At 70.9% G+C, this 111,414-nt stretch carries 105 protein-coding genes and 4 tRNA genes (1 of these 109 only partly in view); 52 read left to right on the top strand and 57 right to left on the bottom strand.

What is annotated here, in order from left to right; translation table 11 throughout:
- The 10 genes from CBQ26_RS08660 to CBQ26_RS08615 form a co-directional block, all read right to left on the bottom strand.
- Window positions 1-571: the 5' end (the start) of an ATP-binding protein gene (locus CBQ26_RS08660; protein ID WP_088248242.1), read on the bottom strand. It extends 578 nt beyond the left edge of the window; 571 of the gene's 1,149 nt are visible here — the first part of the coding sequence; it begins with the start codon at window positions 569-571; its stop codon lies beyond the left edge, outside the window.
- A gap of 117 nt (window positions 572-688) precedes the next feature.
- Window positions 689-1,555: a carbohydrate ABC transporter permease gene (locus CBQ26_RS08655; RefSeq protein WP_088248241.1), complete on the bottom strand. Its 867-nt coding sequence runs from the start codon at window positions 1,553-1,555 to the stop codon at window positions 689-691.
- Window positions 1,552-2,676, bottom strand: coding sequence for a carbohydrate ABC transporter permease (locus tag CBQ26_RS08650; RefSeq protein WP_088248240.1), 1,125 nt, complete (start codon window positions 2,674-2,676; stop codon window positions 1,552-1,554). Before CBQ26_RS08650 ends, CBQ26_RS08655 begins: the two co-directional genes overlap by 4 nt.
- 89 nt (window positions 2,677-2,765) lie before the next feature.
- Window positions 2,766-4,001, bottom strand: a complete 1,236-nt coding sequence (locus CBQ26_RS08645; RefSeq protein ID WP_088248239.1) for an ABC transporter substrate-binding protein — start codon at window positions 3,999-4,001, stop codon at window positions 2,766-2,768.
- Entirely contained in the window at window positions 3,998-5,365 is a 1,368-nt protein-coding gene (locus CBQ26_RS08640; RefSeq protein WP_088248238.1) for an ROK family protein, read from the bottom strand. Before CBQ26_RS08640 ends, CBQ26_RS08645 begins: the two co-directional genes overlap by 4 nt.
- A 454-nt stretch (window positions 5,366-5,819) precedes the next feature.
- A complete protein-coding gene (lysS, locus tag CBQ26_RS08635; protein ID WP_088248237.1) occupies window positions 5,820-7,379 on the bottom strand; it encodes a lysine--tRNA ligase in 1,560 nt (519 codons plus the stop codon).
- A gap of 117 nt (window positions 7,380-7,496) precedes the next feature.
- Window positions 7,497-7,985 (bottom strand): GreA/GreB family elongation factor, encoded by a 489-nt coding sequence (locus tag CBQ26_RS08630; RefSeq protein WP_229844070.1) that lies wholly within the window; start codon window positions 7,983-7,985, stop codon window positions 7,497-7,499.
- Window positions 7,986-8,132: 147 nt separating this feature from the next.
- The gene (locus CBQ26_RS08625; RefSeq protein ID WP_229844071.1) at window positions 8,133-9,323 is read right to left on the bottom strand and encodes an MFS transporter; all 1,191 of its coding nucleotides are present in this window, start codon (window positions 9,321-9,323) and stop codon (window positions 8,133-8,135) included.
- Between the two features lie 83 nt (window positions 9,324-9,406).
- A complete protein-coding gene (locus CBQ26_RS08620) occupies window positions 9,407-10,387 on the bottom strand; it encodes a hypothetical protein (protein WP_143342032.1) in 981 nt (326 codons plus the stop codon).
- Between the two features lie 71 nt (window positions 10,388-10,458).
- Window positions 10,459-12,762, bottom strand: a complete 2,304-nt coding sequence (locus tag CBQ26_RS08615; RefSeq protein ID WP_088248233.1) for an endonuclease MutS2 — start codon at window positions 12,760-12,762, stop codon at window positions 10,459-10,461.
- A gap of 254 nt (window positions 12,763-13,016) precedes the next feature.
- On the opposite strand from CBQ26_RS08615, the gene CBQ26_RS08610 reads away from it, so the two are divergent.
- Both CBQ26_RS08610 and CBQ26_RS08605 read left to right on the top strand, forming a co-directional pair.
- Window positions 13,017-13,475 (top strand): DIP1984 family protein, encoded by a 459-nt coding sequence (locus CBQ26_RS08610; RefSeq protein WP_088248232.1) that lies wholly within the window; start codon window positions 13,017-13,019, stop codon window positions 13,473-13,475.
- A gap of 318 nt (window positions 13,476-13,793) precedes the next feature.
- Window positions 13,794-14,246 (top strand): thioredoxin domain-containing protein, encoded by a 453-nt coding sequence (locus tag CBQ26_RS08605; protein ID WP_088248231.1) that lies wholly within the window; start codon window positions 13,794-13,796, stop codon window positions 14,244-14,246.
- Window positions 14,247-14,854: 608 nt separating this feature from the next.
- Here the strand turns inward: CBQ26_RS08605 and CBQ26_RS08600 are convergent.
- On the bottom strand, window positions 14,855-15,355 hold the full coding sequence (locus CBQ26_RS08600) for a GNAT family N-acetyltransferase (protein ID WP_088248230.1): 501 nt from the start codon (window positions 15,353-15,355) through the stop codon (window positions 14,855-14,857).
- Window positions 15,352-16,629, bottom strand: a complete 1,278-nt coding sequence (locus CBQ26_RS08595; protein ID WP_088248229.1) for a replication-associated recombination protein A — start codon at window positions 16,627-16,629, stop codon at window positions 15,352-15,354. Before CBQ26_RS08595 ends, CBQ26_RS08600 begins: the two co-directional genes overlap by 4 nt.
- Window positions 16,630-16,713: 84 nt before the next feature.
- Between CBQ26_RS08595 and CBQ26_RS08590 the strand changes: the two genes are divergently transcribed.
- Entirely contained in the window at window positions 16,714-16,989 is a 276-nt protein-coding gene (locus CBQ26_RS08590; RefSeq protein ID WP_088248228.1) for a hypothetical protein, read from the top strand.
- Here the strand turns inward: CBQ26_RS08590 and CBQ26_RS08585 are convergent.
- Entirely contained in the window at window positions 16,959-17,447 is a 489-nt protein-coding gene (locus tag CBQ26_RS08585) for an NUDIX domain-containing protein (protein ID WP_229844072.1), read from the bottom strand. The two genes, CBQ26_RS08590 and CBQ26_RS08585, sit on opposite strands and share 31 nt — an antisense overlap.
- A gap of 52 nt (window positions 17,448-17,499) precedes the next feature.
- Between CBQ26_RS08585 and CBQ26_RS08580 the strand changes: the two genes are divergently transcribed.
- The 4 genes from CBQ26_RS08580 to CBQ26_RS08565 all read left to right on the top strand — a co-directional run bounded on the left by CBQ26_RS08580 (window position 17,500) and on the right by CBQ26_RS08565 (window position 22,900).
- On the top strand, window positions 17,500-18,678 hold the full coding sequence (locus CBQ26_RS08580; RefSeq protein WP_088248226.1) for a hypothetical protein: 1,179 nt from the start codon (window positions 17,500-17,502) through the stop codon (window positions 18,676-18,678).
- 80 nt (window positions 18,679-18,758) lie between these two features.
- Window positions 18,759-20,711 (top strand): serine/threonine-protein kinase, encoded by a 1,953-nt coding sequence (locus CBQ26_RS08575; RefSeq protein ID WP_088248225.1) that lies wholly within the window; start codon window positions 18,759-18,761, stop codon window positions 20,709-20,711.
- A gap of 184 nt (window positions 20,712-20,895) precedes the next feature.
- On the top strand, window positions 20,896-21,270 hold the full coding sequence (gene tatA, locus CBQ26_RS08570) for a twin-arginine translocase TatA/TatE family subunit (protein WP_088248224.1): 375 nt from the start codon (window positions 20,896-20,898) through the stop codon (window positions 21,268-21,270).
- Between the two features lie 124 nt (window positions 21,271-21,394).
- Window positions 21,395-22,900, top strand: a complete 1,506-nt coding sequence (locus CBQ26_RS08565; RefSeq protein WP_088248223.1) for a YifB family Mg chelatase-like AAA ATPase — start codon at window positions 21,395-21,397, stop codon at window positions 22,898-22,900.
- Window positions 22,901-23,076: 176 nt separating this feature from the next.
- Here the strand turns inward: CBQ26_RS08565 and CBQ26_RS08560 are convergent, their stop codons facing one another.
- The gene (locus tag CBQ26_RS08560) at window positions 23,077-23,334 is read right to left on the bottom strand and encodes a hypothetical protein (protein WP_088248222.1); all 258 of its coding nucleotides are present in this window, start codon (window positions 23,332-23,334) and stop codon (window positions 23,077-23,079) included.
- 225 nt (window positions 23,335-23,559) lie between these two features.
- On the opposite strand from CBQ26_RS08560, the gene CBQ26_RS21840 reads away from it, so the two are divergent.
- The 3 genes from CBQ26_RS21840 to CBQ26_RS08540 all read left to right on the top strand — a co-directional run bounded on the left by CBQ26_RS21840 (window position 23,560) and on the right by CBQ26_RS08540 (window position 27,472).
- A complete protein-coding gene (locus CBQ26_RS21840; protein WP_172417996.1) occupies window positions 23,560-24,537 on the top strand; it encodes a hypothetical protein in 978 nt (325 codons plus the stop codon).
- The gene (locus CBQ26_RS08545) at window positions 24,527-25,633 is read left to right on the top strand and encodes a [LysW]-lysine hydrolase (protein ID WP_088248220.1); all 1,107 of its coding nucleotides are present in this window, start codon (window positions 24,527-24,529) and stop codon (window positions 25,631-25,633) included. The genes CBQ26_RS21840 and CBQ26_RS08545 overlap by 11 nt, the downstream gene beginning before the upstream one ends.
- A 93-nt stretch (window positions 25,634-25,726) precedes the next feature.
- Entirely contained in the window at window positions 25,727-27,472 is a 1,746-nt protein-coding gene (locus CBQ26_RS08540) for an SLC13 family permease (RefSeq protein ID WP_088248219.1), read from the top strand.
- 260 nt (window positions 27,473-27,732) lie between these two features.
- Here the strand turns inward: CBQ26_RS08540 and CBQ26_RS21835 are convergent, their stop codons facing one another.
- On the bottom strand, window positions 27,733-27,894 hold the full coding sequence (locus tag CBQ26_RS21835) for a hypothetical protein (RefSeq protein WP_168174552.1): 162 nt from the start codon (window positions 27,892-27,894) through the stop codon (window positions 27,733-27,735).
- A 46-nt stretch (window positions 27,895-27,940) separates the two neighbouring features.
- Complete coding sequence (locus CBQ26_RS08535) at window positions 27,941-29,215, bottom strand: MFS transporter (RefSeq protein ID WP_229844075.1); 1,275 nt, start codon at window positions 29,213-29,215, stop codon at window positions 27,941-27,943.
- Window positions 29,216-29,430: 215 nt separating this feature from the next.
- On the opposite strand from CBQ26_RS08535, the gene CBQ26_RS08530 reads away from it, so the two are divergent.
- Window positions 29,431-30,468, top strand: coding sequence for a C40 family peptidase (locus CBQ26_RS08530; RefSeq protein ID WP_088248217.1), 1,038 nt, complete (start codon window positions 29,431-29,433; stop codon window positions 30,466-30,468).
- 113 nt (window positions 30,469-30,581) lie between these two features.
- Here the strand turns inward: CBQ26_RS08530 and CBQ26_RS08525 are convergent, their stop codons facing one another.
- Entirely contained in the window at window positions 30,582-30,803 is a 222-nt protein-coding gene (locus CBQ26_RS08525; protein ID WP_088248216.1) for a transcriptional regulator, read from the bottom strand.
- A gap of 287 nt (window positions 30,804-31,090) precedes the next feature.
- Here CBQ26_RS08525 and murA point away from each other — a divergent pair, with 287 nt between their 5' ends.
- The gene (gene murA / locus CBQ26_RS08520; RefSeq protein ID WP_088248215.1) at window positions 31,091-32,371 is read left to right on the top strand and encodes a UDP-N-acetylglucosamine 1-carboxyvinyltransferase; all 1,281 of its coding nucleotides are present in this window, start codon (window positions 31,091-31,093) and stop codon (window positions 32,369-32,371) included.
- Between the two features lie 266 nt (window positions 32,372-32,637).
- On the opposite strand, the gene CBQ26_RS08515 is transcribed toward murA, so the two are convergent.
- Window positions 32,638-33,717 (bottom strand): methyltransferase domain-containing protein, encoded by a 1,080-nt coding sequence (locus CBQ26_RS08515; protein WP_088248214.1) that lies wholly within the window; start codon window positions 33,715-33,717, stop codon window positions 32,638-32,640.
- Between the two features lie 63 nt (window positions 33,718-33,780).
- Between CBQ26_RS08515 and CBQ26_RS08510 the strand changes: the two genes are divergently transcribed.
- The 3 genes from CBQ26_RS08510 (at window position 33,781) to CBQ26_RS08500 (ending at window position 37,288) form a co-directional block, all read left to right on the top strand.
- Window positions 33,781-35,181 (top strand): TrkH family potassium uptake protein, encoded by a 1,401-nt coding sequence (locus CBQ26_RS08510; RefSeq protein ID WP_088248213.1) that lies wholly within the window; start codon window positions 33,781-33,783, stop codon window positions 35,179-35,181.
- Entirely contained in the window at window positions 35,178-36,551 is a 1,374-nt protein-coding gene (locus CBQ26_RS08505; RefSeq protein ID WP_088248212.1) for a TrkH family potassium uptake protein, read from the top strand. The genes CBQ26_RS08510 and CBQ26_RS08505 overlap by 4 nt, the downstream gene beginning before the upstream one ends.
- Before the next feature lie 77 nt (window positions 36,552-36,628).
- On the top strand, window positions 36,629-37,288 hold the full coding sequence (locus CBQ26_RS08500) for a potassium channel family protein (RefSeq protein WP_088248211.1): 660 nt from the start codon (window positions 36,629-36,631) through the stop codon (window positions 37,286-37,288).
- Between the two features lie 219 nt (window positions 37,289-37,507).
- On the opposite strand, the gene CBQ26_RS21830 is transcribed toward CBQ26_RS08500, so the two are convergent.
- From CBQ26_RS21830 to lptB, 4 genes are read right to left on the bottom strand one after another with little or no spacing between them, the layout of a single operon-like run.
- Window positions 37,508-37,663, bottom strand: a complete 156-nt coding sequence (locus CBQ26_RS21830) for a hypothetical protein (RefSeq protein WP_172417990.1) — start codon at window positions 37,661-37,663, stop codon at window positions 37,508-37,510.
- A 19-nt stretch (window positions 37,664-37,682) separates the two neighbouring features.
- On the bottom strand, window positions 37,683-38,885 hold the full coding sequence (locus CBQ26_RS08490; protein WP_088248210.1) for an ABC transporter substrate-binding protein: 1,203 nt from the start codon (window positions 38,883-38,885) through the stop codon (window positions 37,683-37,685).
- Window positions 38,886-38,943: 58 nt separating this feature from the next.
- A complete protein-coding gene (locus CBQ26_RS08485) occupies window positions 38,944-40,638 on the bottom strand; it encodes a DUF3084 domain-containing protein (RefSeq protein ID WP_088248209.1) in 1,695 nt (564 codons plus the stop codon).
- Between the two features lie 22 nt (window positions 40,639-40,660).
- On the bottom strand, window positions 40,661-41,452 hold the full coding sequence (lptB, locus tag CBQ26_RS08480; RefSeq protein WP_229844076.1) for an LPS export ABC transporter ATP-binding protein: 792 nt from the start codon (window positions 41,450-41,452) through the stop codon (window positions 40,661-40,663).
- Window positions 41,453-41,617: 165 nt separating this feature from the next.
- Here lptB and CBQ26_RS08475 point away from each other — a divergent pair, with 165 nt between their 5' ends.
- The 5 genes from CBQ26_RS08475 to CBQ26_RS08455 all read left to right on the top strand — a co-directional run bounded on the left by CBQ26_RS08475 (window position 41,618) and on the right by CBQ26_RS08455 (window position 46,417).
- On the top strand, window positions 41,618-42,793 hold the full coding sequence (locus tag CBQ26_RS08475) for a phosphopentomutase (protein WP_088248208.1): 1,176 nt from the start codon (window positions 41,618-41,620) through the stop codon (window positions 42,791-42,793).
- A gap of 4 nt (window positions 42,794-42,797) precedes the next feature.
- On the top strand, window positions 42,798-43,493 hold the full coding sequence (locus CBQ26_RS08470; RefSeq protein ID WP_229844077.1) for a hypothetical protein: 696 nt from the start codon (window positions 42,798-42,800) through the stop codon (window positions 43,491-43,493).
- 70 nt (window positions 43,494-43,563) lie between these two features.
- Window positions 43,564-44,889 (top strand): histidinol dehydrogenase, encoded by a 1,326-nt coding sequence (gene hisD / locus CBQ26_RS08465; RefSeq protein WP_088248425.1) that lies wholly within the window; start codon window positions 43,564-43,566, stop codon window positions 44,887-44,889.
- A complete protein-coding gene (gene yedA / locus CBQ26_RS08460; protein WP_229844079.1) occupies window positions 44,886-45,839 on the top strand; it encodes a drug/metabolite exporter YedA in 954 nt (317 codons plus the stop codon). Before hisD ends, yedA begins: the two co-directional genes overlap by 4 nt.
- Window positions 45,836-46,417: an antibiotic biosynthesis monooxygenase gene (locus CBQ26_RS08455; protein WP_229844080.1), complete on the top strand. Its 582-nt coding sequence runs from the start codon at window positions 45,836-45,838 to the stop codon at window positions 46,415-46,417. The genes yedA and CBQ26_RS08455 overlap by 4 nt, the downstream gene beginning before the upstream one ends.
- A 234-nt stretch (window positions 46,418-46,651) precedes the next feature.
- Here CBQ26_RS08455 and CBQ26_RS08450 read toward each other — a convergent pair whose 3' ends face one another.
- From CBQ26_RS08450 to CBQ26_RS08420, 7 genes are all read right to left on the bottom strand, one after another.
- Window positions 46,652-47,524: a response regulator gene (locus CBQ26_RS08450; protein WP_088248207.1), complete on the bottom strand. Its 873-nt coding sequence runs from the start codon at window positions 47,522-47,524 to the stop codon at window positions 46,652-46,654.
- Window positions 47,521-48,249 carry a DUF4388 domain-containing protein gene (locus tag CBQ26_RS08445; RefSeq protein ID WP_143342028.1) on the bottom strand — a complete coding sequence of 243 codons (729 nt, stop codon included), beginning with the start codon at window positions 48,247-48,249 and terminating at the stop codon, window positions 47,521-47,523. Before CBQ26_RS08445 ends, CBQ26_RS08450 begins: the two co-directional genes overlap by 4 nt.
- Window positions 48,250-48,278: 29 nt before the next feature.
- Window positions 48,279-50,990 (bottom strand): hybrid sensor histidine kinase/response regulator, encoded by a 2,712-nt coding sequence (locus CBQ26_RS08440; RefSeq protein WP_088248205.1) that lies wholly within the window; start codon window positions 50,988-50,990, stop codon window positions 48,279-48,281.
- 89 nt (window positions 50,991-51,079) lie between these two features.
- Window positions 51,080-53,293: a methyl-accepting chemotaxis protein gene (locus CBQ26_RS08435; RefSeq protein ID WP_244898008.1), complete on the bottom strand. Its 2,214-nt coding sequence runs from the start codon at window positions 53,291-53,293 to the stop codon at window positions 51,080-51,082.
- Window positions 53,294-53,386: 93 nt separating this feature from the next.
- A complete protein-coding gene (locus CBQ26_RS08430) occupies window positions 53,387-53,803 on the bottom strand; it encodes a chemotaxis protein CheW (protein WP_088248204.1) in 417 nt (138 codons plus the stop codon).
- Window positions 53,803-54,165: a response regulator gene (locus tag CBQ26_RS08425; RefSeq protein WP_088248203.1), complete on the bottom strand. Its 363-nt coding sequence runs from the start codon at window positions 54,163-54,165 to the stop codon at window positions 53,803-53,805. The genes CBQ26_RS08430 and CBQ26_RS08425 overlap by 1 nt, the downstream gene beginning before the upstream one ends.
- Before the next feature lie 131 nt (window positions 54,166-54,296).
- Entirely contained in the window at window positions 54,297-55,064 is a 768-nt protein-coding gene (locus tag CBQ26_RS08420; protein WP_172417995.1) for an MHYT domain-containing protein, read from the bottom strand.
- 236 nt (window positions 55,065-55,300) lie between these two features.
- Between CBQ26_RS08420 and CBQ26_RS08415 the strand changes: the two genes are divergently transcribed.
- Both CBQ26_RS08415 and CBQ26_RS08410 read left to right on the top strand, forming a co-directional pair.
- Window positions 55,301-56,002, top strand: coding sequence for an HD domain-containing protein (locus CBQ26_RS08415; RefSeq protein WP_088248201.1), 702 nt, complete (start codon window positions 55,301-55,303; stop codon window positions 56,000-56,002).
- 117 nt (window positions 56,003-56,119) lie between these two features.
- The gene (locus CBQ26_RS08410; protein ID WP_172417994.1) at window positions 56,120-56,665 is read left to right on the top strand and encodes a GAD-like domain-containing protein; all 546 of its coding nucleotides are present in this window, start codon (window positions 56,120-56,122) and stop codon (window positions 56,663-56,665) included.
- A gap of 251 nt (window positions 56,666-56,916) precedes the next feature.
- On the opposite strand, the gene CBQ26_RS08405 is transcribed toward CBQ26_RS08410, so the two are convergent.
- From CBQ26_RS08405 to CBQ26_RS08385, 5 genes are all read right to left on the bottom strand, one after another.
- Window positions 56,917-56,993, bottom strand: a tRNA-Arg gene (locus CBQ26_RS08405).
- 168 nt (window positions 56,994-57,161) lie between these two features.
- Window positions 57,162-57,238, bottom strand: a tRNA-Arg gene (locus CBQ26_RS08400).
- A 39-nt stretch (window positions 57,239-57,277) separates the two neighbouring features.
- Window positions 57,278-57,365: transfer RNA gene (locus tag CBQ26_RS08395), tRNA-Ser, on the bottom strand.
- Between the two features lie 18 nt (window positions 57,366-57,383).
- A tRNA-Ser gene (locus tag CBQ26_RS08390) sits at window positions 57,384-57,471 on the bottom strand.
- A gap of 81 nt (window positions 57,472-57,552) precedes the next feature.
- Complete coding sequence (locus tag CBQ26_RS08385; RefSeq protein WP_088248199.1) at window positions 57,553-58,806, bottom strand: nitrilase-related carbon-nitrogen hydrolase; 1,254 nt, start codon at window positions 58,804-58,806, stop codon at window positions 57,553-57,555.
- A 42-nt stretch (window positions 58,807-58,848) separates the two neighbouring features.
- Here CBQ26_RS08385 and CBQ26_RS08380 point away from each other — a divergent pair, with 42 nt between their 5' ends.
- The 4 genes from CBQ26_RS08380 (at window position 58,849) to CBQ26_RS08365 (ending at window position 62,460) form a co-directional block, all read left to right on the top strand.
- A complete protein-coding gene (locus CBQ26_RS08380) occupies window positions 58,849-59,517 on the top strand; it encodes a 5-oxoprolinase subunit B family protein (protein WP_088248198.1) in 669 nt (222 codons plus the stop codon).
- Window positions 59,514-60,509 carry a 5-oxoprolinase subunit C family protein gene (locus CBQ26_RS08375; protein ID WP_229844082.1) on the top strand — a complete coding sequence of 332 codons (996 nt, stop codon included), beginning with the start codon at window positions 59,514-59,516 and terminating at the stop codon, window positions 60,507-60,509. Before CBQ26_RS08380 ends, CBQ26_RS08375 begins: the two co-directional genes overlap by 4 nt.
- Complete coding sequence (gene pxpA / locus CBQ26_RS08370; RefSeq protein ID WP_088248197.1) at window positions 60,499-61,239, top strand: 5-oxoprolinase subunit PxpA; 741 nt, start codon at window positions 60,499-60,501, stop codon at window positions 61,237-61,239. Before CBQ26_RS08375 ends, pxpA begins: the two co-directional genes overlap by 11 nt.
- Window positions 61,240-61,338: 99 nt before the next feature.
- Window positions 61,339-62,460, top strand: coding sequence for a GGDEF domain-containing protein (locus CBQ26_RS08365; protein ID WP_088248196.1), 1,122 nt, complete (start codon window positions 61,339-61,341; stop codon window positions 62,458-62,460).
- A 118-nt stretch (window positions 62,461-62,578) separates the two neighbouring features.
- Here CBQ26_RS08365 and CBQ26_RS08360 read toward each other — a convergent pair whose 3' ends face one another.
- Together CBQ26_RS08360 and CBQ26_RS08355 are read right to left on the bottom strand one after the other, a co-directional pair.
- On the bottom strand, window positions 62,579-62,968 hold the full coding sequence (locus CBQ26_RS08360; protein ID WP_088248195.1) for a VOC family protein: 390 nt from the start codon (window positions 62,966-62,968) through the stop codon (window positions 62,579-62,581).
- A gap of 159 nt (window positions 62,969-63,127) precedes the next feature.
- Window positions 63,128-63,412 (bottom strand): DUF427 domain-containing protein, encoded by a 285-nt coding sequence (locus CBQ26_RS08355; protein WP_088248194.1) that lies wholly within the window; start codon window positions 63,410-63,412, stop codon window positions 63,128-63,130.
- A gap of 110 nt (window positions 63,413-63,522) precedes the next feature.
- Between CBQ26_RS08355 and CBQ26_RS08350 the strand changes: the two genes are divergently transcribed.
- The 3 genes from CBQ26_RS08350 to CBQ26_RS08340 all read left to right on the top strand — a co-directional run bounded on the left by CBQ26_RS08350 (window position 63,523) and on the right by CBQ26_RS08340 (window position 68,347).
- Window positions 63,523-66,585 (top strand): alpha-amylase family glycosyl hydrolase, encoded by a 3,063-nt coding sequence (locus CBQ26_RS08350; RefSeq protein ID WP_088248421.1) that lies wholly within the window; start codon window positions 63,523-63,525, stop codon window positions 66,583-66,585.
- Window positions 66,586-66,701: 116 nt separating this feature from the next.
- Complete coding sequence (locus CBQ26_RS08345) at window positions 66,702-67,340, top strand: DUF47 domain-containing protein (RefSeq protein WP_088248193.1); 639 nt, start codon at window positions 66,702-66,704, stop codon at window positions 67,338-67,340.
- Between the two features lie 11 nt (window positions 67,341-67,351).
- On the top strand, window positions 67,352-68,347 hold the full coding sequence (locus CBQ26_RS08340; RefSeq protein WP_088248192.1) for an inorganic phosphate transporter: 996 nt from the start codon (window positions 67,352-67,354) through the stop codon (window positions 68,345-68,347).
- A 218-nt stretch (window positions 68,348-68,565) separates the two neighbouring features.
- Here CBQ26_RS08340 and CBQ26_RS08335 read toward each other — a convergent pair whose 3' ends face one another.
- Together CBQ26_RS08335 and CBQ26_RS08330 are read right to left on the bottom strand one after the other, a co-directional pair.
- Complete coding sequence (locus tag CBQ26_RS08335; protein ID WP_088248191.1) at window positions 68,566-69,492, bottom strand: TroA family protein; 927 nt, start codon at window positions 69,490-69,492, stop codon at window positions 68,566-68,568.
- A gap of 199 nt (window positions 69,493-69,691) precedes the next feature.
- Complete coding sequence (locus CBQ26_RS08330; RefSeq protein ID WP_088248190.1) at window positions 69,692-70,117, bottom strand: hypothetical protein; 426 nt, start codon at window positions 70,115-70,117, stop codon at window positions 69,692-69,694.
- Window positions 70,118-70,534: 417 nt separating this feature from the next.
- On the opposite strand from CBQ26_RS08330, the gene CBQ26_RS08325 reads away from it, so the two are divergent.
- The 3 genes from CBQ26_RS08325 (at window position 70,535) to CBQ26_RS08315 (ending at window position 73,707) form a co-directional block, all read left to right on the top strand.
- Window positions 70,535-71,563 carry an SDR family NAD(P)-dependent oxidoreductase gene (locus CBQ26_RS08325; protein ID WP_088248189.1) on the top strand — a complete coding sequence of 343 codons (1,029 nt, stop codon included), beginning with the start codon at window positions 70,535-70,537 and terminating at the stop codon, window positions 71,561-71,563.
- Between the two features lie 156 nt (window positions 71,564-71,719).
- Window positions 71,720-72,532, top strand: a complete 813-nt coding sequence (locus CBQ26_RS08320) for an SRPBCC family protein (protein ID WP_229844083.1) — start codon at window positions 71,720-71,722, stop codon at window positions 72,530-72,532.
- Entirely contained in the window at window positions 72,529-73,707 is a 1,179-nt protein-coding gene (locus CBQ26_RS08315; RefSeq protein WP_088248188.1) for a zinc-dependent alcohol dehydrogenase, read from the top strand. The genes CBQ26_RS08320 and CBQ26_RS08315 overlap by 4 nt, the downstream gene beginning before the upstream one ends.
- A 58-nt stretch (window positions 73,708-73,765) precedes the next feature.
- On the opposite strand, the gene CBQ26_RS08310 is transcribed toward CBQ26_RS08315, so the two are convergent.
- Window positions 73,766-74,542: a type III pantothenate kinase gene (locus CBQ26_RS08310; protein ID WP_088248187.1), complete on the bottom strand. Its 777-nt coding sequence runs from the start codon at window positions 74,540-74,542 to the stop codon at window positions 73,766-73,768.
- A 193-nt stretch (window positions 74,543-74,735) separates the two neighbouring features.
- Between CBQ26_RS08310 and CBQ26_RS08305 the strand changes: the two genes are divergently transcribed.
- A complete protein-coding gene (locus CBQ26_RS08305) occupies window positions 74,736-76,661 on the top strand; it encodes an acetate--CoA ligase (protein WP_088248186.1) in 1,926 nt (641 codons plus the stop codon).
- 97 nt (window positions 76,662-76,758) lie between these two features.
- Here the strand turns inward: CBQ26_RS08305 and CBQ26_RS08300 are convergent, their stop codons facing one another.
- From CBQ26_RS08300 to CBQ26_RS08285, 4 genes are all read right to left on the bottom strand, one after another.
- Window positions 76,759-77,469 carry a hypothetical protein gene (locus CBQ26_RS08300; RefSeq protein ID WP_088248185.1) on the bottom strand — a complete coding sequence of 237 codons (711 nt, stop codon included), beginning with the start codon at window positions 77,467-77,469 and terminating at the stop codon, window positions 76,759-76,761.
- 80 nt (window positions 77,470-77,549) lie between these two features.
- Window positions 77,550-79,445, bottom strand: a complete 1,896-nt coding sequence (locus CBQ26_RS21280) for a hypothetical protein (RefSeq protein ID WP_143342026.1) — start codon at window positions 79,443-79,445, stop codon at window positions 77,550-77,552.
- Window positions 79,442-79,876, bottom strand: a complete 435-nt coding sequence (locus tag CBQ26_RS08290) for an ExbD/TolR family protein (RefSeq protein WP_088248183.1) — start codon at window positions 79,874-79,876, stop codon at window positions 79,442-79,444. Before CBQ26_RS08290 ends, CBQ26_RS21280 begins: the two co-directional genes overlap by 4 nt.
- 37 nt (window positions 79,877-79,913) lie before the next feature.
- Window positions 79,914-80,597: a MotA/TolQ/ExbB proton channel family protein gene (locus tag CBQ26_RS08285; RefSeq protein WP_088248182.1), complete on the bottom strand. Its 684-nt coding sequence runs from the start codon at window positions 80,595-80,597 to the stop codon at window positions 79,914-79,916.
- A gap of 294 nt (window positions 80,598-80,891) precedes the next feature.
- On the opposite strand from CBQ26_RS08285, the gene sufC reads away from it, so the two are divergent.
- The 4 genes from sufC (at window position 80,892) to sufD (ending at window position 85,015) form a co-directional block, all read left to right on the top strand.
- A complete protein-coding gene (gene sufC, locus CBQ26_RS08280; RefSeq protein WP_055363595.1) occupies window positions 80,892-81,647 on the top strand; it encodes a Fe-S cluster assembly ATPase SufC in 756 nt (251 codons plus the stop codon).
- Window positions 81,648-81,766: 119 nt separating this feature from the next.
- A complete protein-coding gene (gene sufB / locus CBQ26_RS08275; RefSeq protein WP_088248181.1) occupies window positions 81,767-83,173 on the top strand; it encodes a Fe-S cluster assembly protein SufB in 1,407 nt (468 codons plus the stop codon).
- Between the two features lie 175 nt (window positions 83,174-83,348).
- Window positions 83,349-83,666, top strand: coding sequence for a hypothetical protein (locus CBQ26_RS08270; RefSeq protein WP_143342024.1), 318 nt, complete (start codon window positions 83,349-83,351; stop codon window positions 83,664-83,666).
- The gene (sufD, locus tag CBQ26_RS08265) at window positions 83,663-85,015 is read left to right on the top strand and encodes a Fe-S cluster assembly protein SufD (protein WP_088248179.1); all 1,353 of its coding nucleotides are present in this window, start codon (window positions 83,663-83,665) and stop codon (window positions 85,013-85,015) included. The genes CBQ26_RS08270 and sufD overlap by 4 nt, the downstream gene beginning before the upstream one ends.
- A 71-nt stretch (window positions 85,016-85,086) precedes the next feature.
- On the opposite strand, the gene CBQ26_RS08260 is transcribed toward sufD, so the two are convergent.
- A complete protein-coding gene (locus CBQ26_RS08260) occupies window positions 85,087-86,265 on the bottom strand; it encodes a tetratricopeptide repeat protein (RefSeq protein WP_088248178.1) in 1,179 nt (392 codons plus the stop codon).
- A gap of 50 nt (window positions 86,266-86,315) precedes the next feature.
- Here CBQ26_RS08260 and CBQ26_RS08255 point away from each other — a divergent pair, with 50 nt between their 5' ends.
- Window positions 86,316-87,086 carry an ATP-grasp domain-containing protein gene (locus tag CBQ26_RS08255; RefSeq protein WP_088248177.1) on the top strand — a complete coding sequence of 257 codons (771 nt, stop codon included), beginning with the start codon at window positions 86,316-86,318 and terminating at the stop codon, window positions 87,084-87,086.
- 3 nt (window positions 87,087-87,089) lie between these two features.
- Here the strand turns inward: CBQ26_RS08255 and CBQ26_RS08250 are convergent, their stop codons facing one another.
- Window positions 87,090-87,506: a pyridoxamine 5'-phosphate oxidase family protein gene (locus CBQ26_RS08250; protein WP_088248176.1), complete on the bottom strand. Its 417-nt coding sequence runs from the start codon at window positions 87,504-87,506 to the stop codon at window positions 87,090-87,092.
- 148 nt (window positions 87,507-87,654) lie between these two features.
- On the opposite strand from CBQ26_RS08250, the gene CBQ26_RS08245 reads away from it, so the two are divergent.
- Window positions 87,655-88,722 carry an aminopeptidase gene (locus CBQ26_RS08245; protein ID WP_172417993.1) on the top strand — a complete coding sequence of 356 codons (1,068 nt, stop codon included), beginning with the start codon at window positions 87,655-87,657 and terminating at the stop codon, window positions 88,720-88,722.
- 360 nt (window positions 88,723-89,082) lie between these two features.
- On the top strand, window positions 89,083-89,955 hold the full coding sequence (locus CBQ26_RS08240) for a hypothetical protein (protein ID WP_088248174.1): 873 nt from the start codon (window positions 89,083-89,085) through the stop codon (window positions 89,953-89,955).
- 471 nt (window positions 89,956-90,426) lie between these two features.
- On the opposite strand, the gene CBQ26_RS08235 is transcribed toward CBQ26_RS08240, so the two are convergent.
- Complete coding sequence (locus CBQ26_RS08235) at window positions 90,427-91,104, bottom strand: 50S ribosomal protein L25/general stress protein Ctc (protein WP_088248173.1); 678 nt, start codon at window positions 91,102-91,104, stop codon at window positions 90,427-90,429.
- A 226-nt stretch (window positions 91,105-91,330) separates the two neighbouring features.
- Here CBQ26_RS08235 and efp point away from each other — a divergent pair, with 226 nt between their 5' ends.
- The 5 genes from efp to CBQ26_RS21825 all read left to right on the top strand — a co-directional run bounded on the left by efp (window position 91,331) and on the right by CBQ26_RS21825 (window position 94,956).
- A complete protein-coding gene (efp, locus tag CBQ26_RS08230; protein ID WP_088248172.1) occupies window positions 91,331-91,888 on the top strand; it encodes an elongation factor P in 558 nt (185 codons plus the stop codon).
- A 173-nt stretch (window positions 91,889-92,061) separates the two neighbouring features.
- Entirely contained in the window at window positions 92,062-92,616 is a 555-nt protein-coding gene (gene accB, locus CBQ26_RS08225) for an acetyl-CoA carboxylase biotin carboxyl carrier protein (RefSeq protein ID WP_088248171.1), read from the top strand.
- A 98-nt stretch (window positions 92,617-92,714) separates the two neighbouring features.
- Window positions 92,715-94,052 carry an acetyl-CoA carboxylase biotin carboxylase subunit gene (accC, locus tag CBQ26_RS08220; RefSeq protein WP_088248170.1) on the top strand — a complete coding sequence of 446 codons (1,338 nt, stop codon included), beginning with the start codon at window positions 92,715-92,717 and terminating at the stop codon, window positions 94,050-94,052.
- A gap of 120 nt (window positions 94,053-94,172) precedes the next feature.
- The gene (locus tag CBQ26_RS22805; protein WP_280522579.1) at window positions 94,173-94,694 is read left to right on the top strand and encodes a class I SAM-dependent methyltransferase; all 522 of its coding nucleotides are present in this window, start codon (window positions 94,173-94,175) and stop codon (window positions 94,692-94,694) included.
- A gap of 100 nt (window positions 94,695-94,794) precedes the next feature.
- Entirely contained in the window at window positions 94,795-94,956 is a 162-nt protein-coding gene (locus CBQ26_RS21825; protein WP_172417992.1) for a hypothetical protein, read from the top strand.
- Between the two features lie 31 nt (window positions 94,957-94,987).
- Here the strand turns inward: CBQ26_RS21825 and CBQ26_RS08210 are convergent, their stop codons facing one another.
- From CBQ26_RS08210 to CBQ26_RS08195, 4 genes are all read right to left on the bottom strand, one after another.
- Window positions 94,988-95,848 carry an intradiol ring-cleavage dioxygenase gene (locus CBQ26_RS08210; protein ID WP_088248168.1) on the bottom strand — a complete coding sequence of 287 codons (861 nt, stop codon included), beginning with the start codon at window positions 95,846-95,848 and terminating at the stop codon, window positions 94,988-94,990.
- A 104-nt stretch (window positions 95,849-95,952) separates the two neighbouring features.
- Window positions 95,953-97,911, bottom strand: a complete 1,959-nt coding sequence (acs, locus tag CBQ26_RS08205) for an acetate--CoA ligase (RefSeq protein WP_088248419.1) — start codon at window positions 97,909-97,911, stop codon at window positions 95,953-95,955.
- 177 nt (window positions 97,912-98,088) lie between these two features.
- Window positions 98,089-99,297 carry an MFS transporter gene (locus CBQ26_RS08200; protein WP_088248167.1) on the bottom strand — a complete coding sequence of 403 codons (1,209 nt, stop codon included), beginning with the start codon at window positions 99,295-99,297 and terminating at the stop codon, window positions 98,089-98,091.
- Window positions 99,298-99,363: 66 nt separating this feature from the next.
- Window positions 99,364-99,789: a hypothetical protein gene (locus CBQ26_RS08195; RefSeq protein WP_088248166.1), complete on the bottom strand. Its 426-nt coding sequence runs from the start codon at window positions 99,787-99,789 to the stop codon at window positions 99,364-99,366.
- 333 nt (window positions 99,790-100,122) lie between these two features.
- Between CBQ26_RS08195 and CBQ26_RS08190 the strand changes: the two genes are divergently transcribed.
- From CBQ26_RS08190 to CBQ26_RS08160, 7 genes are all read left to right on the top strand, one after another.
- Window positions 100,123-100,416 carry a DUF4212 domain-containing protein gene (locus CBQ26_RS08190; RefSeq protein WP_088248165.1) on the top strand — a complete coding sequence of 98 codons (294 nt, stop codon included), beginning with the start codon at window positions 100,123-100,125 and terminating at the stop codon, window positions 100,414-100,416.
- Window positions 100,416-102,116 carry a sodium:solute symporter family protein gene (locus CBQ26_RS08185; RefSeq protein ID WP_088248164.1) on the top strand — a complete coding sequence of 567 codons (1,701 nt, stop codon included), beginning with the start codon at window positions 100,416-100,418 and terminating at the stop codon, window positions 102,114-102,116. The genes CBQ26_RS08190 and CBQ26_RS08185 overlap by 1 nt, the downstream gene beginning before the upstream one ends.
- Window positions 102,117-102,253: 137 nt before the next feature.
- Entirely contained in the window at window positions 102,254-103,270 is a 1,017-nt protein-coding gene (gene moaA / locus CBQ26_RS08180; RefSeq protein WP_088248163.1) for a GTP 3',8-cyclase MoaA, read from the top strand.
- Between the two features lie 213 nt (window positions 103,271-103,483).
- Window positions 103,484-104,176, top strand: a complete 693-nt coding sequence (locus CBQ26_RS08175) for a GntR family transcriptional regulator (protein WP_078300785.1) — start codon at window positions 103,484-103,486, stop codon at window positions 104,174-104,176.
- Between the two features lie 177 nt (window positions 104,177-104,353).
- On the top strand, window positions 104,354-104,554 hold the full coding sequence (locus CBQ26_RS08170; RefSeq protein ID WP_088248162.1) for a hypothetical protein: 201 nt from the start codon (window positions 104,354-104,356) through the stop codon (window positions 104,552-104,554).
- Between the two features lie 85 nt (window positions 104,555-104,639).
- Window positions 104,640-104,954, top strand: coding sequence for a hypothetical protein (locus tag CBQ26_RS08165; protein WP_088248161.1), 315 nt, complete (start codon window positions 104,640-104,642; stop codon window positions 104,952-104,954).
- Window positions 104,951-105,154 (top strand): helix-turn-helix transcriptional regulator, encoded by a 204-nt coding sequence (locus tag CBQ26_RS08160; protein WP_088248160.1) that lies wholly within the window; start codon window positions 104,951-104,953, stop codon window positions 105,152-105,154. The genes CBQ26_RS08165 and CBQ26_RS08160 overlap by 4 nt, the downstream gene beginning before the upstream one ends.
- Before the next feature lie 60 nt (window positions 105,155-105,214).
- Here the strand turns inward: CBQ26_RS08160 and rplT are convergent, their stop codons facing one another.
- The 7 genes from rplT to CBQ26_RS08125 form a co-directional block, all read right to left on the bottom strand.
- Window positions 105,215-105,568, bottom strand: a complete 354-nt coding sequence (gene rplT / locus CBQ26_RS08155) for a 50S ribosomal protein L20 (protein WP_088248159.1) — start codon at window positions 105,566-105,568, stop codon at window positions 105,215-105,217.
- Window positions 105,568-105,771, bottom strand: a complete 204-nt coding sequence (gene rpmI, locus CBQ26_RS08150; RefSeq protein WP_088248158.1) for a 50S ribosomal protein L35 — start codon at window positions 105,769-105,771, stop codon at window positions 105,568-105,570. Before rpmI ends, rplT begins: the two co-directional genes overlap by 1 nt.
- Before the next feature lie 162 nt (window positions 105,772-105,933).
- On the bottom strand, window positions 105,934-106,740 hold the full coding sequence (locus tag CBQ26_RS08145; RefSeq protein WP_088248157.1) for a GNAT family N-acetyltransferase: 807 nt from the start codon (window positions 106,738-106,740) through the stop codon (window positions 105,934-105,936).
- A 483-nt stretch (window positions 106,741-107,223) separates the two neighbouring features.
- On the bottom strand, window positions 107,224-109,155 hold the full coding sequence (locus CBQ26_RS08140; protein ID WP_088248156.1) for an alpha-amylase family protein: 1,932 nt from the start codon (window positions 109,153-109,155) through the stop codon (window positions 107,224-107,226).
- Between the two features lie 180 nt (window positions 109,156-109,335).
- Complete coding sequence (locus CBQ26_RS08135; protein ID WP_088248155.1) at window positions 109,336-110,172, bottom strand: alpha/beta fold hydrolase; 837 nt, start codon at window positions 110,170-110,172, stop codon at window positions 109,336-109,338.
- Window positions 110,173-110,443: 271 nt separating this feature from the next.
- Window positions 110,444-110,707, bottom strand: coding sequence for a DUF2171 domain-containing protein (locus tag CBQ26_RS08130; RefSeq protein WP_229844085.1), 264 nt, complete (start codon window positions 110,705-110,707; stop codon window positions 110,444-110,446).
- A 57-nt stretch (window positions 110,708-110,764) separates the two neighbouring features.
- Window positions 110,765-111,256: a riboflavin biosynthesis intermediates N-glycosidase gene (locus CBQ26_RS08125; protein ID WP_172417991.1), complete on the bottom strand. Its 492-nt coding sequence runs from the start codon at window positions 111,254-111,256 to the stop codon at window positions 110,765-110,767.
- Window positions 111,257-111,414: the final 158 nt, after the last annotated feature.

Raw genomic sequence — 111,414 nt, 5'->3', positions numbered from 1 at the left:
ACGCGACTTTCAGCAGTTCACGGTTGTCTTCCGGGACGCGCGGGTCCTCCTGCACGATCTCGATCAGGCCCATCACGGCCGCGATGGGGTTTTTCAGGTCATGCACGAGCATGTGGACCAGCTGGTCGCGCACACGTTCCTCGTGCTCCCAGGTGTCCATGCGGCGTTGCAGGCTCGCCACGCGCGCCAGCGACTCGCGGTGCTGGTGCGCGCGGGCCAGCATGGTCCGCACCTGCAAGGCCAGCGCCTCGGGGGGCGTGCCGTCGCTGATCAGGGCATCCGCGCCGGCGGCCAGCATCTCGCCCAGGCCCTGGGTGCCGACCGCCAGCCACTGCGTGCCGCTCAGTTCGGCCCGCTGGCGCAGCAGGGGCAGCACCTGATGCAGCGGCACGCCGGGCGTGCTGGTGTACAGCAGCGCGACGTCTGGGACCGTCACGTGCGACTCGCGCAGCAGGGTCTCGGCGTCTGCGATGTGATGCACGTCCGCCCGCGCCAGCAGCGGCCGCAGTTGCTGGGCGCGGCCCGGATCTGCGGCGACGACAAACACGTTCAGGGTCTCTGGAGTCGTCATGAAGTGCCCCGAGTGTACCCCGCGCCCCCGGCTTCCGGCACGGCAGAAGCTACGGAAGCCGGAACGGAAACGTCCCCCGCGCCACGCCGGGCCGGGGGACGACAGCAGACAGAAGGTTCAACCCTTGACGGACCCGGCCAGCAGGCCGCGCACGAAGTAGCGGCCCAGCAGGATGTACACGAGCAGGGTGGGCAGCGCGGCCAGGATCGCGCCGGCCATGGGCAGGTTCCAGCTGACGGCCTGTCCGCCCGCGAGCTGCGACAGGGCGTACGTGACGGGCTGGCTGGTGGTGTTGGTCAGGGTGGCGGCGAACAGGAATTCGTTCCAGACCTGCGTGAACTGCCAGATGATCACGACCACGAAACCGGGAATGCTGATCGGGAAGATCACGAGGCGGTAGATCTGCCAGAAGCCCGCCCCGTCAATGGTGGCGGCTTCGACCAGGGCGTCGGGCACGTCGGCGTAGAAGTTGCGGAAGATCAGCGTGGTGATCGGAATGCCGTACACGACGTGCGCCAGGATCAGGCCCCAGATGCTGCCGTACAGGCCGAGTTCCTTGATGAACTGGAACAGCGGGATCAGCACCGCCTGGTACGGGATGAACATTCCGAACAGCATCAGCGCGAACAGGGTGTTGGCGCCCCGGAACTTCCATTTGCTCAGGGCGTAGCCGTTCAGGCTGCCCAGCAGGGCGCTGAGCAGGGTGGCGGTCACGGCCAGGAACAGGCTGTTGAGCATGTTCCCGCCGATCTTGCCCCACGCCTCGCTGAAACTGGCCCAGTTCAGCGCGGCCGGCCAGTGCCAGGTGGTGGCCAGACTGATCGCGTCCGGGCTTTTCAGGGCCGTGGCGAGCAGCAGGTACACCGGCACCAGGAAGAACAGCGCGGCCAGCACCAGCAGGGCGTACATGACGACCCGGCCCGGCTGGACGGGTCTGCGGGGCGTGGCGGGCGCGGCGGCGGCCTTGGCGGGCGTGGCGGTCATGCGTGACCCTCCTCGGAACGGAACTGGGACGAGAGGTACGGAACGATCACGAACGCCACCAGGATCAGCAGGATGGTGCCGATCGCGGCGCCCAGCGCGAACTGGTTCTGCCGGAAGCTGGTCAGGTACATGTTCAGCGCCGGGACGCTGGTCGAGATGTTGTCCGGGCCGGCCATGGCGTACACCAGGTCGAAGATCTTCAGGCTGATGTGACCCAGCACGATCATGGCCGACAGGCTGATGGGTGCCAGCAGCGGGAAGATCACGTGCCGGTACAGGCTCAGGTCGTTCGCGCCGTCCACCCTGGCCGCCTCGCGCAGTTCCTCGGGAATGCCGCGCAGACCCGCGAGGTACAGGGCCATGGTGTAACCGCTCATCTGCCACACGGCAGCGATGATGATGCCGATCAATGCGAGGTTGAAGCCGTGCAGTTCCGGGGCGGGCAGCAGTTTCACGTTCGGGCCGATCAGCAGCGCCCAGCCCAGCAGCAGCGCGGCGCAGGCGGCGGCGACCAGGGTGCGGGTGCGGTCACCGCTCCGGGCGGCGCGGACCGCCAGGACGATCAGTACGAGGCCCACGACGCTGGCGGTCAGCAGCGGGAGTTTGTTCCAGTCGAATTTCCACAGGGCGTCGGTGCTGCTCAGCCAGCCGAAGGTGCTGGGTTGCCCGCCCAGCAGGGTGGGCGCCTGGTTCACGCCGCCGCCGGGTTGCAGCATCCAGCGCCAGATGGTGCCGGTCACGATGAACGACAGGCTCATGGGGAACAGGAAGATGGTGCGCCACAGGCCCTCCCCTTTCGGGTTGCGGTCCAGGATCAGCGCGAGGCCCAGCCCCAGGCCCAGGCAGCCCAGGATGAAGAACACCGTGAAGAAGATGGTGCTGACGAGTTCCTGCCGGAAGCGGCCCTGCAGGAACCCGGTGAACAGTTCCTGGTAGTTGGCCAGTCCCACCCAGCGGATGATGGGCTCGAGGGCGAGGGCCTGCGCTGGATCGTTCCCCCAGTCGGTCATGCTGACGTACACGCTGCGCGCGATGAAGCCGTACACGAACACGGCGATCAGGATGACGCTGGGGGCCAGCACGGCCATGGACCACAGGCGATCTTTACTCAGGCCTTTCATGATGGCCTCCTTTCATGGAACGTGGGATGTGGGCTGCGGGAAGCAGGAAACGCCGTTCCTGCAGCCCACAACCCACATCCGGCCGGGGTTTACTTGCCGATGCCGGCGCGCACGGCCAGCTGCTGCGCGGCGGCGGCGGCGCCGGCGCTGTTGCGGCTGGACACGTACTGGTCGATCACGGCGCCGAAGGCGCTCATGAAGCTCTCGGGGGCGACGGCGCCGTGCACGAGGCTGCCGACGATCTTGTTGCTCTTCCAGTCGGCGGCGGCGCTCTTGCCGTAGGTGTTGTACTTGCTCAGGTCGCTGTCGGTGCGCGCGGCGATGGAGCCTTTCAGGGGGTTGAAGGCGTCCTGGCCGGCCTTGCTGCCCATCAGTTTCAGCCAGTTGATGGCCTCGGTGCGGTTCTTGGCGCCCTTGGGCAGACCGAAGGAGTCGGCGAGCATCACGAAGGTCTTGGTGGTGCCGGGGGCGGGCGCCCAGCCGAAGCCGGTGTTCGGGGCGAGTTTCTTGGTGGTCGCGAAGTACCCGGCGGCCCAGTCGCCCATCACGTTGAAGGCGCTGGTGCCGTCGATGACGCGGTCACTGGCCTGCTGCCAGCTCAGGCCACTGGCGTCCTTGTTGGCGCAGTCCATGACCTTGCCGAAGGTGGTGAAGCCCGCGACGACCTTGGGGTCCGTGAACTTCAGCTTGCCGGCCCACAGGTTCTCCCAGTTGGCGGCGCCCAGCGTGCCGATCATGACGCTCTCCCAGAGGTGCTGCTGGGTCCAGTTCTCGCCGACGACCAGCGGCGCGGCCACGCCCTTGGCTTTCAGGGTGGTGCAGGTCTTCAGGAATTCGGGCCAGGTCTTGGGCACGGTGACGCCCCAGGCCTTCAGCTTGGCGGGGTTGTACCACATGACGTTGCTGCGGTGCACGTTCACGGGCACGCTCCAGGGCTTGCCGTTCGTGCTGATCAGGTTCAGCAGGTCCTTGGGGAAGGCCTTGTCCCAGCCCTCGCTCTTGAACAGGCTGCTCAGGTCTTCCATGCGCCCGGCGACGACCCAGGTGCCGATGAGTTCCTGACCGGCGTGCGCCTGGAAGGAGTCGGGGGGCGTGCCGCCCAGCATGCGGGTCTTCAGGACGGCCTTGGCGTTCGTGCCGGCGCCGCCGGAGACAGTGGCGTTGTCCACGGCCACCGTGGGGTACTTGGCTTTGTACAGCTTGACCAGGGCTTCCAGGGCGGGACCCTCGTCACCGGACCACCAGGAGAAGATCTCCAGTTTGCCAGCGGCGGAGGCGCTGGTGGTGACGGCGAGGGCGGCGGCGAGCAGCAGTGCTTTTTTCATGGTGTTCCTCCGTGAGAAACGGGACGGGTCGGGGGGTGGGTGGCGCGTTCGGCGGGACGGGGTGGGGACGGGCCGGCCGGCGGCGCGCGGCTGGCGGACGCCTCGCCGACAGACCGGGTGTTCTGCGCCATGCGGGCGATGCCGTACAGGTGCGGCAGGCCGCGCGGCGTGAACAGCGAGTCGAGCATCATCGCGCCGGCGCCGCGCACGCCGGCGTCCACGCCCAGGGTGCCCAGGTCGATGCGGGCGCGGTCCACGTTGATGCGCATGGTGCGGGCATGGGCGCTGGCGCGGACGGCGCCGAGCAGCACCTCGCCGGCCTGCGAGAGGCGGCCGCCGATCACCACGGCCTGCGGGTTGAACAGGTTCAGGGTGGTGCTGATGGCGACCCCCAGGTGATGCCCGGCTTCCTCCCACACGGCGCGGGCCAGCGGGTCGGTGTTCGCGTGGGCCAGCAGGCCTTCCAGGGTGATGGGTTCCGGCAGCTGGCTGGGCGCGCCGGCGGCCCGGCGGGCGCGGGCCAGCGTGACGAGCACCTGAGCGGCGGCGTAACTTTCGAGGCTGCCGGGGTTGCCGCTGCGGCCGACCGGCCCCTGCTCGTTGATGCTGATGTGGCCGATCTCGCCGGCGCCGCCGCGTGCGCCCCGGTGCAGGCGGCCGCCGAGCAGCACGCCGGCGCCGATGCCGGTGGCGGCCTTGACGTAGATCAGGTCCTGCGTGCCGCGGTGCGCGCCGAAGCGGGCCTCGGCCAGGGCGCCCAGGTTGGCGTCGTTGTCCACGAGGACTTCGAGGTTCAACCGGTTCTGGAGGGCCTCGCGGATGTTCTCGCCGTCCCAGCCGGGCATGTTGGGGGGCTGCACGACGCGGCCGGTGTCGTGGTCGACCGGGCCGGGCACGCCGATGCCGACCAGCGCGACCTGCGCGGGCTGGATGCCGGCGGCGCGCATGGCCTGGGCGCTCAGGGTGCCCAGCAGGGTGTACGTGGCGTGCGGCCCGCTGACGATGTCGTGAGGGACGGTCAGGCTGGACAGCGTCTGGCAGTGCAGGTCCAGCACGTCCACGCGGGCGTGGCTGGCGCCCAGGTCGATGGCGAGCAGGGCGGCGGCGCGGGTGTTGAGATTCAGCAGGGTGGCGCGCCGTCCCACGCCGCCGGTGCCGCGCGTTCCGACTTCCTGCACCAGTCCGACGCTGATCAGTTCCGTGACGATGGAGCTGATCGCGCTGCGCGACAGGCCCAGTTCGCGGGCGATGTCCACGCGGGCCAGGTCCCCGTTCCACAGCAGGTCCAGCAGCAGCAGCGTGTGCCGCGCGCGGATGGCCGCGAGGTCCAGGGTGTCGGTGCTGGGGTGGTCGGTGCGGATCATGCGGGGGAACCTCGGTGGGGCCGGGCAGGGGAAAAGGGCGGCTGCGTGGGCGCAGGACGCGACGGAGCGTGGCGGGTGGGCCGTCGGTCACGGCTGCCCTGCTCACCTGAGATGAATCTTGTGTGAAGCCATATTGCGCGTTGCATATTTTGTTTGTCAAACAAACGAATTAACTAAACCGGTTTCATTCGTCTAGACAGATTCTGCGCGCACCCTTCTTCCCTGCACCGCCCCGCCTCCCCTGCCAGCCGACCACGAAAACCGGCCGCCTCCACACGGGAAGCGGCCGGTCACGCCAGATCAGGAACGATTCATACGGATTCCGTTTGTTTCGCCAACAATCCGGAACTTCACCGGATTGCCGGCTCCACGTCCGGAACCCGTTTTTCTCCTTCTCGCATCCGCTCGGATTGAATGGGTTGCACAGCCCGTTCAATCGGAGTCCGTATCAGCTCTACTCGCCAGCCGGCACTTCAGTCTCGCCGCCCGTTCCTTCCGGACGCAGCAGCGGGAACAGCAACACGTCCCGGATGGAATCCCGGTCGGTCATCAGCATCGCCAGACGGTCCATACCCATCCCCATCCCGGCAGTGGGCGGCATGCCGTACTCCAGCGCCAGCAGGAAGTCCTCGTCCTGCTCGTGCGCCTCGTCGTCCCCGGCGTCCCGGCGGGCCGTCTGCGCCTCGAAGCGCTCCCGCTGATCCAGCGCGTCGTTCAGCTCCGAGTAGATCGGCGCCAGCTCGAAACCCGCCACGTACAGGTCGGCGCGCTCGGCCAGGCCGGCGCGGTCACGGTGCACCTTCACCAGCGGACTGATCGCCAGCGGCATATCCGTCAGGAAGGTCGGGTTCTGCAGCAGCGGCTCGACGTACTCGCCGCCCAGCTTGTCCAGCAGCTTGTAGTCCGGGGTCTTGCGGTGCTCGGGGTGGTGCTCGTCACTCCACTCGCGCAGCTTCACGAGGTCCAGCGGATCGAAGTCCAGCCCCGCCTGCTCCCTGAGCGCCGTCACGAAGTCCAGCCGCTTGAACGGCAGCGAGAAGTCCAGTTCACGGCCCTGGTACGTCAGTTTCGGCTCGCCCTTGAGTTCCACGACCAGGTCGTGCAGCAGCGTCTCCACGAGCACCATCATGTCGTTGTAGTCGCCGTACGCGAAGTACGCCTCCAGCATCGTGAATTCCGGGTTGTGCGTCCGGTCGATGCCCTCGTTGCGGTAGTTGCGGCCGATCTCGTACACCCGCTCGAAACCGCCCACCAGCAGCCGCTTGAGGTACAGCTCCAGGCTGATGCGCATGCTGAACTCGTGCCCCAGCGCGTTGTGGAACGTCTTGAACGGCTTGGCCTCGGTCCCGCCAGGAACGACCTGCAACGTGGGGCCCTCGACCTCCATGAAGTCGCGGCTGTCGAGGAAGTTCCGGATGAAGCGCAGCATCCGCGAGCGCGTGCGGTACACCTCGCGGCTCTCGGGGTTGATCATCAGGTCCACGTAGCGGCGCCGCGCGCGGAGTTCCTCGTCCTGCAGGCCATGGAACTTGCTGGGCAGCGGGTGAAGGCTCTTGACCAGCGGCTGCCAGGACGTCACGCGCAGCGTCAGCTGACCGGTCTTCGTGACGAACGGAAAGCCACGCACGCCGATGATGTCGCCCAGGTCGATCTTCTTGGTGGGGTCGAACTGTTCGGTGTCCTGCTTGGAGAAGTGCAGCTGGATCTTGCCGTGCTCGTCACTCAGGTCCGCGAAGGCCGCCTTCCCCATGTGACGCATCAGGGTGACGCGGCCGGCCAGGGCGTACTCCTCGGCGGGCCACTCCTGCCCGGCCTCCCATTTCGGCGTGCCGTCCTCGGCCTGCGCGTCGGCGGGATGAACGGCCAGCACGTCACGGGCGTGATGGGTGCGCGGGTACGTGTAGGGGTGCGCCTCGAAGCCGGCCGCCACCTGCGCGTCCAGGTTGTTCAGGCGGCTGATGGTCTGCTCGTGCAGACCCTCGCGGCGATTGGTCGGAGTGGAACCATCAGACATAACCGCCAGTATAGGCCGCGCCCGTCCATCCGGACGGGACCGGCGTCCAGCTGAACGGCAGGTGGGGCGCAGGCCACCGCCCACGCCCCACCTGTCACCGGCCCGCGCCGGGGCAGGTCAGTACTCGATGCTCTTGACCTTGTACTTCATCTGCTTGCCGTTGTCGAGGTTCACCACGAAGGCCTCGCCCTTGCGGCGGCCCATCAGTTCCTTGCCGACGGGGCTGTCCTCGCTGACGCGGGGCAGGCTGCCGCCGGTGACAGTCGCCTCGGCGGCGCTGACGACCTGCACTTTCATGTCCTTCTTGGTGGTCTCGTTGCCCAGCACAACGATCGCGCCGAGTTCCACGCGGCCCTCGTTCTCGTGGTCCTCGATGACGGTGGCGCGCGCCAGGGTGTCCTCGAGTTCCTCGATGCGCGCCTCGATGTTCATCTTTTCGCGCTTGGCGTCCTCCAGGCCCGTGTCCTCAGTGTCGGAACTGGTTTCCATCTGTTCCTGCAGGATGCGGGTCGCCTCGGCGAGCCGGCCCATCTCCTGATCGAGTGTCTTCTGAAGGCGTTCGAACCCTTCACGTGTGAGTTTCACCTGTCTGGTCGCTTGTGCCACTCTAGGCCTCCGTTGCGCCGCCGGGTACTCCGGCGAGGACTCATGAACTGAAGTCGGTTGCTTCCCCGGGGGAAGGCAGGGGACGCGGATTGGGTGAGAATCAGCGCGCATTCTGCCACACGCCCCCACCCCTGACAATGCGCCCTGCTAGGGCACGGCCGCCCCCCCCACCCCCGCGCGGGCCTGCCGGGCCACCAGCACGGTGAAAAGCGCCAGCAGCGCGGCCAGCGTCCCCAGGAACGCCGGAACGGCCGGCGCGCCCCAGCGGGCGAACAGCACCCCCAGCAGCGCCGGCGCGACCACGCCGCCCAGCGACCCGGCCACCAGCAGGAACGGCACCAGCCGGGCCGACAGGGTTCGGGTCAGCCACGCCAGGGTGGTGCCGAACACCGGCGCGAGCGCCAGCCCGGCCAGCACGAACGCCGCGCCCGCCAGTCCCGGCACGGCCGCCGCCAGCGCGCACAGCAGCAGCGTGGCCGCGCTGCCCAGCACGACCCGTTCGGGGCGCAGCCGCGCGGCGAACACCCCGGTCAGGACCCGGCCGATCGTCAGGGCCGCCCAGAAGGCACTCAGGATCAACGCGGCGTCCGCCACACGCAGTTCGGTCAGGTAGCGCACGGTCCACGCGCCGTACCCGGCTTCCAGGCCCACATAACTGGCGATCAGCGCGGCGAACAGCGCGAACTGCACGCCGGGGCGCGCCGGGGCGCCGTCCTGCGGGGCGGGGGCGATGTCCGGCACGCCCCACACGCGGCCCACCACGAACGTCACGGCGCACAGGGCCGCCACCACCAGGAACGGACCGCCGGGCACGCCGGTGGCCGCGCCGGCCCCGGCGCCCGTCAGGGCCGCGACGAGCAGCGGCGACACCATGCTGCCCACCCCGAACACGGCGTTCACGAGGTTCACGGCCCGCGCGCCCACGCTGGCGTACGCGGCGTTCAGGCAGGCGCTGACCCCGCCCAGGCCCAGGCCGCCCACGAAGGCCGCCGCGACCGCCAGCGCCCAGCTGGGCGCGAACACCACGCCCAGCATCCCGGCAGCCAGGATCAGCAGACTGAACGACATGCCGGCCCGGACGCTCAGGCGCCGCAGCAGCAGTCCCACCAGGGGCGGCGCAATGGCCGACCCCAGGAAGTGCGCGCTGGCGATCACGCCCACGCCCGCCGTGCTGACGCCGTACCGCGTCTGGAACAGCGGGAAGCTGGGGCCGTACATCGCCTGGATCAAGCCCAGCGTGAAGAACGCGGCGGTGCCGGTCGCCAGCAGGGACAGCGGCATCCGCCCCCCGGCGGCGGTGGGGGGCGGCTGCGGGGGGAGCTTCCCGGAACGACTCACGCGGGGACGCTATCACCCGCGCCGGCCGGCCGGACCTGCCCTGTCCAGGGGCTGACCTTAATGTTCAGGCGTGGCCGGCCCGGTCAGCGGGGCAGCGCGACGAGCGCGAAGCGCCACTTGTTCGCGCTGGCGTTCGTCTCGTACCACTCGTAGCCGACGCTGCCGCCCATCAGGGCCGGCAGGCCGTCGATGCGGAACGCGACGTCCGCGTCGGCCGTGGCGGATTTCGCCAGCCAGTCGCGGGAGGCGCGGACGCGCACGGCGCCCAGCCCGAAGCCCTCGGCGGGCGGCAGGCGGTACGTGAGGCTGGCGTTGCTGGACTGCGCGCGGCCGAAACCGAAGTCCCCGATGGCCGTCTGGCCGACCGCGAAGCGCTCGAAGTGCGAGGCGTCCAGGTTCAGGCCGGCGGCCAGCGGCACGCCGATGACGGCCGTCACGTCCGCGCTGCCCTGCGCCTTGCCCTGCGTGGGGAAGGCGTACATGCGGACCGTGGAGTACAGGCCGGTGTTCACCTTGCCGTAGGCGCGGCCGTACCCGCCGCTGACCTCGGTCTGGGTGTACGCGGCGGTCACGCTGCCCTGCTGCGCCACGCCGACGTTGTTCAGGAACCGGATGCGGCCGTCCCAGACCTGCGTGGCGTACCCGACCGTGAAGTGCGAGTGCGAGGCGCCGCCCTGCACCAGCGCGCTCCACTGCAGGCCGCTGCCGGGCGCGCTGGTCAATTCGGCTTTGGGGACGTTGCCGAAGCGGCCCAGCGCGGCCGACAGACTGCCGAACTGCCCGCTCAGGCCGTAATCCCAGTAGGTGGGCGCCCGGAGCAGCGTGAAACGCACGTCCGCCTGCAGGGGCAGCGGGATGTAGCGCACGCCGAACCCGTCGGTGGTGGACGCGACGACCTGCGCGCTACCGAAGCGGTTCAGGTAGTCGGGCGGCAGCTTGAACCCGGTGCTGGGCGGCGCGGCGGGCGCAGCCGTCTGCGCCGAGGCGACGGCGCCCGGCAGGCTGCCCAGCGTCAGCGCGAGCATCAGGGAACGGAGGGCGGAAGCTTCAGGAAGGAAACGCACCGGCCCATCCTGGGGTCTGGAGCTGAGTTTCGTCAAAATCCGGCCTCATGAGGCCGCGCGTCAGGCGCCGGTCAGCGGCGGATGTTCACGATCGTCACGCCGTGCCCGCCCTGGTTCGCCTCGGCGTCGTGGAAGGACTCGACGCGTTTGTCGCCCTTCAGGTACTCGCGCAGCAGGCGGCGCAACACACCCTGGCCCTTGCCGTGAACGACGCGCAGCGGGCTCTCCTTCAGGGCGTGAGCCTCCAGAACGGCGGTCCGGAGTTCCTCGACGGCCTCCTCGACGCCCATGCCGCGCAGTTGCAGTTCGTTCTGGAAGGTGCTGGCGGCGACCGCCCCGGCAAAGGCGGTGCGGGGGCCGCGCGTCCTGGGGGCCGTGACCTTGGGTTCCTGCTTGAGACGCACGTCGCGGCGTTTGACGCCCACCTTCATGACGCCCAGCTGCACGACCAGATCGTCGCCGCGCAGTTCGAGGACCTGCCCGGTGGCGTTGTAGGCGGGAACGTCCACGCGGCTGCCCACCCGGATGGGGTCGCCGCGTTCCTCGCGCGGGGCGGGGGCCGGGCGGGCCTTCTGCGCCGAGACACGCAGTTCACGCAGTTCCTGCATGACGCGCGGGCGGGCGCTGTCCTCCTGCGCGCGGGCCCGCAGGGTGCGAACACGTTCGATGGCGTCGGCGTACAGCGATTCGGCCTTCTGGCTGGCCTCGGCGAGCATCTCGTTGCGGCGCGCTTCGAGGGTCTCGCGTTCCTGGCGCACGCGGCCCAGTTCGGCCTCGGCGTCGCGGCGGGCGGCAGCGGTCCCTTCCAGCTGGGCGCGCAGGTCCTCGCGTTCGCGTTCCAGGCCCTCCAGCATGCGTTCCATCAGGCCCGCGTCGGGTCCGAGGAGGTCCTCGGCGCGGCGCAGCACGTCGGCGGGCAGGCCCATGCGCTGCGCGATGGCCAGCGCGAACGACCGGCCCGGCTGCCCGACCTGCAGGGCGTAGGTGGGGGCCAGCGTTTCGACGTCGAAGCCCATGGAGGCGTTCTTCAGGCCCGGCGTCTCCAGCGCGAACAGTTTCAGCGGGGACAGGTGCGAGGTGATCACGCCGCGTGCGTCCTGCGCCAGCAGCGTCTCGATCAGCGCCTGGGCCAGCGCGGCGCCCTCGTTCGGGTCGGTGCCGCTGCCCAGCTCGTCGACCAGGACCAGCGTGTCCGGCGCGGCGTGCCGCAGCACGTAGCGCAGGTGCTTGAGGTGACTGGCAAAGGTGGACAGGCTCGCCTCGATGCTCTGCTCGTCCCCGATGTCCACCAGCACGTCCCGCACAACCGGCAGGCGGGCGCTGGCCGCCGCGACGTACATCCCGCACTGGTGCATCAGGACCGCCAGGCCCAGCGTCTTGATGGTCGCGGTCTTGCCGCCCATGTTCGGGCCGGTGATCAGCAGCAGTTTCGTCTCGCCGAGCGCGAGGTCGTTCGCGACCGGGTTCTCGATCAGCGGGTGGCGCACCTCGCGCAGGTCGTACCGGCCACCTTCGACCTGCTCGGGGCGGTTCAGTCGCCAGTCGCGGGCCAGCCGGGCCTTGGAGGCGATCAGGTCGAGTTCCCCGACCGTCACGAGCGTCATGGGCACGTCCGCGTCGCCCGCCAGCAGGCCCGAGAGTTCGGTCAGGATGCGGCGCACCTCGGCCTCCTCGTCGAGGATCAGGCGGGTGAGTTCGTTGTTCAGCTGCGTCACGGCGGCCGGTTCCACGAAGTACGTCTGCCCGGTCGCGCTGGCGTCCACGATGATGCCCTGCACCTGCCCCACCCGGCTGGCCTGCACCGGCAGCACGTAGCGGTCGCGGCGGATGGTCACGATGTGCTCCTGAAGCAGGTCCGACCATTTCTCCAGCGTGGCGGTCAGGCGCTCGCGGATGCGGCCACGCAGCGGCTCAATGCGCTTGCGCAGGTCACGCAGGCGCGGACTGGCGTCGTCCCGCACCGCGCCGTCACGGTCCAGGGCACTCAGGACCCGGCGCACCAGTTCGCTGTGGTCGCCCAGCCCGACCGCTACCTCGCGCAGCGGCCCGCGCGAGTTCACGCCGATGGCCCGCTTGACCGTCATCGCGCCGTCCAGCGAGTACGCCGCGCTCAGCAGCTCCGAACCCGACAGGACCCGGCCCTCGGCAGCGCGGGCGTGCAGGTCGCGGATGTCCTGAATGCCGCCCAGGCTCAGGCTCACGCCGAACAGCGCGTCCTCGACCTCGTCGAGTTCCCGCGCGATCCGCTCCGGGTCGTCCGAGGGCCGCAGCGCACGGGCGCGCTCCGCACCCAACGACGTGGCACTGCGCTCGGCCAGCGCATCGAGAACACGGGGAAAATCAAGGGCGGACAGGGCGCGGGCATCGAAGGACATCTCGTAGGGAGCATACCGGCCCCGCCCCCCCAACACCGTGCGCCGAGTGGCTTATGCGTGCTGCCGTCTGTTTCGCCGACAACCCGGAACGTCGCCGGGTTGCCAGCTCCACGCCCGGCAGCACGCTTCTGCTCCTACTCGCTTCGCTCGGATGGAAGGGTCTTTGCAGCCCCTTCCATCGGAGTACGGATTAGAAAGCCTTATCCCAATTCAGGCCGCACCTGTGGCCCATCTTCAGCCCTTACCCTGCACGCATGAAACTCGCCGAGGCCCTGATCACCCGCGCCGACCTCCAGAAACGCGCCGCGCAACTGGAAGAACGCCTCGTGAAGAACCTGCTCGTGCAGGAAGGCGAGGCGCCCGCCGAGGACCCGCAGGCGCTGATGCGCGAGTTCGCGGAGGTCGCCGCGCAACTGGAGGCGCTGCTGCCCCGCATTCACCGCGCGAACCTGCGCGCCACCCTCCCGGACGGCCGGACCCTGACGGACGCCCTGACCCGCCGCGACCTGCTGGACCTGCGCCTGCGGGTGCTGCGCCGCGCCGCCGCCACCGCCAGCGACCGCCCCACCCGCTACAGCAACAGCGAGGTCCGCATCCTGTCCGCCATTCCCGCCCGCGAGTTGCAGGTGCAGGTGGACGCCCTGGCGAAGGAACGCCGGGAACTGGACACGCAACTGCAACAGGCGAACTGGTTGACGGACCTGCCCGAGTAAGCCCACACTGCCGGTCGGGAGCGTCCGCGCGGGCGGAGACCTACCCCGCAGCGGGGAAAAGGCTGCACCCCTGAAGACGCCGGGGCGGCGTCGCCGGACCGACCGGCCCCACCGGGCACGCCCAGCACCCTGCACCCCTCACCTGGCACCGCGCACCCCTCACTCCCACGGCCTCGACGCCGGGCGCTCCCACCAGCTTCCCAGCCCCCCCGCCAACCTCCGCACCCCGGAGCGGCGGGGGCCTTCTGCGGCGGTCACGCCCGCGCGGGAACCCAGCCGCGCCGGGCGCGTACCTGAGGGCATCCCCCAGGAGGTTTCATGACCCAGCGACCCACCCCCACGCCCATCCGCATCCGCCTGCCCCGCCCCATCGGGGCGCTGCTCGGCCGCCTGATCGCCGCGCGCACCGTCCAACCGGGCGCAGTCGTGCCGCCACCCGCCGCGCTGAACGTCACGCGCCGCACGCTGCTGTCCTTCAAGACCGAGGCGTGCGTGGCGTGCGACACGCTCGACGTGTTCCTGGGTCAGCTGGCGCACACGCACGGGCTGGACCTGCGCGTGATCGACGCGCGGCGCGGCGACCTGCCCCCCCACGCCTACGGGGACGCGCTGCACCTCGACACGGACGGCAGCCTGCGCCGCCCGTACCGCGTGCAGGTCTACCCCACCCTGATCCTGACCGGCCCGGACGGGCGGATCGAGGCGGTCGTGACCAGCGTCCCCGAACAGGACGCGCAGGCCACCGTCACGCGGGGTCTGGGACTGGCCTGATGCAGGACTAAATTGATTCCAAACCAGACAGTGTCACCCGGTGGCCCCCTCACCCTTCCGTCGCTTCGCACCTCGCTCTCTCACAAAGGGAGAGGGGACAACGGAACGCGAACACGCTGGAAGCAAGTCAATTTAATCCCGTATCACAGCGGCTTTCAGGGGTGTTGAGGGGTTCCCCCAGCAACCCTGAAACGAGCGAAGCGAGAAGCCGTCCACACCAGCGGTTGGAAGTGGAATTGAAGGGCGTGCTGTTGGTCCTTCAATCAAGAGTTTCCGCGCGGCACGAGTTGCGCGCCAGGACGCTTCCCACCACGCCCATGCGCGGGTTTTTATCGGTCAGCACAGTGTTCTGCGAGTTTCCGTTCCCTGCACTCCGCACCACACGACATCCGACGCTTCTCGCTTTCTCGTTCTTCGATCACCAGACGCTCGGTTTCGGGCTGTTCCGGCAGAGAAGCGCAGGTCACGGCTAAACACTCCCTCCAGGACGCGACGGGGAAAATGACGTGCTGACCGACGTTTCTCCTCCTCTGCACCCTCATGGCGTCGTGTGGCACACGCATCCAAGGGACGCGGAAACTCTTGTTCAATGGAATTGGAAACCGCTGTCAGAGGTCAAAGTGCAGGATCAACCGCCGCCCCTCGGCGTCGGCGAGCGCTCCGCAGGTTTGGAATCCAGCCTTCTGGTAGGCACGGACGGCGCGGGTGTGGCTTTTGTCCGGATCGATCAGGAGGCGGCGCAGCCCGGGATGCTGCGCCGCCCACCACGTCACGAACGCGCCGATCACCTGGGCCGCCAGACCCTGCCCAACCTCCTCAGGTGCCCCGATCAGCAGGTCAAGACCCCAGGTGTCGCCCTGCGGGGCGGCCCAGGCCATGAAGGGATGCCCGGGTTTCACCTGCTGCACCTGGAGAAATCCGGTGGGCTGCCCGTCGACATGGAACAGGAAGCCCGGCACGTCCCGTCCGGGACGGAAGTAGTGCGCGTAAACGGCCGTTTCGTCGCGTTCCCCGTCATCCCAGAAAGCCCGGACGTGCTCCTCCTGGAGCCAGCGGGTAAGGCGCGGCACGTCTGCCGGGGACAGGGGGTGGAAGGTGATGGACCTCATGCCTCCCCGTCGCCATGCGCGTCCCTTAACTTGCGCCAGCGGTCGGCGACGCGGGCTTCCCAGCCTTCGCCCGTGGGGGCGTAGAGCCCCAGTTGCACGCCGTCGGGGAGGTAGTCCTGCTGGAAGCTGCCTTCGGGGTCGTCGAAGTAGTACGCGTAGCCCTTGCCGTAGCCCTGCTGTCGCATGAGGGCGGTAGGGGCGTTACGCAGGTGCAGCGGGATGGGCAGGCTTTCTCCGTCGCGGACGGCGTTCAGGGCGTTCTTCCACGCGACGTACACGGAGTTGCTCTTGGGGGCCAGGGCGAGGTACACGACGGCCTGTGCCAGCGCGAGGTCGCCTTCGGGGCTGCCGAGGAATTCGACGGTGTCGCGCGCCGCGATGCACAACCGCAGGGCCTGTGGGTCGGCGAGACCGATGTCCTCGGCGGCCATGCGGACCACGCGCCGCGCGACGTACAGGGGGTCGGCGCCGCCCTCGACCATGCGGGCCAGCCAGTACAGCGCACCGTCGACGTGGCTGCCGCGCACGCTCTTGTGCAGCGCGCTGATGAGGTTGTAGAAGTCCTCGCCGTTCTTGTCCATCTGCGGCAGGTGCCGCCCGAACGCCTCGGTGATCGCGTCGGGCGTGACGGGGTTACCCAGGGTGCTGGCGACTTCCAGGGTGCTGAGCGCCCGGCGGGCGTCTCCTTCCGCGAGGCGGGCGAGGAGGTCCAGCGCTTCCGGCTCGGCGGTCACGCCGCTCAGGCCGCGTTCGTCGGTCAGGGCGCGTTCGAGCAGGCCGCGCACCTCCTCGGGCTTCAGGGCTTCGAGGACCAGCGTGCGGGCGCGGGAGCGCAGGGCGGGGTTCACCTCGAAGCTGGGGTTCTCGGTGGTCGCGCCGATCAGGGTCAGCAGGCCCGACTCGACGTGCGGCAGCAGCGCGTCCTGCTGCGCCTTGTTGAAGCGGTGGATCTCGTCGAGGAAGAGGATGGTCTTCTGGCCCCGCCCGCGCAGGCGTTCGGCTTCCGTGACCGCCTCGCGCACGTCCTTCACGCCCGCCGTCACCGCCGAGAGCGGAATGAAGTGCGCGCCGACCTCGCCGGCCAGCAGGCGGGCCAGGGTGGTCTTGCCCACGCCGGGCGGCCCCCACAGGATCAGGCTGCCCAGCCGCCCGGACCCCAGCACGCGCGTCAGGGGCTTGCCGGGGCCGAGCAGGTGCGTCTGGCCCACGACCTCCGCGACCGTGCGGGGCCGCAGGCGTTCGGCGAGGGGAGCGGGCGGGTCGAACAGCGTCACGCCCGCAGGATACGGGGGGCGCGGCCGGGGAATTGCGGCGCGGTGCGGGGTGCGCGCCCCACTTCCACGGCGCACAATGACGGCATGGACGAACGGACCCTGCGCCACCAGATCGAACTTGCCGGGCTGCCCAGCGGCGTGCGCGTGACCCAGGTGCCCGGCGCGGGCGTGGTCCTGCGCGCCACGCACGGCGAGGAACGCGGCCTGGAAATCCAGCTGACCGACGACGCCGGGCGCATGTACGGCGAGGGGCCTGCCGTGGCGACCGCCCTGACCCGACTGAAGCAGGCCGCCCAGGCAGGTCTACCCGCCCGCCGCGCGGACGGCACCTACGAACGGCTGGTGTTCGTCGGCGACTGAACCGGCATCCGCCCGGCCTGCGCACCCAGCCATGCCCGCGCGTACTCGCCCGGCTGGCCGCGCAGGCCGGGAAGTTCGTGCGCGCCGAAGAAGGCCAGTTCCACGCCTTCGATCCCGTCGGGGGTGGGCAGGCCACTCCAGTCGTCCACCCGGTAGATGGCGGTGTAGAACGACACCTGATGTCCGTTCGGCAGGGTGCGCAGGGGCGTGGTCAGCAGGTCCAGCAGCGTGGCCGCGTGAACGTGCAGCCGCGTCTCCTCGAACACCTCGCGCCGCAGGGTCTGTGCGGGAGCCTCGGCCAGTTCGCACAGGCCGCCGGGGAGTCCCCACACGTCCCGCCCGGCCAGTCGTTGCAGCAGCAGGCGGCCCTGCGGGTCGCGGATCAGGCCGCAGGCACCCATCAGGTTCACAGGGTCATTCCCGATCCGGGCGCGCAGGTCCGCTATGTAATCCGGCATAGACGGACAGTCTGACGGAACCGGCCGTGTCGGGGGGCCTATCCTGCCCTGCATGACGGACATTGCAGAGCGGTACATCCGGCTGGCGCACGCCATCGATGCGCACTCGGAGGGCTTCATCGACGGGTACGGGGGGCCGCCGGAGTGGGCGGTGCGGGAGGCCCGCGAGCCGCAGGCGCTGATGGCGGAGGCGTCGGCGTTGCTGGCGGACGTGGCGGGCGTGCCGGAGGACGCGCGGCGCGAGTGGTTGACGGTGCAGGTGCGGGCCATGCACACCATGACGCGCCTGCTGTCGGGCGAGGCCATCGCGTACGCCGACGAGGTGCGCGGCCTGTACGACATCGAGCCGCGCCGCGCCGACCTGAACGAACTGGACGGGGCGCTGCGGGCGCTGGACGCCGCGCTGCCCGGCAGCGGCTCCCTGATCGAGCGGGAGGAGGCGCTGCGTTCGCGGGTGGCGGTGCCGCGCGGGGACATCCTGCGGGTGGCGGCCCCGATCCTGGCGGAGTTGCGCTCGCGGGTATCAGAACGCTTCGGGCTGCCGGACGGTGAGGATTTCAGCATCGAGCTCGTGAACGACCGGCCCTGGAGCGGGTACAACTGGCCGCTGGGGAACCTGAAGAGTCGCATCGACATCAACACGGACCTGCCGGTGCTGCTGCCCGCCCTGCCGGACCTGCTGGCGCACGAGGGCTACCCCGGCCACCACACCGAGCACGCGACCAAGGAGGCCGGGCTGGTGCGCGGGCGCGGCTGGCTGGAACACAGCATCCAACTCATCAACGCGCCGGAGTGCGTGGTGTCGGAGGGCATCGCTGTGAACGCCCTGCGCGCCGTCATGACGCCGGACGAGACAGAGGCGTGGCTGACCGGGGACCTCGCGGCGCTGGCCGGGCTGGACGCGGACGACATCCGCGCGTTCCTGGCGGTCACGCAGGTCAGGCGGGCGCTGGGCGGCGTGAGCGGCGAGGCGGCCATGCGCCTGCACGCCGACCGCGCCCCGGAAGGCGAGGTGCTGGACTTCCTGCAGACGTACGCGCTGGCCAGCGAGGCCCGCGCCCGGCAGTCGCTGCGGTTCGTGCAGAACCCGAATTTCCGCGCGTACATCTTCACGTACTCGGTCGGCGGCGATCTGGTGCGCCGGGCCGTCGAGCGCGGCGAGAGCGACACCTTCGCCCACCTGCTGCGTGAGCCTATCACCCCGGGGCAGCTGGCCGGCATGGGGCAGTAACGCAAGAGGAGGAGGGGGCGGTGGATAACCTGCCGCCCCCCTCCTCCTCTTGCGGCTGCCGGGCGCTACACTCGCGGGGTATGCCGCTGGATTCGGGCTCTGTGCTGGTGGGTCGCTACGACCTGCTGGGTCTGCTGGGCGAGGGTGGAAGCGCGCGGGTGTTCCGGGCGCACGACACGCTGCTGGGGCGGGACGTGGCGGTGAAGGTGCAGCACGCGCACGTGCCGCCCAGTGACCGCGAGCGTTTCCTGCGCGAGGTGCGGACCCTGGCGCGCCTGACGCACCCCGGAGTGGTGCCGGTGCTGGACCTGGGCACGGAACCGGAGGGTGGGCGGCCGTTTTTCACGATGCCGCTCATGACGGGCGGGCCGGTGACGGCGCTGGGGCCGCTGGAGGACGCGCCGGGGCCGCTGGGGCGGTTCCTGACGGCGGCGGCGTTCGTGTCGCGGGCGCTGCATTTCGTGCATGGGCGGGGCATCACGCACCGGGACCTGACGCCGGGGAACGTGCTGCTGGACGAGGCGGGGTGGCCGCGCGTGATGGATTTCGGGCTGGTGGCGCTCAGTGAGCACACGCGGCAGCTGACGCGCAGCGGGGTCACGCTGGGCACCCCGGCGTACATGGCGCCGGAACAGGCGCGCGGGGTGGGCGTGGGGCCGCTGAGCGACCTGTACGCACTGGGCGCGGTGCTGTACCGCGTGGCGTGCGGCAGCCCGCCGTTCGTGGGGGACAGTGACCAGAGCGTGCTGTACCAGCATGTCTACGAACCGGCGCCGGACCCGCGCGACCTGAACCCGGCGGTGCCGGACGCGGTGGCGCGGGTGCTGCTGGCGCTGCTCGCCAAACGCCCGGAGGAACGCCCGGAGAGCGGCGAGGCGCTGGCGCACCTGTGGGCGCTGGCGCGGCGGGACGTGTGGACGGCGCACGTGCGCGGGCAGTACCGGGGGGGGCGGGCGCGGACCGGGGAGCATCCGGACGGCCCGGCGCGCGTGGCGGACCTGCGCGAGGTCTGGAGCGTGCCGCTGCCCGGCGAGGTGACGTGGCCGGCGGCCGTGATGGGCGAGGGGGATCTGGTGGCGGTGGGAACGCGCGGCGGGCAGCTGGTCCTGACGCACGCGTCCGGCCGTCCGTTCGCCACGTACGCGGCGCGGGACGAGGTGACGGCCCCGGCGACCTTCCAGGGCGGGCAGGTGCTGTTCGGCGCGTGGGACGGGACCCTGCGGCGCGTGGACCTGCACAGCGGCGCGCAGGTGTGGCTGCACCGGGCGCGGGCGGAACTGACGGGCGCGCCGACCCTGTGGGGCGGTCAGGTGCTGGCCAGCAGCCGCGACGGGCACCTGTACGCGCTGGACGACCGGACGGGCGAGTTGCGCTGGGCGTACCGGACGGGCGGGCCGGTGGCGGCCAGTCCGCTGGTGTGGGCGGGCGCGGCGCTGATCTGCGACGAGAGCGGATGGCTGCACGCGCTGGACGCCCGTGACGGGTCGCCCATGTGGAAGGTCGAGATCGGGACGGTGCACGGCACGCCGGCGCTGCTGCCGACCCGGCCGGGCGAGGCGACGCTGGTCGTGGCGACCTGGGAGGGCGAGGTTCACGCCCTGGCCCTGAGTGCGGCGGGGGGGCGGCCGTCCCTGGCGCCGGACGAACCGACCCTGTGGACGTACGACCTGGAGGACGAGGTGTGGGCGTCCCCGGCGCTGACCGGCGCGGACCGGGACGGGGGCGTGGCGATCCTGGCCGGGTGGGGCGGCGAGGTGCGGGCGCTGCGGCTGTCGGACGGCGAGGACCTGTGGTCGCACCGCATGGAGGGCCGCGTGACGGCCAGTCCGGTGATCAGCGCCGGGATGGTGTTCCTGGCGTCCGAGGCGGGGGAACTCCGGGCGCTGGACGTGCGCAGCGGCGCGGTGCGCTGGTCGCACCGGGAGGCGCAGGGGGTGCAGGCGACGCCGCTGGCGGCGGACGGCACGCTGTACGTGGCGTTCATGAACGGCACGCTGCGCGCCTACCGGGACGTGCCGGCCGCGCCGACCTGACCGCCGCGTTCCGTCGCGCGCCGGGAGGCGGCCCGGACACACGTGACATTTGCTTGGGGGGGCGGGCCTACACTGCGGGGGTGGTCCCCGGCGGGCCGCGCCGGACAGTGGTCTGTCCCGTGGCGTTCGTCTGTTCCGTGGCGGGCGTCCGGCCGCCGCCGATTTTCCCTGGAGGTCAAGTGTTATGCCCAATATCGGTCCTGCTGAACTGCTGGTGATCCTGCTGGTCGCGCTCGTGGTGTTCGGTCCCCGCAAACTGCCGGAACTGGGCAAGAGCCTGGGCGCCGGCCTGCGTGAATTCCGCAAGAGTACCCAGAGCCTCAAAGACGGTCTGGACGGCACCCTGAACGACGCGCCGCCCGCCGCGCCCGCTCAGACGATTCACGCGCAGGCGGCCGTTCCGGTCGCGGCGGCGGCCGTCACGCCGGGCGCGCAGCCTGCCGTCGCACAACCGGTCGCGGCGCAGCCGGTGATGGTGCAGCCGGTCGAGGTGCCCCAGCCGGTCACGCCGGACGGCGCGCCGGTCGTCACGGTCGCCAAGGAACCCACCGGCAGCTGATCCGCACTCCTAGCAGCGCCCCGCATGTCCCCTGACGGGGGTGCGGGGCGCTGCGGCCGGGGAGCAGCGGGGCGTCTGGTACGCTGGCCGGCGTGAAATTCCGCACAGTCCGTGGGGGCCGCTGATGCTGGCCCGCGCCCGCAGTGTCGCCCTGATCGGCGTGGACGCCGTGCCGGTCGAGGTCGAGGTGGACGTCTCGCCGGGACTGCCGGCCTTCACGGTGGTCGGCCTGCCGGATCAGGCGGTCAGCGAGGCGCGCGAGCGGGTCCGGGCGGCCGTGCGGAACGCGGGGTTGCCGTTCCCGGCGGCGCGGATCACGGTGAACCTCGCCCCGGCGGACCTGCGCAAGGAGGGGCCGCTGTACGACCTGCCGATCGCGCTGGGGCTGCTGGCCGCGCAGGAGTTGCTGCCGGCGGCGGCGCTGGCGGGAACGCTGGTGGCGGGGGAACTGGCGCTGGACGGCAGCCTGCGGCCCATCTCGGGTGCGGTGAATCTGGCGTTGCTGGCGGCCGAACTGGGCCTGCCGGCGCTGCTGCCGCTGGGCAACGCGCCCGAGGCGGCGCTGATCGAGGGCGTGCCGGTGTTCGGGGCGGGCACGCTGGCCGAGGCGGCCCGGCACCTGGGCGGCTCCCACCCGCTGCCGGTCACGCCGGCGCCCGAGGCGCAGGGACCGGAGGACACGCTGCTGGACCTCGCAGACCTGAAGGGGCAGAGCGGGGCGCGCCGCGCGCTGGAGATCGCCGTGGCGGGCGGCCACAACCTGCTGATGGTCGGGTCGCCCGGCAGCGGCAAGACCATGCTGGCGCGCCGCGCGCCGGGCCTGCTGCCCCCCCTGACGCGGGCCGAGGCGCTGGAGGTCACGCGCATTCACTCGGCGGCGGGCCTGCTGGCGTCGCGGGGGCGCCTGAACCTGGGGGCGCCGTTCCGCGCGCCGCATCACACGGTGTCGGACGCCGGGCTGATCGGTGGGGGCGGCGTGCCCCGGCCGGGCGAGGTCAGCCTCGCGCACCGGGGCCTGCTGTTCCTCGATGAATTCCCGGAGTTCAGCCGCAAGGCGCTGGAGACGCTGCGTCAGCCGCTGGAGGACGGCGCGGTCGTGATCAGCCGCGCGCGGGCGACCGTGCAGTACCCGGCGCGCTTTCAGTTGATCGCCGCGATGAATCCCTGCCCGTGCGGGCACCTGGGTGACCCCGAGAAGGCCTGCGTCTGCACGCCGTCCGAACGGACGCGCTACGCGGCGAGGCTGTCGGGACCGCTGCTGGACCGCATCGACCTGACAGTGCGGGTGCCGCGCCTGACGGTCGAGGAACTGACCCGCGCGCCGGAACCGGAACCGACCGCCCCGGTGCGCCTGCGGGTGGCGGCGGCCCGCGAGCGGATGCTGGCGCGGCAGGGGGGCCGGAACGCGGACCTGGGTGGGCAGGCGCTGCGGCAGCACGCGCCGCTGGCCGCCGGTCCCGAGGGCTTTGCGCGGGCCGCCGCGAAGCAGCTGGGCCTGACCGGGCGCGGCTACGACCGCCTGCTGCGTGTGGCGCGCACCGTCGCGGACCTCGCGGGCAGCCCCGACATCCGCGAGGCGCATCTGGCCGAGGCGGTCACGTACCGCCCGCGTGACCTGGGCACCGGCTGACGCGACCCGCGCACAGGGCAGGAGTGGGCGGCGCCGGAGGTTTCCCTGGTGCCGCCCACTCCTGTCTCGGTTTATACGGATTCCGTTTGTTTCGCCGGCAATCCGGAACCCGTTTTGCTCCAACTCGCTTCGCTCGGATTGAATGGGCTTTGCAGCCCATTCAATCGGAGTCCGTATTACTCCTCGCTGCTGTCGCGGTTGACGGTGCTGGTTCCGTCGTCCGGGCCGCTGCCCGGTTCGATCAGGTCGGCGGGGGCGACGGCGGCGATCAGACCAGTGGTGTTGGCGTTCGCGACGGCCGGAATGACGGCCGGTCCCTGGTCGCGGCGCAGGGTCTCACCCTCGCGCGGGTCGTTCACGAGGTTGCCGCTCTCGCGTTCGATGTCCTCGACACTGCGGCCCAGCGGGGTGGTGTCCTTGGGTTGGTCGCTCATGCGCCCAGTGTGGCGCGGGGGCCGGGGGGGCGCGGTGAGAGGCAGCGCGGGCGTGTCTTCATGCGTGGCCGTGACCGCCGGGAGCGGCGCCGCGTGCCTGGGCAGGGTTGGGTATGCTGTGCCGACAGGTTCCGGGCTGCGCGTAGCGTGACCGGAGCCGCCCAGGTGCAGGAGAGGGCCGGTTCAGGCGGCGCCCGGCTCCTGTGGGTTTTTCAAGGAGTGATCATGACCCAGCGTGCCCCCAGTGAACGTGCCGTGCAGGCCCTGCAGACCATCGGAATGACCGCTTCTCCCCTCACGTCGCTGGAGCGCGACGAGGCGCTGTTCGTCCTGACGGCCGACACGCTGCTGTTTCAGGATGCGGACGGCACGCGCCGGGTCACGCTGCGCGACCTGACCCGCATTCACAGTGATCAGGAGGGCACGCTGCGGGTCGAGACGCCGGCCGGGACGGCCCTGACGGCCAGCCTGCTGGGGTTCGATCCGGCGCAGGTGCAGGCGTTCTTCGGGCAGGTCAGGGACGCGACCGCACAGGCCAAGGAACGCGCGGCCGCGCAGGAAGCGGCGCAGGCGGCCGAGGTCACCCCGGAACCGGCGGCGCCCACGCCCCAGCCTGCCCCCACGCCCCGGCCCGCTCCCACGCCCGCTCCCGAACCCACGCCGGTTCCCACCCCGGCACCCGCACCTAGTCCGGCACCGAGTCCGGCACCGACGCCGGCACCCGCTCCGGTTCACACGCCGGCGGGGGCGACGCCGGTCGTGATCTCGTCGAGCGGCTTCTCGCCCAGCCGCACCCCGGACCTCGCCAAAGCGCCGGCCTCTGCGCGCAGCGAGGTCGCGCCCGCCCCGGCGCCAGCACCTACACCCATCCCGACGCCGACCGCAGCGCCGGCTGCGGCGGCCTCTGCGGCGGGTGTGCCGCTGCGGGGCGCGGCGTCGGCGGTCGCGGCGCTGGCCCGGCAGGCGGACCTCGTGGACAGCCTGACGGGTCGCCTGCGGGTGCTGGGCGCGGTGCTGTTCGTGGCGTCGGTCGCGCTGGCGTTCTTCCAGTTCTCGGGCGGGCAGCCCCTCGCGGCGCTGTGGACGCTGCTGGCGGGCGGCGTGGGCACCATCGCGCTGATGGCGCTGGCGGACATCGCGCGGCTGCTCGTGGCGCTGGCGCGGGCGTCGGGCACCTCGGGTGGGGTGATGGATGTCGACTGACCGTCCGGCTCCCGCACCGGTCGCCGACGCGCGTGACCTGCTGATCCGCGCGGTGCAGACCGCGTCACTGTCCGGGCAGGAGGGGCCGGTGGCCGAGCTCCTGAGCGGCTGGATGGCCGCGCGGGGCTTCGCGGCGCGGGTGGACGAGGCCGGAAACGCCGTGGGCGAGCGCGGTCACGGGCCGCTGACGGTGGCGCTGCTGGGGCACATGGACACCGTGCCGGGCGAGATTCCGGTGCGGGTGGACGACCACGGCGTGCTGCACGGGCGCGGCAGCGTGGACGCCAAGGGGCCGCTGTGCGCGTTCATGGCGGCCGTGGCGACCCTGCCGCCCGAGGCGCTGGCGGCGGCGCGCTTCGTGGTGATCGGCGCGACCGAGGAGGAGGCGCCCAGCAGCCGGGGCGCGCGGCACATCCGGAACGTGCTGAGCCCGGACGTGGTCCTGATCGGCGAGCCGAGCGGCTGGGAGGGCCTGACCCTGGGGTACAAGGGCCGGCTGGTCGTGCGGGCCGAGGCGCAGCGCGAGAACTTCCACACGGCCGGCGAGGGCAGCAGCGCCGGGGACGACCTGACCGAGGCGTGGTTCCGGGTGCGGACCTGGGCGGCCGGGGCGGGCGAGCCGGGCGGCGTGTTCGGCGGGGTGCAGGCGACCGTGCAGGACATCACGAGCGGCACGGACGGCCTGACGCAGCGGGCGCACGGCACCTTCGGGTTGCGCCTGCCGCCCGCCGTGAGTCCCGCCGACGCCGAGGCGGTCATCCGTGACCTGCTGGCCGACCTGGACAGCGTGACCGTGACCTTCACCGGCCACGAGAGCGCCGTGCGGCACGACCGGGACAACGCGCTGACGCGGGCCATGCGGGTCGCGATCCGCGCGCAGGGGGGCGCGCCGGTGTTCAAGGTCAAGACCGGCACGAGCGACATGAACGTGGTGGCCGCGCACTGGCCGGTGCCGACGCTGGCGTACGGGCCGGGCGACAGCGCCCTGGACCACACGCCGGAGGAACGCCTGGACCTCGCGGAGTACGACCGGGCGGTGACGGTGCTGCGCGAGGCCCTGACCCGCCTCGCCACCGGCTGGTCCGCTCCGGCCTGAGCCGGACAGCAGGGTCACGGAAATCAAGCGGGTACGTCTTCTGGTTTCTCTCACGCGGCCAGCCGGCAGGCGCGGCACGCTTCCCGGTGACACATGGACCCCATCCTGATCCTGCTGATTCTGTTCGTCACCGCGCTGGTGCTGTTCGCCACCGAGTGGCTGCCGGTCGACGTGACCGCGCTGGGACTGCTCTCGGCGCTGCTGCTGCTGGGCCTCCTGACACCAAAGGAGGCGTTCGCGGGCTTCGGGAGCGACACGGTCCTGACGCTGGCGTCGCTGTTCATCCTGACGCGGGTGCTGCTGCGCGCCGGGGTGATCGAGTGGGTCGGCGTGAGCGTCGCGCGGCGCTCCCGGAACGCCACGGCCACCCTGCGCTCGCTGCTGGGCACCGTGGCGGGCGTCAGCGCCTTCACCAGCAACACCGCCACGACCGCCGTGTTCCTGCCGGTCGTGGCCGGCATGGCCCGCCGCGCCGGGATTCCCGCCAGCCGCGCGCTCATGCCGCTGGCGTTCGCGAGCATCCTGGGCGGCACGATCACCGTGATCGGCACGAGCACCAACCTCGTCGTGTCGGGCGCGCTGCCGGCCGCCGGGCAGGAACCGCTGGGGTTCTTCGAACTGGCGTGGGTGGGCGTGCCGGTCGCGGCGCTGGGTCTGGCGTACCTGTTCTTCGTCGCGCCGCGCCTGCTGCCCGCCCGCGACGCGCAACTCGAAGAGTCGCTGCGCGCCTACCTCGCGGACCTGACGGTCGCGGCCGGCAGTCCGCTGGCCGGGCAGACCCTGCGGGAAACCGGACTGGGCCGCGATCACGGCCTGACGGTCGTGGCGGTGCGCCGGGGCGAGCAGCCCACGCAGTACGCGCCCGGCCCGGACTTCCGGGTGCAGGAGGGCGACACCCTGACCGTCGAGGGTCCCACCGAACGCATCCTGGCGGGCAAGAGCACGCTGGGCGTGGTCAGCAAGAGCGAGCAGAAACTCCCGCAGGACGAGGCCGGCGCGGTCCGGCTGGTCGAGGCGGTCGTCATGCCCGGCTCGCCGCTTCTGGGCCGCACCCTCCGGGAGGCGCGGTTCCGTGAACGCTACGGCGCGTCCGTGCTGGCACTGCACCGCCGCGCGCGGAACGTGGAGCGCCTGGGCCGCCTGCGCATCCAGGTGGGCGACGTCCTGATGGTGCAGGGCGGCGCCGAGCGCATCGACTCGCTGGGCGAACACCTGGTCGTCATGGGCGACCTGACCGAACGCCAGCGGGACCTGCGCCGCGCGCCGCTGGCGCTGCTGCTGTTCGGCGGGGCGGTGCTGCTGGGCGGGCTGGGCGTCGTGCCGCTGGCCGTCGCGGTGGTCGTGGCCGTCGCCCTGAGCCTGATGTTCCGCCTGATCACCCCCGAGGAAGCGTACGGGTCGGTGGAGTGGCCCGTGATCATCCTGGTGGCGTGCATGCTGGCCTTCGGCACGGCCTTCGAGGACAGCGGCGCGGCCCGCGCCCTGACCGGCGCGCTGTCCGGCGTGCTGGAACCGCTCGGACCGTACGGACTGCTGGGCGCGCTGTTCCTGGTGACGGTCCTGCTGACCCAGCCCATGAGCAACCAGGCGGCGGCGCTGGTCATGCTGCCCCTGGCGATCGGGACGGCCAAGGCGCTGGGCTACGATCCCCGGCCGTTCATCATCGGGATCACGGTGGCGGCCAGCAACTCGTTCATCACGCCGCTGGAACCGTCGTGCATGCTGGTGTACGGGCCGGGGCGGTACTCGTTCATGGATTTCGTGCGGGTCGGGGCGGGCCTGACCGCCGTGACGTTCGTGGCGGCCCTGCTGATCATCCCGCGCGTCTGGCCGTTCTGATCCGGACTCGGACCTGAATGACTGACAAAGCCATTTGCACCCTGGCTGACGGCTGATACGGGTTTCGTATGTCGTTCGGCCGGGTGGCCGAGGTCGGATTTCCCCGTGACCGCGGCCCGGCGGTCTGGGGAGACGGCCGGGCCGGATGGCGGTGCGGGTGGATTCCGTCTATGGCGTTGACAGCCCGGCGGGGCGCCCTGCGCTCACCCGCCCGGATGGAACGGCCCTGTCAGCCGTTCGACCGGAGACGGGAGTCCGTGTCAGATGAACAGGGGGGCGTCGGGGTCGTCGGGCAGGGGGCGTCCCTTGCGGGCGAACAGCGCGGCGGTGGTGCCGATCCCGATGATCGCGCCCAGGGCAACCACGATCAGCGCCCACGTCATCAGGGCGTGCGATTGGTCAGGATTGCGGTCTGAAGCCATGCACGCAGCATAACAGCCGTTCGCGGGGCGCGGGCTTAGGCTCGGTTCAGGGTTCGGGGCGGGGGTTGCGGGGCAGGCGGGTCCACAGGGCGGCGGTGGCGGCGGCGCCCAGCGCGGCCAGGACGATCAGGCCCAGGCGCGGCCCGAAGGGACCGCTGCTGCTGATCAGGCTGCTGGCGATCAGTGCGCCGGGGGGGCCCATGCCGACCAGCACGAAGGAGTACAGGCTCATGACCCGGCCGCGCAGCGCGTCGGGGATGGTGAGCTGCACGCTGGAGTTCGCGCTGACCAGCAGGGTCAGCATCCCGAACCCGCAGGCGGCCAGGACCGGGAAGGCCAGCGCCGGGCCGGGCGTGAGGGCCAGCGCGACGGCGCTGAGGGTCAGGATAACCGCGCCGACCCGCAGGTTGCGCAGCGGGTTGGGGCGGCTGGCCTGCCAGAGCGCGCCGGCCATCGCGCCGATACCGAACGCGGCGGACAGCGCGCCGAAGGTGGCCTCGCGGGCGCCGAACACCACGCGGGCGTAGTAGGGGATGATCACGTTGAAGTTGATGATGGTCAGGCTGAGCGCCCCGACCAGCAGCATGACGTTGCGCACGGCGGGCGTGCCGCGCACGTAGCGCAGGCCCTCGCGGACGTCCTCGGCCATGCTGCCGCGCGGGCCGCCCTCGCGGGCGGGAAAGGGCAGCGTGGCGATCACGTACAGCACCACGAAGAACGACGCGACGTTCAGGTAGAACGGCAGCGCCAGCCGCGAGATGTCGTCGCCGTTCCCGCCGGCCAGCAGCGTCACGCCCAGCGCGGCGACCACCCCGAACAGGGCCTGCCCGACGGTGCGGCTCACGTTGAACGACAGGCTGTTCAGGGCGACGGCGTTCGGCACGTCGCTTCTGGGGACGAAATCCACGACCATGCTCTGCCGGGCCGGCATGTCGAAGGCGTTCGCGCAGCCGGACAGGAACGCGATGGCCATGACCAGCGGCAGCGTGACCAGCCCGAGGTGCGTGGTGACGGCCAGGGCGGTCGCGGTGATCAGCAGCGTGATCTGCGTGGCGAGCAGCACGTTCCGGCGCGGCACGCGGTCGATGACGGCCCCGGCGAACAGCGAGAGCAGCAGGCTGGGCATGAACTGCGCGGCGGTGACCCAGCCCAGCGCGGCGCTGCTGCCGCCCGAGAGTTCCAGCACGAGGTACTGCTGGGCGGTCGCCTGCATCCACGATCCGGTCAGCGAGAGCAGCTGCGAGAACCAGTAGCGGCGGTAGTGGGGGTGGCGCAGGGCACTGAAGGTGCGCGTACGCCACGCCTGGGCGCGGGCAGTCACGCCTGCCACCATACGCCCCGCCGGGACCGCAGCGGCCTTCCTGACGGGACGCTCCCCCCTGCCCCGGCGCGGCGGGTGGCCTGGCAGGGTGGACAGCTTGGCAGGGTGGGGCGGCGCGTGTTACGGTGCGCGGGTCTACGTTCATGGTTCTCAGCTGTTTCGCTTCTTTCCGGTGCCGGCAGATGGCCGGCCGGGTCTTCCCTGCGAGTCGCTCCATGCTGCTGCCTGATTTCCGCGCTGCCCTGTCCTGCCGCCCGCTGACCGCGCTGGCGGTGTCCGTGTCGCTGGGGGGGCTGCCGGCCGCCGCGCAGACCCTCACCGTGCAACTGGTCGTGGCGGCCCCGGACCTGCGGGGCGAGGCCAGCGTGACCGTGCAGCCCGGCGATACGGCCTTCAGTCTGGCCCGCCGCGCCGGCCTGAGCGTCGAGGCGCTGCTGGCCCTGAACGGCCTGACCCGCCCGGACCTGCGGGTCGGGCAGGTGCTGACGCTGCGGGACGGACCGCGCACGCACGTCACGCAGCCCGGCGAGACGCTGTACGCCCTGGCCCGCCGTTACGGCGTGACGGTGGACGCCCTGCTGGCCGCCAGCGGTCTGCCGCCCGGTGCGGCGCTGCGGGCCGGTCAGGTGCTCACGCTGCCGGCCGGTGCGTCCGACCGCGGCGCGACGGCCGCGCCCGCGCCCACGCCGGCCGGACCGCTGCCGGGAGGCGTGGGCGGATCACCGTTCCTGCCGGCGGCGCCCACACCGGTCGCTCCGGTCCTGCAACCGGCGCGCGAGATGCCGCGCGTGCAGGGACCGGCCGACCCCGCCCCTGCCCCGGCTGCCGCCCTGCCGCCTGCCGCTGCCGCGAGTGCCGCGCCGGGCGACTGGCGCGGCGCGGCGATGGCGCTGCTGGGCACGCCCTACGTGTTCGGCGGCGAGGCCCGCAGCGGTCTGGACTGCAGCGGGTTCGTGCGGCAGGTGTTCACGCCGCTGGGTGTGGCGCTGCCGCGCGTCAGTACGGATCAGGCGCGGGCGGGCGCGGCGGTGGACGACCGCGACCTGCGGCCCGGCGACCTGCTGTTCTTCGACACCGAGGGCCGGGGGCGCGTGTCGCACGTCGGCATCTACCTGGGCGACGACCAGTTCATCAGCGCGAACAGTTACCTGGGGCGGGTGTCGGTGGACCGGCTGCGGGCCGACCGCTACTGGGGACCGCGCTACCTGTGGGCGCGGCGGGTCCTGAGCGACCCGGTCGCACTGGCCCGGTGATGCGGCGCCCAGCACCGCTGTCTCCGGCGGGCCGGAACCGGGCCTGAGCCGGCCCCCGACTGACAGACGGCCGCGCGCCTTCCCTGACCGGAAGGGCGCGCGGCGGGGGCGGATCAGGCGTCGTCGCTGGGGACGGTGTCCAGGATGGAACGGTACTGCTCGAGGTTCTCTCCTTCTCCGAGTTCGCGGGCGATCTTCTCGATGGCCAGGCGCACCACTTCACTCTTGCTGATCAGTCGTTCCGGGCTGGACAGTTCGTACGCCGTGCGGGTCAGCAGGGCGTCCTGCTCGTCGCTGATGACCACCTGCAGGCGTTTACGTTCCTTCTTGGGCATGCCTCTCCTGAAAGGGACCTCCCGCGGCCGTGGGCGTCGCGGTGGTGGGTGTGGTCGTACCCGCAGCGTAGCACGCAGCTCTGAGTACCCTCAACATGAGACTCCCCTGACGACTGGCCTCCCGATGCGACTCATCCTCCGGGCGGTGACCGGATGTATGGTCAGTGTGGACACATCCTGAGCACGATGTGTAACATGCACCCATGCCGCGTGGGGCAACCGGTCGGCTGCCGGCCCCCTCAATCCCACTCCCCGCGCGCCCGTGACCTTCACGAAAGGATACCCCCATGCAACTGACCCCACTGCACGTCCAGGGAGGCCGCGAACTCAGCGGCGAGATCGCCGTTCAGCACAGCAAAAACGCGGCGCTGCCGATCATCGTCGCCAGCCTCCTGAGCAGTGAGAAGGTCACCCTGCACGGCATCCCGCGCCTGAGCGACGTGGCGACCATCCTGGACCTGCTGGCCCACATCGGCACCCGCCACGCCTGGATCGGCGAGAACAGCCTGGAACTGCACACCCCCGAGATCCTGAACACCGACGCGCCCTACGCGCTGGTCAGCAAGATGCGCGCCAGCTTCATCGTGATGGGCCCCATCCTGGCCCGCGCCGGACACGCCACCGTCTCCATGCCCGGCGGCTGCGCCTGGGGACCGCGCCCGGTGGACCAGCACGTCAAGGCGCTGCGCGCCCTCGGAGCGCAGGTCAGCGAGGACGGCGGGAACTTCGAGGCGACCCGCCAGGGCAGCCTCAGCGGGCAGTTCATCTTCGAACTGCTGACCGTGGGCGGCACGCACAACGCCATCCTGGCCAGCGTGCTGGGCGACGGCGTGGTCACGCTGGAAAACGCCAGCATCGACACCGACGTGGTCGACATGATCGAGTTCCTGAACAGCCTCGGCGCGGACATCCAGGGCGCCGGGACGAACACCATCACGGTGCGCGGCGTCAGCGCCCTGCGCGGCGGCACGTACACGGTCATTCCCGACCGCATCGAGGCCGGCACCTTCATGATGCTGGCCGCCGCCACCCGCAGCCGCATCACCCTCACGAACGTCCGCCCCGACCACCTGCGCGCCGTGACCGGCAAGTTGCAGGAGATGGGCGTGGACGTCACCGAGCAGGGCAGCACCCTGACCGTGGACGCCCGCAACCGCACCCTGAGCCCCGTGAACATCACCACCCAGAGCTATCCGGGCTTCCCCACCGACCTGCAACCGCAGATGAGCGCCCTGCTCGCCACGGTGCCCGGCACCAGCGTCGTGCAGGACCCGGTGTACCCCGACCGCCTGACGCACGTGGCCGAACTGACCCGCATGGGCGCGAACATCACCGTCAGCGGCTACACCCAGGTCATCCAGGGCGCCGCGCTGCACGCCGCGCCGGTCAAGGCCGCCGACCTGCGCGCCGGCGCGGCCCTGTTCATCGCCGGCCTGACCTGCGAGGGCGACACCGTCATCGACGGCGTGCAGTACCTGAACCGCGGCTACGAACGCCTCGCCGAGCGCCTGCGCGGCCTGGGCGCCAACGTCATGCAGCCCGAAGGCCTGCTGGCCGCCGCCGACTGATACGGACTACTTGAAGGGGGCGTTCCACCGTGAGCCGGTGGGGCGCCCCCTCTGCCTGTCTGCACGGCCTGCCCGGCGGGCAGTGGGCGTGGTCGCCCGTCCGGATCATACGGACTGCCGTTTGTTTCGCCGACAATCCGGAACTTCACCGCCCCTGCCGGCTCCACGTCCGGAAGGGCGTTTCTCTCTTACTCTGCGGGGCAGCTCTACGAGTCGCATCCGCTCGGACCCAGCGGGGTTTGCAGCCCCTTCAATCGGAGTCCGGATCAGGTTTTGCTGAGCAGGTACGCTTTGGGGTGGTGACCGCCGCTGGCGACCTGGAACAGTTCGTAGGCGTTCCACTTCTGCTGTTCGGCCAGCACCCGTTCGAACAGGCGGATCTCGTGCGTGATGACGCACAGGCGGCCGCGCTGGCTGGTCAGGCGGTGCATCTCCTTCAGGAAGGCCGGGTACAGGGCCTCGTTGCCGCCGTGCGTGCCGATGGCGTCGCCCCAGGGCAGGTCGGCCATGACCAGATCGAAGGACCGGGCGGGCAGGCCGGTGTGCAGCGCGTCGATGTGCGCGACCTCGATCTCGCGTTTGGCGGCGCGGATGTTCGTCTGCGCGCAGCGGACCGCGTCCGGGTTGATGTCCACGCCGACCATCGCGTCGTAGGGGCCCATCAGGGCGCGTTCGATCAGCAGGGTGCCGCTGCCGCTCATGGGGTTGAAAATGCGGTCGTTGTCGCGCTGCCCGGCCAGTTTGTGCGCGGCGTAGGCGATGGTGGCGTTCAGGCCGCCGGCCATGTTGCATTCGCGCCACGCGCGGGCGCTCAGGGGGCGGCGGGTGATGCGGGCCAGCACGTCCCAGCCTTCGCCGCCTTGCTGCGGCAGGATGCGGATCAGCAGCTCGCCGGTCTCGGGTTCGTGCGGCAGTTGCAGCGCCGTCTGGAGTTCCTCGGCGATGCGCTGCATGACGCTGCTCTCGCGTCCGGCCGCGCCGATCCGGAAGGAGGTGTGGCCGCCGACCTCCACGACCTCCCTGAGGAAGGCCGTGAGTTCCCCGAGTTGCTGGTGGCCCAGCAGGCCGCGCGGGCGGGGCACGTCCCAGCCGCGCACGCGGTACACGGCGGTGACGCTTTTCATGCGGGTCAGGCGTTCCGGGTCGCCGGGGTACCAGAAGCGCGGGCCGCGGATGTCACGCGCGAGCGGCACGCTGTCCAGTTCAGTGGCGGCGACGTGTTCCAGGCCGGCCAGCGCCTCGAGTTCGTACTCGCGCGCGGGGGCGCGGGTGCGGTGATCGACCTTGGGTCGGCTGGTTTTCCGCCCGTAGGGCGAGGCGCGGTCTGGGCGGGCAGGTCGGGGCATAGCAGGACAGTATAGGCCGTCGGCGCGGCGGGGGTGCGCGGGGCGTAGAATCCGGGCCGACCCATGACCCGCCTGCCTCCTGCCTCCCCTTCCGCCGGCCCGGCCCGTTCCGCGCGCCGCCGGCGGCCGTTTCCGCGCCTGAGCCCCCCGCAGCTGATCGCGCTGACCTTCGCGGCGGCGATCATGGTGGGGGCCGCGCTGCTGTCGCTGCCGGTCAGTCTGGAGGCCGGGCACAGCGTCACGCCGCTGCAGGCGCTGTTCATGGCGACCAGCGCCGTGTGCGTGACCGGGCTGGCGGTCGTGGATCCGGGCGGCACGTTCTCCACGTTCGGCGAGGTGGTGCTGATGCTGCTGATCCAGGTGGGTGGGCTGGGCCTGGTGACGCTGGGGACGCTGTTCGCGCTGGCGTTGCGGCGGCGGGTGGGCGTGACCGACCGCATCCGGGCGGCGCAGCAGGTGAGCGCCTCGGACCTGGGAAGCGTGGTGGCGCTGGTGCGGCGCATCGTGCTGAGTTCCCTGCTGATCGAGGCGGTCGGGGCGCTGCTGCTGGCCGCCGTGTTCGTGCCGCGCGAGGGCCTGGGGCGCGGCCTGTACTACGCGGTGTTCCACTCGGTCAGCGCGTTCAACAACGCCGGGTTCAGCCTGTACGCCACGGGCCTGACGGAGTTCGTGCAGAACCCGCTGCTGAACGTGGTGGTGCCGCTGCTGGTCATCCTGGGCGGCCTGGGGTTCCTGGTGCAGCTGAACGTCCTGCGGTTCATGCAGGACCGGCGGCGCGAGCGGCTGACCCTGAACAGCCGCCTGTCGCTGACCATGACGGCCGCGCTGCTGCTGGTCGGGACGGCCGGGTTCGCGCTGGCCGAGTGGAACAATCCCGCCACGCTGGGCGCGCTGTCGCCCGGCGGGAAGCTGATGGCCGCGTGGTTTCAGGGTGTGACGCCGCGCACGGCGGGCTTCAACACCCTGGATTACGGGGCCATGCAGTTCACGACGCTGTTCCTGACCATCCTGCTGATGTTCGTCGGCGCGAACCCCGGCTCGACCGGCGGGGGAATCAAGACCACGACCTTCTACGTCATGATGGCCAGCGCCTGGAGCATGGTGCGCGGCCGGCGTGACACGGCGCTGTTCCGCCGCCGGATCGACACGGACACGGTGCTGCGCGCCATGACGGTGGGCCTGCTGAGCCTGGGGCTGGTGAACGTGACGTTCCTGCTGATGCTGGCCCTGAACACCAACCCGGACGTGAAGTTCGTGCAGCTGTTCTTCGAGACGGTCAGCGCCTTCGGCACGGTCGGCCTGAGCATGAACACCACGCCGCTGCTGAACGCCCCGCAGGAGGCGCTGCTGATCGGCCTGATGTTCCTGGGCCGGATCGGGCCGCTGACCTTCGCGGTGGCCTTCAACCGCCCGGACAGCGTACGGGTCCGCTACCCCGCCGACAAGGAGCTGCTGATCGGATGAACTGGCTGCGTCCCCGTGGTCCGCGCCGCGGCCTGCTGCGGCGGCTGCGTCCGCCGCAACTGCTGGCGCTGGTGTACCTGCTGGGCATCGCGCTGGGCGCGGCGCTGCTGCACCTGCCGGGCATGACCCGTCCCGGCGTGAACCTGAACACCGTGGAGCTGCTGTTCACGGCGACCAGCGCCATCTGCATCACGGGGCTGGTCGTGGCGGACACCGGCGAGACGTTCACGCGGCTGGGGCAGGTGACGATCATCCTGCTCGCGCAGATCGGCGGGCTGGGCATCATCACCTTCGGGACGCTGTTCGCGCTGCTGGCCGGGCGGCGCGTGAACTTCAGCGAACGGCAGCACCTCGCGCAGCAGGTGAACGCCCTGAACGTGGGGGGCGTGGTGGCGCTGGTGCGGATCATCTTCCTGTACACCTTCGCCGCGCAGGGCGTGGGGGCGCTGCTGCTGTCGCTGCGGTTCGTGCCGCAGTTCGGGCTGGGCGAGGGCCTGTACCAGTCGGTGTTCCACTCGATCAGCGCGTACAACAACGCGGGGTTCGTGGTGCTGCCCGGCGGCATGGCCCCGTACGTGGCCGACCCGCTGGTCAGCGGCGTGATCGCCGCGCTGATCATGCTGGGCGGCCTGGGTTTCCTGGTGCAGCTGAACCTGCTGACGCACTGGCGCGCCCCGCGCCGCAACCGCCTGCTGATCTACAGCCGCCTGACGCTGTGGACCACGCTGGCGCTGCTGCTGATCGGCGCGGTCCTGATCCTGGCGCTGGAGTGGCGCAACCCCGGCACGCTGGGGCCGCTCGGGCCGGGCGGGAAGCTGCTGGCGTCGGTGTTCCAGAGCGTCACGCCGAGGTCCGGGGGGTTCGCCACGGTGGATTTCACGGCCATGGGGAACGCCACGATCTTCCTGATCATCGCGCTGATGTTCATCGGCGCGAACAGCGGCTCGACCGGCGGCGGCATCAAGACCAGCACCTTCGCGATCCTGCTGGGCAGCGCCTGGAACCTGATCCGTGGCCGCACGGAACTCATCACCTTCGGGCGGCGGGTCCTGCCGGAGAACGTCGTGCGGGCCGGGACGATCACGACCATCTACACGCTGCTGGTCTTCACGGGCTTCTTCCTGATGCTGGTCACGAACCCCACGCTGCGCTTCACGCCGCTGCTGTTCGAGACGGTCAGCGCCGCCGCCACGGTCGGCCTGAGCCTGAACACCACGCACCTGCTGAACGATCCGGGCCTGATCATCCTGAGCGTCCTGATGTACCTGGGCCGCATCGGGCCGGTCACGTTCGCGCTGGCACTGAACCTGCGTGAGACCAGCAGCGGCCGCGTCCGCTACCCGCCGGAACGCGACATCCTGGTCGGATGACCCCGCCCCGCCCCCAACCTGAAGTACTCTCTTGACAACCGGCCCGGCCGACCGCCGACGCCTGAAAGGAACCACCCATGAAAAGCAAACAATGCCTCGTGATCGGCCTGGGCCGCTTCGGTACGGCCGTCGCCACCACCCTGTACGAGATGGGCCATGAGGTCGTGGCCGTCGACCACCACGAGGAGAACGTCGAGCGGGTCATGAACCTCGTCACGCACGCCGCCATCCTGGACGCCAGCGACGAACGCGCCCTGCGCACCCTGGGCGTCGCGGACTTCGACGTGGTCGTGGTCGCCATCGGCACGGACGTCCAGTCGAACATCCTGGCCACCATGAACGCCAAGAGCCTGGGCGCGCCGTACGTGGTGTGCAAGGCCGTCGACGAGATGGCCCGCCGGGTGCTCGAGCGCATCGGCGCGGACCTCGTCATCCGGCCCGAGCATGACATGGGCGTGCGTCTGGCACGACAGATCGCCACGCCGAACATCGTGGACACCCTGGACCTGGGCAGCGACTACGCCGTCGTGGAGATCGAGGCGAACGAGCGCCTGAAGGGCACGCTGCGCGACCTGAACCTCACGGGCCGCTTCGGGGTGCAGGTGATCGCCATGAGCCGCGCCGGGAAGATCGAGGTCACGCCCGGCGCCGAGGACGAACTGCGTCCCCACGACAAACTGGTCCTGATCGGCACGAGTCACGCCCTGGACGAACTGCGCCGCTACCTGGGCGAGTGATCCGGACTCCGATTGAACGGGCTGCAAAGCCCGCTGGGTCCGAGCGGAGCGACTCGTAGAGCTGCTCCGCAGAGTGGGAGCAACGCGCCCCTCCGGACGTGGAGCCGGCAGGGGCGGTGAAGTTCCGGATTGTCGGCGAAACAGACGGCAGTCCGTATACCGCAGGCGGGGTGCGGGCCGTGGGTTGATCCTCACCGCCCGCTTCTCCCTGCTCCCTGCCTACTGCCGGCCCAGGGCCACGACCATCGCCGCGAGCAGCGGCAGCAGCGCCGCGCACGCCCAGACGGTTCCGGCACGCGCCGCGCCGGGCCTCAGCAGGAACAGCAGCAGCAACGCGGCGACAGCCAGGGTCAGCAGCAGGTACAGGGCGCTCATGGCAGGCAGCATACGGCGCTCAGCGTTGCGCCTGCCGCTGCGCCTCGTCCAGCGCGGCCTTGGCGCCCAGTTTGCCGGTCGTGGCCTTCTGCATGGCGTCTTCCAGCAGGGCCGTCCAGGCGGCGTACTCGGGCGTGGTGGGGCGCGGCACGGCGCGGTTCATCTGGGCGTGCGCGGCGCGCAGCTGCGGGTTCTTCGCGTACCAGCCGTCCAGCAGCGGCACGGCGGCGCGGCGCGGCGGGGCGTAGGCGGTGACCTGCACCCAGTTCGCCAGTCGGTCGGGGGCGCTCAGGTACTGCCAGAAGGCGGCGGCGCCGGCCTGCTCGGTGGCCGGGGTGCCCCTGGGCACGGCCAGGGTCGCGCCGCCCAGCGGGACGGTGCAGGCGCCGGGCTTCTCGCACGGGAACGGCGCGACGCCCAGCTTGAACAGCGGCAGTTTGCGCGCGTCGGTCCAGTTGGCGACGCTGGCGAGGACGAACACGTTCTGGCCGCGCGCGAAGTCGATGGCGGCGCGGGTGGCCTCGTTCAGGGTGCGGGGCTGCGCGTGCCCGGCGGCGCTCATGCGGGCCAGCTGCGTGAGGGCCTCGGCGGCGTCCGGGCTGTTCAGGCGGGGTTCCTGGCCGCTGCTGAGCGTCCCGCCGCGCGACAGGACGTTCGCCTCGAAGGTCCAGGCGTCGGCGGCGACCACCAGCGGGCGGCGACCACCCGTGGCGAGCGCGCGGCTGACGCGTTCCAGGTCCGCCCAGGTGTCGGGGACCGGCTGGTCGGCGTTCTCCAGGATGCGGGCGTTGAACATCAGGACCGGGACGCTGACGTTCCAGGGCAGTCCGTAGGTGCGGCCGCCCATCTCGCCGGCGCGCCACACGGCCGGGTAGAAGTCGTTTTTCAGGGCGTCGGGCAGGGCGTCCACGGTGCGGGTCAGGTCCGTCAGCTGCCCGGCGGCGGCCAGCGCGGGGAACTGCGTGAATTCCAGCTGCACCAGCGCGGGCGCGCGGCCGGCCTTCTGGGCCGCCTGGAGTTTGGGCAGCAGCTCACGGTAGTTGCCCTGCGCGACCGGCACGACCTCGTAGGTGCTCTGCGAGCGGTTGAAGTCGCGGGCGTACGTGGCGACCGTGTCCTTGACGCCGGTCATGGCGTGCCAGAATTCCACGCGGATCGGTTCGGCCTGCGCGGAGGCCGGAACGAGCAGGGTCAGGGTGAGCAGTGAAACCAGGGAACGCATGCGCGGAGTGTACCTGCTGCGCCTGACTGGAACCTGCCCCCACAGGTGGGCCCGGCGCTCAGGGCAGGACGGGGTACAGGTCCACGCGGGTGCCGGGCCGCACGTCCTGCCGCGCGGCGATGCCGACCGTGGCGACCGCACCGCTGCGGGCGCCCAGGCGGCTCAGGAGCGTCACGAGTTCCGTCACGTCCAGGCCCTGCACGTACTCGCTGGGCACGCCGCGCGCCGTGATGTCCAGCACGGTGTCCTTGACGAGGTCGTTCACCTGTTCCTGCAACGCGCCGGGCGTGACGTTCAGGTTCAGGGTGGCGCGGCGGATGATCTGATCCCCGCGGTACAGGACGGCGTTCGGGCGGGCGTCGCAGCTCAGGTCCACCGGGAAGCCCACGGCGGCGTTCTGCGCGGCGCGGCACTGCACGAAGGTGCTGACGTTCAGGCCGCGCAGTTTCGTTTCCAGCAGGCTGCGCGCCCCGGCGCTCAGGCGGACGCTGGGGGCGCCCTTCGCGCCGCGCGCCTGGGCGCTGCGGGCCGCGTCGGCCAGGAAGGCGTCGAGGTTGCGGACGCTGGGCACCACGGCGGCGTACACGAGGTCGTTCTTGGGGTAGGCGAGGTCGGTATTGCGGCTGGCGCTCAGTTCGGCGCGGCTGCTGGAGTACTCGTCTTGCAGTTTGCCCAGCGTCTCGCGGGCGGCGGCGAGGTCCCGGCCGAGCGCCTCGTTGCTGGCGCGCAGCTGGGTCTGCTGGGCGCGCAGTTGCGCCTGCTGCGCCTGGAGGGTCGTCAGTTCGGCGCGCACGCGGTCGCGGTCGCGGGCGGCGGCGTCGCGTTCGGCGGTCAGCTGGGCGCGTTCGGTCAGCAGGCGGTCGCGGGCCTGCTGCGCGGCCTGCTGCTGCTCGCGGGCGCGGGTCAGGGCGGCCTGCGCGTCGTTCAGGGCGGAGTCGGCGGCGGCGCGCGAGGCGTTCAGGGTGCGGACCTGCCCGCTCAGGGTGGTCACCTGCGCGCGGGCCTGCTGCGCCTGCTGGGCGGCGGCGCGCTGCGCGGCCTGGGCGGCGGCCTGCTGGGCGGCGGCGCGCTGCTGGACCTGCTCGGCGGCCTGCTGGGCGGCGGCGGCGCGTTCCTGCGCGGTGCGGGTCTCCTGTTCGCTCAGGGCGATGCGGGCGGCGAGGTCCACGACCTGCGCGTCGAGCGTCTGCGCGCGCTGCTGGCTGCGGTCGAGCGCCTGTTCGCTCTGCGTGAGTTTCAGGCGGCTCTCCTCGGCGCGGCGTTCCAGCGAGGTGCGCGTGGCGGTCAGGGTCCGGACGCGGCGTTCGAGGTCGGCGGCCTGGGTGGTCAGGGTCTGTTCGGCGGCGCGGGCGGCGTTCAGGTCCGCGCGGATGCTTTTCAGGTCCCGCTGCGCGGTCTGCTGCTGGGCGCGCAGCGTCTGCGCTTCCTGCTGCGCGCGGTCACGGTCGGCCTGCGCGGCGCGCAGTTCGGCCTGCACGCCCCCGATCTCGGTGCGGAGCGCCTCGAGTTGCGGGCGCAGCTGGTCGGCCTGCGCGATGGTGTTCACGGCGCTGCTGTTCAACGCCAGGAACGCGGCGAGACTGGCGGCGCTGATGCCCATGCCGGACAGCACCGCCACGAGCAGCGCGGTCGTCTTGGGCCGCAGGCCGAACAGGCGGATGTGCTTGCGGCCGGCCTTGCGGGCGATGGTGTCGGCGGCGTAGGCGACCACGCCCGAGAGCACGATCACGAAGGGAAGGAACAGCCACAGCATCGTCAGGGTCTCCGGGCAGCGGTCACAGCTCGAAGTCGTCGCCCAGGTAGTACTGGCGGGCGTCCTCGTCCTGCGCGAACTGGGCGGGGGTGCCCTCGAACTTCACCTGCCCGTCGAACATCAGGTACACCCGGTCGGTCAGGGCGATGGTCTCGCGGACGTTGTGGTCGGTGATGAACACGCCCAGGCCCCGGCGGTCCCGCAGTTCGTGGATCAGGCGCTGAATCTCGCGGATGCTCTTGGGGTCCACGCCGGTGAAGGGTTCGTCCAGCAGCAGGTAGTCCGGGTCGGTGGTCAGGGCGCGGGCCAGTTCCAGGCGGCGGCGCTCCCCGCCGGACAGCTGGTAGGCGTAACTGCCTGCGAGGTGTGTCAGGCCGAATTCGGCGAGCAGCGAGTCCGCGCGGGCTTCCTGCTCGGCGCGGCTCAGGTTCTGGTACTCCAGGATGGCCAGCAGGTTGTCGCGGGCCGTGAGTTTCCGGAAGGCGCTGGGTTCCTGCGGCAGGTACCCCAGGCCCAGGCGGGCGCGTTCGTGCATGGGCAGGCGCGTCACGTCCCGGTCGCCCAGCGCGATGCGGCCCGCGCCGGGCCGGATGAAGCCCACCAGCATGTAGAAGGTGGTGGTCTTGCCCGCGCCGTTCGGGCCGAACAGGGCGACGATCTCGCCGGGCCGCACGGTCAGGTTTACGTCTCGGACCACGGCGCGCCGGCCGTAGCTCTTGCCCAGGTGCTCGGCGTGCAGGACCGGACGCTGCGGCTCGCCGGAAGCGGACGTGACGGCCGTCTGGGAGGAAGTCGGGGAGGCGGGGGCGGTCACGTCCGCAGCGTACCACGCACCCCCCATGAGCCCCGTGATGAAGTTCCGGATCAGACCCCCGCCGCCTGCCCGGCCTGATGCCCGGTCATTGGCCCAGTCACCGGCCCCTGCCAGAGTGTGGGCGCGGGACGTGCAGGCGGGGGCCGGCGCATTAGACTGGGCGGCATGTTGCTGACGATTGTCGTACTGGATTCCGTGGGGGTCGGGGAACTGCCCGACGCCGCAGGTTTCGGGGATACCGGCGCCCACACCCTGAACCACACCCTGCACGCGGCGCCCGTTCACCTGCCGAACCTCGCGGCGCTGGGGCTGGCGCGCGTGCCGACCGTGCAGACCGGCGCGGCGACCATTCCGGACGTGCCGGCGCAGGGGGCGTTCGGGCGGATGAGGGAGGTCAGTCCCGGCAAGGACACCAGCACCGGGCACTGGGAATTCATGGGGGTGCAGCTGGAGCACGCCTTCCAGGTGTTCCCGGACGGTTTTCCGCCCGAGGTGATGGACCGCTTCGACGCAGCGACCGGCACCGGGCACCTGTGCAACCGTCCGTACAGCGGGACCGACGTGCTGCTGGACTTCGGTGAAGAGCACGTCCGGACCGGCCAGCCCATCGTGTACACCAGCGCGGACAGCGTGTTCCAGATTGCCGCGCACGAGGACGTGGTGCCGCTGGAGACGCTGTACGCGTGGTGCGCCGCTGCGCGCGAGATCCTGCAGGGCGAGTACGCCGTGGCGCGCGTGATCGCCCGTCCGTTCCGGGGCGAGCGGCCGTTCGAGCGCGTGAACGAGCACCGCAAGGACTTCAGCCTCGTGCCGCCGCCCACGGTGCTGGACGCCCTGAAGGACGCCGGTCGGGCGGTCGTGGGTATCGGGAAGATTCCGGACATCTACGCGCACCGGGGGTTCACCGAGGAGATCCACACCGACGACAACGCCGACGGCATCGTCAAGACGCTGGACCGGATGCGCCGCGCGGCGGCCGAGGGCACGAGCGGCCTGATCTTCACGAACCTGGTCGATTTCGACAGTCGGTTCGGGCACCGCCGCGACCCGCAGGGTTACAGCGCCTGCCTGGCGCAGTTCGACGCGGCGCTGCCGGACCTGATCGCCGCCGTGCCGGACGGGGGCGCGCTGATCGTCATCAGCGATCACGGGAACGACCCGACCTGGAAGGGTTCGGACCACACCCGCGAGTACGGGCTGCTGCTGGCGCACCGCGCCGGGGCGGCCGGCGTGGACCTGGGGGAGCGCGCCACCTTCGCGGACGTGGGCGCCACTGCCGCCGACGCGCTGGGCGCCGACTGGAGCGGGCCGGGCGAGAGCTTCTGGCCGCTGCTCGCGTGAGCGCGTGAACGACTCCGCCCTGTCCGCAGCGCCCGGCCCGCTGTACGCCGCGCCGGAGGCGTTCACGTTGACCCTGACGCTGGGCGGCCGTTACGCCGGCGAGCAGCAGTGGGCCATTCACCCGGAGCGCAGCGCCGTCGTGGCGCGCGTGCAGACCGATTTCGGCGGGGTGCTGCCCGAGATCCGGCGGGTGCAGACCAGTCGCCTGCACCCCCGGCAGCACATCAGTCTGGGGTATGCCGAGGGGGACGGGCGGGGCCGCGCGTCGTTCGAGGTGGGGTTCGACCGCCGCGCCGGACTGGTCACGCTGCGCCAGGGTCGGGACGAGGCCAGCGCCCCCCTGACGACCGACTACCAGGACCCGGTCAGTCTGCTGCTGTGGCTGCGCGCCCAGGTGGCGCAGGCCGCCCCGGAGGACGCGGGCGACCCGGTCACGCCGGAACGCACGCACGCGCAACTGACCGGCGGCCGGGTGCTGATTCAGCGGCTGCCGGATCAGGAGATCGCGGGCGTGCCGTGCAGCGGGTTCTACCTGCGGCCCGGCAGCGCGTACGTGTTCGTCGAGCAGGCCGTCCCGTGGCGGCTGATGCGGCTGATTCAACCCACCGATTTCGGGCCGGTCGAGGCGAACGTATCGGCCGCGCCGGGCCGCCGGGCCGCGCCGGCCGGAGCGCCGGAACGCCGCCGCCGCCGCGCCTGAACACTGCCGCCCCTGAGAGCCGGCCTCTTCCCCATCTGCGCCACCCTCTCCCCTTTCTTCTGGAGTGATCATGCAAGTTCTGCAAGGCCCTGACGCCCGCCGCGCCCTGACGCGCACCTTCAATGACCTGCCCGTGCCGGACGCCGTGCTGGCCCGCATCGAGGCGACCTTCGGCGAGGCCCTGACCCCCACGCAGGTCGTGGAACGCATCGTGGCCGACGTGCGTGAACGCGGCGACGACGCCCTGCGCGACTGGACCGAGCGGCTGGACGGCGCGCGCCCGGACGCGCTGGCCGTCAGCGCCGACGACCTGAACGCCGCGAGCGTGCCGGACGACCTGCACGCCGCGATCCTGACCGCCATCACCCGCGTGCGGGCCTTCTACGAGCAGCAGCCCGCGCACGGGTTCCTGAACCACGGGCCGGACGGCGCGCTGGGGCAACTGGTGCGGCCACTGGCGCGCGTGGGTGTGTACGTGCCGGGCGGGCTGGCCCCGCTGATCAGCACCCTGATTCACACGGCGGTGCCGGCGCAGGTGGCGGGCGTGACGGACATCGTGATCGCCACGCCGCCCGCCCGTGACGGCCGCGTTCACCCGGCCATCCTGGTCGCGGCGCGCGAACTGGGCCTCACGCAGGTGTACCGCGCCGGGGGCGCGCAGGCCATCGCGGCGCTCGCGTACGGCACGGCCAGCATTCCCGCCGTGGACAAGATCGCCGGGCCGGGCAACCTGTTCGTGGTGATCGCCAAGCGACTGGTGTACGGCCAGACCGGCATCGAGAGTCTGCCCGGCCCGACCGAGACGCTGGTCGTGGCGGACGACAGCGCCGACCCGCGCCACGTGGCCGCCGACCTGCTCGCCCAGGCCGAACACAACGGCGCGGAACCGGTGCTGGTGTCCACCAGCCGCGAGCTGCTGCTGCGCGTGCAGGCTGAACTGAACGCGCAACTGGAGGCGCTGCCGGAACCCAACCGGGGCTGGGCGCGCGACAGCGTGTCGGCACGCATGAAGGTCGTGCTGGCCGGCACGCTGGACGAGGCGCTGGAACTCTCGAACCTGTACGCGCCCGAGCACCTGTGCCTGCTGACCCGCGACCCCTGGAGCCTGCTGGGGCAGGTGCAGCGCGCCGGGGGCGTGTTCGTCGGCGAGTACTCCATGGAGGCGCTCGGCGATTACGTGGCCGGGCCCAGTCACGTCATGCCGACCGGCGGCACCGCGCGCTTCATGAGCCCGGTGAACGTGCGGGACTTCCAGAACATCATCTCGGTCGTGGGCCTGACCGAGGGCACGCTGCGCCGCATCGGGCCGGCCGGGGCGACCCTGGCGCGCGCCGAGGGCCTGGAGGCGCACGCCCGCGCCATCGAGAGCCGCCTGCCCGTCACAGACCCGGCGTGAACGCCCCCACCCTGAGCCCGGCGCCCGCGCGGGTCCTGACGCCGCTGGTCCTGCTGTGCCTGGGCACCGTGTACGTCGTGTGGGGCAGTACGTACTTCGGGATCAAGGTCGCCATCGAGACACTGCCGCCGCTGGGCATGCTGGCCGCGCGCTTCGGCGTGGCAGGCGCGCTGCTGCTGCTGGTGTTGCGGCTGCGCGGCGCGGCCCTCCCGACCGCCCGGCAGTGGGCGGCCAGCGCCGCCGTCGGCACGCTGCTGCTGGGTGGCGGCACCGGACTGGTCACGCTGGCCGAGCGGGACGCGAGCAGTTCGGTGGCCGCCATGATCATCGCCGTGTCGCCGCTGTTCGCCGCGCTGTTCGGGCGGCTGTGGGGGGAACGCACGGGCGGCCGCGAGTGGCTGGGCATCGCCGTGGGACTGGTCGGGATCGTCCTGCTGAACGCCGGGGAACTGCGGGCCACGCCGCTGGCCGCCGCGCTGCTGGTGCTGGCGCCGCTGTGCTGGACCTTCGGCAGTCAGTGGTCCCGGCACCTGCCGCTCCCGCCGGGCCTGATGGGCAGCGCCGCCGAGATGCTGACCGGCGGCGGCGTGCTGCTCCTGCTGAGCCTGCTGATGGGCGAACGCTGGGGCGCGCCCAGCGCCGCGAGCCTGTGGGCGCTGGCGTACCTGACGGTGTTCGGCAGCCTGCTGGCCTACTCGGCGTACATGTACCTCGTGGCGCACACCCGGCCCGCGCTGGCCACCAGTTACGCCTACGTGAACCCGGTCGTGGCGGTCGCGCTGGGCGTCGGCCTGGGCGGCGAGCGGCTGGGCACGCTGGGCTGGGCGGCGCTGGGCGTCATCCTGACCGGGGTGCTGCTCGTCGTGTGGCCTCACCGCGCGCCCACCGGAGCGGCCACCGAACCGACCGCCGAACCGACCGCTGAGCCGACCGCCGGGGAGGGCGCGTGAGCGGCGACCTGCACCTGACCGACACGCGGCCCAGCGACCCGGTCAGTCTGGTCGTGCGCCGCCGCATCCGCCCCGGCCGCGAGGCCGAGTACGAGGCTCTGCTGACCGAGGCGAACGCCCTGCTGGCCCGCATTCCCGGCCACCGGGGCACCGGCGTGGTCCGCCCCCCGCCCGGCGAGCAGGAGTACACCCTGCTGGCCCGCTTCGACTCGCTGAGCGCCGCCGCCGACTGGGAACTGTCGCCGGAACGCGCCGACTGGCTCGCGCGCATCGCGCCGCTCGTCGATGAGCACGTCAGTTTCGAGAAGCAGCCGGGCCTGGACTTCTGGTTCACGCCGCCCGCCGCTCCCCGCCTGCGCCAGCCGCCCCGCTGGAAGATGGCGCTGCTGACACTGGCCGCGCTGTACCCGGTCAGCGTCAGCACGTCGTGGCTGTTCGGCGAGGCCCTGAAACCCTGGCTGGGCCACTACCCCATGCCCGTGCGGGCGCTGCCGCAGATGGTCGTGGTCGTGCTGTCCATGACCTACCTCGTCATGCCGGCCGTGACCCGCTGGGCCACCCCCTGGCTGCGCCGCTGATGGGCCGGCTGCGCCGCTGACGGGCACCCGGATTCCGCACAGGAAGGGGGCAATCCGGGCGTGTGCCCAGGTGGCCCCTCCTCACATGACAGCGGTCTTCATGCGGATTCCGTTTGTTCCGTTGACAACCCGGAAGGGCGCCGGATTGCCAGCTTCACGTCCGGAACCCGTTTTGCTCCCACTCGCTCCGCTCCGATTGAACGGGCTTTGCAGCCCATTCAATCGGAGTCCGTATCAGTTCAGCTGGGTGCCCTGCCAGCCGTGTACGGCGGCGGCGTCGCTGGCGGCGGCCAGCAGCGTCACGAGCTGCCCGTCGCGGTAGGGCGTCAGCAGCAGCGTCTGCTGGCCGTACGTGACCTGCACGCCGCTCAGGTCGCCGCGGTTCAGGTGGAAGCTGGCGGTGGCGGCGGCCGTCACCAGGAAGCGGGCGTACATGCCGAAGCTCTCGGGGAGAGCCTCGCCGAACTCGTCCTGGCGTTCGCCGTCGGCGTCGTACAGCACCGCGCCGAGCACGCCGGGAACGGCGCGCAGCGAGGCCAGCGGTCCGCTGTGGGCGGGCGTCACCGGGACGGGCGCGGCGGCGACCGGGGCCGGGACGGCCGGGGCGGCAGCGGCCTGCGGGGCCGGCGCGGGCTGGCTGGGCAGGGGCTCGCTGGGCGCGGGCTGGCTGACTGCCGGGGCGGGTTCGCTGGCGGCCGGGGCGCCCTGACGCTGCGCCAGGGCGGCCTGCAGGTGCGGTTCGATGGCGGGCAGCAGTTCGGTGGGCGTGAAGGGTTTACGCAGTACACCGCAGGCTCCGGCGGCGTGCGCGTCGCGCTGCGTCACGTCGTCCACGATGCCGCTCATGAGCATTACGGGAATGTTCAGCTGACGGTCGCCCAGGATGCGGGCCAGTTCCAGGCCGCTCATGCCGGGCATCAGGATGTCGGCCAGGATCATGTCGGGCAGCGGTTCGAGGGCCAGCAGGGCGTTCTCGGCGCTGTCGGCCATGCGGACCGCGTAGCCCTGCGGGGCCAGGATGCGTTCCAGGGCCTTGCGGACGCTGACGCTGTCGTCCACGACCAGGATGGTGGTGGGGGCGGGAGTGTGCGGGTCGGACGGGTTCATGAGGCCTCCAGGGCAGAGTTGAGCGGATCGGCCGCGCGTGTGTGATCGACCTGCACGGCGGCTTCCATCAGCAGGCGGGACGTGGGGAGGGAGATCTGCCGGGGGTAGCCGTTCAGGGCGTCCGGCGAGATCAGATGAAACCGGAAGTCGCCGGGGCCCGGCACGGTCAGCAGGTGCGTCGCGGCCTGCGACGGGTTCAGGGCGCCGTACTCCGCGTCTATGATCTCACCCCGGCGGACCACCAGGTGCGCGGGTTCGGCACCCAGGTGAACGATCAGCAGCCCCGAGAGTTGCAGTTCCTGCGCGCACAGCAGCACGTCGGTCAGGTTCAGGTCCGTCAGGGTGCCCTCGAGCGCGGCGGCGGCCGGGTCGGCCCAGCGGGGCGCGGTCAGTTCGGCCATCTGCGCCAGCGCGCGGGACAGGCCCTCGGGCACGCTCAGGCCGGCGGGGACGACCACGTCGTGCGGGCCTCCGTAGCGGCTGGGCAGCTGCGCGCCGGGAATCAGGATGATCGTCTCGGCGGTGGCCGGGTCGTCCCGCAGGATCTCGTGCAGGTCCGCCGGGCTCAGGTCTTCCAGCTGCGGGTCGATGATCACCAGGTACGGGCGTTCGCGTTCGATCTGTGTCAGGGCGTGCAGGCCGCCAGCGGCGGTGGAGGCGGTCCATCCGGCCGCCTCGATCAGCGCGGCGTGCGACAGGGCGCGCGTCAGCTGCGGTGAGATCACCAGGCAGCAGCTGTCCGACCCGGTCCAGGTCACGCGCGGACCTTCCCGGCGGGCAGCAGGGCGTTCAGGCGGCGTTGCAGCAGGCGTTCCTCGGCGGGTTTGGCGAGGTAGTCGCTGGCGCCGAGTTCCATGGCCAGCTGCTGGTGTTTCTCGCCGGCGCGGGTGGTCATGATCACGACCGGCAGGGTCGCGTGGGCGGGGCTGCTGCGGACGGCGCGCAGCAGTTCGAAGCCGTTCATGCGCGGCATCTCGAGGTCGCTGAGCAGCAGGTCGGCGCGCTGGCCGGCCAGCAGACGTTCCAGGGCTTCCTGGCCGTCGCTGGCGGTCGTGACCTGAAAGCCGAAGCGTTCGAGGCTGCGGCCCACGTGGCGGCGCACGCTGAGGCTGTCGTCCACGAGCAGGATGTGCGCGCTGTCCGGGGCGGCCACGGCCGGGCGGGCGGCGCGGCGCACGCCCTGGGCGCTGGCCTGCGCCAGTCCGGCCGGGTCGAGGATCGCGACCGGGAACGCCTGCCCGGAGGGGTCGTTCAGGGTGGTCGTGCCGCTCAGGTACCCGAGGCTGCCGAGCAGCTTCCCGGCCGGGCGCAGCACGATTTCCTCGAGTTTCAGGAATTCGTCCACCAGGACGTGCAGGGTGCCGGCGCCGCTCAGGGCGATGCGGGCGACGTAGCGGACGGTGTCGGGCGTCTCGCCCCACAGGTCGTTCAGGTCGACGCTGCCGGCGGGCGCCTCGCCGTCCAGGATGCTCATGCCCTGCATCTGCGACGCGAGGACCGCGACGCGCTGCGTGCCGACCCGCATGACCAGCACGTCCGTGATCTGCTGCGCGACCGGGACGTGCAGGGTGATGGCCGTGCCCTCGCCGGGGCGGCTGTTCAGGGTGACGCGGCCACCCAGGCGGGCGATGGCGTCACGCACGGCGTCCATGCCCACGCCACGCCCGGCTTCCTGCGTGACCTGCCCGGCGGTGCTGAGGCCCGGCAGGAACACCAGTTGCGCGGTCTGCTCGTCGGTGTACGCGGCGAGTTCGCCGGCGCTGGCGTGCCCGGACTGCAGGGCGCGCTGACGCAGCGCCGCGAAGTCCAGGCCGCGCCCGTCGTCCTGCACGGTGACGCTCAGGTGGCCGTCGGCGACGCGGGCGGTGACGCTCACCTGCAGCCGTGCGGGTTTGCCGGCCGCCGCGCGTTCCTGGGGTGGCTGCGCGCCGTGTACGGCGGCGTTCGTGAGCAGGTGCAGCAGCGCCTCGCCGAGCGGGCCGGCGTGCTGCGCGTCGATCAGGCTGTCCTCGCCGTGGACGCTGAGGGTCAGGTCGTCGCGGCGGCCCGCCCAGCGGTGCAGGGGCGCGGTGACGCGGCTGACCGGCAGCAGGCGGGCGCGGCTGAGTTCCACGCGCAGCTGACGGGTCAGTTTTTCCAGGCCGGTCAGTTCGTCGCCCAGGGCGCTGATGGCCTGCGCGTTCTGCGCGCGGATCTCGGTCAGGTCGGCGCTCAGCTCGGTCACGGCGCGCGCCAGGATGTTCAGGTCGTCGTACGTGTCGAGTTCCAGCGCCCCGAAGTCCGCGAGGCGGTCCTGGAGTTGCAGGTCCCCGGTGGGGCGGGTCGGGCCGGGGCCGGTCATGCCGGGGGCCGCCGCGCCGCCCGGCGTGAGGTTCGGGTTCAGGTAGCGTTCCTCGAAGTCACGCACGGTGCGCTGCACGCGTTCGTGCGCGGCGTCCAGGCTGCGGGCCAGGCCCTGCTGGCGCAGCAGCAGCCCGTTCAGGCGGGCGCGGCTGGCGACCAGTCCGGCCACGTCGTCGAGCATGCCGTCCAGGCGGGCGCTGTCCACGCGCACGCTCAGGCGGGTTTCGGGGCGGACCGCGTCGCCGGGCGTGGCGGCCGGGACCGGCAGGGCGGGCGCCTGACCGCCCAGCAGCGCCGCGACGCTGGCGCGGTAGGCCTGCACCCGGTGCGTCTGGGACGGCAGGCGGCCCTCGGCGTGGGCCAGGACGGCCTCGGCGACGTTCAGGCCGTCCTCGAGCAGCGGCAGGGCGCGGTCCAGCGGAATGCCGTCCTCGCGGGCGCTGGACATCAGGTCTTCCAGGGCGTGCCCGGCGTCCGCGAGGTCCTGCAACCCCACCATGGCGCTGCTGCCCTTCAGGGTGTGCGCGGCGCGGAACAGGGCCGTCAGGTCCGGCGTGTCGGCCATCAACCCCTGGCGCAGCGCGGCGGTCAGTTCGGCCGCTTCCGGCCCGAAGTCCTCCCAGATGGGGGCGTTCAGCACCGCGAAGGGCTGCTCCTCCTGGGTCTGGTCGCGGCTCTCGCGGGCACGCAGTTCGAAGGGGAAGTCGCGCAGCAGGGCGCTGACCCGCGCGGGGCCACCCAGCTGCGCGAACATCAGGCCGACGTCACCCTCGCCCTGGCCGCGTTCGATGCGGTCGAGCGCGGCGTTCAGGCAGGTGACGGCCGGTTCGAGCACCTCGGTGATGGGCGGAACGGCGGCCTCCGGGAGGCTGGCGCGGCCTTCCATCAGGCGTTCGAGCAGGCCCGCGAGGGCCGCCGTCTGCGGGTGGCCGTACAGGCCGGCGGTGCCCTGCAGGCGGTGGCCGAGCACCCAGAGGGTCTCCATGGCCTGCAGGCGCGTGGCGGGCACCCACAGGTCGACGGTCGCGTCCTCGATTCCGGCCGTGACGCTGCGGGCGTCCTGCAGGTACGTGGCGATCAGGTCCGCGTCCAGGCTGACCGGGTTGTAGGGGACGGACGTCATCTCAGGATTCCTCTCAGGGGGCGTGAAGGGCGACAGGGGGGCGGGCGGCTGTGCGACTGTGCGGCTGTGCGACTGGGCAGCGGGGCGGCTCAGCTGGGCAGCTTGAAGCGCGACAGGCTCTGCAGCAGGTTCTGCGCGAGGTGCTGGAGTCGCTGCGCGGCCGCGCGGCCCTGCTCGACGCTCTCGTGGGACTGCTCGGCGACCTGACCGATCTGCTGCACGGCGGCGTTCACCTGTTCCACGCCGCGCACCTGTTCGTTGGTGGCGTTGTTGATTCGTTCGGCGAACTGCGCGGCCTGCGCGGCCAGCTGACCCAGTTCCTCGATGCGTTCCCCGGCGGTCGCGGCGACGCGGTAGCCCTGTTCCACCTCGCGGGTGCCGTCTTCCACGCTGGTGACGACCTCCGTGATTTCCAGCTGCACCGTGCGGATCAGGCTGGCGATGCGCGCGGTGGCCTGCGCGGACGAGTCCGCGAGTTTACGCACTTCGTCTGCCACGATCGCGAAGCGGCTGCCGGCGGCCCCTGCACCGGCCGCCTCAATGGAGGCGTTCAGTGCCAGAAGGTTGGTCTGGCTCGACAGGCGCGAGATGGTATCGACGATTTCCTGAATTTCCAGCGAACGTTCGCCCAGCGTCTTGATTCGGCGGGAGACGCCCTGCACCTCGCGGCGGATGTTCTGCATGCCGTCCAGGGTGCCCAGCACGGCCTCGCGACCCTGCTGCGACGCCGCGAGCGCCTGACGGGCGGATTCGGCGCTCTGCTGCGCGGCCTCGGCCATCTCGCGGAAGCCGTCGGTCACGGCGCGTACCTGTTCGGCCACGCGGCGGGTCTCGGCGGTGGTGGTGTCGGCGCCGCGCACGATCTGGTCGGTGGTGCCCAGCATCTCGCGGCTGGCGTCGGTCACGGACGCCGAGGCCTTCTGCACCTCGCCCAGAACGGCGCCCAGCTCGTCGACCATCACGTTGATGGAGTCCACGACGTTCCCCAGAACGTCCTCGGACACGACGCCGCGGCGGGTCAGGTCACCGCTGGCGATGTCCATGGTCACGTCCAGGAACGAACCGATGTTGCCCTGCAGGCGCTGCGCCTCTTCACGTTCGGTGACGTTCTTCTGCTCGTTCACGCGCAGCTGCGCGGCGGCGTTGTTGAAGGTGTGGGCCATGAAGCCCAGCTCGTCGCGGGTCTGCACCGGCACCTGCACGTTCAGGTCGCCCTGCGACATGGCGCGGCTGGCGCGGGTCAGCGAGGACAGCGGCTTGACGATGGAGCGCGACAGGCGGATCAGCAGCGTGAACGCCACGACCAGTGCGGCGGCCACCAGCGCCAGGGTCAGCAGCAGCTGGCGGCGGGACTCGTCGATACGCCCCTGGAGGATGCCGGCCAGGGCCTGCGTGCCGGTGTTCAGGGCCGCGCTGCCCTTGAGCGACGCGCCGTTCTCGATGTTGTCGATGTTGATGCCCTTCAGGCTGCGGGATTCCACGGCCTGGTTGATGTCAGCGATCACGGGCGTCAGCGAGTCCGTGAAGACCTGCGCGGACTTGCCGAGGGTGTCCTGCAGGGCGGGGTTGGCGCGCACGGCGCGTTCCACGCTGCCGTTGTAGGCGCTCAGGGCCGTCTCGAATTCCACGCCCAGGCGGCGCAGCACGTCCAGGTAGGGGCTGGGGTCGCCGCCCTCGCGCAGGCCGGCCTCGGTGGTCAGGTACGCGATGTTCAGGCGGATCAGCACGTCCGGCAGGACGCGCAGCGTGGAGTCCATCACGAAGAAGCTGTCCGCGACCGGGTCGAGCATCAGGCCGGACTGGGTCAGGGCGTCCTCGGTCATGCCGCGCTGGTAGGTACCGATCAGGTTCTGGAAGTTCTGGATGATCGCCAGGTCCGCCTGCGTGCCGATGGAGTCCGGCAGGACCTTCCACTCGTTCTTGAACGCCTGGATACGTTCACGGTAGATCGGGTCCGCCTGACGTTCCAGCGAGGCGATAGAGGCGTCCACGGCGGCGGCGTTCTTGGCCGCCTCTTCCAGCTTGCCTTCCAGCGAGTTGTCCACGAAGGCGTTCACGTTCGTCTCGATGCCCTTGAGCGGCTCGAACAGCGCGATGCCCGTCAGTTCGCGCTGCGTGAAGGTGATGTCGCGCTGCTCGGCGGCCAGCAGCAGACTGACGAGCACCGTGAGCGGCACACCGAACGCCAGCGCGGTCAGCGAGAGTTTCTGACCCACGCGCAGTTGTCCCAGCCAGCCGACTCGCTGTTCACTGGCAGGGCGGGCAGGGCGGGACAGTCGGGCAGTCTGGAACTGGAGTTGCATGGGTGAACCTCCGAAAAAGGGGGGAGAAAGGCGCGGGGGGGCAGCGGGCGGCGGGCAGGCGAGGGAAGGAGCGGACGAGGGAGGGGAGGCGGCTCAGCGTTCCAGGGAGTCGCGCAGTTCGAGCAGCAGCGCGGACGGGTTCAGCAGCGGACCGCCGGGCAGGTCGATCAGCAGCGCGGCGCTGGGGGCGGGCGTGGGCAGGGCCGTGACGCCCAGAACCTCGCTGACCAGCAGGGCTACGCGGTCGCCGTCCAGGTCGGTCAGGACCATCAGGCGGTCCGGGTCCGCGCTGGCCGGTGCGGCGCTGGCTGGACCGGTGTCGGTGGCGGGCAGCAGCGGGACGAGGTTCACGAGCGGCACCGCGCGGCCCTGCACGGTCGTCAGGCCCAGCAGCAGCGGCTCGCCGTTCGGCAGGGGCGCCACCGGTCCCAGTTCGGCGATGGTCTGCTCACCCGACAGGGGCAGGGCCAGGCGCGTGCCCTGAATGCGGACCAGCAGCGCGTCCGGCATCAGCCGAGCAGCTTGGAGATGACGCCCAGCACCTGCTCCTGGGTGTACGGCTTGACGATGTAGTCGTCGGCACCCTGGCGCAGACCCCACTTCACGTCGGTCTCGTTGCCCTTGCTGGACACGAACACGACCTTCAGGGTGTCCATGCCGGGCTGGCGGCGCAGGCCACGCACGACCTCGTAACCGTTACGGCCGGGCATGACGACGTCCACCAGCAGCAGGTCCGGGCGCAGCTGGTCGGCCACGGCCTCGACCTGATTGGGGTCGTTCAGGGCGGTCACGGTGTGGGGAGAGCCGTTCAGGGCGGCTTCCATGAATTTCAGGTCGGCGGGGGAGTCATCAACGATCAGGATTCGTGCCATGCAGATTCAACTTCCTTTGCGGGCCGCGGCCGGGGGCGGCGGCGGGGAGAGCCGGAACATTCCGGGAGAGTCGGGCGAAACGGGAAGACGGGGAATGCGGGCGCGGGGCGCGGCCCGGCAGGACGGCAGGGTCAGTCGGCGGCGCTGGTGAAGTCCATCTCGCCGAGGTCGCCGCTGCTGCGGCCGGCGTCCATCAGGATGCTCGTGACGGCCAGACCGATCAGCAGGAACGACACGACGCCCACCAGCAGCGCCAGCAGCGAAGTGTCCACGCCGCTGGAGGCCAGACCGACCTTCAGTTCGTCCACGACGCGGTACTGCAGGGCGGCCATGCCGGTGTAGTGCATGCCGATCACGGCGCCGCCCATCACGAGGCCGGCGCCGGCCTTCACGCCGGCCAGGGTCAGGCGGGGCTGACGCTCGGCCCAGGTGCTGGACAGCAGGCGGAACAGGTAGAACGCCACGGCGCTGGCGCCCACGGCGATCAGGACGGACGCGATCAGCGGGAACCACACGATCTGCGCCTCGGTGCCGGGCAGCTGGTAGGCGGCCATGCCGGTGTAGTGCATGACGACGATTCCCAGGCCGGCCAGCGCGGCGGCCGATCCCAGGCGCGCGGGCGTCAGGGGTCCGCCGTGCAGCAGACGCAGCGCCGGGTAGATCATGGCGACGGCGATCAGGCCCGAGAAGACCGTCAGGCCCACGCTGAAGCTCGCGGCGGCGTCCACCTGATAGGCCAGCATGCCCACGAAGTGCATCGCCCAGATGCCGTACCCGAGCACCAGTGCCTGCGCGATCAGCCAGAAGCGGCTGGCGGTGCTCTTGAAGCTCTGCCCGGCGCGGCCGGCCAGCTCCAGCGACACGTACGAAGCGAGCGACGCGATAACGTACGAGAGCACAATGTATGAAGTGTTCCACTCGGTGTGGAGCATGTTCCCGTGATCCATTCCAGTTCCTCCTCGCGACGGCTAGCCCACCGTTCAACGTGGCTGAACCATAAACCCAGCGAACTCACATAAAACTTACTGACCCGGACCTCATGAAGACCGGCCCGGGCGGCCCCGTGGGCAGCCGCGCCGGGGCCGGGCAGCAGGTGGGCAGAGGCCGACCTCTCCCCTGCCCTATCGTGTCCGACATGCCCGATTTTCCGCTCGACCCGACCTTCGGCGAGGCCCTGACCCTGGCCGCCGCGTGGCACACCGGTCAGTACCGCAAGGTCCCGGCCGGCCAGACACCCAGCGTGCCGTACGTCTCTCACCTGCTGGGCGTGGCGTCCATCGCGCTGGAATACGGCGCCGACCAGCCGGAAGCCGTGGCGGCCCTGCTGCACGACGCCCTGGAAGACGGCCCGGCCCACACCGGCCGCACGCCCGAAGACCTGCGCGCCGAGATCGCCCGGCGGTTCGGCGAGCCGGTCGCGGTCCTCGTGGACGGCGCCACCGACGACACCCCGCCCCCCGGACAGCCCAAACGCCCCTGGGCCGAGCGCAAGACCGCGTACCTGCGTCACCTGCCCGCCCAGCCCGCCCCGGCCCTGCTGGTCAGCGCGTCCGACAAACTCCACAACGCCCGCACCATCCTCGCGGACGTCAGCGCCCTGCCCGCCGACCAGCGCGACGGGTACTTCGGGCGCTTCCGGGAAGGACGGGACGGCACCCTCCAGTACTACCGGCTGCTCAGCGACCAGTACCTCGCCGCGCCCGCCACGCGCACCCGCCCGCGCCTGCACGACCTCGCCCGTGAACTCGAGCGCACCGTCACCGCCCTCGAACACGCCACCGGCCTGACGGGCGACCAGACCCGGCAACTGCCGCTGCTGCGGGGCGCGACGCTCTGAAAGGTGAATGTCGCCGTCACCGGCAGGATGGTAGCCGTGACCCTGGTAGTGCAGTTGAATGACCTGTAAGCCGCTCGGATGGAGCGGTTTTCGAACACCACCGCCATCGGAGTCCGTATGACGCTGGATTATGAGGCCATCAGTTACTTTCACCAGCAGTTCGGGAATGTCGCCGACGCAGCGCGGCCTGATGCCAACTCTACACGCGGGTATCCAGAGTTCCTGCAGATGTTCTGGCAGGAAGTCGGCTTCGGCTCTCGCAAAGACGGCTTCGTATGGCTGGTCAATCCGCAGGAAAGCAGCTGGCTTGTGCCGATGTTTGACCTTGACCGGAGCCTGATTCCGTTCGCGCGGACTTCTTTCGGCGACTTTCACCTGTTCGATCCAGGCGGCCATTTCTTCTTCTTCTCGCCGAATCACAAAGCACTGATGCTCATTGCGGAATCCTTCTACACCGCCATCATGACGTTGAGCGAGGCAGAGTACATAGAGGATGATGTCCTGTTCGCGCGTCATCAGAAGATGTGGGAGGAAGGCAACCGTATTAACGCCACCACCTGCTTTTGCCTGAATCCAGCCATTGCGCTGGGGGGAGACGAGCTGACTTCGGAAATTTACGTGGGTGACCTGCAAACCTATTGTCACCTGTTGAGTCAGGCTTGAGCACTACGGCTTTCACGGTGCAGTTGGCATGGCAGCGGTTTTTGTCCGGAGTCCGTCTGATGGACTCCGATTGAATGGGCTGTAAAGCCCGTTCGATCCGAGCGAAACGACTCGTAGCGCTGCTCCGCAGAGTGAGAGCAACACGGGTTCCGGACATGGAGCCGACAATCCGGAAATTCACTGGATTACCGGCGAAACAAACGGGATCCGCATGAAATGGAAAACCCCCGCCGCGGCGGGGGTCTTGCCTGTGGTGTGCCCGAAGGGATTCGAACCCCTGGCCTTCTGATCCGTAGTCAGACGCTCTATCCAGCTGAGCTACGGGCACGTTGTGCTGTCGGCGATTGCTCACTGCTCAGCCGAAAGAGATTACCGGGTCCGGGCGGAAATTGCAAGTGGGGGGACGTGGGGGTCGGGAACAGTGGTCAGCCGGCGTCCAGCTTTCGCCTCTGGGGGATAGAACAGCGAACCCCCGCGCGGGGCGGGGGTTCTGTGGTGGTGTGCCCGAAGGGATTCGAACCCCTGGCCTTCTGATCCGTAGTCAGACGCTCTATCCAGCTGAGCTACGGGCACGTCCGTTGTGCTGTATTCAACGTGTGGCGCGTTGAATGGTGGCGAAGAGGGAGGGATTCGAACCCTCGATACCTTGCGGTATACACCCTTAGCAGGGGTGCGGTTTCAGCCACTCACCCACCTCTCCAGTCCGGTTGTCATGTTTTGGCGAGGGGTGAGGGATTCGAACCCCCGGTAGGTTGCCCTACTACGGTTTTCAAGACCGTTGCCTTCAACCACTCGGCCAACCCCCCCTGCGTGGCGGGGCGCGCCCTGTGCTGAACTCAGGCGCGAGGGGAAGTATAAGAGGGGGGGCGCGTCCTGTCAAATGAGGGTCAGGGGCGGCGGCGCAGCAGGGGCAGGGCCAGGAGTGGCAGGGCGGCCAGCGCCCAGAGCCACGCGCGGGGGCGGGCGGGGCGGGCCTCGCCGCGCAGCAGGGCGCGCAGGGCGTCCTCGTGGGGGGTGGGGGCGGGCGCGGTGAGGGTGGTGGGGGGCAGGGTCAGGTCGGCGTGCAGGGTGTCGGTGCGGTAGGCGTTCTCGCGCGGGTGGCCGCTGCCGGCGGCGAGTTGCTGTCCGGTGCGGCGCAGCTGTTCGGGCGGGCCGTCCTCGACCCAGGGGGTCAGGGCCAGGAAGCCGGGGCGGGGGTCGGTCATGACGTAACTGCGCGGGTGGGGGGCCTCGTCGTGCGGGCCGGTGATGCCGCTCTGCCCGTCGAAGGTCAGGTCCAGCAGGTTCCCGACGACCATGGGGTTCACGGCGTAGCGGATGCGGGTGGTGCTCGTGACCTGCCAGCTGCTTTCCAGCCACGCGAGCGGCTGGTCGCGCAGGTTCGCCGGGTCGGGCGGCAGGCCCTCCCTGGCGGTCCAGGGGGAGCCGTTCGCGTCGGGTTGCAGCAGGACGGTGCAGCCATGCGCTTCCAGGGAACCGATCACGTCGGGCCGGAAGGCGTCGAGGCTGATGGCGACGCCCAGATCCCCGGCGGGGGTGGGGAACACGCGCAGTTCGCCCGGATCGCCGGGCGTGAGGTCCACGCCGCCGCCCTGCTCGTCGGGGGTCAGGTGGATCTTGTCGGTCACGCCGATCAGTTCGCCCTGCGGGTCGAGCAGGACCGTCTGGTTGGTCAGGAGGCCGGGCGCGCGGGTCAGGCGGTCGCCGCGCCGGGTGTAGCGGGGCATGGGGGCGCTGCCGCAGCACAGGTACACGCCGTACTCGCGGGCGAGGTCGCGGCAGGTGTGCAGGTACAGGGCGGTGTTCTCGTCGGTGCCTGCGAGTTGCAGCGCCCGGATGGGTGACACGCGGTCGCGCAGCAGGACCGGCAGCGTGCGGGGCAGACGGGTCAGGAACAGGGCCAGCGCCACCCGCTCGAAGGTCCGCAGGCGCAGCGCCCAGCCGCCGCCGCGCAGCACGAGCGGCAGGCCGTTCAGTTCGGTCAGGACGACCAGGTTCGGGCGGTCCGGGGCGAGGTGCGGGCGGGCCTCTTCGAGCTGGGCGCGCATCCAGCGGCGGAAGGCGTCGGCGGTGACGAAGTCGGTGGCGTGCCAGCGGGGCTGGACGGCGACGGCACGGACGCGGCGGGAACGGGTGGTCATGTGCGGTCCAGCGTACCGGGCGGCGCGTGAGATGATGCGGGCATGAACGGAGCGGGTCCAGAGGTGTCCTTCACGCGGCTGGGGGACGCGGCGCTGGCGGTGGGCACGCCGGGCGCGCGGGCGCTGCTGGCGTCGCTGCGGGACTCTCCCCTGCCGGGCGTGCAGGAGGTCGTTCCGGCGCTGCACCTGCTGACGCTGCTGTTCGATCCGTTGCGCCTGGACCCGGCGGACCTGGAGGCGGCGCTGCGGGCGCGGCTGGCGGCCCTGGACTTGACCGCGCCCGCCGGGGTGGGGGCGGCGCGGACGCTGGCCGTTCCGGTGCGCTTCGGCGGGCGGGGCGGGCCGGACCTGACGTGGTGCGCCGCCCACGCGGGCCTGAGCGAGGGCGCGTTCGTGGAGGCGCTGTGCGCCGCGCCGCTGGAGGTGGCGTTCCTGGGGTTCACGCCGGGCTTCGCGTTCCTGACCGGCCTGCCGCCCGGACTGCGGATGCCGCGCCTGGACGCGCCGCGTGAACGGGTGCCGGCGGGCAGCGTGGCGCTGGGGGGGCCGTGGGCGGGCGTGTACCCCAGCGCCACGCCCGGCGGGTGGCGGATCGTGGGGCGCACGGACCTGCGCCTGTTCGACCTGTCGCGCCCCGAACCGGTGCCGTGGCGGGCGGGGGACCGGGTGCGTTTCGAGGCGGTCCCGGCCGGCCAGCCGGAGTCCGCGTGAGCGGCGCGGCCCTGATCGGGGTGCCCCTGATCGAGGTGCGGCGGCCCGGCCTGCAGACGACCGTGCAGGACGCCGGGCGGCAGGTGCGGGCGCTGGGCGTCCCGGCGGGCGGCGCGGCCGACCCGGTCGCGCGGCGGCTGGGGAACGCCCTGGTCGGGAACGCGGGGGGCGCGGCGGGTCTGGAGGTCACGCTGGGCGGTCCCACGCTGGTCTTTCACGGGGCGGCGCTGGTCAGCCTGTGCGGGGCGCCGTTCGACGCGCAGCTGGACGGGGAACCCTTCCCGCTCTGGCGGGCGGTGGCGGTGCGGGCCGGTCAGACGCTGAGGGTGGGGGGCACGCCGGTCGGGGCGCGGGCGTTCCTGGCGGTGCGCGGCGGCCTGGACCTGCCGGAGGTGTTCGGGAGCCGCTCGACCGACCTGCGCGGCGGCTTCGGGGGGCTGGAGGGCCGGGCGCTGCGGGCCGGCGACCTCCTGACGGTCGGCGCGGCGGCGCCCCTGACGCCCCGCCGGGCGTTCGTGGCGCCGGACCTGCACACGCCGCTGGGGCCTGAGCAGGTGCTGCGCGTGACCGCCACGCCCGACCTGACCGGCCCGCTGGCGGCGGCACTGCTGGGCCGGGCGTTCCCGGTGGGCGCGCAGGCGGACCGGATGGGCGTGCGGCTGGAAGGGCCGGTGGCGACCCCGCAAGATCCGGGGCGGGTCAGCGTGCCGAACGTGCCGGGCATGGTGCAGCTCCCGCCGGACGGCCGGCCGATCCTGCTGCTGCCGGACGCCGGAACGCACGGCGGGTACCCCACGCCGCTCGTGGTGATCCGTGCGGACCTGCCCCGGCTGGGGCAACTGCGGCCCGGTGACCGCGTGACCTTCCGGACCGTGCCGCTGCCGGACGCCCGCGCGGCCCTGCACGCGCAGGAGCGGGCGCTGCGGCAGGCGGAAGGGTCGCTGCGGGCGTGGTCCGGGCCGGCGCTCTATGCTGGGCGTCATGCAGATTGACCTGAACGCGGACCTGGGCGAGGGCAGCGCGCACGAGGAAGCGGTGATGGCGGCCGTGTCGAGCGCGAACATCGCCTGCGGCGGCCACGCCGGGGACGCCGGGACCATGCGGGACTCGCTGCGGCTCGCGGCGCGGTTCGGGGTGGCGGCCGGGGCGCATCCGGGATTCCCGGACCGCGAGGGGTTCGGGCGGCGCGAACTGCACTTCCCGCCGGACGAGGTTACGGCCTTCGTGCGCGAGCAGATCGAGGCGCTCAAAGCGGTCGCGGCGCGCGAGGGGGTGCGGCTGAACCACGTCAAGCCGCACGGGATGCTGTACAACATGGCCGTGCGTGACGCGGCGCTGGCGCGGGCGGTGGCGCGCGCGGCGGCCGACAGCGGCGTCGGCCTGTACTTCGGACTGGCGGGCGAGGGCAGCGTGATGCTGCGCGAGGCGGCCACCCTGGGCCTGCGCGCGGTCGGCGAGGGCTTCGCGGACCGGGGGTACGCCCCGGACGGCAGCCTGTGGCCGCGCGGTCAGACCGGCGCGCTGCTGCCCGCCCCGGACGCCACCGCGCAGGGTGTGAGGATCGCCCGCGAGGGCCGCACGCACGCCGTGACGGGCGAGGAGGTCCTGGTGCCGGCCGGGACGCTGTGCCTGCACGGCGACGGCGCCGAGGCGGCGGCCCTGGCACGCGGGCTGCGGGCGGCGCTGGAGGAAGCGGGCGTGCGGGTCGCCGCACCCCGCTGACCGCCCCGACCGGACGCCCGGACTCCCCCCACCCCCCCCACCGGCCCGAGGTGACTGTCAGGTCAGAGTGAGAGTGGCTGTGTTGCACTGCTTCTCAGCATGCGCCTGCACCCCGCCACGTCCCGCCGTCCGCCCCCAACCGGGAGGGCCGATCAGGACTCGTCGGAACGGCGCGCGGCCAACCGGCGGCTGCTGATCCTGCTGCTGGGCGCCCTGCTGATCCGCATGGCCTCGCTGCCCATGAGCGACTTCGACCGGGTGGCACTCCCGGCGCTGGCCGGCCTGATCGCCGTGGTCGTGGCGGCGCTGCACAACCCGCGCGTCCCGGTACGGACGCTGCACCTGACCACGCTGCTGGGCAGCTGGGCGTACCTGCTGGCTCACCTGTGGTTCGTGCTGTTCCGGCTGCCGGAACCGCTGCAACTGGGCGCACTGGTCTGGGTGGGACCGTGGGTGCCGGTGCTGCTGGCCGCGCACCTGTGGACCCTGGGCCGCCAGGGCAGCCTGCCGCTGAACGTCGTGGGCCTGGGCGCGTCGGGGGCGCTGCTGCTGGCATTCGTGCTCGGCCCGGCCGGGTCGGTCACGTCCCCTGCGGCGGGAGCGGTCAGTCAGATGCTGCTGGCGTCGCTGCTGCTGCTGGCCGGGCAGCACAGCGCCGTCATGCGCACCCTGGGCCTGATGCGGCGCGACCTGCTGGGTGAGGGCCTGCCGGACGGCCGGGACGCCCTGACGGGCCTGCCGGACCGCTGGAGTGTCGAGAACGCCCTGTCCCGCGAGTTCCGCCGCCGCCCGGAAGGACTGGGGGTCGCCGTGATCGAACTGGATCACGTGACGGCGCTGGGAACGCAGCGCGGGCAGGGCTTCACGGAGCGGCTGATGGCGCACGTGGCGCGCGTGACCCTCGGCGCCCTGCGGGACGAGGACCTGCTGGGCCGCCTGAACCCGGACCAGCTGGTGGTGGTGCTCCGCGCCCCCGACGCCCGCGCGGCGCGCGCCGCCTGCGAACGCCTGCGCGTGCGGGTCGCGTCCCGCCCGCTGGAGGGCGTGAATCCCACCGTGAGCATCGGACTGGCCTTCCACGGTCCGTTCGAGCACGACAGCGCCGCCTCGCTGCTTCACGCGGCCCAGGACGCCCTGCGGGCCGGCGAGGAAGGCCACAACCGCGTGCTGCTGGGCGGCGCGGCCTCCGAGAGCGGCGCGCCCCGGCCCCTGCTCGCCTGACGCCGGTCGCACGCTTCCCGGCGTTCTGCGCCTGCCCGACCGGCACCCGTTTTGCCCCCGCTCGGATCAGGCGGTTCCGGGCGGCACGGCTCTCCGTGAATTTTCATCGATCAGGACATCATTCTGCACGTTCTATGAGCATCAGGGCGTTGCCATCCATATCCATCACCCGCAGCGCGCGCAAGCCTGGGTGTACCTCCCTGATCGAATCGGCCTGACCCCCCAGTGCCAGCACGCGTTCGCGGGCCAGATCCAGGTCCGCCGTCACGAATGAACAGATGGGGTGAGGTGCCGGAGCGAACGTGAAGTGCGGGTCATTGGCGTGGGCATCCAGGGTGATCCACGGGCGCTCGTGAGGCGCGTTCAACGTGTAGTAGTCGCGGTTCAGGGCCTGTTCGTCCACTGGAAGGTCGAGCAGGGTCGAGTACCACCGCGCCGAGCGTTCGAGGTCACGCACATGGATGAAGAGGCCGTCGAGGATAGCGGTGGGGACGGTGGCCTGGGTCACGACTGCACTGTAGTCGAGTGCAGGCGTTTCCGTTTCCATACGGCGCGAGGCGCCCTTCAGAATGCCGCCCCGCCTCGAGGTCGTACAGCACACGATTCCAGCAGTCGTGCAGACTCTCGGGATTGAGTAGCTCTATAAGCCGTTCAACCGGAGTCCGTTTCAGTCTGCGCTGATCGTCACGCCCTTCCAGAAGGCGACGCGGCCCGCGATCTGCCGTGCGGCGTCTTTGGGGGTGGGGTAGTACCACGCGGCGTCGGGGTTGTCCTGGCCGTTCACGTGCAGGGTGTGGTAGCTGGCCTCGCCCTTCCAGGGGCAGGTGGTGTGGGTGGTGCTGGGGCGCAGGTACTCGGGGTTGACGCTGCCTGCGGGGAAGTAGTGGTTGCCCTCGACGACCACGGTGTCGTCGGACTGGGCGATGGTGACGCCGTTCCAGGTGGCTTTCATGCCGCCCAGGGTAGGCAGGCCCTGCCGGGCGGACTGTCAGCGCGCTTGCCGCGTGAGCGAACGGTGAAGGTTGACTTCCGGAAGCGCTTCCGCTTTCAATGAAAGCCTACATGAAACGCTTCCATATGGTCGGGCGCGCCGGCGCCCTGGCAGCCCTCACGCTGTCCCTGTCGGCCTGCAGTCTGTTCAAAGCCCCCAGCACCGGCGCGCGCGCGTGGCAGGACGAGGTCATCTACTTCGCCATGACCGACCGCTTCGCGAACGGCAACCCCGCCAACGACAACGGCCCGAACCGCGACGCCGGGGACCGCGCGGACCGCACCAACCCCCTGGCATGGCAGGGCGGCGACTTTGCAGGCCTGAAAGCAAAAATCGAGGAAGGGTACTTTAAGCGCATGGGGTTCACGGCGCTGTGGATCACGCCGGTCGTGTTGCAGGTCCCGGCCATCCCGGTCGGGGACGGTCCCAACCAGGGCAAGGCCTTCGCCGGGTACCACGGGTACTGGGCCGAGGATTTCCGGAAGATCGACCCGCACCTCGGGACCCTGGACGAGTACCGGGCATTGATCGCTGCGGCGCACAAGAACGGCATCAAGGTCATTCAGGACATCGTGGTGAACCACGCCGGGTACGGCGCGACCCTCACGAAGACGAACCCCGAGTGGTTCAACACGAAAGCCGACTGCGACGCGTCAAGCAACAAGACCACCGACTGCGATCTGGCGGGCCTGCCGGACTTCAAGCAGGACCTCCCGGCCGTCACGGCGTACCTGAACGACTTCGTGAAGTACTGGCGCGACACGACCGGCATCGACGGCCTGCGCATCGACACCATGAAGCACGTCCCGGACGCATACTGGAAGCAGTTCTTCGCGGCGGGCGGCGTGGGCGACCCGGCCAGGGTCTGGTCGGTCGGTGAGGTCTTCGACGGCAACCCTGCCTTCCTGGCGCGGTTCATGGACGAACTGGGCGCGCCGAGCGTGTTCGACTTCGCGCTGTACTTCGCGTTCAAGGATCAGATGAGCGGCGCGGGCGGCAACCTGGACCGCGTGGCGGACGTGTTCGCGCAGGACGGCGCGTACCGCGACCCGACGCGCCTGACGACCTTCGTGGACAACCACGACGTGCGCCGCTTCGTCAGCGAGGTCACCGAGCGGGGCGGCAGCGCCGCGCAGGCCGCCGAGCGCCTGGACATGGCGCTGTCCACCATGTACCTCTCGCGCGGGACGCCCAGCGTCTGGCAGGGCACCGAGATCGCGCAGGCCGGACTGGGCGACCCGTACGGCAACGCCCTGGGACAGGGGAACCGCGAACCCATGGACTTCACGCGCCTGGGCGGCAGCACGCTCGACGAGCGCCTGGGCGCCCTGGCCGCCGCGCGAGGCAAGTACCGCGCCCTGACGCGCGGCGCGCAGCAGGAACTCTGGCGCCCGAACGGCGGCGCGCCCGTCCTGGCGTACCGGCGCGTGATCAGCGGTGTGCGGGGCGTGGCCGGGCAGCCCGTGGTGTTTGTGGTGAACAACGGCGACACGGAACTTGATCTGGGCAGCCTGAGTGGCGGCGGGATTCCGCTGCTGGGCACCTTCTCCGGCACCGCCCTGACCGAGGTGACGGGCCGCACCAACACCCTGAGTGTCAGCGGGGGCAAACTGGTGGGCCGCGTGCCCGCCCGCAGCGTGCTGGCCGTCACCGCGCCCGGCGGCTCTGGCGCGGCCGGCACCGTGAACCCGGCGCTGCCCGAGGTCGCGGGCCTGACCGTGAAGGCCGGCGACAGCGCCGCGCAGCTCGCCTGGACGCCGGGCGCCGACGCGAAGGTCGCCGGGTACCGCGTGTACGTGAAAACGGCCGGAGGGGCCGAGCGCCTCGTGAACTTCGCGCCCATTCCCGCCACGCAGGGCAGCTTCCTGGTGCGCGGCCTGACGAACGACGTGACCACCACCTTCCGCGTGGTCACGGTGGACAGCGCCGGGGCCGAGAGCCGGGGCGTGACGGCCACCGGCACGCCGGGCAGCAAGAACACCGCCAAGGTGACCTTCACCGTGGACGCCCGCACGCAGGGCAACGGCCCCATCGAACTGCGCCGCTTCGACACCGGCAGCCAGATCGAGTACCCCATGACCCAGGACACGCCGGGCGTGTGGAAGACCAGCCTCGACCTGCCACTGTTCCGGGAGGTGAAGTTCAAGTTCGGGAACGACAGCGCCGGCGCGAAGAACGGCGGGTACGAGGCGCCAGGCCAGGGTGACCGCGCCTACGTGGTCGGCACGAACGGCAACGCCTACAGCGGCACGTACGACTTCACCGAGCAGCCCGTCCCGGCCGCCACGGTCACCGGGCGCGTCACGGGCGGCGGGCAGAACCTGGGCGGCGCCCTAGTGGAAGCCACGAGCGCCAACCCGGCCCTGAACTACGCGGTCACCTTCCCGGACGGCACCTACACCCTGCGCGTGCCCGCCGGAGCGCAGACCCTGAAGGCCAGTGCTGGCGGGTACCTGGACGGCACCCGGAGCGTCACCGCACCCGCGCAGGACGCGAACATCGATCTGGCGCGCGACCTGCGCACGAAGTACACCATCGACGGCGACCTGAGCGACTGGACCGCTCCCGCCGTCAGCGTGCAGAGCCCCGCCGAGGGGACCTTCGGCGCGAACAACAACTGGCTGAGCCTGCGGGCCGACCGCGACGCCCAGTACCTGTACCTCGCGTACACGTACCGGGTGGACGGCAACAGCGCCATCCTGTACCTCGACACCGCGCCCGGCGGCGCGAAACAGGCCGACAGCTTCGACGCCTGGAAACGCGCCGCGACCTTCGGCGGTCAGGTGGACGGCGTGAATGCCTTCATCGCCCGCTACGGCACCGAGAAGGCCCAGCTGCGCCTCGTGCAGAGTGACACCGCCACGCCCGAGGTGAACGCCGCCGACTACCTGCAGGCCAGCAGCGGCGCGGCCCCCGAACAGACCGTGGAACTCGCGATTCCCTGGACGGCGCTGGGCCTGAGCGGCAGACCCGCCGCCGGCATCGGCCTGATGGGCGGCATCTTCGGCGGGGACGGCTACGGCGCAGGCGACATCATCCCCGACGCCAGGAGCACCCCGGCCGGCGCGAACACCATCACCGACTGCTACGCCTCCTGCCGCGCCACGTTCACGCAACCCCTCAAGTTGCCCTGAACCCGGTACACTGAAGCTTCGACGGCGGGAGGTGACCACAGTGGCCCTCCCGCCTGTTCTTGACCGCCCGGCCTGACATTTCCATGACATTCGGGCGGACAATCAGGAGGATTGTCATGGTTCTGTCTAAATTCATGCCCACCAACCCCAAGTTCAGCCTGAAGTTCGCTGAAGCCGCCCGCAACGCCCACGCCACCGCCACCGCGCTCGTGGACCTGCTGGAGAACTACACCGACGTGGACGCCAAGGTGAAGCGCGTGCGTGACCTGGAGCACGAGGGGGACCGCCTGACCGGCGAGATCACCAACCTGCTCGCCGAGTCCTTCATCGTGCCCTTCGACCGTGAGGACATCATCAGCCTGAACAATGAACTCGACGACCTCGTGGACGACATGGAGGACGCCGCGCGCAAGCTCAGCCTGTACGGCGTGGAGCGTCCGCTGCCGCAGATGGCGCAGCTGGCCCGCATCGTCGAGCAGCAGTGCGCGCTGCTGGCGCAGGGCATGCCGCTGATCGAGAACAAGGGGCAGCTGGGTGAACTGGCCCGCATCGCCCGCGAGATCCGCGCGCTGGAGGACCAGGGCGACACCATCAGCGACGAGGTGCAGCGTCACCTGTACGACGGCGTGAACGACGTGCCGGGCATGATCCGCGCCATGCGTGGCGGCGAGATCGTGGCGCTGATCGAGGACGCCAGCGATCAGGCGCAGCGGGTCGCGAAGACCGTCGAAAGCATCCTGCTGAAGAACGCCTGAGGCCCCGCTGCATGGAACCTCTGCTGATCGGTTTTCTCGTCATCATCTTCCTGGCGCTGGCCTTCGACTTCATCAACGGCTTTCACGACACCGCGAACGCCATCGCGACCTCGGTCGCCACGAAGGTCCTGACGCCCGCGCAGGCCATCGCCATGGCCGCCGTCCTGAACGTGGTGGGTGCGCTGGCCGGCACGGCCGTCGCCAAGACGATCGCCACGTCCATCGTCCCGCAGGAGTTCGCGACCCTGCAACTGACCGGCGCGGCGCTGCTGAGCGCCATCGTCTGGAACCTGTTCACGTGGTGGAAGGGCCTGCCCAGCAGCTCCAGCCACGCGCTGATCTTCTCGCTGGTGGGCGCGGGCGTCGCGGCCGGCGGGTGGGGCATCATCATTCCCAAGGGCGTGCAGAAGACCGTCACGGGTCTGTTCACCAGCCCGGCGCTGGGCTTCATCGTGCCGATCCTGCTGATGGCGCTGCTGTCGTGGCTGGTGCTGCGGCACATGCGGCCCCGCACCGTGACCGGCACGTTCCGCTGGCTGCAGATCGGCTCGGCGGCCTTCATGGCCTTCAGCCACGGCGGCAACGACGCGCAGAAGGCCATGGGCATCATGACCTTCGCCCTGAGCGCCTACCTGGGCACGCAGGTCGAGCAGGTGCCGCTGTGGATCATCCTGTCGGCCGCCGCCGCGATGGGCCTGGGGACCGCCATGGGCGGCTGGCGCATCATCAAGACCATGGGCTTCAAGGTCGTGGACCTCAAACCCGTGGACGGCTTCGTGGCCGAGGCGAGCGCCGCCGCGATCATCACGGGCGCCACCGCGCTGGGCATCCCGGTCAGCACCACGCACACCATCAGCACCAGCATCATGGGCGTGGGCACCACCAAGGGCTTCAAGAAGGTCAAGTGGCAGGTCGCGGGCCGGATCGTGCAGGCGTGGGTGTTCACGATCCCCGTGTGCATCGTCCTGGGCTGGGTGTTCCACAAAGCACTGCTGCTGCTGGGCTGACCGCCGACGGAGGGAGCAGGAGCAGCTGGGGGAGGACGGGCGCCGCACGCGCCGTTCTCCCCCACTCCCTTCAGCGGTTTCCAGTTCCATTGAAGGGCCAACAGCACGCCCTTCAATTCCACTTCCAACCGCTGGTGTGGACGGCTTCTCGCTTCGCTCGTTTCAGGGGTGCTGAGGGAACCCCTCAACACCCCTGAAAACCGCTGTTGTGGTCCGGATCAGCCCCGGATGCGTTCGCTCTGGCCGGGCGTGGCCTCGCCTCGCAGCAGGGCCGCGAGGACCTCGGCGCCGCGCACCACGCCCAGCGAGGGCCGGCTGAACAGGGCGTTCGCGTCCACCGCCCACACCTGCCCCAGTGGCCGCTGCGGGTCCAGGGCGCGGGCGAAGGCGGCGTTGTCCGGCAGACCGTACCCGCAGCACATGACGACGGTCACGTCGGGCCGCAGCGCCTCGATCTGCGCCCAGCCCGCGCGGCCCGAATCCGTTCCGGCCGCGCCGAGCACGTTCACGCCGCCGGCCCGCTCGACCTGCTCGGGCACCCAGTGACCCCCGTAGAAGGGCGGGTCGGTCCATTCCAGCGTCAGGACGCGCGGCGCGCCCTGGGCGGGCTGCACGGCGTCCCAGCGGGCCTGTGCCTGCGCGGCCAGCTGGGCGGCGCGCTCCGGCAGCCCGGCGGCGGCGCCCAGGGCGCGCAGGTCGTCCAGGATGCCGCTCAGGTGGCGGCCCTCCAGGCTCAGGACGTTCGCGGCGGGCAGGCAGCCCGGCAGGTACCGCACGGCGGCCTCGATGGTGCCGGGCGTGACCGCGCAGACCTCACACACGCCCTGCGTGACGACCAGATCGGGGTTCAGGGCGTCCAGCAGCGGGCCGTCCACCTGGTACAGCGCGCGGCCCTCGCGCACGGCGTCGCTGACGGCCCGGTCGATCTCGGCCTGCGGGGCGGCGCTGTCCACGATGGACCGCGTCAGGACGGGCAGGCCCCGCGACCGGGGGTGATCGCAGGAGTGACTGACTCCCACCAGCCGTCCGTCCATTCCGGCGTCGCCCAGCAGGTCGAACAGCAGGTCGGTGGCGCTGGGCAGCAGGCTCACGATGCGGGTCGGGGCCGGTCGGTCGGCGGGAACGGTGGGGGCCGGGTGGGTCATCCGTCCAGGGTACGTCCCGGCGCACTCGGGCGGGGCGCAGCCGCGCTGCCGGGCCACGCGGGCAGGCCACAGAACAGGGAAGCGGGGCCTCCCGTCACTGCCGTCCGGAGGCCCCGCTTCCCTGTCGTTCATCCCTGTGCCCTGCTACGCGCTGTGTCTATGTGGGCGCACTGGTGTCAGCGCCCGCTGCCGTCTGTCCTCAGGGACGCTCGGTGCTGCCGCTGGCGTTCACGCCGAGGTTCAGGGCGCTGGTGAGGCCGCCGAGCAGGCTGGCGCTGCCAGCGCTGTCGTTCCCGCTGACGCCGGCGCCCAGCAGTCCGCTCAGGGCGCCGGACAGGCCCACGTTCAGGCTGCCCTCGCTGGCCGATTCCCGGCCTTCACGGTCGGTGGTGGTGGTGCTGCCGCTGGCGTTCACGCCGACGTTCAGGGCGCTGTCGACCGCGCCGAGCAGGCTGGCGCTGCCCGCACCGTCGCTTCCCTGCGTCTGTCCTGAGAGGACCGTGCCCAGTCCGGCACCGAGGTTCACGCCGACGCTGCCGGTGCTGCTGGTCTGCGCCGAGGCCGAGGCGGCACCGGCGGTCAGGGCGAGGGCGGTCAGGGCGGTCATCATCTTGGTCTTGGTCATGGTGGTTCCTCCTGGCACCGATGATGCGGGCGCCGTGTGGCACGACTTTGAGAGGATCGCGGTGACCCTTGCGGCTTGGCCCAGGCGCCCTCATGCGGGCAGGGGCCGCTCGGGGGCCGGGAAGGCCGTGTGGCACGGCCAGGGTCGTGCCTGGGCGGCCGGGCGTCCGTCTGAGAGGACCGTTTATTTCCGCGCTGCGTGCGGGTGCCGGGTCATCCGATCCGGCCGGACTGGTATACGCGCGTGCAGTGAGAGCGTGCAGTCAGGGTGGTCAGGGGCGCGCGGCAGGAGCGGCAGGAGTCGTGGGGTCGGACGCACTCCGGCACCGCCGGGTGCCTGCCAGCCGAATGAGAGGCGGCGTTGACAGGCTGTTCACGCAGGGCCGCGCCGGGACCGGGGAGGCACACAATGGCAGCCATGCGACTCCCGACCCGCCTGCTCCTGACGGCCGCCGCTGCCCTGGCCGCCCGACGCGCCCTCCGCTCTCCGGCCAGCCGGTACGACCTGACGGGCCGGAGCGTGCTGATCACCGGCGGTTCGCGCGGGCTGGGGCTGGCGCTGGCGCAGGAGTGCCTGTCACGCGGGGCGAACGTCACGCTGATGGCCCGCACCGCCGACGACCTGCGCCGGGCGCAGGAACGCCTGAACGCCGGGCCGCGCGTGCAGACCGTGACCGGCGACGTGCGCCGCGACGACGACGCCGCGCGGGCCGTACAGGAGGCCGTGCGCGCCCACGGGCGGCTGGACGTGCTGGTGAACAACGCCGGCATCATCCAGATCGGGCCGGAGGCGAACACCACCGAGCAGGATTACCGCGACGCGCTGGAGGTGAACACGCTGGGGCCGCTGCGGATGGTCCGCGCGGCCCGGCCTCACCTGCGCGGGGGCGGGCGGGTGCTGATCGTGTCGTCGGTGGGGGGGCGGGTGGCGATTGCGCACCTGGGGCCGTACTCGGTCAGCAAGTTCGCGTCGGCGGGGCTGGGGCAGTCGCTGCGGGCCGAACTGGCGCGCGAGGGCATCGTGGTCAGCACGGTCCTGCCGGGCCTGATGCGCACCGGCAGTCCCCTGAACGCCCCGGTGAAGGGGCAGGTGCGGCGCGAGTACGCGCTGATCGCCACGCTGGCCGCGCTGCCCGTGCTGTCGCTGGACGCGGCGGAGGCGGCCCGGCGGATCCTGAACGCCCTGGAGGCCGGGCGGGCGGAAACCATGGTCGGCGGTCCCGCAGCGGTGATGCGGGCCGCGCAGGGGGCCGCGCCGGAACTGACGGCGTCCCTGATGGCCCTCGCGGCGCGGCTGCTGCCGGGACCGGCCGGCTCGGACCGGGCCGTGACCGGCCGGGACGCCGAGAGCCCACTCACTCAGGGGAATCCCATGAAACGCGCCGCCGAGGGGGCGTTCAACCAGCGCCGGGCGCATGGGCGCCAGCCGGGTGACCGGGAAACCTGAGCCTTCACCTGAGGGTCACACAGTGCGCGCGGACGCAAAGGACCACCGCCCCGCGGGCTTGACTGGCCGGACCGGACCGGCTGCGCCGTGACCCCTGGGCAGACGTCCGCCTCTGCGTCCTTCTCTTCCGTTCTCTCTCCTCTGCCGGAGGTCACCATGAACCCAGACAGCCCGAACCCGGACGGCCCGAACCACGACCACGCCAGCCCGGACAGCCAGACACCCGACGGGCCGGCCACCCCAGACCGCACCGCCGAGCCGCAGGCGGCCGGGGAGGCCAGTACCGGCGCCCACATGCCGCCCCTGGAACGCTCGGTGGTGGGAAGCGTGGGCGTCGCCCTGATCGGCGCGGGCCTGCGCAGCGCCCGGCCGTTGCAGAAGATCGTGCTGGGCGGCGTCGGGGCAGGCCTGACCGCGCTGGCTGCCACGGGCCGCAATCCGCTGGCGACCGCGCTGAAGATCCGGCAGAACGCGCAGGGCGAGGTCCTGGTGAGTGACGCCGTGACGGTCGGAAAGCCCGCCGGGGCGCTGTACGCCCGCTGGCGGGACCTGGAACGCCTGCCGGACCTGATGACCCACCTTCAGACCGTCGAGGTGCTGGACGGACGCCGCTCGCGCTGGACCGTGAAAGCCCCGGCCGGCACGGTCAGCTGGGAGGCGGAACTGACGGCGGACGAACCGGGCCAGCGGCTGGCGTGGCAGTCCCTGCCGGGCGCGGCGGTCGAGAATCACGGCGAGGTGCTGTTCCGCACGGCGCCGGGCGACCGGGGCACCGAGGTCATCGTGCGCCTCGCGTACCGCCCACCGGCCGGCACGGCGGGCGCCGTCGTGGCGCGACTGACCGGCGAGGAACCCGCCCAGCAGTTGCGGGACGACCTGATGCGCTTCAAGCGCGAGCAGGAGCTGGGCTTCTCGCCCACCACGCAGGGCCAGAGCAGTGGCCGCGCCGCGACGGGCGGTCAGGCATGAAGGCCATCGTCTGGCAGGGCACGAACCGCGTGGGCGTGGAGACGGTCCCCGACCCCACGCTGCTGCTGCCCACCGACGCCATCGTGCGCGTCACCTCGACCGCGATCTGCGGCTCGGACCTGCACCTGCTCGACGGCGTGATTCCCAGCATGGAGCGCGGCGACATCCTGGGCCACGAGTTCATGGGCGAGGTCGTCGAGATCGGGCGGGACGTGAAGAAACTGAAAGTCGGCGACCGCGTGGTGGTGCCGTTCAACATCGCCTGCGGCGCCTGCGACCCCTGCCGCCGGGGCCTGTTCAGCGCCTGCGACAACTCGAACCCCAACCACCGCATGGCCGAGGCGCTGTACGGCGGGGTCAGTGGCGGCGGGCTGTTCGGGTACTCGCACATGTACGGCGGGTACGCGGGCGGGCAGGCCCAGTACGTGCGGGTGCCGTTCGCGGACGTCGGGCCGCACCGCATCGAATCGGACCTGCGCGACGAGCAGGTGCTGTTCCTGACCGACATCTTCCCCACCGGGTACCAGGCGGCCGAGCAGTGCGGCATCGTGCCGGGCCGCGACGTGGTCGCGGTGTTCGGCGCCGGTCCGGTCGGGCAGTTCGCGGCCCGCAGCGCGCAGCTGCTGGGCGCCGCGCACGTGATCGTGATCGACCGGGTGCCCGAGCGGCTGGCGATGGCGGCCGCCGCCGGGTGCCAGACCATCAACTACGAGCAGGACGACGTGCTGGTGGCGCTACGTGAGGCGACCGGCGGGCGCGGCCCGGACCACGTGATCGACGCAGTGGGCATGGAAGCGCACGGGCACGGTCCCGGCGCGCTGGCCGACACGGCCAAGCAGCGGCTGCGGCTGAGTTTCGACCGGATCACGGCGCTGCGCTGGGCGCTGCTGAGCTGCGCGAAGGGCGGCACGGTCAGCCTGCCCGGCGTGTACGGCGGCCTGATCGACAAGGTCCCGATGGGCGCGGCGTTCGCCAAGGGCCTGACCTTCCGCATGGGCCAGACGCACACGCACCGGCACGTCGCGCCGCTGCTGTCCCGCATCGAGGCGGGCGAGATCGACCCGAGTTTCGTGATCACCCACCGCGCCACCCTGGACGAGGCGCCGGACCTGTACAAGACCTTCCGCGACAAGCACGACGGCTGCGTGAAGGTCGTCCTGAACCCCTGGGGCTGACAGAACACGGAAGGCCGCCGGAAGCGTCATACCTCCGGCGGTCTCTGTCACGCGGCGTTCAGCGGCTGGCCCAGAGTTCCACGAGGCCGCGCAGGGTCAGGGTCTCGTCGTAGTGGTCGATCTCGCGGCAGATGCCCTCGATGGTTCGCGAGAACCCTCCGGTGGCGATGGCGACCGCCGGTCCCGGCAGTTCCGCGCGGATGCGGCGCAGCAGGCCGTCCACCATCTCGGCGTACCCGAACACCAGTCCCGACTGCAGGGCGTGCGTGGTGTTCGTCCCGATGGCGCTCTGCGGGGCCTGCAACGTGATGCGCGGCAGTTTCGCGGCGCGGCTGAACAGCGCGTCGGCGCTGACCTGCGCGCCCGTGGCGAGCACGCCGCCCAGGAAGCGGCGGCCCCGGCCGATCACGTCGAAGTTCGTGCTCGTCCCGAAGTCCACGACCACCGCGTACTCGTGGGTGTTCAGGTAGCGCTCGGCGCCGAACAGGTTGCACAGACGGTCGGCGCCCACGGCGTCCGGCACGTCGAGTTCCACCTGAACGTCCGGCAGGTTCGTGGCGCTGACCTCGAAGGCCTCCACGGCGAAGTGGCGGCGCAGCGCCAGCACGTAGTTCTGGCCCAGCGGCGGCGCGACGCTGCTCAGGACGGCGGCGCGCGGCGTGGGCGCGCCGGTCAGGGCCAGCAGGCTGTGCAGGCGCATGGCGAGGTCGTCGGGCAGATGCTCGCGGTTCGTGCGGATCCGCCAGGTGTGCGTCAGGTCCAGACGCTCGTCCGCGAGTCCGATGACGGTGCTGGTGTTGCCGATATCCACGGCCAGAAGGGGAAAGGCGGGCACGCCCCGCAGTGTAGAGCAGCGGGCGGACCCGGCAGCCGGGATGCGGGGCGGTCGGGAACGGCGCGGCGCGGTGGTCCACACCACACCGGCGTTCCTGTCCGGGGAACAGGGAGGCGGCGCTCATGCGGCGGCGCTACCCTGGAGGTCCACACAACCCGACATCCTTTCCTCTCCCCCTTTCGGAGGTTGTTTCATGGACGCTGCCCTGCTGTCTGTTCCGCTCGTGTCGCCCACCGCCGCCCTGAGCGCCTGCCCGCCCGTCCCGCCCGCCGAGGCGCGGCGCCTGCGTGACCTGGACCCGCAGTCGTACTGGCTGCACGTCGCGCAGGAACTGACCTGGGACACGCCTCCCACCGCCGCCCTGGAGGGCACGCTGGGGGACTTCCGGTACTTTCCCGGCGCGACCGGGAACGTCAGCGTGAACTGCCTGGACCGGCACCCGCCAGAGCGTGTGGCGCTGCGCTACGAACGCGAGGACGGCCTGCGGGAAACCTGGACGTACGGGCAACTGACCGACGCCACCGCCCGCTTCGCCGCCGCCCTGCAGGACCTGGGCGTGGAACGCGGGGACCGCGTGGCCGTCTACCTGGGCAACGTGCCCGAGGCGTTCATCGCCATTCACGCCTGTTACCGCATCGGGGCGATCTACTCGGTGATCTTCGCGGGCTTCAGTGCCGCCGCCGTGCGCGACCGCCTGGAGGACGCCCGCCCGAAAGTCGTGATCTGCACGGACGCCACGCTGCGGCGCGGGCGGGTCGTGCCGCTGAAGGCCACGCTGGACGAGGCCCTGACCGATCTGCCGCCCACGCAGGTGATCGTGGCGCGGCGCGTGAACGCCGGTCACCCGCTCCGGGCCGGGGAACTGGACTTCCAGGCCCTGCTGGACGCCACCACCCGCCGCGCCGACCCGGTGATGCTGGAGGCGAACGAGCCGGGGTTCATCATCTACACGAGCGGCACGACCAGCAAACCCAAGGGACTGGTTCACGCCGGGCTGGGCTTCCTGACCGGCGCGTACGCGAACGTCAAGTGGACCCTCAACCTGGGCGGGCAGGACACATACTGGTGCACCGCCGACGTGGGCTGGCTGACCTTCCCGATCTTCGCGCTCGTGGGCGGACTGGCGCACGGGGCGACGCACGTGATCTACGAGGGCAGCATCGACACGCCCACGCCCGCCCGGCCGTATGAACTGATCGCCGCCCACGGCGTCACGAAGGTGTTCACGGCGCCCACCGCGCTGCGGATGCTGCGCCGCGCCGGCGACGACACCCTGCGCGGCCACGACCTGAGCCGGCTGCAACTCATCGGGCTGGTCGGGGAACCGCTGGACCCGGAAACGTGGCACTGGGCGCACGACACGCTGGGCGGCGGGAACGTGTTCATCAACAACACGTACGGGCAGACCGAGACGGGCACCGCCTGGGCCGGCAGCATGGTGGGCCTGACCCCCACCCGGCCCGGCGCGTGCGGGCACCCGCTACCCGGCTACCGCGCCCGGATCGTGCGGGACGACGGCCAAGAGGCCGCGCCGGGCGAACTGGGCGCCCTGACCCTGACCGAACCCTTCCCGTGCCTCGCGCGGACCGTGTGGGGCGACCACGACCGCTACCGCGCCACGTACCTCAGCGACCATCCGGGCGCGTACGCCGCGAGCGACGCCGCCCTGCTCGACCACGACGGGCAACTGTGGGTGACGGGCCGCCTGGACGACGTGATGAACGTCGCCGGGCACCGCATCGGCACCATGGAGATGGAAGCGGCGCTGATCACGCACCCGGCCGTGTCCGAGGCGGCCGTGGTCGCCATGCCCGACGACGTGAAGGGCGCCGTGCCAGTGGCCTTCGTGGTGCCGCGCGGCGACGCGCAGGGCAGCCCGGACCTGCGGCGCGAACTGGCCGACGCCGTCGTGCGCGGCGTGGGCGCCATCGCCCGTCCGGCCCGCGTGATCGTCACGCCCACCGTGCCCCGCACCCGCAGCGGCAAGATCATGCGCCGCGTCCTGCGGGACCTGCTGATCACCGGGCAGGCGGGCGGCGACCTGAGCAGCCTGGAAAACCCGGACGCCATCGACACCGTGCGCCGACTGCTGGAGGACAAGGCAGGCCAGGAGCAGTAACCGACAGGCAGTGGGGAGTGGACCGGCCGCCCAGGCCACCACCCACTCCCCCCGCCCGGATTGAACGGCTTTATACGCTATTCAATCGGAGTCCGCGTCAGTTGAACTGGCCGAGGTTCACGGGGATGGCGTACGCGCAGTTCGTGTCCGCCTCGGTCCGCAGCAGCAGGCTGACGGTGTCGCTGGCCCCCAGCCCGGCCTTCAGGGGTTCGAAGTAGTACACCAGGGTGCCGCTCCAGGTGCCGGCCTCCTGCTTGAAGTCGTTCACGTAGGTGCTTTTCACGGGGGCGACGAGTTTGCCGTCCGCGCCCTTCAGTCGCACGAGGTACGCGGCGCGGGCCTTCTCGCTCGGGAGGCCCTGCACGGCGAGGTCGATGCGGAGCTGTCCGTCCGGGAGGCGTTTGCTGGCGTACTCGTCGGTCAGGGCGTCCTTGACGCTGAGGTTCCTGAAGTTGTCGCGGGCGTCCTGCGCCTGGAAGAACAGCTGGTCGGCCTGTCCGCTGGCGGTCAGGGTGACGGGGCGGCTGCCCTTCGCATAGTCCTGCGGGGCGGCCAGCCAGTCGGTGACGCAGGCGGGGCCGCCGTCGAAGGCGGTGACGGCGCCCGCCCCGGCCTCGAACTGACCGTCCCTGACCTTCAGGCTGGTGATCAGGTACGTGGGGACCGGATCGCGGCGGCCGTACGCGCCGTCGATGACGTTCCGGGCGGTGGTGTCTTCCAGTTTGGGAACCCAGGCGTGCGCGGGCGCGGCGAGCAGCGCGGCGAGGCTCAGGGTCAGGGACAGGCGGATGGGGGTGGGGACGTTCATGGGGACCTCCGGGAGGACGTGGGACAGGGGATGCGTGCCGGGTATGAGGGCAGGTGAACGTGACGCCCCTCTGACCGGATTCAGGATTTGAGGTACACGACGCGGCAGGCCTGCCCGGCCGACCGGAACTGCGCGGCGGCGCCGGCGGAGAGCGTCACGTCCGTGAACACCTTCGAGGTGGGCGCGAACCGGTTGGGTTGAATGCGGGTCGCCTGGACGCGCGTGACGTTCTTGAAGGCGGACAGTTCGGCCTCGCTGGTCACGTAGGTGTGCAGGTTGCCTTCCTGCACGAGGCTGCTGCTGACGCCCTTGATGAGCGCGGCGTCCGGCCAGAGTTGCGTGCCCCCCTCGGCGTACACGACGCTGGTCATGTCCCGCTGGAAGTTGCCCAGGCCGCGCACGTCCACCGCGACCGTGCAGGTCAGGGGCCGCGTCTCGCTGGCCGCGCCCCCACCCGCGCGCGCGGCCGTTCCGGCAGCCGGGGCGGGCGAGTCCGCCGCGCCGGTTCCGCCGGGACCGCTGCGGGAAGCCGCGGGGGCCGGGCCGGGAGCGTCGCCGCTGCCCGCGCCGGACGCCCCCCGGCTCCCCTGCGCCGGAACGGGGGCTGACCCGCCACCCGCAGGGCTTTCACCTGCGGCGCCGCTCGGCGTGCGGGGGGCCGCGCTGGCCTCCGGCGGGCTGTCCTGCCCGGAGGCCGGGGCGGGAGTGCGCGCCGCCGCGCCCCCTGCGGGTGGGGTGGTCCCCGCCGCGTCCGGCGTGGGGGTGGGGCGGGCAGCCTGCGACGCCGGGGCCGCCGGGGCCGGAGCGGGGGTGGCGGCCGGCCGGGCGGACGCCTGCGGTTCGCTGCCCCCTGCGTCGCCCACCGGGGCCGGGCCACTGGCCTGTGTCCGGCTGGGCGCGGCCGGAGAGGCCGATGCAGCCGGTGAGGCTTCCGGCAGCGTGGCGCGCGGGGCCGTCTCGGCGGGCGTGCCGGTGGGGGCGGGGCGGGACTGTGGGCGGGCGGGGATGGCCGGGACGGTCTGCGGGTCCGACGAGGCGGTGGGGGGGCCCGCCGCGGCGCGCGGCGCGTCGGGAACGGCGCTGCTGGCGGCGCGGTCGGGGGTGGCGTCCTCGCGGCGGGGCAGGGCCGCCAGCGACCCGGTGTCCTGCGGGCGGGAGCGGGCCGGGACCGCCTCGACCGGAGCGGTCCCCTCGGACCGTGCGGACGCGGCCGGCACCGGGTCGGCGTCCGGGGAGGCGGTCCGCGCGGGCTCGGCGGCCGGCGTGTCCTCGCCCGGCGCGACGCGCTCAGGCGTGACCGCCACCGGGTCGGCCGGGACTGGATCAGCCGTGGCCGGTTCGACGGGCGCCGGCTCAGGGGGTGCTGGCTCAGGGGGTGCTGGCTCGAGGGGTGCCGGTGCAACTGGCGCGACCTCGGCGGCCCCCGGTTCGGCCGGCGCAGCACTCACCCCGACCGCATCCGGAGCGGGAGCCGGGGTGGCCGCGCCGGAATCGGCAGTCGGAGCCGGAGCGTCCGTCGCCGCTCCGACCGCCGGCGCGGCCGGAGCGGACGCCGGGGCCGCAGGGGTGGGTTCGGCCGGGGTCGATTCGGCGGGTGTCGATTCGGCGGGTGTCGGACTGGCCGGGGGCGACTCCGTCGTCGGTTGTTCAGTCGGTTGGGCAGTTGGCTGGGCAGTGGGTGGGGCGGGCGGCGTCCGGGCGGCGGGGGCCTGCGTGCTCGTGGGGGCCTGCGGAGCGGGCGCCGGGGTGGGCCGCAGCGGCGCCAGGGTCACGACCTCCATGGGGGCGCGGCTCAGGTCGGGCGTTCCCGCGTCCGGCAGCGGTTGCGGGCGCAGCAGCAGCAGGCCGGTCAGCAGGGCCGCGTGAACGGCTGCGGCGACCACGGCCGCCCGCAGTTGCTCACGCCGTTCCGGTGACGGGCCGGGGCCGCCGGCGGGACCTCCGCCGGTGGGGCCTGGGCGCGGCGCGGTGGTCACGGGCCGCTCTCCCCCGCCGCGCCGCCGGGCTGCGTGCCGAGCGCCAGGCGGGAGCCGCCGGCCTTCTTGATCTCGTCCATGACGCGCACGACCGTTCCGTAGTTGCCGCGTTCGTCGGCGCGCAGGCCCACCAGTCCGCCCGACGCTTTCGCCAGCGGTTCCAGCTGGCCGCGCAGGCGGGTCAGGGTGGTTTCCTGCCCGTTCAGGAACACCTTCCCGGCTCGGGTGACGCTCACGATGGGCAGGTCCGGGGTTTCCTGCACGGTGCTGCTGGCGCGCGGCAGGTCCAGCGGCAGGGCGTTCTGCCGGGCGCCCAGGTTGCTGGTCAGGAAGAAGAAGATCAGCAGCAGCAGCACGATGTCCACCATCGGCGCGAAATCGAAGGTCACGGCGTCCCCGTCCTCCCGGAAGCGGCGGCGGGCGGCGCTCACGCGGACCTCGCGGTGACGGACCTCATGGGGGCGGCCCTCACCGCGCCGCGCCGAAGTTCAGCGCGACTTCCGGCACGGGCGCCGCCACGGCCGGGCGGGCGGCGGTGACGGGGCGGGTCAGCCAGCCCGGCAGGTCCTCGCGTACCTGCTCGGCCTGCAGGGCCAGCCGGTCGGCTTTCAGGCGCAGGGCGTTGCGGCACACGTACGCGATGATTGCCACGACCAGCCCGGCCGCCGTGTTGATCAGCGCCTCGCTGATCCCGGTGCCCAGCTGCGCGGGCGTTGGGTTGGTCGTCTGGCTGAATACCAGGAATGACCGGACCATGCCGATCACGGTGCCCAGCAGGCCCAGCAGCGGGCCGACCTGCGCGGCGGTGCCGAGCGCGCCCAGTCCGGCGTACAGGCGGGCGTCCTCGGCCAGCAGCGCGGACTGCATGGCGGACTGCGCGGCCTCCGGGCCCCGGTCGGCGCGGGCCAGTCCGGCCCGCAGGACCTGCGCGGCCGGGCTGGGGTGCGCGGCGCGGTCCACCTCGGCCAGCGCGGCGGCCGGGCCGCTCTCGGCGGTGACGGCGCGGGCGCGTTCGGTCAGGGCGCGGGCGTCCGCTCCCAGCCGGGAGAGGGCCTGGGCGCGCGCGGCACTCAGGTACACGACGTACACGGACAGGGCCAGCAGCACCCACAACATGGGACCGGCGGCGCGGAGGAGGTCAATGACGTTCATGTCCCCCACGGGTAGCACGCACGCGCGTGGCAAGCGTGAAAAGGGCGTGCGCGGGCCTCATGAGGAGTGGGGTGCGGGAGGCGGGCAGGGTCGGGAAGCTGGAGGCGCAGTCTTCCCCCCGCTTCTACCCCCCATCCGGCCCTGTTCCCGGCGCTGCCGTCCGCCCTGCGCGCCCCGCTCTGCCCTCAGAATCCGCAGTGAATCACTCGACTTTAAGGGGCAGTCCGGGTAAAATAGACCGGTAAGTAGGAATCATTCCTAACAAAAACCCCCCTGATTCCCGAAGGAGCCCGCATGACCCACCAGCTCGAAATCCGTAACCTGCACGCCACCGTCGGCGACACCGAAATCCTCAAGGGCATCAACCTGATCGTCCCCAGGGGCGAACTGCACGCCATCATGGGACCGAACGGCAACGGCAAGAGCACCCTCGCCAAGGTCATCGTGGGCGACCCCGAATACACCGTCACGCAGGGCGAAGTCCTCGTGGACGGCCAGAACATCCTGGAGATGGAACCCGACGAACGCGCCCGCCTCGGCGTCTTCCTGGCCTTCCAGTACCCCGTCGAGATCCCCGGCGTCACCATCGCCAACTTCCTGCGCCTCGCCATGCAGGCCCGCAAGGCCGAAGGCGAAGAGGTGAGCTTCACCGAGTTCTACGGCAAACTCCAGAGCGCCCTGAAGACCCTGGAATGGGACGAGAGCATCGTCGAACGCTACCTGAACGCCGGCTTCTCCGGCGGCGAGAAGAAGCGCAACGAGATCCTCCAGATGCTGATGCTGGAACCCAACTACATCATCATGGACGAAACCGACAGCGGCCTCGACGTCGACGCCCTGAAGATCGTGTCCAAGGGCGTGAACTCCATGCGTGGCCCTGGCCTCGGCGGCCTGATCATCACCCACTACCAGCGCCTGCTGGACTACATCGTCCCCGACAAGGTCCACATCATCCTCGACGGCAAGGTCGTGCAGACCGGCGGCCCCGAACTCGCCAAGAAGATGGACACCGAAGGCTACGACTGGGTCAAGGAACTCGCCACGGCGTAACGCCGCAGAAGGCTGAAGGCAGACGGCTGAGGGCCAGAAGCGCTTCAGCAGCAGCTCAAGCCGCGCCCGCGCCCTCAGCCTTCGACCACCTGCCATCTGCCCCCTGAAGGAGCACCCCCATGACCATTAATCCCGAAGTCAACGAGATCAACAAAGAGTACGAGTACGGGTGGAGCAACCCCGAACGCTACGCCGTGAAGGCCCCCAAGGGCCTGCGCCGCGACGTGGTCGAGATGATCAGCAAAGCCAAGGACGAACCCCAGTGGATGCTGGACTTCCGCCTCAAGGCGCTGGACATCTTCTACTCCAAGCCCATGCCCACCTGGGGCGCGGACCTGTCGGGGCTGGACCTCGACGAGATCTACTACTACATCAAGCCTGAAGGCGCGAACGCCCGCTCCTGGGACGACGTGCCGGACGACGTGAAGCAGACCTTCGAGCGTCTGGGCATCCCCGAAGCCGAGCGCGCCGCGCTGGCCGGCGTGGGCGCCCAGTACGAATCGGAGATGGTGTACCACAACCTCAAAGAGGAGTGGGAGAAGCTGGGCGTGGTGTTCCTGAGCATCGAGGACGGCCTGAAGGAGTACCCGGAGCTGTTCCGCGAGCACTTCGCCACCATCGTGCCCCCCGAGGACAACAAGTTCGCGGCCATCAACTCCGCCGTGTGGTCGGGCGGCTCGTTCGTGTACGTGCCCAAGGGCGTCAAGGTGGACATCCCCCTCCAGACGTACTTCCGCATCAACGCCGAGAGCAGCGGCCAGTTCGAGCGGACCCTGATCATCATCGACGAGGGCGCGCAGGCTCACTACATCGAGGGCTGCACCGCGCCCGCGTACTCCAGCGACTCCTTCCACTCCGGCGTGATCGAGATCGTCGTCAAGGAAGGCGCCCGCTTCCGCTACAGCACCATCCAGAACTGGAGCCACAACGTCTACAACCTCGTGACCCAGCGCGCCGCCGTGTACGGCAACGGCGTCATGGAATGGGTGGACGGGAACCTGGGCAGCAAGGTCACCATGAAGTACCCCGCCTGCTACCTCCTCGAAGAAGGCGCGCGCGGTGAAGTGCTGAGCATCGCCATGGCCGGTCGCGGCCAGCACCAGGACGCCGGAGCGAAGATCGTGCACTTCGCGCCGCACACCAGCGGCACCATCGTCAGCAAGAGCATCAGCAAGGACTCAGGCCGCAGCTCCTACCGCGGCCTCGTCAAGATCTACGAGGGCGCCAAGGGCAGCCAGACGAACGTGGAATGCGACGCCCTGCTGCTGGACGAGGAAGCCCGCACCGACACCTACCCCTACATCGAGATCGAAGAGAAGGACGCCCGCGTCGGCCACGAAGCGACCGTGTCCAAGATCAACGACGACCAGATCCTGTACCTCCAGAGCCGCGGCCTGTCTGAAGACGAGGCGGCCGGACTGATCGTGCGCGGCTTCATCGAACCCATCGCGAAAGAACTCCCGCTGGAGTACGCCGTGGAACTGAACCGCCTGATCGAACTGGAAATGGAAGGCTCGGTCGGCTGACGCCTTGCGGGCAGCAGCGCGAATGGCGACGGGTCTGCTTGTGGCGGCTGTCCTGGCAGCTGCTGCCCTCTACGGGTTCATCTGGGATAGGGACGTGCGAGGCTGGCGCACCTGGGGTTTCCGGCTGGGGCATGAGGTCGTCGCGACACCCGAGGTCCGGCGTGGAGGATTCCTGATGAGCCGGGACGTGTATTTCGTCCTCCGGGCCGGGGAGGACTCGCGCCGAGCGGTTCAGGCCTGCGCCGCCGCTTTTGCTCATGCCCAGACGCTGGAAACACCGATCACGCAGTGCCGGGCATTCGGCTCGGCCAGGGATGCCCGCATTCAACTGCAACGCCCTGACCTGAACTGCGAACGGGCCCGCAGCCGCCAGGAACCGTACATGGACGCCGAGCACGCCAGCGTAACCATCAATACCGGGGAACGTTGCGCGCGGCGCACCAGCCTGAACAACGCTGGCACAGGGTTCCACACCATCAAGGAGTACACATGACCAAATTCAATGATCAACTCGCGCAGGTGCAGGGGCCGGAGTGGCTGACTGCGAAGCGCAGGGAAAGCCTGGAGCTGTTCACGACGCTGGAAGTGCCGCAGGAGTCTGTGGAGGCCTGGAAGTACACGCGCGTGGACGTCGATTTCGATGCGCTGCGCCCCCACGGCAAGCGCGACGTGGTGACGGACGTGTCCGCGCTGCCAAGAAGCGTGCAGGACCGCCTGACTGGCACGGACGTGGGCGCGTTCCTCGTACTGGACGGCCCGGACGTGGTGTACCGCACGGAACTCCCGGCCGAACTGACCGCCAAGGGCGTGATTTTCACCGACCTGAAGACGGCCGTTGAGCAGCACGCCGACAAGGTGCAGCAGTACCTGTACTCCGTGGTTCCGGCCGAGGTGCCGGACGACACGACGATCGCCGCGCCTGGCACGACGCCCAGCAAGAGTCCGGATCCCAGCGAAGGGAAGTTCAGTGCGCTGGCGGCGGCCCTTTGGACGAACGGTGCGTTCGTTTACGTGCCGCGCGGCGTGGAGGTCGAACTGCCCCTGGGTTCGTTCCGCGTGATGAGCGACGCCGGGACGTACACCGCGACCCGCACGCTGGTCGTGGCCGAGGAGAACGCGCAGGTCACGTTCATTGACGAGCAGGACAGCGAGGCGCTGCCCGGCACGTACGCGATCGGCGCGGTGGAACTGGTCGTGAAGGACGCCGCGCGCGTCCGGTACGTCAGCATCCAGAACTGGGGCGAGGGTGTCACGCACATCCAGCGGCAGCGTGGCGACGTGGCCCGTGACGCGACCCTGAACTCGCTGGTCGTCACGATGGGCGGCACCCTGAGCCGCACCGAGATGCAGTCCTACCTGCGCGGTCAGGGCTCGAACAGCGAGATGCTGGCCCTGTACTTCGCGAACAAGGATCAGCACTTCGATCACTACACCCTGCAGCATCACGCCGCGCCGAACGCGTACAGCGACCTGCTGTACAAGGGCGTGAACAACGATGCTTCTGTCGGCGTGTTCAGCGGCATGATCAAGGTGGACCTGGGCGCCCAGAAGACCGACGCGTACCAGAAGCACCGCACCCTGATGCTGAGCAGCGACGCGCGGAACTTCAGCGTGCCGCAGCTGGAAATCAACGCCAACGACGTGCGTTGCAGCCACGGCAGCACCACCAGCCCGGTGGATCAGGAGGCGCTGTTCTTCCTGCGTTCGCGCGGCATTGCCCGCGAGGTCGCCGAAAAGATGCTGGTCACGGCGTTCCTGGAGGACGTGCTGGGCCGCGTGCCCCTGAAGAGCGTCGTGAAGTACATCGAGGGCATCATCGCCAAGAAGGTCGGCGCGGCCTAAGCGTCCCGTCTGCAGCGGCGGTCAGTTCCTGCGGGAGCTGACCGCTCTGCCTTGCCCGGTGCGCCTGCCCGTCACCACTTGCTGCCCCCGGAGTTATCGCGGCGGGAGCTGCTGTGGCCGCTGCTCCAGCTGCTGCGTTCACTCTTGCGCAGGCTGGACGGACCGCCGGCGTTCTTCTCCTGGGCGCGGCGTTCCGCTTCTGCCTGCCGCCGGGCCTGTTCTTTCGCGGCCTTCTCGGCTTCCTCGGCGGTGTACGCGGCGTGGGCGTCGTCACTCTGCGCGGCGGCGTGCAGGCGGCGGTACGTGGCTTCCATCAGGGCGGCGCTGATGCGGTCGGCCAGGGCTTTTTCCCGCCATTCGATCACCTGCGCGGCCAGCCCCTCCAGTCGGGTGGCGCGGCGCTGCTCCTGCGGGGTGTCGCGGCGGGCCGCAGCGAGTTCCTGCTGCACCTGCCGGTCCAGATTGGCGGCCGTCAGGGTGGCCTTCTCGATGCGGGCGGCGCGGCTGGCAGCCTCCTCGGCCGCCATCTTCTGGCCTGCCCGGACGGCCCACCACACGAACCACACGAGGAATATCAGCAGACCGACCCACCAGAACCGCCACGGCGACAGGGCCAGCGCCGGGCCGTCCAGCTCGGGCGGTCGCTGCTGCTGCAACGCCCGTTCCAGTGAGGCCAGCGACTCCGGTTCCGCGAACCGCAGGTCGGGCGACAGGGCGCGTGCCTGTGCCAGCGCGGCGCGTGAAGCGTCCCACTGCCGTGCGAGGGCCTCGGTCATGGCGAGCAGGTAGTACGCCTTGGGGTCGTCTCCCTCGGCCAGCAGCACGTCGGCCAGCAGTCCGCGGGCGGCGGCCGGGTCGCTCAGCATGACCTGTTCTATGTCGCCGGGCGACTCGAAGGGCACGCCGAGTTCCTGCTCGTCCCACTGCGGCAGCGTCTGGGCGCGGCTCAGGGTGGCGCGGGCCTCCGGGAGTCTTCCCTGCCGCGCCTGAATGCGGGCCAGCAGCAGCAGGGACCGCGCGGATTCCGGGTGCGCGGCCGACGCGGCGCGGGCGGCCGTTTCGGCGTCGGTCAGGCGCCCGGCGTTCATCAGGACGATCACCTCGTCCGGCGTGAGCAACTTCGCGGCGGCCTGAACGGTCCGGGTCACCGGGGCGGGCTGCGGCGACGGCACCAGTGTCGCCCCGGCGCCGGGCAGCGCGAGGGCACCCGCGAGCAGGAGGGTCAGGGTGAGCCGGGGCAGACGCTTCACGCTCCGCACTGTACGTCCCGCCGGGCCTGGACGCCGCCTACACTGACGGAATGCGCGTCGTGTTCCCGGCGGATTACTTCAACCCTCGTCAGCCCGATGAGACCTTTGCCGCCCAGGCAGAAGCGTTTGCCAGGCGGGGGTGGTCGGTGTCCACCTGTGCCCTTGATGGTGACCGGGTGTTCCGGCCGGCGCTGATGTCGGGCGAAACGGTGCTGTACCGGGGTTGGATGCTGGACGGTGCCGGTTACCGCGCATTTGCGGAGGCCGTGCAGAGGGCGGGTGCGTGGGTGATAACCTCACCAGAGGCGTATCTGGCAGCACATCACCTTCCGCGCTGGGCGCCGCTCCTGGCGGACGTGACGCCGGAAACGGTGTGTTTCACGGACCTTAGCGACCTTTCGAACCAGTTAGAGCAGCTGGGCTGGGACAGCTTTTTTGTGAAGGACTTCGTGAAGTCCCTGAAGACCGGCGCGGGCAGCGTCATCACGCGCTCTGATCAGATCGGGGAACTGCTGGAGCGCATGGCACACTTCCGGGGGCAGGTTGAGGGTGGGGTGTGCGTGCGCCGCGTGGAGGATCTGGACCCGGCGTCGGAGGCGCGGTTCTTCGTGAGGGCAGGCCAGGCGTTCAGCGCGGACGGTGTGGGGGTGCCGGAACTGGTTCGCCTTGTAGCGGGGCGCATCCCATCACCTTTCTTCTCGGTGGATATCGCCCGGCGCGCGGATGGTGTGTGGCGCGTAGTGGAGGTCGGGGACGGACAGGTGTCTGATCTGGTGGGCTGGACGCCGGAGCAGTTCATGACCGTGTGGGAAGGCGCGTGATCCTTACAGTTCGATCTCGCCGTCTTCCTCGCCCCACCAGTTCACGCGCCGGGCTTTCACTTCGATCATGGTCAGGCCGGGCGTGTCCAGGCCTTCTTTGAACCACTGCGTGAGTTGCTCCTGCCAGTGCTCCTGCATGGCGTCCCGGTCGGTGGTCAGGGTGGCGTCGCCCTGCACGGCCACGAACAGGAATTCCTTCTCGGCGCGGAAGTTCAGTTGCACGTGCTTGTTCTTCCCGATGTCCTTCGCGGTGCGGGAGTCGGCCCAGGTGAAGAAGTAGCTGGTGCCGTCGTACTCGACCTCGCCGTTGTTGCTCATGGGTCTGGAGGCGAGGTGGCCGTCGCTGGTGACGGTGGTCATCAGGCACAGGTCCAGGCCGCGCATCTTGCGGGCCAGCTGGGTCATCTTCTGGTCGGGCATGCCGGTCACGTTACGTGGCGGGGTGGGGTGGGCGGGTGCGGCGGGGTTCATGGAGTGGACACGGGGCGCGCAGCGTTCCTTCATGAGGGCCGGTGGGCAGGAGGGAGGTGGGTGACCGCGCGGCGCATACTGGGTCCATGAGGGTCTGGTGCGCGTGAGGCGGGCGGCGTGGGCAGCGGGGTTGCTGCTGGCGGGGGCGGCCCTGAGCGGCTGCGCGGACGTGCGGTACCTGTCGCAGGCGGCGGGCGGGCAGCTGGACCTGTTGCGGCGGGCGCGGCCGGTCGAGGCGGCGCTGGCGGATCCGGTCACGCCGCCGGAGGTGCGGCGCAAGTTGCGGCTGGTGTCGGACGTGCGGGCGTTCGCGGTGGCGCCCGAGGCGGCGGGCGGGCTGGGCCTGCCAGATCACGGGGCGTTCCTGAAGTTCGTGGATGTGGAGCGTCCGTTCGTGGTATGGAACGTGTTCTCCGCGCCGGAGTTCAGTGTGACGCTGGACACGTCGTGTTTCCCGGTGGCGGGCTGCGTGGGGTACCGGGGGTACTTTGCCGAGGCGGGCGCGCGGGCGTACGCGCAGGAGCGGCGCGCAGCGGGCCGGGACGTGAGCGTGGGCGGCGTGAGTGCTTACTCCACGCTGGGGTACCTGCGGGACCCGGTGCTGTCCACCATGCTGGCTTACCCGGACGCAACCCTGATCCGCACGGTGATTCACGAGCTGGCGCATCCGGGGCTGTACGTGCCGGGGGACACGCTGTTCAACGAGTCGTACGCCACGGCGGTCGAGGAGGAAGGGATGCGCCGCTGGCTGGCCGCGCACGGCACGCCGGAGCTGCGCGAACAGGACCGGCTGGCCCAGGAGCGGCAGGCGGGGTTCGAGGCGTTGCTGCTCGGCGCCCGCGCGCGGCTGGAGGCGCTGTACGCCGAGTCCGGGTTGCCGGAGGCAGAACGGCGGGAACGAAAGACGGCAGTCCTGGCGGATCTGGACGCCCGGTACGCGGCGCTGAAGGACTCGTGGGGCGGGTACGCGGGGTACGACGCCTACTTCGCGCGCGGTGTGAACAACGCATCGCTGGGGGCGGTGGCGGCGTACGCGGCGATGGTGCCGGACTTTCAGGCGTTGCTGGCGCGGATGGACGGGCAGCTGCCGGCGTTCACGGAGGCGGCGCGGGTGTGCAGTCGCCGGCCGCAGGCGGAACGGGCCGCGTGCCTGCGCGGTTCCTGACGGGTCCATGAGGGCCGGCGGGGTCGGGGCCGCCGGTGATGCGTGCCTGTGGGGCTGCGGGCGTGAGGACACGCGCCCATCCGCCGGCCGGGCCGGGTGTGGTAACGCGGGTCCCCTGCGGCGCGTGCGGCGGCGCGGCAGCCGGGCGATGGGGTGAGGGGTCCCTGACGGCCAGCTGAGGCGCGTGAGGGGTTTCGTGGCTGGCTCTGAGCGGAGCGGGCGGGCGGACTTGAGCGTTCACGCAGGGAAGGCGCAGGTCCGCCCCGCATGGTGGAGGGCAGGAACGGCCGCGTCCGGCTGGCCCGTTCACTTTCCGCACTGACCCGCTCATGGCGGGCACTGCCTATCAAGAGGTGCCTCATGCGTTCCACTGAATCCACCCGTTTCGTTCCTGCACGCTCCCGCTCCCTGCTGGGTCTGCTCACCCTGGGCCTGCTGGCCGGTGCGCCCGCCTTCGCCCAGACGACCCCGCCCGGCGCGGCTCCGGCAGAGACGGCCCCGGTCACGGCGCCCATCACGGTGCCGACCACCGAGCCGGCCCCGCCCGTCCCGAATCTGGGCCTGCCCGCGACCGGCACGGATCAGGCCGCGCCTCCCCTCCCGGCAGAGGCCACCCCGCCGGACGCCGCTCCCACCGATCCCACCTCCACCGACTCCAGCTCCACTGACGCTGCCCCTGCTGACGCGGCGCCCGTGCAGGAACCGGCTGACGCGGCGCCCACGGTCAGCAGCCTGCCCGAGCCGGGCAGCGTGAAGGTGCCGGTCCTGGACGGCGAGGAGGTCCTGAAGACCGTCCCGACCGTGCTGGGCGAGGCCCTCGTGTACGCCGGGGAGGCCGGGGACGTCATGGCCCGCACGCTGGCAGCCCTGAAGGCCGACGGGTACGCGGCGGCCGGGGAGTCTGCGGCGGCCGACCGTGTCCTGCTGTCCCGTAACGGGCAGGCGTTCGAACTGAGCGGACGGGAGTCCTTCGGCGTGACCGTCGTGTCCCTGTCGCGCGTGCCGGGCGCCGCCCCCACCGAGGCCGGCCCGACCGACGAGGCCGGCCCGACTGAAGCCGCTCCCGCAGAGAGCAGCCCGGAAGAGGCCGCGCCCGACGAGACCGCGCCGGTGGAGCCACCCACGGACGCCCCGGCGGAGCCTGACACCGACGCGCCCACGGATGCGGCGCCCACAGAACCGGCCCCCACCGAACCGGCCGTTCCTGCCCCGGTCACGCCCGGCCAGCCCTGACGTTCACCCGACCGGCCGCCCCTCACGGGGCGGTTTTTTCGTGCCGCCCGGAGCTGGTCGCGGCCCGGCAGGGCAGCCCGGACGGCTGATACGGACTGCCGTTTGTTTCGCGGGCAATCCGGAACGTCACCGCCCCTGCCGGCTCCACGTCCGGCAGCCCAGTCCATTCAATCGGAGTCCGTATGAACAAGGGTGCGGACAGGTTCATCACTTCAGGGCAGACCAGCGATGGACACGCCGTGTTTGCCCCTCCCCCTTGAGGGGGGAGGCTGGGAGGGGGTGAGCAGGAATGGCGTCACAGAAGACGTGTTCCATGCCTGTCCCCTCTGGCGCTTGAACAGTGTCCGCACCATTGATGAATGGCCCGGCGGACGGTCAGACGGGCGTGGGCGTGGTGGTGGGCCTGGGGGGCTGCACAGCAAGGCCGCCCCCCTCCGGTGTGGGGAGGGGGGCGGCGCTGTGGTGCGGGGTTCAGGCTTCGGTGGTGTCGTCGCCCTTGACTTCTTCGAGGCTGGTTTCGCCTTCCAGAACGGCGGCGGCAGCTTCCTCGCTGATGTCGCCGCTGGCGACCATGCCGGCGACCTGGGCGGCCTGCTGCTCGGCGGCGGCTTCGCCGTCGCTGAGGCGGGGGGGCAGCACGCTGATGACGACCTGGTCGGCGTCACCGGCGAGCTTCACGCCTTCCGGGAGTTTGATCTGGCCGGCGGTGACGTGGTCGCCGATGGCGAGTTTGGTCACGTCGACGACGAGTTCCTGGGGGATGCGGCGGGGGCCGGGGGCGATCACGGCGAGGTTGTGCACGACGATGTCGAGCAGGCCACCCATGACGACGCCCTGGCTCTTGCCGGTGGTGTGCACGGGCACGTTCACTTCGACGGGTTCACCGTAGGTGACCATGTAGAAGTCGACGTGGATGGGGGTGCGCTTGCGCTTGTCCATCTGCACGGTCTTGACGAGCGCGGGGAAGGTCTCGCCGCCTTCGACGGTGATGTCGAACAGGCCGGTGGTGCTCTGGGTGCGGAAGGCGCGGTCGAAGGCCTTGCGGTCGATGGCGAAGGAGACGTTGTTCTCCTTGTTGTAGGCGACGGCGGGGATCATGCCTTCGGCCAGTTTTTCCTGGCTCTTACGGGGTTTGGCGTTCAGTTCCATGTGCTCTCTCCTTGGCGTTCTTCGCCGCCTCGCTCTCGCCGCGCGCCGGGGGTCCGGGGGCGGGGGCGGACGTGCAACCGTGACAGCATAGCAAACGCGCCCGCCCCGGTGGAAGGGTCGTGGGGGGGTCTGCTAGACTCCTATGCGTTGCCGCGCGGCTCCCGGCGTCCCCCTGCCCGGCGGGGGGGTGCGGAGGCGGCCCCGGCGGGAAAAAAAGGAGAATGACATGATCAGCGTTACTGAACTGCGCAACGGCACGAAAGTGGAGATGGACGGCGGCCTGTGGGAATGCCTGGATTACTCGCACCTGAAGATGGGTCGCGGCGGCGCGAAGGTCGTCACGAAGTTCCGCAACATGGAGTCCGGCGCGATCGTGGACCGCACCTTCAACAGCGGCGAGAAGCTGCAGGACATCTACGTGGAAGGCAAGACCATGCAGTACCTGTACAAGGACGGCGAGGACTTCATGTTCATGGACATGGAGACCTTCGAGCAGGTGACGCTGCCGCCCGCGCTGGTCGGTGACGCCGCGAAGTTCATGAAGGAGAACACCGAGATCGAGGTCGCCATGTACGGCGAGAAGGCCCTGAGCATCACCCTGCCGAACCAGGTGATCCTGAAGATCGTGGAGACCGACCCCGGTCTGCGCGGCGACACCGCCTCGGGCGGCACCAAGCCCGCCAAGCTGGAGACCGGCGCCGTCGTGCAGGTGCCGCTGTTCGTGGAGCAGGACACGCTGGTCAAGGTCGACACCCGGACCGGCGCCTACCTCAGCCGCGCCTGAACGGTGTGTGCAGGGCCGCCTTCCCAGCAGTGCGGGGGGCGGCCCTCGCCTTTTCCGTTAGACTCGGTTCAGCCAAACGAGCGTTAGGCAGGCGGTGACACCCCCTGCTGCCCCCCAGCCGTCATGATTGAGGGCAGCGTCACCGCAGCACACCAGAACTTCAAGGAGGGGCCATGAACCCGAACGACCTGAAACAGATTCTCGATGCCCTCACGTACGCCGACGTGCGCGAATTCAGCCTGCGTACCGGCAGCTTCGACCTGAGCCTCAAGCGCGGCCCGCAGGCCTTCGCCGCCCCCGCGCCCCTGACCGGCCCCGCACCCGCCCCGGCTCCCATGCCCGCCGGCACCCCCGCGTTCGCGCCCATGCCCGCGCCCGCCATGCCCAAGCAAGCCGCGCCTGCCCCGCAGATGCAGGACAGCGCCCCCGCACAGGCCGCGCCCGCTCCAGCCCCCACGCCCGCTGAGGCGCCCGCCGAGAAACCCGCCAGCAAGGGCACGCCCGTCAAGGCGCCCATCGTGGGAACCTTCTACGCGTCCAGCAGCCCCGACGCCGCCCCCTACGTGAAGGTCGGCGACACCGTGGCCGCCGGGCAGGTGCTGTGCATCATCGAGGCGATGAAGCTCATGAACGAGATCGAAGCCGAGCAGGGCGGCACCATTCGCGAGATCCTCGTGAAGAACGCCGAACCCGTCGAGTACGGCCAGACGCTGTTCATCATCGAGTAAGAGGCGGAAGGCCGATGGAAGAAGGCAGAAGGCCACCTCGCGTCTGCGCTCTCGCCATCCGGCCCTGAGCCTTCTGCCATCTGCAAGGAGCGAAGTTCATGTTCAAGAAGATCCTGATCGCCAACCGTGGCGAGATTGCCCTGCGCGTCATCCGGACGGCGCGGGAGATGGGCGTGAAGACGGTCGTGGTGTACTCCACGGCGGACGAGAAGAGCCTGCCGGTGCTGCTGGCGGACGAGTCGGTGTGCGTGGGGCCGCCCGCGAGCAACCAGTCGTACCTGAACATCCCGAACATCCTCTCGGCGGCGCTGATGACGGGCGCGGAGGGAATTCACCCCGGCTACGGCTTCATGGCGGAGAACCCGGATTTCGCGGAGATGTGCCGCGAGCACGGCATCACGTTCATCGGGCCGACGCCCGAGAGCATGCGCGCCCTGGGCAGCAAGGCCGGTGGCCGCGAGATCGCCGCGCTGAGTAGCGTGCCGGTCGTGCCGGGCACCGGCGTGCTGGACACGGTGGACGACGCGCTGCTGGCCGCCAAGCAGATCGGGTACCCGGTGCTGCTCAAGGCCAGCGCGGGCGGCGGCGGACGCGGCCAGAAGGTCATCCGCACGCAGGACGAACTCGCCAGGGGCTTCGCGCAGGCGCAGGAGGAAGCGCGGCTGTACTTCGGTGATCCGGCGATCATCATGGAGAAGTTCCTGGAGGAATTCCGGCACGTCGAGGTGCAGGTCATGGGCGACGGGCAGGGCCACGTTATCCATATCGGCGAACGCGACTGCTCCATTCAGCGGCGCAACCAGAAGCTGATCGAGGAGGCGCCCAGCACCCTGCCGGACACGCTACGTCAGGAGATCCTCGCGGCGGGCGTGCGCCTCGCCAAGCACGTGAACTACGCCGGGGCGGGCACGCTGGAGTTCATCGTGGACCGCGACGGGAACTACTACTTCATGGAGATGAACACCCGCATCCAGGTGGAACACTGCGTCTCCGAGGAGATCTCCGGGCTGGACTTCGTGAAGTTGCAGCTGGAGATCGCCGCCGGGTACGGCCTGAAACTCCAGCAGGAGGACGTGGTGCTGCGCGGGCACGCCATCGAGTGCCGCCTGAACGCCGAGGACCCCGACAAGGACTTCCGCCCGGCCGCCGGGAAGATCGACGACGTGCACTTCGCCGGCGGCCCCGGCGTGCGCGTGGACAGCCACTGCTACACCGGCTACGTGATCCCCCCGCACTACGACAGCCTGATCGGCAAACTGATCGTCCACCACGACACGCGCGAGCAGGCCATTGCCCGCATGAAACGCGCGCTGGAAGAAACCGTCATCCAGGGACCCAAGACCACCATCCCGCTGTACGTGAAGATCATGGACAACCCGTTCTACAAGCGCGGAGCCGTCATGACGAACTTCCTGAAAACCCGGATGGAAATGTAAACGCCCATGGCGGATGGTCGGAGGCAGATGGCTGGGGGGCACCCGGCGTCTGCCTCCGCCCGTTTGCGGGCGCGTGATGCGTGGCTCTCGCGTCGGTGCGGGCAGCCCTGGCCCGAGGGGGTGCTGCTGGACGCGCTGCGCCTCTCCCCTACCCTGGACGTGCTGGATGTCGGGGCGGGGGATGGTCGGCTGGTGCGGGAGCTGGCGCGGCGGGGGCACGGGGGCCGGGTGGTGGGCGTCGATCCCACGCCGGGGCCGGGCGTACAGCCCGCGCACGCGGAGGCGCTCCCGTTCCCGGATGCGAGTTTCGACGTGGTGCTGTTCGTGCGGGTCCTGGCGCACCTGCCCGATCCGGCGCGGGCGCTGGCGGAGGCGCGGCGCGTCCTGCGGCCCGGCGGGCAGGTGTGGGCGGCGGCGCACGGTCCGGCGCACCTGCGGGCTACCTGGGCGGCGCTGGGCCAGCCCCTCGCGCCGGGGGACACGCCGCCGAAACCCGCAGTAACCCTCACCTGCCCGCTCACGGTGACCGCTGACGACGCCCGGTTCCTGCTGGGCACGTACGGCGAAGAGGCGGAGGTTTCCCCCCACCTCTTCCCCATTCAGGACGCCGCGCAGCTGCTGGTCTGGACCCTGGCTCCGTGAAGCGGGTTCTGTCTGTTTCACAGACAATCCGGAACCCGCTTCTCTCCTTCTCGCTTGGCTCGGATGAATTGGCAGCCCGTCCAATCGGAGTCCGTATCAGGTGTCCGCGAAACCCAGCGGCACGGCCACCCTGACGGTCCGGGCCGCGCATGATGGGGCGCGCTGGGGCCGCACGGCCAGCGTGGACCTGCACCCGCTGTGGTGCGGGGATCACCTGGAATTGCGGGCGGGCGCGCCGGAGTACACGATCAGCGCCACGTGAACCGGACTCCGGTAGGCGCCCGTGCCGGGGGTCAGCCGACGTTCAGACCGACGTTGAAGGTGCCGACGATCCCGGTCTTCACGTCGCCGCTGGTGGTGAGCATCATCTGGTTGCCGCCGTTCTTGTAGATGCTGTCGGTGGCGTTGGGCGTGTCGCGGGTGCCTTTCTGCTTGTAGGGCGCCTGTGCGTGCACGGTGGCGATCAGTGCTTCGGGGAAGAACAGCTGTGAGACGAAGTCGCCGTTGACCTTCCCGGCGCTGTCCAGGGTGCGTAGGCGGTAGTGGATGTGCACGGCGCGACCCGCGTACCAGCCGGGGAAGATGGTGGTGAAGCTGCACTTGCCCTGCGCGTCGGTGGTCTGGTAGCCGCGCAGGAAGTTCTGGCCCTTGGTGTTGTAGCCCTGGTCGTTGGCGTCGCTGTACGCGCCGAGCGCGTCGCAGTGCCAGATGTCCACGATGACGCCCGCGCGGGGCTCGCACTGATTCAGGCCGATGCGGGACACGTCGAAGTGCAGGGTCAAGGGGACGCCCTGGGGGACCTTGCCGGTCTTGGTGTCGGCGCGGATGTCGCGCCGCTTGAGCTTCTCGTCCACCCAGTAGGGACCCTGGGTCTGCGCGGGGCGGACGATGCACGCGGGGAGGCTCTGGGCGCCGCTGGTTCCGGCGCTGGTGCCCATGCTGCCGCTGGCGGGGGGTGTGCCGCCGGGGCCGCCGGGCCCGCTGGGGGGCGGGCCGGGGGGGCGTCCGGCACCGCCGGCCAGGGCGAGGCCGCCCACAGCGGCCGCACCGCCGGCGAGGCCGAGCAGGCGCAGGGCGGCGCGGCGGCCCAGGACAGTGCCGACGGGCGCGTCGTCGTCTTCGAGGTCGTGGTTCTGGCTGGGGTGCTCGTTCATGGGGTGCCTCCTGGGGGACTGCTGCTGGGCAGTGTGCAGGTCAGGGCGCAATCCGGGGTTAATGCGGCGCGCCCCCGCGTGGGGCGGGGGCGGCGCGACGTGGGCTAGACCGGTTGCGTGGCGGCGATGCGGTCGAGCACGCCGGGGTCTTCGAGGGTACTCGTGTCGCCCTGGATTTCTTTTCCGGCGGCGATCTGGCGCAGGAAGCGGCGCATGATCTTGCCGCTGCGGGTCTTGGGCAGGGCGTCGGCGACGTAGATGGCGTCGGGGCGGGCGAGCGCGCCGATCTCGCGGCTGACGTGGGCGCGCAACTCGGCGGGGTCGATGGTGCGGTCGCCCTGCGGGAGGACGAACGCGACGACGCATTCGCCTTTCACGTCGTCGGGGCGGCCGACGACAGCGGCCTCGGAGACGCTGGGGTGGGCGACGAGGGCGGATTCGATCTCCATGGTACCGAGGCGGTGGCCGCTGACGTTCAGGACGTCGTCCACGCGGCCCGTGACGGTGATGTAGCCGTCCGCGTCGCGGCGGGCGCCGTCCCCGGCGAAGTACACGCCCTCGATTTCACCCCAGTAGCTCTTGCGGTAGCGTTCGTCGTCGCCGTACACGGTGCGGAGCATGCTGGGCCAGGGGCGTTTGATGACCAGCAGGCCGCCGTCGTCGGGGCCGAGTTCCTCGCCGGTGTGGGTCATGATGGCGGGTTCGATGCCGAACATGGGCAGGCCCGCGCTGCCGGGTTTGCTGGGGTGCGCGCCGGGGAGGGTGGTGAGCATGATGGAGCCGGTCTCGGTCTGCCACCAGGTGTCCACGACCGGGCAGCGTCCGCCGCCGATGGTGCGCCAGTACCACATCCACGCTTCGGGGTTGATGGGTTCCCCGACCGAGCCGAGCAGGCGCAGGCTGCTCAGGTCGCGGCTGGCGGGCAGGTCGTCGCCCTGGCGCATGATGGCGCGGATGGCGGTGGGCGCGGTGTACAGGATGGTCACGCGGTGTTTCTGCACGATGTCCCAGAAGCGGCCCCAGTCGGGGTGGTTGGGGGCGCCCTCGTACATGACGACGGTCGCGCCGTTCAGGAGGGGGCCGTACACGCTGTAGGAGTGGCCGGTGATCCAGCCGACGTCGGCGGTGCACCAGTACACGTCGTCGTCGCGCAGGTCGAACACGGCCTGGGTGGTCAGGTACGTGCCGACCATGTACCCGCCGGTGGTGTGCTGCACGCCCTTGGGTTTGCCGGTGCTGCCGGAGGTGTACAGGATGAACAGCGGGTGCTCGCTGTCCAGCGGGGCGGCGTCGTGGTCGTCGCTGGCGGCGTTCAGGGCGTCGTGCCAGAACACGTCCCGGCCAGGCTGCATGGGGGCGTCGCAGTCGGCGCGGCACACGACCAGCATCTTCTCCAGGCCCGGTGCGAGCGCGGCGGCGGCGTCGGCGTTCGCCTTGAGGTTCACCAGGGCGCCGCGTCGCTGCCCGGCGTCGGCGGTGATCAGCACCCTGCTCTGCGCGTCGTTCAGGCGGTCGGCCAGGGCGCTGACCGAGAACCCGCCGAACACCACGGAATGCACCGCGCCGATGCGGGCGCAGGCGAGCATGGCGATGGCCGCCTCGGGCACCAGGGGCAGGTACAGGGTGACGCGGTCGCCGGGCTGCACGCCCAGGGCCAGCAGGGCGTTCGCGGCCCTCTTGACCTCGCGCAGCAGCTGGGCGTAGGTGTAGGTGCGGACCTCGCCGTCCTCGCCTTCCCAGACGATGGCGCGCTTGTCGCCCAGGCCGCGCGCGACGTTGCGGTCCAGGGCGTTGAAGGCGACGTTCGTGCGGGCGCCCACGAACCACTGCGCGTGCGGGGGTTGCCAGTCGAGGACCTGCGTCCAGGGCGTGAACCAGTGCAGTTGCCCGGCCACGTCCGACCAGAAGGTGTCGGGGTCGTCGAGGCTCTGGCGGTACAGGCGTTCGTACTCCCCGGCGGAGTAGCGTGCGTTCCCGCGGAAGTCGTCGCTGGGCGCGATGACGCGCTCCTCGTGCAGCAGGGCGTCGATGTGGTCGCTGGCGGGCGTGTGGGGCTGGGACATGCGGGGGACCTCCGGGAACGGCGGGGGCAGGGTGCGCGGGCGCACCGGACAGGAACACTCGGGTTGTGTGTGCCGTCACTGTACTCGCGTTCGGTGGGAATCCGGATGGAACGGGGGCGCGGGTACCGTGCCGGTACTGCACCCGGTTCAAGTTCATGGGGTTGCGGTTCGCCCGGTTCAGGTCCGGGCTTCCTGCTCCCGCTGAAGCAGGCGGCCCTGCACGCGGCCTTCCAGGGCCAGCAGCAGCAGCGCGGCCATGAACGCCAGTCCGGCGATCACGACCCACATGCCGCCCGCGCCCAGAGACTGGAGGAGCGCGCCGCCCAGCAGCGGGGCCAGCAGGGTCGCCAGGCCCGCCATGCTGCCCACCAGGCCGATGTACGTGCCGCGCTGAGCGGGCGGGCCGAGTTCGCTGATGATCGTCTTGCTGATGCCGTACGCGATGATCTCTCCGGCAGTCCAGACCGTGACGGCCAGCATGTGCGCCCACAGCGTGTGCGCCACGGCGTGTCCCAGGAAACCCAGGCCCAGCAGCGCGGCGCCCAGCACCTGCCAGCGCGGGTGCCCACTGCGGGCGATCAGGTGCCCCAGGGGCAGGCCCAGCAGGACGACCAGGGCGCCGTTCACGGCGAGAACCTGTCCATACTGCACGGCGCTGAAGCCCTGCTGCGCGAACACCACGGCCAGCACCTTGTAACTCTGGTACGTCAGGCCGAACAGCAGCGAGGCGAGGCAGAACTGCCACAGCAGCAGGTCGCGGGGCAGGAACGAGCGGGCGCGCGCCGCGGCGCTCCGGGCGGGCCGGGCAGTGCGGGGATAAAGCAGCGCCAGCAGCAACGCGTACGCGGCCATGGTCGCGGCGTCCAGCCAGAACAGCAGCCGCATGGACCGCCCGGCCAGCCAACCGCCCAGCACGGGCGCGGTGGCGGCCCCGACGTTGATCGCCCAGTACAGAAGGTTGTACGCGCGGGTGCGCTGCGCGCCCTGCGTGAGTTCCGCGACGGCGGTGCTCGCGGCAGGTTTGTACAGCGCCGACAGCAGCGAGAAGCCCAGCACGCCCGCCGCCGTCCACCAGAAGCCCTGCGCCACGGACAGCGCCAGGATCATGACGGCCCCGCCGCTCAGGGCGAGGATCATGGTGAAGACCGGGCCGCGCCGGTCGGTCAGCGGCCCGCTGAGGCCCTCGGAGACGAAGCGCCCCAGGCCAAGCATCGCCAGGATCACGCTGACCTGCGTGACGTTCAGCTGCGCCTGCGCGGTCAGGTAGAACCCCAGCAGCGGCACCACGAACTCGCCCAGGCGGTTGAGCAGGGTGCCCCACCACAGCACCCAGAAACCGGTCGGGTAGGCGCGGGCGGCGTGGGTCAGGGCGGTCACGCGCGCCATGCTAGCCCCGGCGGGCGCCCGGTGCACGCCGGTTTCCGTGCGGGGCGCCCGGTCAGCGGCGTGTGCTCAGCGGGACTGTGTGGGGCCGGGCTGTGTGGGAATGGGGCCGGGCGCGGGCCGCCACTGCGCGCCCAGGAAGGCGGCGAGGGCCAGGACCAGGGCGCTGATCTCGGGTCTGAGGAGCAGGCCCAGCGCCAGGGACAGGCCCACGGTGGGGACGGCCAACAGCAGCGTCCGGGCGATCCGGGTGAACGGGGCGGGCGGCAGCGGCCAGTAGCGGCCGTAGGCGAGGCCCAGCGCGAACCCCACGGCGGTCAGCAGCAGGCACAGCAGCACGCCGCGTGGCGTGAGGGGGGGCGCGCCGGTGCTCAGGGCGCGGGTCAGGAGGGTCGCGGTGAGCAGCGCGGCGTTCAGGCCCAGCCAGAATTGCAGGTGCGGCAGCCAGCGGCCGGGGTGGGCGGCGCGGCGGGGTGCGGGGGGCGCGGTGTTCATGTCGGAACCTCCGGGAGGGGGCTGGTGGTGCGGTGGGGGTGTGGGGGCAGTCAAGCACGCTGGGGCGGGGTGTGTCCATCCGGCCGGGCGGGCGGTCAGGGGAACGGATGGGGGGCGCGCCGGCCTGACCGCTTAACGTTGAAAAATTAGACCGGGTGCAGTGATTGTGTTCCTCCGTGCAGGACGGTTTGCCGCGCGGGCCGGGTCCGGTCTATTGTGCTTTCACGGACAATCTCAGCCCAGTGTGCCCTGACGCGCGCCCTGCCCGCATTCCCATGCGCGCCGCCGCTTCCTGTCAGCAGGCCCGCCGTGACCGTCCGATCAGGAGGACACATGACGAACCCCCCGGCTTCCCCGCCCCCCGTCAGCGCTCCGGTCAGTGAACAGAAACAGGCGTACTGGCGCGCCACCATCCGCCTCATTCTCACGCTGCTGGCCGTGTGGTTCGTGGTCGCGTACCTGATGGGCATCGTGTTCGCACCCGCCCTGAACAGCGTGCGGATCGGTGAGGCGCCGCTGGGCTTCTGGATCGCGCACAACGGCGCGATCTACGTGTTCATCGCGCTGATCGCCATCTACGCCACGCGCATGCGCGCCCTGGACCGCCAGTACGGGGTGGAGGAATAATGTCCGTTCAGGTCTGGACCTACATCCTGGTGGCCGTCACCTTCGGCCTGTACATCGGGATCGCCTTCGCCACGCGCGTCAAGGACACCCGCAGCTTCTACATCGCCGGGCAGGGCATTCCGCCGCTGTGGAACGGCATGGCCATCGCCGCCGACTGGATGAGCGCCGCGTCGTTCCTGTCCATGACCGGCCTGATCGCGTTCATGGGGTACGACGGCGCGGTGTACCTGATGGGCTGGACCGGCGGGTACGTGCTGCTGGCGCTGCTGCTCGCGCCGTTCCTGCGGCGCTTCGGGAAGTTCACGGTGCCGGACTTCGTGGGGGACCGCTACGGTTCGGACGCCCTGCGGGCCCTGGCGGCCCTGACCGCCATCCTGATCTCGTTCGTGTACGTGGCCGGGCAGATGCGCGGCGTGGGCGTGGTGTTCAGCCGCTTCCTGCAGGTGGACATCTCGACCGGGGTGATCATCGGGGTGTTCATGGTGTTCCTGTACGCCTCCATGTCGGGCATGAAGGGCATCACCTGGACGCAGGTCACGCAGTACGTGGTCCTGATCCTGGCGTTCCTGATTCCCAGCATCGCCATCAGCCTGCAGCAGACCGGGAACCCGCTGCCGCAGCTGGGGTTCCTGAACGTGGTCGGCGACCTGGACACCCTGCAACGCGAACTGGGCTTCACGGCGTACACGGCGCAGACCCGCTCCACGCTGGACATCTTCTGCATCACCATGGCCCTGATGGTCGGCACGGCCGGGTTGCCGCACGTCATCACGCGCTTCTACACCACCCCGACCGTGCGGGACGCCCGCACGAGCGCCATCTACGCCATCTGCTTCATCGCGCTGCTGTACACGACCGCGCCCGCGCTGGCCGTGTTCGCCAAGACGAACCTGATAGGCAGCCTGAACGACCGCCCGTACGCCGAGGCGCCCGCGTGGTTCAAGACCTGGGAGGCCACCAAGCTCCTGAGCTTCACCGACAAGAACGGCGACGGCGTCATCCAGTACCGTCCGGGCAACGCCCTGAACGCCGACAAGACCCCGAACGCCGACAGCGCCAACGAACTGACCATCGACAACGACATCATGGTGCTCGCCACGCCGGAGGTGGCGAACCTCAGTCCGTTCATCATCGCGTTGGTGGCCGCCGGGGGTCTGGCCGCCGCGCTGTCCACCGCGTCGGGCCTGCTGATCACGGTGTCTGGGGCGGTCGCGCACGACATCTACTACAAGCTGATCAACCCGAACGCCAGCGAGGCCGCGCGCCTGCTGGCCGGGCGGATCACGGTCGGCTTCGCCAGCATCGCGGCCGGGTACTTCGGGATCAACCCGCCGGGCTTCGTGGCGCAGGTCGTGGCCCTGGCGTTCGGGCTGGCCGCCGCGAGCTTCTTCCCGCTGCTGGTGCTGGGCATCTTCGACAAGCGCATGAACTGGCAGGGCGCCATGGCGGGCCTGCTGGTGGGGCTGGGCTTCACGCTGGTGTACATCGTGAACTTCACGCCCACGCTGGGCGGGCGCGGCACGCCCGACGCGCTGTTCCTGGGCATCAGCACGCAGGGCATCGGGACGCTGGGGATGCTGCTGAACGTGACGGTCGCGCTGATCGTCAGCCGCCTCACGCCGCCGCCACCCGCCGCCACGCAGGACCTCGTGGAAGGCGTGCGGTACCCCAGCGGCGCCGGAGCCGCGCAGATTCACTGACCACAGAGCTTGTAGCCCTTCTCGCCTGAGTGCGCGGCCCCCGGTCCCGAGTGTCCGGGGGCCGCGCCTGTGGGTGGGCGCCCGAATGGCGGTGTTCCCGCCAATTCCCAACCCCTGGGCGGGTATGCTGCGGGTCAATGCTCGTCGACCAGTTGGGGCGTCCCCTCCGTGACCTGCGGATCAGCGTGACTGACCGCTGCAATCTGCGCTGCACGTACTGCATGCCGGCCGAGGTGTTCGGCCCGGAGTACGCCTTCCTGCCGCGCACCGAACTGCTGAGTTTCGAGGAGATCGAGCGGCTGGCCAGTGCGTTCGTGGCACTGGGTGTGCGCAAGCTGCGCGTCACGGGCGGCGAGCCGACGCTGCGGCGCGACCTGCCGGACCTGATCGGGCGCCTGTCGCGGATCGGGGGTGTGCAGGACGTGGCCATGACCACCAACGGGCTGCTGCTGCCGCGCATGGCGGCCGACCTGAAGGCGGCGGGCCTGAACCGCGTGACGGTCAGTATCGACAGCCTGGACCCCGAGGTGTTCGGGCGCATGAACGGCCTGGGCACCCACCCGCAGAAGGTGCTGGACGGCATCGAGGCGGCCCTGACGGCGGGCCTGGGCGTGAAGATCAACACGGTCGTGCAGCGCGGCGTGAACGACGCGGGCCTGCGTGAGCTGTGGCTGGCGCTGCGGGATCTGGCGCCGGTGCGGTTCATCGAGTTCATGGACGTGGGCAACCACAACGGCTGGAACATGGACAGCGTGGTGCCCAGCCGCGAGGTGCTGGCGCGACTGGCGGGCGACGACGGGCGGTTTGCGCCGGTGAATCCCGAGTACCGGGGAGAGGTGGCCGCGCGCCACACCGACGGGCAGGGGCACGAGGTGGGACTGATCAGTTCGGTGACCGCGCCGTTCTGCGGGGACTGCTCGCGGGCACGGATCTCGGCGGTGGGGACGCTGTACACCTGCCTGTTCGCGGGCAGCGGCACGGACCTGCGCGGCCCGATGCGCAGCGAGCCGGGCGGGGCGCCCCTGTCGGACGCGGCCCTGCGGGACCTGATCGCGGGGGTGTGGGCGGCCCGCCGCGACCGGTACAGTGAGGAGCGGGGCGAGGTGACGGTCGCGGCCCGCGCCAAGGTCGAGATGTCGCACATCGGCGGCTGAAGCCGGACGCGGCACACCCGACCTTGCAGATGGTGTGCTGAAGGCGTTTTTTCAGTCTTTTTGATCCGGGTGTAGCGGCAGGGCGTGGCGCATGACAGGCTGCCTAACGAGCGTTGTACCGCCCCGCGTGACAGCTAGACAAGCTTGTGTACTTCTGACACTAACCTTAAGATGAGCGTGGCTCCGCCCGCCAGCGGACACCCGGAGGGATGCATGGCGAAGTACCCGCTTATCAAGACCACCCTGAAAGACCGCCTGCTGGGCGGCCACTACGCCGAAGGGCTCCCGCTGCCCAGCGAACCGCAGCTCGCCCGCGAATTCGAAGTGTCCCGCATGACCGCCCGCCGCGCCATCGACGAACTGGAACGCGAAGGCTACGTCTACCGCGTGCAGGGCGCCGGCACCTTCCCCACCGGCAAACGCTTCCGCCAGGGCATGTTCCGCGTCCGGCCCTTCAAGGAATGGGCCCGCCACCCCGATCACCGCACCACCGTCCTGCGCGCCATGCAGATCGAGGCCACGCCCGAGATCGCCATCGTGCTGCAGATCCAGCCCGGCGACCCCGTCATCTTCATCCACCGCCTGCGCAACGCCGGCGACGAAGCCCTGGTCATCGAGAAACGCTACATCAACGCGGCCCTCGCCCCACAGCTGCTCGACCACAACCTCGCCGCCGAGAGCATCCACGAAACCATGATCAGCATGGGCGTCCCCCTGCAACGGGTGGAACAGAACCTCGAAGCCGTCAACCTCCGCCAGGAGGAAGCCGAACTGCTGCGCGTCCCCATCGGCACCGCCGCGTTCCTGCTCCGCCGAACCACCTACAGCGGCCAGAAACGCGCCAGCTATGTCAACTACTGGGTGCGCGGCGACCGCTACGCCTTCCAGGACACCTTCGAACCCTGAGCGGCGGGCGGGTCAACGGCGGCGGGCTGTCGGGGGGGGATTCCCCTCACAGCCCGCCACTTCTTTGGTCTGGGCGCACCGCAGAAAGCCCACGAAAGGCAAGCATGCTTGACACCATGTCGCGCATCCTTTACTCTTAGGTCAAGTAAGCTTGACCTAAAGACAAGGAGAGATGACATGGAGAACCTGACCCCCGCAACCCGCCAGCTCCTGACCCTCGTCGCCGTCTCATGCGCGCCCCTGTTCCTGATGGGCCAGGCCAGCAGCCACCCCCACGCCGGAACCGTCACCCACCTCGCCTACTGGCTGACCGTCGCCACCGCCGCCATCCTGCTCGTCATCGCCGCCCGCAACGTCGCCCGCGACCTGCGCCAGTGACCCGCACCCGCCGCCACGCCCGGCACCAGACCCTGCTGGCCACCCTGACCGGCGCGCGTGCGCCCTGGGCATCCTGGCAGCCCTCATGCTGGGCCCGCGCGGACAGGTCAACCTGACCGCCACCGCCCTGATGGCCGCCATTCCACTCCTGGACGCCGCACGCCTGAGCTTCCACTACCGCGACAGCGACGAGTACGGCCGTCATGTCCTGCTGATCGCCGCCGCCGTGGCCCTGGGCGTCACGCTGACCGCCCTGACACTCACCGCCCTGATCAGCGCCGCCAGCCCCCACGAAACCGTCCCGGCCACCGCCCTGATCAGCCTGTCGTACCTGGGCTGGCTGACCCTGGCCGGCACGCACGCTCTCCTGACCCGCCGGGACACGCAGGCCCCGGAATGAACAACCGGCTGAAAGTCCTGCGGGCCGAACGCAACATGACCCAGGGCGCCCTGGCTGAGGCGCTGGACGTGTCCCGCCAGACCATCAACGCCCTGGAAACCGGCAAGTACGACCCCAGCCTGCCCCTGGCCTTCAAACTCGCCCGACTGTTCGGCGTCCCAATCGAGGACATCTTTCAGGACGAACCGGGACAACCCTGAACTACACGAACACCGCCGCCCCCCGTTTCCGGAAGGGCGGCGGCGCTCATGTCAGCCGTTTTACTTGCTGTTCTTGGCCGCTTCGACCAGGGCCTTGAAGGCCTCGGGCTCGCGGGCGGCGATGTCGGCCAGGACCTTGCGGTTCAGGTCGATGTTCGCGCGCTTCAGGCCACCGATGAAGGTGGAGTAGTTCATGCCGTGCAGGCGGGCGCCGGCGTTGATACGCTGGATCCACAGGCGACGGAAGTCACGCTTCTTGTTGCGGCGATCGCGGTACTCGTAGGTCGCGGCGTTCAGCAGGGTCTGGAACGCGTTGCGGTACTGCTTGCTGCGGCTGCCCCAGAAGCCCTTGGCGCGCTTCAGGACCTTCTTGTGACGGCGGCGGCGGACGATGCCGGTCTTGACGCGAGGCATTATTTACCTCCGTAGGGCAGCATCTTCTTCATGCGCGCCCATTCGCTCTGGGCGAGCACGAAGCCCTTGCCCTTGCCGCGGATCTCGTTGCCGCTCTTGCCGGTGTTCTGGTGGCGTTTGCCACTCTTGAACGCCATGACCTTGCCCGTACCGGTGATCTTGATCCGGCGCGAGGCGCTTTTCAGAGTCTTCATCTTGGGCATGGTGCCCTCCTTGAGTAGTCCAGTCGCAGTCCCGCTGGCGGGCGCTTCTGTCTGGGGTTCGGGCCGCTTCTCGCTGGAAGCCGTTGGTCGCCCTGCCCCACTTGACCAAGAGAGAACTATACGCGAGCGCCCGCAGGAGGGTCAAGGGGAAAGGCGGACGGCTCAGTGTTGCCGGTAGTACTGCTGGGTGCTGAGCAGCGCGCTGCCGCTGCGTTCAAAGGTGCGGCGCATGGCGTGGTTGCCAGCGTCGGTGCCGCCGGTATGCGAGGCGAAGGTCTGCGCGGCCACGCCCAGCAGGTGCGCGTGCAGCCGCGCGCCGTACCCGTGCCCACGCTGCGCGGGCCGCACGCCGATCAGGTCGAGGCCCGCCTCGCCGGGGCGGCCACCGGGGCCGGTCGCGCCGAGAGCCAGCACTTCACCTTCCCGGCGCAGGGCGTGCAGGGTCCAGCCCTCGGTGGCCTCCCAGTCCGGGCAGCCCAGGTCCCGCAGGGCCTCCGGAACGCCGGGCTCGTCCGGACTGACGGCCGTCACGTCCGGGTCGGGCGCGTGGGGCCGGCCACGCAGGTCCGTGCCGTAGATCACATGCTGCGAGTCGGGCACCCAGCCGGCCTGCACCGCCTCCTCCGGGCGCGGCGTGACCAGCGTGTCGTCCAGCAGCAGTTGCCGGTCGGGGGTCTCCGAGACACGGCGGCGCAGTTCACGCAGGAACGCGGTCAGGGCGCCGGCGGGCGTGTCCGCGCGGTAGGTGGGGAACAGGGGCGCGCGGGCGTTCGGTCCGACGAAGCACACGCCCTGCACGGCACCACCGGCGCGCAGCAGCAGAAACCGCGCCGGATCGAGTTGACCGGCCCGCACGCGCTCCTGCGTGACGGTCAACCGGCGGGCCGCCTCGATCGGGTCGGGGTGCAAGGCGTGAATGTCGGCCAGCGTGTCGGGCGTGGCGACCTCAAGGGTAAAAGCAGTGGACATACGGTGACCTCGGGGCAGTGGCCGGGTCAGTGGGACGCGCCGGGACTCCGGACTATGACGCTGGGCAGAGTCCGGATCCGGCGGCCATGACCCCGGCAGGAACGGCGGGCACGGAACGGGCAGCGGTCTGAAGTCGCATCATGGGAACCTCCGGTACAGCAGTGGGATGCCGCGCAGCGTAGCGCAGGCGGGCGCGGGGGTAAGCCGCAACTCCGGCACGACCGGTGGTCTTCTCCCCTGCCGGGCCGGTCTGAAGATGAGGGGGCGGATCGAGAGTGATGCGCGGCCCCCGGAAACACCAGGGGCCGCGCACCGGATTTCATACGGATTCCGTTTGTTTCGCCAACAATCCGGAACTTCACCGCCCCTGCCGGCTCCACGTCCGGAACCCGTTTTTCTCCTGCTCTGCGGGGCAGCTCTACGAGTCGCATCCGCTCGGACCCAGCGGGCTTTGCAACCCATTCAATCGGAGTCCGTATCAGTTCAGCTCTGCGTGAGCCACAGCGCGCGGTACGGTTCGAGCGTGACGGTGCCGCCGCCCAGGTTGAAGGCGGTGCCGGCGATGTGGTCGCGGGCGTGGTCGCCCAGGTGGTCGCGCAGCGCCCAGGTGGGGAGGTCGATGGTGTGTTCGCTGAAGTTGTACGCGGCCAGCATGACGCCCTGTGGGTGGTCGCGGCGCAGCAGTAGCACGCAGGGGTCCGGGCTGTGGACGGGGCGGCTCTCGACGCTGGCGTGCAGGTGCGGCAGGCTCCGGCGGACGGCGATCAGGTGGCGCAGTCCGGCGTTCACGCGGCCGTGCGGGGTGCCGGGGTTGGTGTGGGCGTCGGCGGCGCGCTCCCAGTCCATGCGGGGGCGGTGGACCCAGCGGTTGTCGGCGGCGTGTTCGGGAAGGTCAGCGAAGGAATGGTCGTTCAGGAGGGCCAGTTCGTCGCCCATGTACAGCAGCGGTAAGCCGCCGAAGCCCAGGGTGACGGCGTGCAGCAGCAGCAGTCGGCGCACGGCGTCGTCGGTGCGGCGGGGGTCGCCGGCGTCCAGGGCAGCTTCCAGGCCGGCGAGGCTGGCGGCCGTGCCGCTGATGCGGCGGTCGCCGGTCTGCGGGTTGAACTGGAACACCAGGCCGCGCGCGAAGGTGCCGGGGTGCTCGCCGCTGTAGAAGTCGCTCAGGAAGTGGCGGTGGGCGGCGCCGTCCAGTCCGGCGCGGTGGGCGTCGGTGTCGCTGATGGCCCAGCCGATGTCGTCGTGGCAGCGGACGTACATGCCCCAGGTGGTGTTCGTGGGTTTGGGCGGGAAGACGCGCAGCGCCTCGGCGAACAGGCGGGTGTCGCGGCTGGCGAGGCTGCTCCACAATTGCACCATCAGCGAGTTGTGGTACGCCATGTCACTGACCCGTCCGTGGTGCGAGCCGCTTCCGAGGTAGTGGATCAGGTCGGCGGGCGCGACGATGGCCTCGGCCTTGAAGGCCACGGCGGGCGCGACGATGCGGGCGCAGGCGCGCAGGGCCTGGGTGAGGTGATGCACTTCCGGCTGGTTCTGGCAGTCGGTGCCCAGGCGTTTCCACATGAAGGCGATGGCGTCCAGGCGGAAGACCTCCACGCCCCGGTTGGCGAGGTGCAGGATGATGTCCACGAATTCGGCCAGGACGCTGGGGTTACTCCAGTTCAGGTCCCACTGGTAGGTGTTGAAGGTCGTCCAGACCCACCCGCCGGCTTCCTCGTTCCAGGTGAAGTTGCCGGGCGCGAAGTCCGGGAAGACCTCGGGCAGGGTGCGTTCGTAGGCGTCGGGGGCGGTGCGGTCCGGGAAGACATGGAAGTACTCGCGGTACGTGGGGTCGCCCGCGCGGGCTTTCTGTGCCCAACCGTGCTCCTGCGCGACGTGGTTGAGCACGAGGTCCAGCACGAGGCTCACGCCGCGCGCCCGGAGGTCGGCGGCCAGGGCGGACAGGTCGTCCATGCTGCCCAGGTCGCTGCGCACGGCGCGGTAGTCGGCGACCGCGTACCCGCCGTCGTTCTCGCCGGGGCGGGGTTGCAGCAGCGGCATCAGGTGCAGGTACGTGACGCCCAGGTCCTGCAGGTAGTCCAGACGGTCGCGCACGCCCCGGAGGGTTCCGGCGAAGCGGTCGGTGTACGCCACGTACCCGAGCATGCTGGGGGCCTGGAGCCAGTCCGGGCGCAGCAGGCGGGCCTCGTCCAGGCGTTTCAGGTCGGCGGGGCGGGCGTGGTAGGCGTGCAGCATGAGTTCCAGCAGGCGGTCCATCAGGGCGGGGGCGGCGTCGCCGTACACCGCCTGGAGGCTGGCCGTCAGTTCCGGGCCGTAGCGGTCGAGGCGCAGCAGGAAGGTGTCCGCGTCGCGGTCGTCGTCGAAGGCCTGACGAAGCTGACCGGCCAGCAGCGTCCGGAAGGGGTCGGGTTGCGGCATACCCTGACAGCATAAACACTTTTGGAACTGTTTCCAATATGCCGGTCGCGGGGGGCCCGCCCTGATCCGGTGAGGCGCGGCCGCCGCTCCTGCTCATGGACCGGTACCGAACAGGAGCCGGTCAGGAACAGTCCCGACCGGCTCTCCCGTCCCGTGTCAGCGGGAGGCTATAGCCATCGCTCAGCGGGCCACGAACTCCAGCAGCAGCCTGTTGAACTCCTCGGCGTGCGTGGCGTTCAGGCCGTGCGGCGCGCCCTTCATGACGTGCAGCTCCGCATTCGGCTGGTACTGCGGCACGCGCTGACCGCTGGCCTCCAGCGGCACGATCTGGTCCTTATCGCCATGCACGACGAGCAGCGGCACCGTCAGCTTCGCGAGGTCCGCGCGGAAGTCGGTCATCCCGAACGCCCGGACGCACTCCTGGGTCGCCACCGGGGACGCCTGGAAGTACAGGCTGGCCGTGAAGTCAAGGAACTCGTCGCCCAGCTGACGGCCGTTCTCGTCCCAGTTCAGGAACTTCTTCGTGAAACCCGCCAGGAACTGCGGACGGTTGGCGGCCACCTGCTGCACCATGCCTTCCACGTCGGCCTCGGTCATGCCGCCGTCCGGGTTGTCGGTGGTTTTCAGCAGGTACGGCGCGACCGAGGAGATCAGTGCCGCGCTGCGCAGGCGCTCGGTGCCGAACAGCCCGGCGTAGCGGCTGACCTCGCCACCGCCCATGCTGAAGCCCACGACCGTCACGTCGGTCAGGTTCAGGCCCTCCAGCAGGTCCTTCAGGTCGCTGGCGAACACGTCGTACGTGTACCCGGTGGCCGTCTTGCCGCTCTGGCCGAAGCCACGGCGGTCGTACGCGATCACCTGATACCCGGCGTGCCGCAGCGCGTCGATCTGGCCCTCCCACATGCGGCCCGACAGCGGCCACCCGTGAATCAGGACGACGGGACGGCCCTCGCCGTACGTTTCGTAGTACAGCTCGGTCTGCGGGGCCAGGGTGTGCTTGGTCTGAATGGTGGGCATGATGAAACCTCCGGTCAAAAGGGGCGGGGTGGGCTGTGGGACCTAAGGCCATCTGGCGGCGGGTCATACGACGTCGAACCGTTCCACCCTAGGCCCGCCCCGCAGCGCCCGCCTGAGCGGGACCTTCAGGCACCCTGAGCAAGGCTTCAGCTCACCCCAACGTTCAGTGCCCACCCCCCACAGCCAGTCCCCACAGCCAGCGGGGACAGCGCCAACGGACAGGGCGGCGTGACCTGCTCGCCACGCCGCCCACCGGGGGTTCAGGACCGGGTCACGCGATGACGCTGCGCTCCACGTTCAGGTATACCGCCACGTCGTCCACGCTCTCCACCTGATCCAGGCTCAGGTAGTGATGCTGCCCATCCGCGCTGTCGCTCTTCGTGAGTTTCACGCGCTCGCCGTCCATGTGGTCCACGGTTCCCACGTGCTCGCCGTTCACGTCCTTCACCTGAAGATGCTCGCCGCTCTGCTCCAGGCGGGCCTTGAGGTTCCGGGCGATACGGTCGCTGATCTCTCCGGCATTCATCTTGGTCATGCGGGCAGTCTGGGCCGCGAACATGGCCGCCCCATGACAGCACCCTTCAGGCCGCCGTCACGCGCCCTTGAGCGAACCGTCACGGGTCATTTCCGCGCGAACCGCCATCAGCGCGCGGCCCAGCAGGTTCTCCCCCCACGCCTGCCGCGCGCCGGGAGCGTCCTGCTCGCCGAACCCCACGCCCCAGATCCGGTCGTTCGGGGCCGCTTCCACCAGTTCCGCCTCGCCGGTCGCCAGCAGGACCGACCGCAACGGCGCGTTCTGCCCGAACTTCAGACGCAGCATGTCCAGCGCCACCCCGAACCGCTCCTGCGCCCAGCGGGCATCGTCGTACGGGCTCACACGGCGGCCCAGCGCCTTGCACTCGCCGGGCGTGCGGGCCTCCAGAATCGCCCGGCGGGTCGCCTCGTCCCCGAACAGCGCGGCCTTGCGGGCCATCAGGTACTGCTCGGCGCAGTGATAGGTGACGCCGCCCTCCGTGAACACGCTGGGGTGAAAGTTCGAGAACGGGTGCGCGGTCCGGTAGAAGAAAACGGGATCGGGGCTCATACGGATTCCGTTTGTTTCGCCGGCAATCCGGAAGTTCACCGGATTGCCGGCTCCACGTCCGGAACCCGCCCGGCTCCTGCTCTGCGGGGCAGCTCTCCGAGTCGCATCCGCTCGGATTGAACGGGCTTTGCAGCCCATTCAATCGGAGTCCGTATCAG

Origin of the sequence: Deinococcus indicus (assembly GCF_002198095.1) — a bacterium.
Lineage (GTDB): Bacteria > Deinococcota > Deinococci > Deinococcales > Deinococcaceae > Deinococcus > Deinococcus caeni.
This window is presented reverse-complemented; position numbering and strand designations above follow the sequence as displayed.

Coding starts and splice junctions, on each gene's coding strand:
- CBQ26_RS08410 (WP_172417994.1), top strand. CDS start 56,120: ATGACGCTGGATTATGAGGCCATCAGTTACTTTCACCAGCAGTTCGGG.
- rpmI (WP_088248158.1), bottom strand. CDS start 105,771: ATGCCCAAGATGAAGACTCTGAAAAGCGCCTCGCGCCGGATCAAGATC.
- CBQ26_RS08170 (WP_088248162.1), top strand. CDS start 104,354: ATGGAGAACCTGACCCCCGCAACCCGCCAGCTCCTGACCCTCGTCGCC.
- CBQ26_RS08615 (WP_088248233.1), bottom strand. CDS start 12,762: ATGTCCTTCGATGCCCGCGCCCTGTCCGCCCTTGATTTTCCCCGTGTT.
- CBQ26_RS08285 (WP_088248182.1), bottom strand. CDS start 80,597: ATGAACGTCATTGACCTCCTCCGCGCCGCCGGTCCCATGTTGTGGGTG.
- CBQ26_RS08540 (WP_088248219.1), top strand. CDS start 25,727: ATGGACCCCATCCTGATCCTGCTGATTCTGTTCGTCACCGCGCTGGTG.
- tatA (WP_088248224.1), top strand. CDS start 20,896: ATGCCCAATATCGGTCCTGCTGAACTGCTGGTGATCCTGCTGGTCGCG.
- CBQ26_RS08380 (WP_088248198.1), top strand. CDS start 58,849: ATGAACGGAGCGGGTCCAGAGGTGTCCTTCACGCGGCTGGGGGACGCG.
- CBQ26_RS08430 (WP_088248204.1), bottom strand. CDS start 53,803: ATGCCGGACGCGCTGCTGGTCCGCATTCAGGGCACGCGCCTGGCCCTG.
- CBQ26_RS08475 (WP_088248208.1), top strand. CDS start 41,618: ATGTTGCTGACGATTGTCGTACTGGATTCCGTGGGGGTCGGGGAACTG.
- CBQ26_RS08605 (WP_088248231.1), top strand. CDS start 13,794: ATGACCCAGCGACCCACCCCCACGCCCATCCGCATCCGCCTGCCCCGC.
- CBQ26_RS08500 (WP_088248211.1), top strand. CDS start 36,629: ATGAAAAGCAAACAATGCCTCGTGATCGGCCTGGGCCGCTTCGGTACG.
- CBQ26_RS08575 (WP_088248225.1), top strand. CDS start 18,759: ATGCCGCTGGATTCGGGCTCTGTGCTGGTGGGTCGCTACGACCTGCTG.
- CBQ26_RS08300 (WP_088248185.1), bottom strand. CDS start 77,469: ATGAACGTCCCCACCCCCATCCGCCTGTCCCTGACCCTGAGCCTCGCC.
- CBQ26_RS21830 (WP_172417990.1), bottom strand. CDS start 37,663: ATGAGCGCCCTGTACCTGCTGCTGACCCTGGCTGTCGCCGCGTTGCTG.
- acs (WP_088248419.1), bottom strand. CDS start 97,911: ATGTCCCAGCCCCACACGCCCGCCAGCGACCACATCGACGCCCTGCTG.
- sufD (WP_088248179.1), top strand. CDS start 83,663: ATGACCAAATTCAATGATCAACTCGCGCAGGTGCAGGGGCCGGAGTGG.
- CBQ26_RS08365 (WP_088248196.1), top strand. CDS start 61,339: ATGCGCCTGCACCCCGCCACGTCCCGCCGTCCGCCCCCAACCGGGAGG.
- CBQ26_RS08640 (WP_088248238.1), bottom strand. CDS start 5,365: ATGATCCGCACCGACCACCCCAGCACCGACACCCTGGACCTCGCGGCC.
- CBQ26_RS08525 (WP_088248216.1), bottom strand. CDS start 30,803: ATGCCCAAGAAGGAACGTAAACGCCTGCAGGTGGTCATCAGCGACGAG.
- CBQ26_RS08560 (WP_088248222.1), bottom strand. CDS start 23,334: ATGAGCGACCAACCCAAGGACACCACCCCGCTGGGCCGCAGTGTCGAG.
- CBQ26_RS08350 (WP_088248421.1), top strand. CDS start 63,523: ATGAAACGCTTCCATATGGTCGGGCGCGCCGGCGCCCTGGCAGCCCTC.
- CBQ26_RS08330 (WP_088248190.1), bottom strand. CDS start 70,117: ATGACCAAGACCAAGATGATGACCGCCCTGACCGCCCTCGCCCTGACC.
- CBQ26_RS08385 (WP_088248199.1), bottom strand. CDS start 58,806: ATGACCACCCGTTCCCGCCGCGTCCGTGCCGTCGCCGTCCAGCCCCGC.
- moaA (WP_088248163.1), top strand. CDS start 102,254: ATGCTCGTCGACCAGTTGGGGCGTCCCCTCCGTGACCTGCGGATCAGC.
- CBQ26_RS08190 (WP_088248165.1), top strand. CDS start 100,123: ATGACGAACCCCCCGGCTTCCCCGCCCCCCGTCAGCGCTCCGGTCAGT.
- CBQ26_RS08530 (WP_088248217.1), top strand. CDS start 29,431: ATGCTGCTGCCTGATTTCCGCGCTGCCCTGTCCTGCCGCCCGCTGACC.
- CBQ26_RS08160 (WP_088248160.1), top strand. CDS start 104,951: ATGAACAACCGGCTGAAAGTCCTGCGGGCCGAACGCAACATGACCCAG.
- CBQ26_RS08200 (WP_088248167.1), bottom strand. CDS start 99,297: ATGGCGCGCGTGACCGCCCTGACCCACGCCGCCCGCGCCTACCCGACC.
- CBQ26_RS08450 (WP_088248207.1), bottom strand. CDS start 47,524: ATGAACCCGTCCGACCCGCACACTCCCGCCCCCACCACCATCCTGGTC.
- CBQ26_RS08335 (WP_088248191.1), bottom strand. CDS start 69,492: ATGACCCACCCGGCCCCCACCGTTCCCGCCGACCGACCGGCCCCGACC.
- CBQ26_RS08585 (WP_229844072.1), bottom strand. CDS start 17,447: ATGCCGGATTACATAGCGGACCTGCGCGCCCGGATCGGGAATGACCCT.
- CBQ26_RS08250 (WP_088248176.1), bottom strand. CDS start 87,506: ATGCCCGACCAGAAGATGACCCAGCTGGCCCGCAAGATGCGCGGCCTG.
- CBQ26_RS08135 (WP_088248155.1), bottom strand. CDS start 110,172: ATGCCCACCATTCAGACCAAGCACACCCTGGCCCCGCAGACCGAGCTG.
- CBQ26_RS08650 (WP_088248240.1), bottom strand. CDS start 2,676: ATGAAAGGCCTGAGTAAAGATCGCCTGTGGTCCATGGCCGTGCTGGCC.
- CBQ26_RS08240 (WP_088248174.1), top strand. CDS start 89,083: ATGCGTTCCACTGAATCCACCCGTTTCGTTCCTGCACGCTCCCGCTCC.
- sufB (WP_088248181.1), top strand. CDS start 81,767: ATGACCATTAATCCCGAAGTCAACGAGATCAACAAAGAGTACGAGTAC.
- CBQ26_RS08505 (WP_088248212.1), top strand. CDS start 35,178: ATGAACTGGCTGCGTCCCCGTGGTCCGCGCCGCGGCCTGCTGCGGCGG.
- CBQ26_RS08210 (WP_088248168.1), bottom strand. CDS start 95,848: ATGAACGAGCACCCCAGCCAGAACCACGACCTCGAAGACGACGACGCG.
- CBQ26_RS08655 (WP_088248241.1), bottom strand. CDS start 1,555: ATGACCGCCACGCCCGCCAAGGCCGCCGCCGCGCCCGCCACGCCCCGC.
- CBQ26_RS08305 (WP_088248186.1), top strand. CDS start 74,736: ATGGACGCTGCCCTGCTGTCTGTTCCGCTCGTGTCGCCCACCGCCGCC.
- CBQ26_RS08130 (WP_229844085.1), bottom strand. CDS start 110,707: ATGACCAAGATGAATGCCGGAGAGATCAGCGACCGTATCGCCCGGAAC.
- CBQ26_RS08320 (WP_229844083.1), top strand. CDS start 71,720: ATGAACCCAGACAGCCCGAACCCGGACGGCCCGAACCACGACCACGCC.
- accB (WP_088248171.1), top strand. CDS start 92,062: ATGAACCCGAACGACCTGAAACAGATTCTCGATGCCCTCACGTACGCC.
- CBQ26_RS21835 (WP_168174552.1), bottom strand. CDS start 27,894: ATGGCTTCAGACCGCAATCCTGACCAATCGCACGCCCTGATGACGTGG.
- CBQ26_RS08145 (WP_088248157.1), bottom strand. CDS start 106,740: ATGTCCACTGCTTTTACCCTTGAGGTCGCCACGCCCGACACGCTGGCC.
- CBQ26_RS08515 (WP_088248214.1), bottom strand. CDS start 33,717: ATGCCCCGACCTGCCCGCCCAGACCGCGCCTCGCCCTACGGGCGGAAA.
- CBQ26_RS08645 (WP_088248239.1), bottom strand. CDS start 4,001: ATGAAAAAAGCACTGCTGCTCGCCGCCGCCCTCGCCGTCACCACCAGC.
- CBQ26_RS08255 (WP_088248177.1), top strand. CDS start 86,316: ATGCGCGTCGTGTTCCCGGCGGATTACTTCAACCCTCGTCAGCCCGAT.
- CBQ26_RS08315 (WP_088248188.1), top strand. CDS start 72,529: ATGAAGGCCATCGTCTGGCAGGGCACGAACCGCGTGGGCGTGGAGACG.
- accC (WP_088248170.1), top strand. CDS start 92,715: ATGTTCAAGAAGATCCTGATCGCCAACCGTGGCGAGATTGCCCTGCGC.
- CBQ26_RS08435 (WP_244898008.1), bottom strand. CDS start 53,293: ATGCAACTCCAGTTCCAGACTGCCCGACTGTCCCGCCCTGCCCGCCCT.
- CBQ26_RS08140 (WP_088248156.1), bottom strand. CDS start 109,155: ATGCCGCAACCCGACCCCTTCCGGACGCTGCTGGCCGGTCAGCTTCGT.
- CBQ26_RS08125 (WP_172417991.1), bottom strand. CDS start 111,256: ATGAGCCCCGATCCCGTTTTCTTCTACCGGACCGCGCACCCGTTCTCG.
- CBQ26_RS08185 (WP_088248164.1), top strand. CDS start 100,416: ATGTCCGTTCAGGTCTGGACCTACATCCTGGTGGCCGTCACCTTCGGC.
- CBQ26_RS08490 (WP_088248210.1), bottom strand. CDS start 38,885: ATGCGTTCCCTGGTTTCACTGCTCACCCTGACCCTGCTCGTTCCGGCC.
- CBQ26_RS08510 (WP_088248213.1), top strand. CDS start 33,781: ATGACCCGCCTGCCTCCTGCCTCCCCTTCCGCCGGCCCGGCCCGTTCC.
- hisD (WP_088248425.1), top strand. CDS start 43,564: ATGCAAGTTCTGCAAGGCCCTGACGCCCGCCGCGCCCTGACGCGCACC.
- rplT (WP_088248159.1), bottom strand. CDS start 105,568: ATGCCTCGCGTCAAGACCGGCATCGTCCGCCGCCGCCGTCACAAGAAG.
- CBQ26_RS08340 (WP_088248192.1), top strand. CDS start 67,352: ATGGAACCTCTGCTGATCGGTTTTCTCGTCATCATCTTCCTGGCGCTG.
- CBQ26_RS08270 (WP_143342024.1), top strand. CDS start 83,349: ATGAGCCGGGACGTGTATTTCGTCCTCCGGGCCGGGGAGGACTCGCGC.
- murA (WP_088248215.1), top strand. CDS start 31,091: ATGCAACTGACCCCACTGCACGTCCAGGGAGGCCGCGAACTCAGCGGC.
- CBQ26_RS08355 (WP_088248194.1), bottom strand. CDS start 63,412: ATGAAAGCCACCTGGAACGGCGTCACCATCGCCCAGTCCGACGACACC.
- CBQ26_RS08345 (WP_088248193.1), top strand. CDS start 66,702: ATGGTTCTGTCTAAATTCATGCCCACCAACCCCAAGTTCAGCCTGAAG.
- CBQ26_RS08440 (WP_088248205.1), bottom strand. CDS start 50,990: ATGACGTCCGTCCCCTACAACCCGGTCAGCCTGGACGCGGACCTGATC.
- CBQ26_RS08545 (WP_088248220.1), top strand. CDS start 24,527: ATGTCGACTGACCGTCCGGCTCCCGCACCGGTCGCCGACGCGCGTGAC.
- CBQ26_RS08165 (WP_088248161.1), top strand. CDS start 104,640: ATGCTGGGCCCGCGCGGACAGGTCAACCTGACCGCCACCGCCCTGATG.
- CBQ26_RS08590 (WP_088248228.1), top strand. CDS start 16,714: ATGGACGAACGGACCCTGCGCCACCAGATCGAACTTGCCGGGCTGCCC.
- pxpA (WP_088248197.1), top strand. CDS start 60,499: ATGCAGATTGACCTGAACGCGGACCTGGGCGAGGGCAGCGCGCACGAG.
- CBQ26_RS21840 (WP_172417996.1), top strand. CDS start 23,560: ATGACCCAGCGTGCCCCCAGTGAACGTGCCGTGCAGGCCCTGCAGACC.
- sufC (WP_055363595.1), top strand. CDS start 80,892: ATGACCCACCAGCTCGAAATCCGTAACCTGCACGCCACCGTCGGCGAC.
- CBQ26_RS08580 (WP_088248226.1), top strand. CDS start 17,500: ATGACGGACATTGCAGAGCGGTACATCCGGCTGGCGCACGCCATCGAT.
- CBQ26_RS08565 (WP_088248223.1), top strand. CDS start 21,395: ATGCTGGCCCGCGCCCGCAGTGTCGCCCTGATCGGCGTGGACGCCGTG.
- CBQ26_RS08175 (WP_078300785.1), top strand. CDS start 103,484: ATGGCGAAGTACCCGCTTATCAAGACCACCCTGAAAGACCGCCTGCTG.
- efp (WP_088248172.1), top strand. CDS start 91,331: ATGATCAGCGTTACTGAACTGCGCAACGGCACGAAAGTGGAGATGGAC.
- CBQ26_RS08610 (WP_088248232.1), top strand. CDS start 13,017: ATGAAACTCGCCGAGGCCCTGATCACCCGCGCCGACCTCCAGAAACGC.
- CBQ26_RS08415 (WP_088248201.1), top strand. CDS start 55,301: ATGCCCGATTTTCCGCTCGACCCGACCTTCGGCGAGGCCCTGACCCTG.
- CBQ26_RS08325 (WP_088248189.1), top strand. CDS start 70,535: ATGCGACTCCCGACCCGCCTGCTCCTGACGGCCGCCGCTGCCCTGGCC.
- lysS (WP_088248237.1), bottom strand. CDS start 7,379: ATGTCTGATGGTTCCACTCCGACCAATCGCCGCGAGGGTCTGCACGAG.
- CBQ26_RS08235 (WP_088248173.1), bottom strand. CDS start 91,104: ATGGAACTGAACGCCAAACCCCGTAAGAGCCAGGAAAAACTGGCCGAA.
- CBQ26_RS08195 (WP_088248166.1), bottom strand. CDS start 99,789: ATGAACACCGCGCCCCCCGCACCCCGCCGCGCCGCCCACCCCGGCCGC.
- CBQ26_RS08425 (WP_088248203.1), bottom strand. CDS start 54,165: ATGGCACGAATCCTGATCGTTGATGACTCCCCCGCCGACCTGAAATTC.
- CBQ26_RS08485 (WP_088248209.1), bottom strand. CDS start 40,638: ATGCTGTGGCTGTTCCTTCCCTTCGTGATCGTGCTCTCGGGCGTGGTC.
- CBQ26_RS08600 (WP_088248230.1), bottom strand. CDS start 15,355: ATGAGGTCCATCACCTTCCACCCCCTGTCCCCGGCAGACGTGCCGCGC.